65 protein-coding genes and 3 rRNA genes are annotated in these 86035 nt (G+C 73.5%); 23 read left to right on the top strand and 45 right to left on the bottom strand.

Annotated features, from left to right (window positions below; translation table 11 throughout):
* Together ACFQH9_RS07975 and ACFQH9_RS07970 are read right to left on the bottom strand one after the other, a co-directional pair.
* Positions 1-2728: translation initiation factor IF-2 N-terminal domain-containing protein (locus ACFQH9_RS07975; protein ID WP_379565266.1), on the bottom strand; the 2728-nt coding region annotated here is incomplete at its 3' end.
* A 161-nt stretch (positions 2729-2889) separates the two neighbouring features.
* Positions 2890-3711 carry a TIGR03936 family radical SAM-associated protein gene (locus ACFQH9_RS07970; protein WP_379565265.1) on the bottom strand — a complete coding sequence of 274 codons (822 nt, stop codon included), beginning with the start codon at positions 3709-3711 and terminating at the stop codon, positions 2890-2892.
* Between the two features lie 231 nt (positions 3712-3942).
* Here ACFQH9_RS07970 and ACFQH9_RS07965 point away from each other — a divergent pair, with 231 nt between their 5' ends.
* On the top strand, positions 3943-6624 hold the full coding sequence (locus ACFQH9_RS07965; RefSeq protein WP_379565264.1) for a lysylphosphatidylglycerol synthase domain-containing protein: 2682 nt from the start codon (positions 3943-3945) through the stop codon (positions 6622-6624).
* Between the two features lie 5 nt (positions 6625-6629).
* Here ACFQH9_RS07965 and ACFQH9_RS07960 read toward each other — a convergent pair whose 3' ends face one another.
* Positions 6630-7154 carry a GNAT family N-acetyltransferase gene (locus tag ACFQH9_RS07960; protein ID WP_379565263.1) on the bottom strand — a complete coding sequence of 175 codons (525 nt, stop codon included), beginning with the start codon at positions 7152-7154 and terminating at the stop codon, positions 6630-6632.
* Positions 7147-9093: a TIGR03960 family B12-binding radical SAM protein gene (locus ACFQH9_RS07955; protein ID WP_379565305.1), complete on the bottom strand. Its 1947-nt coding sequence runs from the start codon at positions 9091-9093 to the stop codon at positions 7147-7149. The genes ACFQH9_RS07960 and ACFQH9_RS07955 overlap by 8 nt, the downstream gene beginning before the upstream one ends.
* Positions 9094-9219: 126 nt before the next feature.
* Here ACFQH9_RS07955 and ACFQH9_RS07950 point away from each other — a divergent pair, with 126 nt between their 5' ends.
* Both ACFQH9_RS07950 and ACFQH9_RS07945 read left to right on the top strand, forming a co-directional pair.
* A complete protein-coding gene (locus tag ACFQH9_RS07950; protein ID WP_379565262.1) occupies positions 9220-10053 on the top strand; it encodes a class I SAM-dependent methyltransferase in 834 nt (277 codons plus the stop codon).
* Between the two features lie 81 nt (positions 10054-10134).
* Positions 10135-11733, top strand: a complete 1599-nt coding sequence (locus ACFQH9_RS07945; protein ID WP_379565261.1) for a hypothetical protein — start codon at positions 10135-10137, stop codon at positions 11731-11733.
* Between the two features lie 932 nt (positions 11734-12665).
* Here the strand turns inward: ACFQH9_RS07945 and dapA are convergent.
* The 10 genes from dapA to ACFQH9_RS07895 all read right to left on the bottom strand — a co-directional run bounded on the left by dapA (position 12666) and on the right by ACFQH9_RS07895 (position 23563).
* Positions 12666-13544: a 4-hydroxy-tetrahydrodipicolinate synthase gene (gene dapA / locus ACFQH9_RS07940; RefSeq protein ID WP_379565260.1), complete on the bottom strand. Its 879-nt coding sequence runs from the start codon at positions 13542-13544 to the stop codon at positions 12666-12668.
* Positions 13545-14396: 852 nt separating this feature from the next.
* The gene (locus tag ACFQH9_RS07935; protein ID WP_379565259.1) at positions 14397-15227 is read right to left on the bottom strand and encodes an ABC transporter permease; all 831 of its coding nucleotides are present in this window, start codon (positions 15225-15227) and stop codon (positions 14397-14399) included.
* Entirely contained in the window at positions 15224-16063 is an 840-nt protein-coding gene (locus tag ACFQH9_RS07930; RefSeq protein ID WP_379565258.1) for an ABC transporter permease, read from the bottom strand. Before ACFQH9_RS07930 ends, ACFQH9_RS07935 begins: the two co-directional genes overlap by 4 nt.
* Positions 16063-16995, bottom strand: coding sequence for an ABC transporter ATP-binding protein (locus ACFQH9_RS07925; RefSeq protein ID WP_379565304.1), 933 nt, complete (start codon positions 16993-16995; stop codon positions 16063-16065). Before ACFQH9_RS07925 ends, ACFQH9_RS07930 begins: the two co-directional genes overlap by 1 nt.
* A gap of 1 nt (position 16996) precedes the next feature.
* Positions 16997-17485 carry a GNAT family N-acetyltransferase gene (locus ACFQH9_RS07920; RefSeq protein ID WP_379565257.1) on the bottom strand — a complete coding sequence of 163 codons (489 nt, stop codon included), beginning with the start codon at positions 17483-17485 and terminating at the stop codon, positions 16997-16999.
* 104 nt (positions 17486-17589) lie between these two features.
* Positions 17590-18000 carry a nucleoside-diphosphate kinase gene (gene ndk, locus ACFQH9_RS07915; RefSeq protein WP_379565256.1) on the bottom strand — a complete coding sequence of 137 codons (411 nt, stop codon included), beginning with the start codon at positions 17998-18000 and terminating at the stop codon, positions 17590-17592.
* 155 nt (positions 18001-18155) lie between these two features.
* Positions 18156-18548: a DUF4233 domain-containing protein gene (locus tag ACFQH9_RS07910; RefSeq protein WP_379565255.1), complete on the bottom strand. Its 393-nt coding sequence runs from the start codon at positions 18546-18548 to the stop codon at positions 18156-18158.
* A 40-nt stretch (positions 18549-18588) separates the two neighbouring features.
* Entirely contained in the window at positions 18589-20082 is a 1494-nt protein-coding gene (gene folC, locus ACFQH9_RS07905) for a bifunctional tetrahydrofolate synthase/dihydrofolate synthase (RefSeq protein ID WP_379565254.1), read from the bottom strand.
* A gap of 34 nt (positions 20083-20116) precedes the next feature.
* Positions 20117-22783: a valine--tRNA ligase gene (locus tag ACFQH9_RS07900; RefSeq protein ID WP_379565253.1), complete on the bottom strand. Its 2667-nt coding sequence runs from the start codon at positions 22781-22783 to the stop codon at positions 20117-20119.
* Positions 22784-22861: 78 nt separating this feature from the next.
* Complete coding sequence (locus ACFQH9_RS07895; protein ID WP_379565252.1) at positions 22862-23563, bottom strand: hypothetical protein; 702 nt, start codon at positions 23561-23563, stop codon at positions 22862-22864.
* A gap of 114 nt (positions 23564-23677) precedes the next feature.
* Between ACFQH9_RS07895 and ACFQH9_RS07890 the strand changes: the two genes are divergently transcribed.
* Complete coding sequence (locus tag ACFQH9_RS07890) at positions 23678-24103, top strand: PPOX class F420-dependent oxidoreductase (protein ID WP_379565251.1); 426 nt, start codon at positions 23678-23680, stop codon at positions 24101-24103.
* On the opposite strand, the gene ACFQH9_RS07885 is transcribed toward ACFQH9_RS07890, so the two are convergent.
* From ACFQH9_RS07885 to ACFQH9_RS07875, 3 genes are all read right to left on the bottom strand, one after another.
* Positions 24100-24408: a DUF6457 domain-containing protein gene (locus tag ACFQH9_RS07885; protein ID WP_379565250.1), complete on the bottom strand. Its 309-nt coding sequence runs from the start codon at positions 24406-24408 to the stop codon at positions 24100-24102. The genes ACFQH9_RS07890 and ACFQH9_RS07885 overlap by 4 nt on opposite strands.
* 65 nt (positions 24409-24473) lie before the next feature.
* A complete protein-coding gene (locus tag ACFQH9_RS07880; protein WP_379565249.1) occupies positions 24474-24611 on the bottom strand; it encodes an MFS transporter small subunit in 138 nt (45 codons plus the stop codon).
* Positions 24608-25984, bottom strand: a complete 1377-nt coding sequence (locus ACFQH9_RS07875; protein WP_379565248.1) for an OFA family MFS transporter — start codon at positions 25982-25984, stop codon at positions 24608-24610. The genes ACFQH9_RS07880 and ACFQH9_RS07875 overlap by 4 nt, the downstream gene beginning before the upstream one ends.
* Before the next feature lie 127 nt (positions 25985-26111).
* Between ACFQH9_RS07875 and ACFQH9_RS07870 the strand changes: the two genes are divergently transcribed.
* On the top strand, positions 26112-27284 hold the full coding sequence (locus ACFQH9_RS07870; RefSeq protein ID WP_379565247.1) for a CaiB/BaiF CoA transferase family protein: 1173 nt from the start codon (positions 26112-26114) through the stop codon (positions 27282-27284).
* A 59-nt stretch (positions 27285-27343) separates the two neighbouring features.
* Here ACFQH9_RS07870 and clpX read toward each other — a convergent pair whose 3' ends face one another.
* From clpX to ACFQH9_RS07840, 6 genes are all read right to left on the bottom strand, one after another.
* Positions 27344-28621 (bottom strand): ATP-dependent Clp protease ATP-binding subunit ClpX, encoded by a 1278-nt coding sequence (gene clpX / locus ACFQH9_RS07865; protein WP_379565246.1) that lies wholly within the window; start codon positions 28619-28621, stop codon positions 27344-27346.
* A 207-nt stretch (positions 28622-28828) separates the two neighbouring features.
* Positions 28829-29458 carry an ATP-dependent Clp protease proteolytic subunit gene (locus ACFQH9_RS07860; RefSeq protein WP_379565245.1) on the bottom strand — a complete coding sequence of 210 codons (630 nt, stop codon included), beginning with the start codon at positions 29456-29458 and terminating at the stop codon, positions 28829-28831.
* On the bottom strand, positions 29455-30060 hold the full coding sequence (locus ACFQH9_RS07855; RefSeq protein WP_379565303.1) for an ATP-dependent Clp protease proteolytic subunit: 606 nt from the start codon (positions 30058-30060) through the stop codon (positions 29455-29457). The genes ACFQH9_RS07860 and ACFQH9_RS07855 overlap by 4 nt, the downstream gene beginning before the upstream one ends.
* 266 nt (positions 30061-30326) lie before the next feature.
* Complete coding sequence (tig, locus tag ACFQH9_RS07850; protein ID WP_379565244.1) at positions 30327-31871, bottom strand: trigger factor; 1545 nt, start codon at positions 31869-31871, stop codon at positions 30327-30329.
* A gap of 145 nt (positions 31872-32016) precedes the next feature.
* Positions 32017-32505, bottom strand: a complete 489-nt coding sequence (locus ACFQH9_RS07845; protein ID WP_379565243.1) for a hypothetical protein — start codon at positions 32503-32505, stop codon at positions 32017-32019.
* 70 nt (positions 32506-32575) lie between these two features.
* A complete protein-coding gene (locus tag ACFQH9_RS07840; RefSeq protein ID WP_379565302.1) occupies positions 32576-32743 on the bottom strand; it encodes a CsbD family protein in 168 nt (55 codons plus the stop codon).
* A 115-nt stretch (positions 32744-32858) separates the two neighbouring features.
* Here ACFQH9_RS07840 and ACFQH9_RS07835 point away from each other — a divergent pair, with 115 nt between their 5' ends.
* From ACFQH9_RS07835 to ACFQH9_RS07825, 3 genes are read left to right on the top strand one after another with little or no spacing between them, the layout of a single operon-like run.
* Positions 32859-33557: an RNA polymerase sigma factor gene (locus ACFQH9_RS07835; RefSeq protein ID WP_379565242.1), complete on the top strand. Its 699-nt coding sequence runs from the start codon at positions 32859-32861 to the stop codon at positions 33555-33557.
* A complete protein-coding gene (locus ACFQH9_RS07830; protein WP_379565241.1) occupies positions 33548-34288 on the top strand; it encodes an Asp23/Gls24 family envelope stress response protein in 741 nt (246 codons plus the stop codon). The genes ACFQH9_RS07835 and ACFQH9_RS07830 overlap by 10 nt, the downstream gene beginning before the upstream one ends.
* Positions 34285-34671 (top strand): Asp23/Gls24 family envelope stress response protein, encoded by a 387-nt coding sequence (locus ACFQH9_RS07825; protein WP_379565240.1) that lies wholly within the window; start codon positions 34285-34287, stop codon positions 34669-34671. Before ACFQH9_RS07830 ends, ACFQH9_RS07825 begins: the two co-directional genes overlap by 4 nt.
* Here the strand turns inward: ACFQH9_RS07825 and ACFQH9_RS07820 are convergent.
* Positions 34668-35387, bottom strand: coding sequence for a (2Fe-2S)-binding protein (locus tag ACFQH9_RS07820; RefSeq protein ID WP_379565239.1), 720 nt, complete (start codon positions 35385-35387; stop codon positions 34668-34670). The genes ACFQH9_RS07825 and ACFQH9_RS07820 overlap by 4 nt on opposite strands.
* A gap of 564 nt (positions 35388-35951) precedes the next feature.
* On the opposite strand from ACFQH9_RS07820, the gene gltB reads away from it, so the two are divergent.
* Positions 35952-40517: a glutamate synthase large subunit gene (gene gltB, locus ACFQH9_RS07815; RefSeq protein ID WP_379565301.1), complete on the top strand. Its 4566-nt coding sequence runs from the start codon at positions 35952-35954 to the stop codon at positions 40515-40517.
* On the top strand, positions 40510-41961 hold the full coding sequence (locus ACFQH9_RS07810) for a glutamate synthase subunit beta (RefSeq protein WP_379565238.1): 1452 nt from the start codon (positions 40510-40512) through the stop codon (positions 41959-41961). The genes gltB and ACFQH9_RS07810 overlap by 8 nt, the downstream gene beginning before the upstream one ends.
* Positions 41962-42094: 133 nt before the next feature.
* On the opposite strand, the gene ACFQH9_RS07805 is transcribed toward ACFQH9_RS07810, so the two are convergent.
* From ACFQH9_RS07805 to ACFQH9_RS07790, 4 genes are all read right to left on the bottom strand, one after another.
* Complete coding sequence (locus tag ACFQH9_RS07805) at positions 42095-43051, bottom strand: cation diffusion facilitator family transporter (RefSeq protein WP_379565300.1); 957 nt, start codon at positions 43049-43051, stop codon at positions 42095-42097.
* A gap of 466 nt (positions 43052-43517) precedes the next feature.
* Positions 43518-43964 (bottom strand): nitroreductase family deazaflavin-dependent oxidoreductase, encoded by a 447-nt coding sequence (locus tag ACFQH9_RS07800; protein ID WP_379565237.1) that lies wholly within the window; start codon positions 43962-43964, stop codon positions 43518-43520.
* Between the two features lie 100 nt (positions 43965-44064).
* Positions 44065-44316 (bottom strand): hypothetical protein, encoded by a 252-nt coding sequence (locus tag ACFQH9_RS07795; RefSeq protein ID WP_379565236.1) that lies wholly within the window; start codon positions 44314-44316, stop codon positions 44065-44067.
* 69 nt (positions 44317-44385) lie between these two features.
* On the bottom strand, positions 44386-45048 hold the full coding sequence (locus tag ACFQH9_RS07790) for a DedA family protein (RefSeq protein WP_379565235.1): 663 nt from the start codon (positions 45046-45048) through the stop codon (positions 44386-44388).
* 166 nt (positions 45049-45214) lie between these two features.
* On the opposite strand from ACFQH9_RS07790, the gene ACFQH9_RS07785 reads away from it, so the two are divergent.
* Both ACFQH9_RS07785 and ACFQH9_RS07780 read left to right on the top strand, forming a co-directional pair.
* A complete protein-coding gene (locus ACFQH9_RS07785) occupies positions 45215-45742 on the top strand; it encodes a DUF1697 domain-containing protein (protein WP_379565234.1) in 528 nt (175 codons plus the stop codon).
* A gap of 136 nt (positions 45743-45878) precedes the next feature.
* The gene (locus ACFQH9_RS07780; RefSeq protein WP_379565233.1) at positions 45879-47222 is read left to right on the top strand and encodes an ABC1 kinase family protein; all 1344 of its coding nucleotides are present in this window, start codon (positions 45879-45881) and stop codon (positions 47220-47222) included.
* 2 nt (positions 47223-47224) lie between these two features.
* Here ACFQH9_RS07780 and ACFQH9_RS07775 read toward each other — a convergent pair whose 3' ends face one another.
* Complete coding sequence (locus tag ACFQH9_RS07775; protein WP_379565232.1) at positions 47225-48367, bottom strand: MFS transporter; 1143 nt, start codon at positions 48365-48367, stop codon at positions 47225-47227.
* A gap of 98 nt (positions 48368-48465) precedes the next feature.
* Complete coding sequence (locus ACFQH9_RS07770) at positions 48466-49653, bottom strand: MFS transporter (protein ID WP_379565231.1); 1188 nt, start codon at positions 49651-49653, stop codon at positions 48466-48468.
* A 166-nt stretch (positions 49654-49819) separates the two neighbouring features.
* Between ACFQH9_RS07770 and ACFQH9_RS07765 the strand changes: the two genes are divergently transcribed.
* Positions 49820-50947, top strand: coding sequence for a hypothetical protein (locus tag ACFQH9_RS07765; protein WP_379565230.1), 1128 nt, complete (start codon positions 49820-49822; stop codon positions 50945-50947).
* Between the two features lie 163 nt (positions 50948-51110).
* On the opposite strand, the gene ACFQH9_RS07760 is transcribed toward ACFQH9_RS07765, so the two are convergent.
* A complete protein-coding gene (locus tag ACFQH9_RS07760; RefSeq protein ID WP_379565299.1) occupies positions 51111-52043 on the bottom strand; it encodes a thiamine-phosphate kinase in 933 nt (310 codons plus the stop codon).
* 165 nt (positions 52044-52208) lie between these two features.
* On the opposite strand from ACFQH9_RS07760, the gene ACFQH9_RS07755 reads away from it, so the two are divergent.
* Positions 52209-52442, top strand: a complete 234-nt coding sequence (locus tag ACFQH9_RS07755; protein WP_379565229.1) for an Lrp/AsnC ligand binding domain-containing protein — start codon at positions 52209-52211, stop codon at positions 52440-52442.
* A gap of 23 nt (positions 52443-52465) precedes the next feature.
* The gene (locus tag ACFQH9_RS07750; RefSeq protein ID WP_379565228.1) at positions 52466-53044 is read left to right on the top strand and encodes a DUF3515 domain-containing protein; all 579 of its coding nucleotides are present in this window, start codon (positions 52466-52468) and stop codon (positions 53042-53044) included.
* 114 nt (positions 53045-53158) lie between these two features.
* On the opposite strand, the gene ACFQH9_RS07745 is transcribed toward ACFQH9_RS07750, so the two are convergent.
* Positions 53159-54292, bottom strand: coding sequence for a D-alanine--D-alanine ligase family protein (locus ACFQH9_RS07745; protein WP_379565227.1), 1134 nt, complete (start codon positions 54290-54292; stop codon positions 53159-53161).
* 124 nt (positions 54293-54416) lie between these two features.
* Positions 54417-55301 carry an isocitrate lyase/PEP mutase family protein gene (locus ACFQH9_RS07740; protein WP_379565226.1) on the bottom strand — a complete coding sequence of 295 codons (885 nt, stop codon included), beginning with the start codon at positions 55299-55301 and terminating at the stop codon, positions 54417-54419.
* A 49-nt stretch (positions 55302-55350) separates the two neighbouring features.
* Here ACFQH9_RS07740 and ACFQH9_RS07735 point away from each other — a divergent pair, with 49 nt between their 5' ends.
* Positions 55351-55782: a TIGR03618 family F420-dependent PPOX class oxidoreductase gene (locus ACFQH9_RS07735; protein ID WP_379565225.1), complete on the top strand. Its 432-nt coding sequence runs from the start codon at positions 55351-55353 to the stop codon at positions 55780-55782.
* Positions 55783-56012: 230 nt separating this feature from the next.
* Positions 56013-58625 carry an MFS transporter gene (locus tag ACFQH9_RS07730; RefSeq protein ID WP_379565298.1) on the top strand — a complete coding sequence of 871 codons (2613 nt, stop codon included), beginning with the start codon at positions 56013-56015 and terminating at the stop codon, positions 58623-58625.
* Positions 58626-58689: 64 nt separating this feature from the next.
* Here the strand turns inward: ACFQH9_RS07730 and ACFQH9_RS07725 are convergent, their stop codons facing one another.
* Together ACFQH9_RS07725 and pdxR are read right to left on the bottom strand one after the other, a co-directional pair.
* Positions 58690-59046 carry a nuclear transport factor 2 family protein gene (locus ACFQH9_RS07725; RefSeq protein ID WP_379565224.1) on the bottom strand — a complete coding sequence of 119 codons (357 nt, stop codon included), beginning with the start codon at positions 59044-59046 and terminating at the stop codon, positions 58690-58692.
* 36 nt (positions 59047-59082) lie between these two features.
* The gene (gene pdxR, locus ACFQH9_RS07720) at positions 59083-60450 is read right to left on the bottom strand and encodes a MocR-like pyridoxine biosynthesis transcription factor PdxR (protein ID WP_379565223.1); all 1368 of its coding nucleotides are present in this window, start codon (positions 60448-60450) and stop codon (positions 59083-59085) included.
* A gap of 40 nt (positions 60451-60490) precedes the next feature.
* Here pdxR and ACFQH9_RS07715 point away from each other — a divergent pair, with 40 nt between their 5' ends.
* The 6 genes from ACFQH9_RS07715 (at position 60491) to ACFQH9_RS07690 (ending at position 66889) form a co-directional block, all read left to right on the top strand.
* Entirely contained in the window at positions 60491-61171 is a 681-nt protein-coding gene (locus ACFQH9_RS07715; RefSeq protein WP_379565222.1) for a pyridoxamine 5'-phosphate oxidase family protein, read from the top strand.
* Between the two features lie 94 nt (positions 61172-61265).
* Positions 61266-61637 carry a hypothetical protein gene (locus tag ACFQH9_RS07710; protein ID WP_379565221.1) on the top strand — a complete coding sequence of 124 codons (372 nt, stop codon included), beginning with the start codon at positions 61266-61268 and terminating at the stop codon, positions 61635-61637.
* Positions 61638-61743: 106 nt separating this feature from the next.
* Complete coding sequence (locus ACFQH9_RS07705; RefSeq protein ID WP_379565220.1) at positions 61744-63840, top strand: prolyl oligopeptidase family serine peptidase; 2097 nt, start codon at positions 61744-61746, stop codon at positions 63838-63840.
* Positions 63837-64826 (top strand): mechanosensitive ion channel family protein, encoded by a 990-nt coding sequence (locus tag ACFQH9_RS07700; RefSeq protein WP_379565219.1) that lies wholly within the window; start codon positions 63837-63839, stop codon positions 64824-64826. The genes ACFQH9_RS07705 and ACFQH9_RS07700 overlap by 4 nt, the downstream gene beginning before the upstream one ends.
* A complete protein-coding gene (locus ACFQH9_RS07695) occupies positions 64823-65206 on the top strand; it encodes a globin (protein ID WP_379565218.1) in 384 nt (127 codons plus the stop codon). Before ACFQH9_RS07700 ends, ACFQH9_RS07695 begins: the two co-directional genes overlap by 4 nt.
* 39 nt (positions 65207-65245) lie before the next feature.
* A complete protein-coding gene (locus ACFQH9_RS07690) occupies positions 65246-66889 on the top strand; it encodes an alpha-amylase family glycosyl hydrolase (RefSeq protein WP_379565217.1) in 1644 nt (547 codons plus the stop codon).
* A gap of 52 nt (positions 66890-66941) precedes the next feature.
* Here ACFQH9_RS07690 and ACFQH9_RS07685 read toward each other — a convergent pair whose 3' ends face one another.
* The 10 genes from ACFQH9_RS07685 to ACFQH9_RS07640 all read right to left on the bottom strand — a co-directional run bounded on the left by ACFQH9_RS07685 (position 66942) and on the right by ACFQH9_RS07640 (position 86027).
* Positions 66942-67586 carry a DUF8185 domain-containing protein gene (locus ACFQH9_RS07685; RefSeq protein ID WP_379565216.1) on the bottom strand — a complete coding sequence of 215 codons (645 nt, stop codon included), beginning with the start codon at positions 67584-67586 and terminating at the stop codon, positions 66942-66944.
* Positions 67583-68035: an acyl-CoA thioesterase gene (locus ACFQH9_RS07680; RefSeq protein ID WP_379565215.1), complete on the bottom strand. Its 453-nt coding sequence runs from the start codon at positions 68033-68035 to the stop codon at positions 67583-67585. The genes ACFQH9_RS07685 and ACFQH9_RS07680 overlap by 4 nt, the downstream gene beginning before the upstream one ends.
* A gap of 20 nt (positions 68036-68055) precedes the next feature.
* Positions 68056-68724 (bottom strand): alpha/beta fold hydrolase, encoded by a 669-nt coding sequence (locus tag ACFQH9_RS07675; protein WP_379565214.1) that lies wholly within the window; start codon positions 68722-68724, stop codon positions 68056-68058.
* 55 nt (positions 68725-68779) lie between these two features.
* Positions 68780-73507 carry an NAD-glutamate dehydrogenase gene (locus ACFQH9_RS07670; RefSeq protein ID WP_379565213.1) on the bottom strand — a complete coding sequence of 1576 codons (4728 nt, stop codon included), beginning with the start codon at positions 73505-73507 and terminating at the stop codon, positions 68780-68782.
* Between the two features lie 257 nt (positions 73508-73764).
* Positions 73765-77823 carry a hypothetical protein gene (locus ACFQH9_RS07665; RefSeq protein ID WP_379565212.1) on the bottom strand — a complete coding sequence of 1353 codons (4059 nt, stop codon included), beginning with the start codon at positions 77821-77823 and terminating at the stop codon, positions 73765-73767.
* 79 nt (positions 77824-77902) lie between these two features.
* The gene (gene ettA, locus ACFQH9_RS07660; RefSeq protein ID WP_379565211.1) at positions 77903-79579 is read right to left on the bottom strand and encodes an energy-dependent translational throttle protein EttA; all 1677 of its coding nucleotides are present in this window, start codon (positions 79577-79579) and stop codon (positions 77903-77905) included.
* 25 nt (positions 79580-79604) lie between these two features.
* On the bottom strand, positions 79605-80120 hold the full coding sequence (locus ACFQH9_RS07655; protein ID WP_379565210.1) for a single-stranded DNA-binding protein: 516 nt from the start codon (positions 80118-80120) through the stop codon (positions 79605-79607).
* Between the two features lie 382 nt (positions 80121-80502).
* A 5S ribosomal RNA gene (gene rrf / locus ACFQH9_RS07650) occupies positions 80503-80619 on the bottom strand.
* Between the two features lie 133 nt (positions 80620-80752).
* Positions 80753-83882: ribosomal RNA gene (locus ACFQH9_RS07645) — 23S ribosomal RNA — on the bottom strand.
* Between the two features lie 626 nt (positions 83883-84508).
* Positions 84509-86027, bottom strand: a 16S ribosomal RNA gene (locus tag ACFQH9_RS07640).
* Together the 16S, 23S and 5S rRNA genes form the textbook arrangement of a ribosomal RNA operon.
* Between the last annotated feature and the right edge of the window lie 8 nt (positions 86028-86035).

Genomic DNA, 86035 nt, shown 5'->3' with positions numbered 1-86035 from the left:
CGGCGGCGGCCGCCGCGGCGGTGCGGACGTTCGGCAGCGGCGACTCGGTGCGGTCGCGGTCCTCGCCGCGCCGCCGGCCGCGCTTGCGCCCACCGCTCTCGCCGGCACCGGCCCCGCCGCCGTCCACCGGGTGCACGTGGTCGCCGTCCGTCGAGACGATCACGCCCCGGCCGCGGCAGTGCTCGCACGGCGTGGAGAAGTGCTCCAGCAGCCCGCCGCCGACCCGCTTGCGGGTCATCTGGACCAGGCCCAGCGAGGTCACCTCGGCCACCTGGTGGCGCGTGCGGTCCCGGGCCAGGCACTCGGTGAGCCGGCGCAGCACCAGGTCCCGGTTCGCCTCGAGCACCATGTCGATGAAGTCGATCACGATGATGCCGCCGATGTCGCGGAGCCGGAGCTGGCGGACGATCTCCTCCGCCGCCTCCAGGTTGTTCCGCGTGACGGTCTCCTCGAGGTTGCCCCCGGAGCCGGTGAACTTGCCGGTGTTGACGTCGATGACCGTCATGGCCTCGGTGCGGTCGATCACCAGCGTGCCGCCCGACGGCAGCCACACCTTGCGGTCCAGCGCCTTGAGCAGCTGCTCGTCGATCCGGTACTCGGCGAACACGTCCTTCGGGCCGACGTGGCGGTGCATCCGGTCCGCGAGCTCGGGCGCCACGTGCGAGACGTAGTTCGACACCGTCTCCCACGCCTCGTCCCCGGACACGATCAGCGCCGAGAAGTCCTCGTTGAACTGGTCCCGGACGACCTTGACCAGCAGGTCCGGCTCCTCGTAGAGCAGCGCGGGGGCCTTGGGCGCCTTCGGACCGGTCTTCTCGGCCTTCTCCTTGACGACCTCCCACTGCGCCTGCAGCCGGCGGACGTCGCGCTCCAGGGCCTCGTGGCTCACGCCCTCGGAGGCCGTCCGGATGATCACGCCCGCGTCGGCCGGGACGATCTCCTTGAGCATGTCCTTGAGGCGCTTGCGCTCGACGTCGGGCAGCTTGCGGGAGATCCCCGCCGCCCCGCCGCTCGGCACGTAGACCAGGAACCGGCCGGCCAGACTGATCTGGGTGGTCAGGCGGGCGCCCTTGTGCCCGACCGGGTCCTTGGTGACCTGCACGAGCACGCTGTCGCCGCTGCTCAGGGCCTGCTCGATCCGGCGGGCCTTGCCGTTGAGGCCGGCGGCGTCCCAGTCGACCTCGCCGGCGTAGAGCACGGCGTTGCGGCCGCGGCCGATGTCGACGAACGCGGCCTCCATGCTGGGCAGCACGTTCTGCACGCGGCCGAGGTAGATGTTGCCGACCATCGAGGCCGGGGCGGACTGCGCCGCGGACCCGTTGCCGGCCCCCGCGACGAAGTGCTCCACGAGCACGCCGTCCTCGAGCACGCCGATCTCGGTGCGCGGCCCGCTCTGCCGGACCACCATCGACCGCTCGACGGACTCCCGGCGGGCCAGGAACTCGGCCTCGCTCAGGATCGGCGGGCGCCGGCGGCCGGCGTCGCGGCCGTCCCGGCGGCGCTGGCGCTTGGCCTCGAGCCGGGTGGAGCCGCGGACCGACTGCACCCCGTCGTCGCCGGAGTCCCGGTCCTTGTCCCGGTCCTTGTCCTTGTCCCGGTCCCGGTCCTTGTCCCGGCCCTGACGGACCCTCGTGACGGTGTTCGGCGGGTCGTCCTCGGCGCGCTCGTCCGACGCGTCGCCCGATCCGCGGCGACGACGGCGCCGACGGCGCCGACGCGTGCCGCCGGCCTCGCCCTCGTCGGACTCGTCCGTGTCCTCGTCGCCCTCGTCGGTGTCCTCGGCCTCGGCGTCCCCGTCGGTGCTCTCGGCGCCGTCGGCGGCGTCGGTGGTGTCGGTGGTGTCGGCGTCCTCGCCGTTGTCCCCCCGGCCACGGCCCCGGCCGCGCCGGCCCCGGCGGCGACGGCGACGGCCCGCGGCCTCGTCGTCCTCGTCGGAGTCCTCGCCGTCCCCGATGTCGGCGGTGTCGGCGGTGTCCCCGGTGTCGGCGGGGTCGGTCTCCTCGGCGGTCTCTGCGTCGACCGGCTCGGCGGCCTCGTCGGTCCCGGCGGTGGTCCCGACGGTGGTCCCGGGGGTGGTCCCGGCGGCCTCCTCGGCGGCGTCCGGCTCCGCCCTGCCCGAGCGGCGGCGGCTGCGCCGGGGCTTGGGGGCCTCCTCGGTGCGGCCCGGGGTCGCGGTGGACTCGGCCCCCGCCGGCTCGGCGGCGGGTTCGGCGGTCCTGCGGCGACGGCCGCGGGCGGGCTCGGCGGGTTCGGGCTCGGGGGCCTGGAAGAGCGGGGCGGGCGGCGCGAAGACCGGGGAGAGCGGGCCGTCCGTCTGCGCGGCCGGGGTGTCCGCGGCGGGCTGCCCGGCGGCGGGGGGTCCGTCGGCGGCCGGGGTGGTCCCCTGCTCGGCGGCGGCCTCCGCGGCCTCCACCGTCTCGGGTGCCGCGGTCTCCTCGGTCGTGTCCGACTCGGGCGCGGTGGCCCGGCTGTCGGTGGTCGTCCCGCTCCCCGCGCCGGTCGCGGCCTGCTCACCCAACAGGGTGGTGACGACCTGCTCGGCGGTCTTCCGGTCGACGCCGGCCTGTGCGCTGCGCGCGGCGTTGCCGAGCTCGGCGAGCGCCGCGAGGACCTCCTTGCTGGTCCGCCCGATCAGCCGGGCCAGGGCGTGCACACGCAGCTTCTCCGGCAGTTCCGACACGGAGAACTGCCCGCCGGTACCCCCGGCGGGCGCATCGTTGCTCGACATTCAACTCCTTCGCCCCCGGGCGCCTCGAGGGCGGCCGCGCAGGGGCCTCACGCGTTCTCCCGTCCCGCGGTGCGGGCCGGGCAATCCTGGTCGCTCGGCGGTACTCGACGCCGTGTCCGGCCGGCCCACCCCGGGCCGGCGGCGGCACCGCTCCGCGGCGGTCAGGCCCGGGCGGTGACCCGGCCCGGTCCGAGCGGATCGGCGAGGCGGCCCCGGTCGTCGAGCAGGCCCTGCGCCATCCGGGTCGCCTTCGGGGGCACCGGCGGCTTCAGGCCTGCGACAACGTCGAGTGCGCCCAACACGTCGTCGGGTCGAACAGCGGGTGTCGTCTGCCGTACGACCGCGGTCAGTATCGCACAGTCCGGACCGGGGGCGGCCGGTTCCGGGGTGACTCCGCCCGGTGCGTCACCCACCGGCGGCCCGGCGAGGTCCGCATCGTCGCAGGCCGTGACGGTCGCGGACACGACCGCGGCCCGGACGTCGATCTCCCGCCGGCCCGCGGGCATGACCCGCTCGACCACGAGGGTGTCCCGCGCCAGGAGCGCGTCGAGGGCCGCCCGCAGCGCCGGCTCCGAGATCCCCGGGAGCACGATCCGCCACAGGCTCGCGTCGATCCGGTCGGCGAGCGCCGGGGGCTCGGCGACCACGGCGTCGAGGATGTCCAGGCCCTCGGGCAGCACGGCGTCGAGCGCGGCACGCACGACCTCCGGTTCGACCTCGCGGGTCAGGCCGATCTCGAGGTACTCGGCCTCGCTGGCCGTACCGGTCGGCGCCGCCCCGATCCAGGAGATCCGGGGGTGCGGGCTGAAGCCGTGCGAGTGGGCCACGGGGACGCCGGAGCGGCGCACCGCCCGCTCCACGCTGCGGGCCACGTCGCGGTGCGACAGGAACCGCAGCCGTCCGCGCTTCGCGAAGCGCACCCGGATGCGCTGCACGGTCGGCGGGGCGGGGTTCGCGGCCTCCCCGGGCCGCACTCGAGCCATGCGCCCAGCGTAGGCCGTGGTCGCCGCCGATCATGGGCCCGGGGCCGACCGGGCGCTCCCGGAGACACCCGCAGAGCAGGCGATCCGGGAACCGGTTGCGGAGAGCCCCCGTTCCGCGGTTGGGGTCCGCCCCGTCCGGGGACACACTCGTCGCGGTACGCCATGGGTGCCGGCGGCACGGTCGCCGGGCCGCCGCAGGACCGGGCCGGACGCGGGAGCGGGGTCGGGAGCGTGGACGAGGACGGAACGGCCGGACGGGCCGAGGAGCGGGTCGAGGAGCGGGTCGAGGACCGGGCAGCGGACCGGACCGGGGACCGGGCAGCGGACCGGACCGGGGAGCAGGACCGGGACCGGGACCGGGCAGCGGACCGGACCGGGGAGCGGGTCGGGGACCGGCCCGGCTCCCGCGCGGGGGGCCGCGCCGGGGAACGGGGAGACGTGAACGGCAGCGGGGACCCGGCGGGCAACGGCGCCGGCCCGCGGGCCGGGACGTCCCCGGAGGACGCGGCGACCGACTCCCCGAACGGCGCGCCGGAACTCCGCGCCCGCTCCCACGCGCTGCGGCGGTTCTCCGTCGGACGGCGGCCCGGCGACATCCTGCGCGTGGTGATCGCCGCCGCGGTGGTCGTCCTCTGCACGCTCCTGGCCGGCCTGCCCACGGTCAACCCGGTGGAGTCGGCGATCTTCGCGCAGATCGAGGCGTTGCCCGCCGGCTGGGCACCGGCCGCCGCGGGGCTGCTGTGGGTCGGGACCTGGGCCGGTGTGGCCGGGGCCGCGGCGCTCGCCCTGTACCTCAAGCACGTCCGGGCCGCGCTGCAGCTGGTCGCCGCCGGTGTGGTGGCGTGGCTGGCGGTGGTGTTGCTCGACCGGTTCGTCGCCAACCGGCCCGTGCCGCCCGAGCTGGCGGACCAGGCCGGGTCGCCGGGCGCCCCCGCGCTGCGGCTCCCGGGGTCGGACGGGTTCGCCTTCCCCGCGGCCCACACCGCCGTCGCGGCGGCGCTGGTCACCGCCGTCGCCCCCTACCTCCCGCGCAAGGCCGCCTCCGCGGCCTGGGTGGTGGCGGTCGCCGTCGCGCTCGCCGAGGTGTACCAGGGCGCGCTGCCGCTCGCGGTGTTCGCCGGAGCGGTCGTCGGCTGGGGCGCCGGCTCGGCCTCCCACCTCGTCGGCGGGGCCCCCGGCCGCCGGACCTCGGTCGAGGCCGTGCGCCGGACGCTCGAGGACGCCGGGCTGTGTCCCGAGACGATCACCGAGACCCGACCCCACCTGCTGGCCCCGCTCCGGTTCAGGATCACGACGCGGGACGGCCGTGTGCTGCGGGCGCGCGCGGTGCAGCGGCTGCACCGCCGGGCCGGGCCCTGGTACCGGCTCCGGCGGCTCCTCGCGCCGGTCGACCTCCAGGACGTCCCCCGGCTGTCCAGCACGCACCAGGAGGTCGAGCACGAGGCCTACGTCTCGCTGCTGGCCGAGGAGGCGGGCGTGCGGACCCCGCACGTGGAGCTGGCGTGCGTGATCGAGCACGGCTCACCGCTGCTGGTGCACCGCCAGGTCGAGGGGCGCCCGCTCGCCGAGCTGCGACCCGCCGAGATCGACGACCGGCTCCTGGACGCCGTCTGCACGCAGGTCGCGCTCCTGGGCCGGGCCCACATCGCCCACCACGACCTGCAGGCCGAGAACATCCTGGTCGACGCGGAGGGCGACCCCTGGCTGCTGAACTTCACCTTCGGCCAGGTCGGGGCCGCTCCGACCCTCCTGGCCCAGGACCTCGCCGACGTGCTCATCACGCTCGTCTCGCTGGTCGGCGTCGACCGGACCGTGGAGGCCGCCCACCGGACCCTGTCCGCGGACCGGCTGGAGGCAGCCCTGGCCTACCTGCAGCCGCTGGCCCTGCACCGCGGGGTGCGGGAGCAGATCCTCGACGGCCACTACCTGTTCAGCGAGCTCCGCGAGGCCCTGGCCGACCGGATCGGGCGACCCCTGCCCAGCTATCCGTCGCCGGTGCGGCCGCGCGCGCTGGTCTCGATGCTGTTCCTCGGCGGGGCGATCTACCTGCTGCTGCCCCAGCTCGCCGACATCCCGGAGACGGTGGCCCTGCTCCGGGGCGCCAACTGGTGGTGGCTGGCGCTGGCCGTGTTCACCGGCATGGTCGCGATCGTCATGTCGGCCGTGTCGCTCCTGGGTTCCTGCGACACCCACCTCCCCTTCCGACGCACCGTCGAGGTGCAGGTCGCGGCCGCCTTCACCGGCCGCACCACCCCGGGCGGCGTCGGGTTCTTCGCCATCAACATCGCCTTCATGGAGAAGCTGGGGATGCGCCGCTCGCTGGCCGTGGGCGTCACCATGCTGAACCTGGCGGCCACCGGGGCCGTGTCCGCGGTGATCTGCATCGTCGGGGTGTTCGCGGTGGGCATCACCGGGACCCTCGGCGGGATCCGGATCCCGACGGGCTGGCCGCTGTTGGGCGCCGTGGCCGGGATCCTCGTCGTCGCCGGGCTCCTCCTCGGCTCACCCCTGGGCCGACGGCGGATCGTGCGGCCCGGCCTGCAGGTCGTCCGCGAGCTGTGGACGGCGATCCGGCGGCCGCTGCGCGCCGTGCAGCTGTTCGGCGGCGCCACTGCCTACCACCTGGTCTCCGCGCTCGGCCTGGCCACCTGCCTGGCCGCGTTCGACCCGCACTTCCCGTGGCTGGAGGTGCTCGTGGTGTTCGTGGTCGGCCAGACCCTCGGGCACATCGCCCCGACGCCGGGCGGCCTCGGTGCCGTGGAGGCGCTGCTCGTGGCCGGGATGATCGCCGTCGGCGTGGCCCCCGCCCCCGCCGTCGCGGCCACCCTCGTCTCGCGGCTGCTGACCTACTGGCTGCCGGTGCTCCCCGGGATCGGGATGTTCCGGTACCTGCAGCACCGCGGCGTCGTCTGACCGGCCTACTCGGCTCCCGGCTCCAGGACCAGCAGGGTCTCGCCCGCCGGCCGGAAGCCCGCGCGGCGGTAGAAGGTCGTGCTGCGCGCGGTCGGGGCGAGGATCAGCCGCCGGTACCGGCGCTCGCGGGCGTGGTCGACGACGGCCTGCAGCAGCGCCCGCGGCACGCCGCGGTCGGCGAAGGCCTCGAGGACGAAGGCGTTGCCCACCTGCCCGACCTTCCCGGCGCGCGTCCCGGGCCGGGGCATCGGCACGATCTCGACGACGTTGATCGAACCGATCGGCGTCCAGCCGGCCCGGTCGCTGCCGATCTCGGCCAGCCAGAAGGTCCGCCGGGGCTGCTCGACGCGCGCCCACTGCGCGAACGCCGCCTCGAACGCCGCGTCGGCGACCGGCCGGCCGGCCCGCTCCTCGGTCCAGGCCCGGCGCAGCGCGGCGAGGGCCTCGACGTCCCGCTCGTCCGCCACACGGACGGTGATCTGCCGGGTGCCGGCCGACTGCGGGCCGGCCGGCTGCGGTTCCTCAGGCACCCAGCTCCCGTCCGACGGGGTTCACCACCGTCAGCGGGAGCAGCGTCGTGCCGCTCGGCCCGACCTCGATGTCCGCGCCCGTCGAGGGGCACACGCCGCAGTCGAAGCAGGGGGTCCAGCGGCAGTCGTCCTGCTCCTGCTCGGACAGCGCGTCCTGCCAGTCCTGCCACAGCCAGTCCCGCTCCAGCCCGGAGTCGAGGTGGTCCCAGGGCAGGATCTCGTCCTCGCCGCGCTCGCGGGTGGTGAACCACTCCAGCGAGACGCCCAGCGGCTCCAGCTCGCGCTTCGCGGCGGTGACCCAGCGGTCGTAGGAGAAGTGCTCCGACCAGCCGTCGAACCGGCCGCCCTCGCGCCACACCCGCTCGATCACCGCACCGACCCGGCGGTCGCCCCGGGCGAGCAGGCCCTCGATCAGCGAGGGCTGCCCGTCGTGGTAGCGCATGCCGATGTTGCGGCCCAGCTTCTTGTTGCTGTTCACGGCCTCGCGGAGCTTGCGCAGCCGGGCGTCGACGACGTCGGGGTGCGCCTGCGCCGCCCACTGGAACGGGGTGTGGGGCTTCGGGACGAACCCGCCGATCGAGATCGTGCACCGCACGTCGTTGCGGCCCGAGGCCTTGCGCCCGGCCTCGATGACCCGGTGCGCCATGCCCGCGATCTCGAGGACGTCCTCGTCCTCCTCGGTGGGCAGCCCGCACATGAAATAGAGCTTGACCTGCCGCCAGCCCTGCGCGAACGCCTCGGAGACGGTGCGGATGAGGTCCTCCTCCGACACCATCTTGTTGATCACCTTGCGGATCCGCTCGGACCCGCCCTCGGGCGCGAACGTGAGCCCGGAGCGGCGGCCGTTGCGGCTGATCTCGTTGGCCAGGTCGATGTTGAAGGCGTCGACCCGGGTGGAGGGCAGCGACAGCGAGGTGTTGGTGCCCTCGTAGCGGTCGGCCAGCCCCTTGGTGATGTCGGCGATCTCGGAGTGGTCGGCGCTGGACAGCGAGAGCAGCCCGACCTCGTCGAACCCGGAGGCCCGCACGGCCCGGTCGACCATCGCGCCGATCCCCTGCAGCGACCGCTCGCGCACCGGGCGGGTGATCATGCCCGCCTGGCAGAACCGGCAGCCGCGGGTGCAGCCGCGGAAGATCTCCACGCTGGCCCGCTCGTGCACGGTCTCGGCCAGCGGGACGAGCGGGGCCTTGGGGTAGGGCCACTCGTCGAGATCGCTGGTGGTGCGCTTCTGGACCGTCGCCGGGACGCGCGGGTCGAGCGGCTCGACGGCGGCGATCCCCCCGTCGGCGTAGGTGACCTCGTAGAGCGAGGGGACGTAGCAGCCGTCGGTGTTCGCCAGGCGCAGCAGCAGCTCGCGGCGGCCTCCCGGGCGTCCCTCGGCCTTCCACGCCTTGACGACGTCGGTGATCTCGCCGACCACCTCCTCGCCGTCCCCCAGCGCCGCGACGTCGACGAAGTCGGCGATCGGCTCCGGGTTGAAGGCGGCGTGCCCGCCCGCGACGACGACCGGATGGCTCTCGTCGCGGTCGACGGCGTGCAGCGGGATCCCGGCGAGGTCGAGCGTGGTCAGCAGGTTCGTGTAGCCGAGCTCGGTGGAGAAGCTGACGCCGAGCAGGTCGAATGCACCCACCGGGCGGTGGGTGTCGACCGTGAAGGCCGGGACCCGGTGCTCGCGCATCAGCTCCTCGAGGTCCGGCCAGACCGCGTAGCAGCGCTCGGCGAGGGCGTCGGCGCGCTCGTTGAGGACCTCGTAGAGGATCATGACGCCCTGGTTGGGCAGGCCGACCTCGTACGCGTCCGGGTAGAGCAGCGCCCACCGGACGTCGGCGGACTCCCACGGCTTGGTCTGCGCGTTCAGCTCGCCGCCGACGTACTGCACGGGCTTGGACACCCGCGGCAGCAGCGGTTCGAGGGCAGGGAAGACGGAGTCTGACAGCACAGCGCTCACGCGGACCCAGGGTAGCCCCGCACCGATTCCTCCTCGGCACACGGTTCTGCACACGCCGCCCCGGCACGCTCCACATGACCGGCACCACCCCGGGCACACGATCCGCGAGGAGACGCGATGAGCACCCCGACCACCGACCCGACCACCGACCCGATCCGCACCATCGGCCCCAAGCACCGCGCGCTGTGGGCCTCCGGCGACTACGGCACGGTCGCCTCCGACCTGATCCCCGGCCTCGGCGCGGTCCTGGTCGAGGCCGCCGGCGTCCGGCCCGGGCAGCGCGTGCTCGACGTCGGGGCGGGCACCGGCAACGCCTCGATCCCGGCCGCGGCCGCGGGTGCCGAGGTCGTCGCCTCCGACCTGACGCCCGAGCTGCTCGACCAGGGCCGGCTGATCGCCCGCTCCCGCGGCCTGGACCTCGAGTGGGTCGAGGCGGACGCCCAGCAGCTGCCCTTCGAGACCGGCGAGTTCGACGTCGTGGTCTCCTGCGTGGGCGCCATGTTCGCGCCCTTCCACGAGCGCGCCGCGGCCGAGATGCTGCGCGTCTGCCGGACGGGCGGCACGATCGGGATGATCAACTGGACGCCGGAGGGCTTCGTGGGGCAGCTCTTCGCCACGATGAAGCCCTTCGCCCCGCCGCCCCCGCCGGGCGCGAGGCCCGCCCCGCTGTGGGGCAGCGAGGAGCACGTCCGCGAGCTGTTCGGCGCGGGCGTCCGGAACCTCCGCTGCGAGAAGCGCACCTACACCCTCGACGTGACCGACTCCCCGCGGGACTTCCGCGAGTGGTGGAAGCGCACCTACGGCCCGACCCTCGCCGTGTACATGAACGTCGCCGACGACGCCGGACGCACCGCCGAGCTCGACGCGGCCTTCCTCGACTTCCTCACCCGCACCCGGACCGGCGGCGTATGGGAGTCGGAGTACCTGCTCGTCACGGCCGAGCGGGCCTGAGAATCCGGCCGAACGGGCGAGCCCGGACGTATCGGGCGGTGCCATCCTGGCCTCCTTCCCAACGGACGGGGGGGGCCACGGATGGAGCCGGACGGGACGGAACGGGGGGTCGGCGGCGGGCTGCGGCCCGCCGTCGTCGTCCGGCTGCTCGGGCCGCCGCGCGTCGAGACCCGGGGTTCCCGCCCTCCCGTCCCTCGGGGACGCAAGCCGTGGGCGCTGCTCGCGCTGCTGCTGACCTCGACCGGGCCGGTGCCGCGCGGACGCGTCCAGGAGCTGCTCTTCCCCGACGCCGAGGACCCGCAGGCCGCGCTGCGCTGGACGCTCAGCCAGGTGCGCCGCGCCGTGGGGGACGCGGTGCGGATCGAGGGCGACCCGCTGGCCTGCGAGATCGCCGAGAGCGTCCGGGTCGACGTGGTCGATGTCCTCGCGGGCCGCGCCCCCGCCGGCTGGCCCCTCGCCGAGGCCACCCTGCCGCTGCTGGAGTGCGCCGAGCCCGACGTGCCGGAGTTCGCCGCGTGGCTGCACGGCCGGCGGCACGCCGTGAGGCAGGCCGGGGCGCGGCTGCAGCGGCGGCACCGGCCCCGCACCCACTCCCCCGCCAGCCGGTCGGCGGTGCGCGAGCTCGTCCGCATCGGCGAGCAGGTGATGGACTCGGGGGCGGCGCGCGACGGGACCGGGATCCTCGCCGGCGCCGTCCGGCGGGCCCGCGAGCTGGGCGACGAGGTCGTGCTCGCCGAGGCCCTCGCGCACTACGGGCGCGGGTACGTGCACGCCGTGGCCAGCACCGGCCCGGGCGTCGCGGCGGCGCTGCGCGAGGCGTCCCGGCTCGCGACGCGCGAGGGGCTGGCCGAGGTCGCCGCGCTCGCCCGCCGCGAGCTGGGCTTCGTGGCCACGGCGACCGGCGATCCCACCACGGCCCTGCGGATGCTGGAGAGGGCCGACGCGGCCGCCGGCGAGCGGCCGGAGCAGCGGGCCGGCGTGGCACACGTCCGCGGGTTCGCGCTGATCGACACCGGCCTGTCGGAGTGGGCGGTGCGCGAGCTCGACGCCGCGGTCGCGCTCGCCGAGGGCGCGGACCGGCCGCGCGCCTTCACCGCCGCCGTCGCGATGCGGGCCCGCGCCCGGTTGCAGCGCGGCGAGGACGAGGCCGCCGCCGCGGACGTCGCCGAGGCCCGGCGGATGGCCGCCGACCTGCAGTGGACGTCGATGCGGCCGTGGATCGACGTGCTCCACGGCGAGGTCCTGCTCCGCGATGGCCGCGCGACGGAGGCCGAGGCCGTGCTCGCCGACGCCAACACCCTCGCCGAGGTCCTCGACGACGCCTGCTGGATCGCGCTGACCAGCCGGGGCCTCGCGCTCGCCCGCGCCCGGCTCGGCAACCCGGCGGGCACCGTCACGGCGCTCGACGGCGCCTGCGCCACCCTCGTCGCCGACGCCGACGTGTGCTGCTGGATCGAGCTGCACCTGCGGGACACCCTCTGCGGGCTCACCGCGGACCTCGACCGGGACGCCGCACTCCGCCAGGCCGCCACCCTCGCCCGACGCGCCGAGCACACGGGCCTGACCGAGTACGCGGTCCGCGCCGCCCGGCACCGCGCGCGCCTCGGCGACCCCGACGCCGCCGCGGACGCCCGCGCCCGGTCCCTGCCCCACGACAACCCCGCCCTCCTCCGAACATGACGCCCGCGGTCGAGACCGGCGGCGGAGCTCGGGATGAGCGAACGGCACCCTCGGGTGGTAGGTGTGAGCGAAGGTGCACTCGTGCAACGGGGCTCGCACGGACGGCACCGGCGTGAAGGTGTGAGCGAACGGCACTGTCGGGCAGTGGGTGTGAGCGAGGGTGCCGGTCGCTGCTCCGTGGGGAGAGCGGAAACAGGCACGAGGGCGCCCGAGAAGTGCCGGTACACCCGCTGGTGCCCCGACACATCCGCTACGGCCCGACAGACCCTGCGGCGCGACACTTTGTTGCTGCGGACCGTCCGGACATCCGCTTCGGCCCGGCACACTCGCTGGGGCTCGACACACCCACTACGGCCCGACGTCCCCTGCGGCGCGACACCCCGCGGCGCCCGGTCACCCGATCCGACGCGGGACACCTGGTCCGGCCTGGGACACCCGCTCTGGCGCGGGGACCCCCGCTGCTGCGCGACACACCTGCTCCTGCGCGGCCCCACACCCGACGCGTCAGTCCCACACCCCGTCGACTGGATGTGGCGCGCCTCGACGGGTGTGCGACTCCGTCAGGGCACGCGGTCGGCGGTTGTCTCCCCCGCCCGCGACCCTCCCGGTCCGCCCACGGAGTGACCGTCGCCCGAGTTGCCGGACCAGGTGCACGGGCGCGCTCCCCCACCCTCCCGAGCGCGCCACACCCGGTCGACGAGGTGTGCGACGCACCTGCCGGATGTACCGCCGAGCGCGAGCGGATGTGGCGCGACCGGACGGATGTGCCAGCGCTCGATGTGCGCCCGTCCCGCGACCGCCCGCCGTTGTGACCCTGCGGGTGAATCGCCCGGTCGCGACGGGCGTGCGGGTCACCGGCGCCGCGACGGATGTGCGGCTGGCCCTCGGCAGCCGTGCTGGTCCGAGGGCGCTGCCGGACCGAGGGGCCCGCCTCAGTCGAGGAGGCCGGCGGTGCGGAGGGCGGCGCGGACGTCCTCGTGGTGCCACTCGTCGAGCGGGACCAGCGGGAGCCGGATGCCGCCCGGCATCAACCCCATCTCGGCCAGCGCCCACTTCACCGGGATCGGGTTCGGCTCGGCGAACAGGGCGCGGTGCAGGGGGGCGAGGTCCGCGTCGATGCCCGCCGCCTCCTCGCCGTCGCCGGAGATGGCCGCCTTGCACATCCGCGCCATGGCCTCGGGCGCGACGTTCGCGGTGACCGAGATGTCGCCGTGGAAGCCGGCGAGCATGCTGGCGCGGGCGGTGGCGTCGTCCCCGGAGTAGAGCGCGAAGTCCTCCAGCCCGAGCGCGACCAGGTCGCGGATGCGGTCCAGGTCGCCCTTGGCCTCCTTGAGCCCGACGATGTTCGGCACCTCGGCGAGCCGCTCGACGGTCGAGGGCAGCATGTCGCAGGCCGTGCGGCCCGGGACGTTGTAGAGGTACTGCGGGATGTCGACGGCCTCGGCGACCTTCTTGAAGTGCCGGTACAGGCCCTCCTGCGGAGGCTTGTTGTAGTACGGCGTGACGAGCAGGGCGCCGTCGGCCCCCGCGGCCGCCGCGGACTTCGTCAGGTGGATGGCCTCGTCGGTGTTGTTCGCGCCGGTCCCGGCGATGACCGGGACCCGCCCGGAGACGACGTCGATCGTGCGGCGGATGACGTCCGTGTGCTCCTCGACCGACAGCGTGGAGGACTCGCCGGTCGTGCCCACGGACACGATCGCCGCGGTCCCGGCCAGCACCTGCCGCTCGACGAGCCGCTCCAGCGCCTCGTGGTCGATCGAGCCGTCCTCCCGCATCGGGGTGACGAGCGCGACGAGACTTCCGGTGATCATGACTCATGCCCTTCGTGACGCGAACGCGACGGCGACGGTAGCAAGCGCCGACGACGCGGGCCCAGGGCGTTCCGACCCGTGTGACCAGGGCCCCGCGACCGGTGCCACGACCGGGCTGCCGGCCGTGGCTGCGTCGTGGCTGCGGTCGTGGCTGCGGTCGTGGCTGCGGTCGTGGCTGCGGTCGTGGCACAGACGCGACCGAGCTGCGCCGGGGGTGGCGGGGTGGTGCTGGCCCCACCCCGGGGCGGGGGTGGACGCACGCGGGGACGGGGGCTCGCACGGGCGACCGCGAACCCCGTCGCTCCCTACCGTTCCGGGGCAGCGTCCCGGGTCGACGAAGGAGCCGCGATGAGTCCGGTGCCCTCCCCGGTCCCACCGGTCCGCCGGCGGCCGCGTCCCGTGCCCGTCGAGCTGCCGCGCCTGTTCGAGGCCGGCACGGTGGCGGCCCTGCTCGCGGTCGCCGCGCTGGGGCTGCGGTGGTGGGGCTCGCCCCTCCACGAGGTACCGGTCACGCAGGTCGCCGAGTGGCACGTGCGGACGCTGCTGGGTCTCGGACGCGCCGGACGGGTACCGGTCCTGCTCCTGCTGGTGCTCGCCCTCCTCGCCGCGGTCACGGCCGGCCTCGCCCGCTCGGGGCGGATGCCCTGCTGGCCGCACCGCCTGACGCTGACGGCCGCGGGGGCCGCGACGGTGCTCGCCGCGGCGCAGACCCTGACGCACTGCCCGGTCGCACCCGGCGCGTGGCTCACCGGGCTGCTGGGCCTGGTGACGCTGGCCGGAGCCGCGGTGCCCCGGTCGACGCCGGGGCCGGAGCCACGACCCGGGCGACCGACTCCCGACCAGTGCGACCCTTCACCGCAGCAGGAGCGCCTCCAGCCGCCGCGCGGCGACGACCACCCCGACCGCCGCCATGATCACGAAGTAGGCGAGGTGGCCGAGCATGCCGAGGTGGACGGCGCCGGTGGTGAGCCCGCGCATCAGCTCCACGGCGTGGAACAGCGGCAGGCACTCCACGAGGAGCTGCAGCGGCCGCGGGTAGACCCCGAGCGGGTAGAAGGTCGTGGCGAACAGGAACATCGGCAGCACGGCCAGCGTGACCAGGTCGAAGTCCTGCCAGGAGCGCATGAACGAGGTCGCCGCCATGCCGATCGCGGCGAACGCGAACGCCACCAGCAGCGCGGCCGGCAGTGCCAGCAGCGCCCACGGCGAGGTGATCAGTCCGGCGACGGCCATGACCGACAGGAAGCCGGTGGCGTAGAGCCCGCCGCGGAGCAGCGCCCAACCGATCTCCCCGAGCGCGATGTCGACCGGACCGAGCGGGGTGGCCAGCATCGCGTCGTACAGCCGGTTGTACTTCAGCTTGAAGAAGACGTTGAAGGTCGCGTCGAACACCGCGCCGTTCATGGCCGACGCGGCCAACAGACCCGGAGCGATGAAGGCGGCGTAGGAGATCGGCCGCCCGTCCGGGCCGGGCAGCGCGCCGACCAGCGAGCCCAGCCCCGACCCCATCGCCAGCAGGTAGAACACCGGCTCGGCGAACCCGGACACGATCGCCGGCCAGGTGCGCCGCGCGGCCGTGGCGGAGCGCAGCAACAGGACCCGCGAACGGCCGGCGTAGCTCCCGCCGGGAACCAGCCGGGCCCACAGCGGTGCGGGCCGGGCGGCGGCCTCCAGCGCGGTCACGGCGCGAGTCTCCGGGTGAACAGCCGCACCGACAGCCAGGCGCCGACGGCGAGGAGGACCGACAGGTAGGCGAGGTGCCCGAGCAGGGCACCGGCCGTACCGGTCCCCAGCGCCGCGGCCCGGGCCAGCTCGGTGCCGTGCCACAACGGGGACACCCACGCCAGCGGCCGCACCCACCCGGGCAGCGCGGCGACGGGGAAGAACGTCCCGGAGAACAACGTCATCGGCAGCACGACGAACCGGAACAGGGCGTTGAAGGCCGCCCCCTCGTCCTCCCGGCTCGCCGAGAACGCCATCACCGGCGCCGCCACGGCGGCCCCCGTCAGCACGGCGGCGGCGAGCGAGCCCAGCACCCCGGGCGACGCGGCGCCGCCGAACAGTGCGATCAGCACGAGGTAGACCGCGCCGGTGAGGGTCATCTTCGCCGCGACCCACAGCAGGTGGCCGAGCGCGATCTGGGCGCCGGTCAAGGGCGTGGCCGCCATGCCCAGGTAGACGCGCTGCCACTTGAAACCGGACAGCACGGGGTAGGTCATCTCGAACGCCGCGCTCTGCACGGTGGACATCGCCAGCAGCGCGGGAGCCAACCAGACCAGGTAGGGCACCCCGCCCGTGGCCGCCTCCGCCCCGGGGCGGGTCGCGATGAGGCTGCCGAAACCCAGCCCGAACGCGAGCAGGAACAGCAACGGCTGCAGCACCGAGGACACCGCCGTGGCCCGCCAGTTGCGCCGGTACCAGCGCCAGAAGGACTCGACCACCAGCAGCAGCCCGTGCACCCGGCCCGGCGCCGCCGCCGGCCTGACCCGGGTGGTGGGCACCCGCTCCCCGACCGCCATCAGTCCACCAACGTCCGGCCGGTGAGCCGGAGGAACACGTCCTCCAGCGTGGAGCGCCGCACCAGCGCCGACAGCGGTCGCACCCCCGCGGTGTGCAGCGCGACCTGGGAGCGCTCCCCGTCGGCCGTGTAGAGCAGCACCCGGTCCGGGAGCTCCTCGACCCGCTCCGCGTACCGCTCCAGGTCCGCGGCGACCGGCCGCTGCTCCACGGCGAACCGCAGCTCCAGCACCTCGCGGGTGGACCACCGCTCGATGAGCTCCGCGGGCGAGCCCTCCGCCACGATCACCCCGCCGTCCATCACGACGAGCCGGTCGCACAGCTGCTCGGCCTCGTCCATGTAGTGCGTGGTGATGATCTGGGTGACGCCCTCGCGCTTGAGCTGGTACAGCCGCTCCCACAGCAGGTGGCGGGCCTGCGGGTCCAGCCCCGTGGTCGGCTCGTCGAGCAGGAGCAGCTCGGGGTCGTTGACCAGGGAGCGGGCGATGGTGAGCCGGCGCTTCATGCCGCCGGACAGCGGCTCCACCCGGTCCTCGGCCCGCTCGGTGAGCCGGGCGAACTCCAGCAGCTCCGCGGCCTTGGCCCGCACGTGCCGGCGGGACAGCCCGAAGTAGCGGCCGTAGATCTCCAGGTTCTCCCGGACCGACAGCTCGGTGTCGAGGTTGTCCAGCTGCGGGACGACGCCGAGCCGGGCCCGGATCCGCGGCCCCTCCCGGTCCGGGTCCAGGCCCAGGACCTGCAGCGACCCCGACGTGCGCGGCGAGACGCAGGCGATCATCCGCATGGTCGACGACTTGCCGGCGCCGTTGGGCCCCAGGAAGCCGAAGACCTCGCCCGGCGCCACGTCCACGTCGATCCCGCGGACGGCCTCGAACCCGCCGAAGCGCTTGCGCAGGTCCCGCGCCTGGACCAGTCCGTCCCCCACGCCGTGCACGCTAACGGGACGGCCCGACACTTTCTCGCCGATCCTGGACCCCGAGCTGGAACCAGTGCTCGTCGCGGACGTCGTCCGGCGCGAGCCGCAGCGCCCCGGGGAACCGGCCGACCTCGGTCCAGCTCCGCGCGGCGTACCAGGCCGGGAGCCCGGTGCCGCCGCGCGCCGAGAGGATCAGCTGCGCGAGCCCGAGCTCCGCCGCACGGTCGACGGCCGCCGCGAGCAACCGCCCGCCGAGGCCGCGCCCCTGCAGGTCCGGCAGCACCATCAGGCGGATCACCGTGGCCCGGTGCGCCACCACCGGACCGCGCCCCGGCTGCAGGAACACGGTGCCGACGAGCTCCGCCGCGCCGTCCGGCCCGGGCCGGTGCAGCGCGAGCAGGTGCAGGCAGCCGGCCCGGACCTCCGCCGCGGTGGCCTCGGCGAGGGCCCGGACCTCCGCCTCGGGGGCGTCGGGCGGGAAGCCGACCGCCCCGCCCGCGCGGGTCACGGCCGTCCACAGCGTGCCGAGCGCGGCCGCGTCGGGGTCGGTGTCCGGCCGGGGCCCGGAGAGCCCGGAGAGCCCGGGGAGCCCGGCCGACGCGCGCGGCCCGGTCAGAGGTTCGGGAACCAGAGCTTGATCTCGCGGGCCGCGGACTCGGACGAGTCCGAGCCGTGCACCAGGTTGGACTGGGTCTCGAGGCCGAGGTCGCCGCGGATGCTGCCCGGCGCGGCCTTCTCCACGGGGTCGGTGCCGCCGGCGATCTGCCGCCATGCGGCGACGGCGCGGGGGCCCTCGGCCACGGCGGCGACCACCGGGCCGGAGGTGATGAACTCGAGCAGCGACTCGAAGAAGGGCTTGCCGTCGTGCTCGGCGTAGTGCTGGCTCGCCAGCTCGCGGTCCACGGTCCGCAGCTCCAGCGCCACCAGCCGGAGGCCCTTGCGCTCGATGCGCGCCAGGCACTCCCCGACGAGGTTGCGGGCGACGCCGTCGGGCTTCACGAGGACCAGGGTGCGTTCAGTCACGCAGCGGAGCGTAGCGACGCCCTCCGGCCGGCCCTCACCGGCCCGTCAGGACGGCCGCGCCGAACGACACGGACGGTCAGCCCGGTCAGGTCGGCGCCGCCGCGACGACCGGCGCGAGGACGACGGCGGCGGGCACCAGGACCATCCGACGCCGGCTACTGCTGCTGGGACGGCAGCTCGCCGCGCGCCATCCGGCGGGCGACGTCCCGGCGCATCCACAGCACGGTGCCCCACACCAGGGCGAAGATCAGCCCCATGGCCAGCACGGAGACGTGGAAGATCCCGCTGATCAGCAGGCCCACCTGCAGGACCAGCGCGAACCCCAGTCCCCACGGCCGCCGCTGCAGCCCGGACGCGACGATCATCAGCAGCCCGAGCACCAGCACGACGGTGATCGCGACCGGGTTCAGGGCGCCCTGCGTGAACCGGGAGACGACCAGCAGCGCCAGCAGCACCACGATCGCCTCGAGCACCAGCAGGCCCGCGCACACGCCGCGGAAGCCCTTCATGGGGTCCGTGGCGGGCGGCCGCACCGGCTCCGTGCTCACGCCGGCACCCCGCCCCTCGTCCCGCCGATGGTCGCCGCGCTCACGCCGGCTCCTTCCCGAAGATCGACCGGGCTTCGCCGGCGGTCACCACCGACCCGGTGACGATCACCCCGACGCCCGAGTCCCCGGCCTCCTCGGCCAGCTCGACGCCCTGGTCGATCGCCGCCGCCAGCTGCGGCTCCACGCTCACCCGGTCCCGCCCGAACACCTCGACGGCCAGCGCCGCGAGCGCGTCCGGGTCCATCGCGCGCGGCGACGAGTTCATGGTCACCACGACCTCGTGCACCGCGGGCTCGAGCGCCTCCAGCAGGCCCTTCGCGTCCTTGTCCCGCATCACCCCGATCACCCCGACCAGGCGCGTGAACCGGAACTCGGACATCAGCGCGGCGGCCAGCGCGCGGGCGCCGTGCGGGTTGTGCGCGGCGTCGATCAGCACCGTCGGTCGGCCCGGCCCGCCCTGCATCGGCTCCAGGCGCCCCGGCGAGGTGACGGACGCGAACGCCGCGCGCACCGCCTCGGGATCCAGCGGCTGCTGCGGGCCCGCCCCGACCAGCGCCTCCGCGGCGGCCAGGGCGATCGCCGCGTTCGACGCCTGGTGCTCCCCGTGCAGCGGCAGGAAGATCTCGTCGTAGCGGCCGGACAGACCCTGCAGCTCCAGCCGCTGCCCGCCCACGGCCAGCTCGCGCTCGCGCACGCCGAACTCGGCGCCCTCGCGGGCCACCTGGGCCCCGACCTCGGCGCAACGCTCGATGAGCACCTCGGCCACGGCCTTGTCCTGCGCGGCGAGCACCGCGACGGAGCCGGGCTTGATGATCCCGGCCTTCTCCCGGGCGATCCCGAGGAGGTCCGTGCCCAGGTACTCCGCGTGGTCGAGCCCGACCGGGGTGACCACGGCGACCTTGGCGTCGACGACGTTGGTGGCGTCCCACCGGCCGCCCAGCCCGACCTCGACGATCCCGGCCTCGACCGGCGCGTCGGCGAACGCCGAGTACGCCATGGCCGTGAGCACCTCGAACTTGCTGAGCTTGATCTCGTTCTTCGCGTCGAGCAGGTCCACGAACGGTTCGACGTCCCGGTAGGCCTGCACGTACCGCGCCGGCGAGATCGGCCGGTTGTCCAGGTTGATCCGCTCCGTGGCGCGCTGCAGATGCGGGCTGGTGTACCGGCCGGTGCGCAGCCCGATCTCGGAGAGGATCGCGTCGACCATCCGGCTGGTCGAGGTCTTGCCGTTCGTGCCGGTCAGGTGCACCACCGGGTAGCCGGTCTGCGGGTCCCCGAGGACCTCGACCAACGTCCGGATCCGGTCCAGCGACGGCTCCATGACCGTCTCGGGCCAGCGCCGGTCCAGCTCGGCCTCGACCGCGAGGAACTCCGCGTACTCCGCGACCGTGGACTGGGCCGGCACCACGTCCGGGGTGTCGGATCCCCGGATCTGGTCCAGGACGTGGGAGATCACCGCGTCCTGGGCCTGCTCCTCCGGGGCGGGGACCTCGCCGGTGCCCTCGGGGCCCTCGGGCGGCTCCGGATCCGTCACGACCGCACCACCGCGCCCCTCCGCCGGTGCGAGCTCATGAGGCCGGCAGCCCCTCGAGCCGCGCGGTGACCCGCTCGATCTCGGCGACGGCGGCCTCCCGCCGGGCCCGGATCCCGTCGACGACCTGGGCCGGGGCCTTCTCGGTGAACTTGGGGTTCCCGAGCTTCTTCTCGGCCTGCTCCAGCTCCTTCTGCGCGGTCGCGAGGTCGCGCCCCAGGCGGGCCCGCTCGGCGGCGACGTCGATCGCCCCCGACGTGTCGAGCTCGACGTGGATCGTGCCCGCCGACGCACTCCCTGCCGCGGAGGCGGCATCGGGCAGGGCGCCCAGCGCGACCTCGACCGTGGCGGTCGGCGCGAAGTCCGCGCCGGGCGGGTCGAGGCGGGTGAGGAACCGCACGGCCTTCTCGTGCCCGGCCAGGCCCGCGACCTCCAGCCCGACCAGCGCCGCCGCGACGGACTTGCGGTCCGGCAGGCCCTGCTCGGTGCGGAACCGGCGGACCTCGGTGATCAGCTTCTGCAGCGCCTCGACCCGGGCGACGGCGGCGGGGTCGACCGGCAGCCCCGTCTCCTCCCCCGGCCAGGGCGCGGTCACGACCGTCTCGCCCCCGGTCAGCGCGGTCCACAGCGCCTCGGTGACGAACGGGACGATCGGGTGCAGCATCCGCAGCAGCGCGTCGAGCACGTGCCCGAGGACCGCGCGGGTGCCCTCCGTGGTGGCCGGGTCGTCGAGCTGGGGCTTGGCCAGCTCGAGGTACCAGTCGCACAGCTCGTCCCACGTGAAGTGGTAGAGGCCCTCGGTCGCCTTCGCGAACTGGAAGTCCTCCAGCAGCGCGTCCGTCTGCTCGCGGACCTCGCGCAGCCGGCCGAGGATCCAGCGGTCCGCGTCCGTGGGCTCGCCGGGCAGCGGCAGGGCCGGGTCGGCGCCGTTGGCCAGGGCGAACCGGACGGCGTTCCACAGCTTCGTGGTGAAGTTGCGGGAGCCCGCGACCCACTCGGTGGACAGCGACATGTCCGTGCCCGGGTTCGACCCGCGGGCGATGGTGAACCGCAGCGCGTCCGCCCCGTAGGCGTCGATCAGCTCGAGCGGGTCGATGACGTTGCCCTTGGACTTCGACATCTTCTTGCCGTGCTCGTCCCGGATGAGCCCGTGCAGGTAGACGTGCTCGAACGGCGAGCGGCCCATCGCGTAGGTGCCGAACATCATCATCCGGACGACCCAGAAGAACAGGATGTCGTAGCCGGTGACCAGGACGGAGTTCGGGTAGTACCGCTCCAGGTCCGGGGTCTCGTCCGGCCAGCCGAGCGTGGAGAACGGCCACAGGCCCGAGGAGAACCAGGTGTCCAGGACGTCCTCGTCCTGGTGCCAGCCCTCGCCGGTGGGCGGCTCCTCGTCCGGCCCGACGCAGACGGTCTGCCCCGCCGGCCCGTACCAGACCGGGATGCGGTGGCCCCACCACAGCTGCCGCGAGATGCACCAGTCGTGCATGTTGTCGACCCAGTCGAAGAACCGGGAGGCCATCTCCGGCGGGTGGATCTTCGTCTCGCCGGAGCGGACGGCGTCCCCCGAGGCCTCGGCCAGCGACCCGACCCGGACGAACCACTGCAGCGACAGCCGCGGCTCGATGGGGACGCCGGTGCGCGAGTCGTGCCCGACGCTGTGGACGTAGGGCCGCTTCTCGGCGACGATCCGGCCCTCGGCGCGCAGCTCCTCGGTGATCGCGCGGCGCGCCTCGAAACGGTCCAGCCCGTCGAACTTCGTGCCGGAGTTCGCGATGACCCCGGACTCGTCCATGATCGTGGGCATCGGCAGGTCGTGCCGACGGCCCATCTCGAAGTCGTTCGGGTCGTGCGCCGGGGTGATCTTGACCGCGCCGGAGCCGAACTCCGGGTCGACGTACGGGTCCGCGATGACCGGGATGTCCCGGCCGGTGACGGGCATGCGGACGGTCCGGCCGACGAGGTGGGCGTAGCGCTCGTCCGCGGGGTGGACCGCGACGGCGGTGTCGCCCAGCATCGTCTCGACGCGGGTGGTGGCGACGACGATCGAGTCCTCCCCGTCGCCGTAGCGCATCGAGACGAGCTCGCCCTCGACCTCCTTGTGGTCGACCTCGATGTCCGAGATCGCGCTCTGCAGCGCGGGCGACCAGTTGACCAGGCGCTCCGCCCGGTAGATCAGCCCCTCGTCGAACATCCGCTTGAAGACGGTCTGGACGGCCCGCGACAGGCCCTCGTCGAGGGTGAAGCGCTCGCGGGACCAGTCGACCCCGTCCCCGAGGCGCTTCATCTGGCCCAGGATCGCGCCGCCCGACTCCGCCTTCCACTCCCAGACGCGCCGGACGAACTCCTCGCGGCCCAGCTCGCGGCGGCCCGGTTCGCCGGCCTCGGCCAGCCGGCGCTCGACGACGCTCTGCGTGGCGATGCCCGCGTGGTCCATGCCGGGCAGCCACAGCGCGTCGTACCCCTGCATGCGGCGGCGCCGGGTCAGCACGTCGATCAGCGTGTGGTCCATGGCGTGCCCGAGGTGCAGGCTGCCCGTGACGTTCGGCGGCGGGATGACGATGCAGTACGGCGGCCTGCCCGACGCCGGGTCCGCCCCGAAGTACCCGCGGTCGACCCAGCGCTGGTACAGCACGCCTTCTACCTCCGCCGGGTTCCACTTCGGCGGGAGGGAGGCGGTGCGCGCTGGGAGGGTCTCGGTCACGCCGTCAAGTCTACGAGCCGGGTCCGACACGTTTCCGCGGGTGGGTCGCGGCCCGTCGCCGCCCCGGCACCGGGCGGATCAGCGGCCCCGCAGCGGCAGGAACACGACGTGCAGGTGGTCGAAACCGAGCACCGGGGCGAGCGCGCGGGCGCGGACGAGGCCGGGGTCGAGCGCGCGGACGGTGCCGCTCGACGGCTCGTAGACCCGCCACGTGCCGTCGTCGGCGATCCGCAGCGCGAGGCAGTAGTGCCGGGGCACGAGCGACCCGACGAGCAGCGGGACCGGGCGGCGCGCGGCGAGGGCGGCCTCGACCTCCCGGACCGCGGTGTCGACGTCGGCCGGGGAGGCGTCGTCGACGAACCGGACGCGGTAGCGGCCCGCGGCCGGGGCGTGGGTGTGCAGCCAGCGCAGGAAGCCCCACGGCGTGGTGCCCAGCGCCCGCGGCCAGAACCGGTTCGTCGCGGCGTGGATCTCCCGCTGCCGCTCGTCGAAGCGGGCCGCGAACCCGCGGACGACCCCGCCCGGTCCGGTCTCCCGCAGCTCGAGCCGCTCGAGCTCGCCGGGATCGGCCCAGGTGGTGAGCGCGAGGAGCACCGCGCTGCCGCAGGTGGTGCCGTCCACCTGGTCCAGCCGGGCGCCCGCGTGGCGCTGCTCCCCGAGCGCCTCGCCGATCAACGGCCGGCGCTCGCCGGACAGCACCTTCACCGCGGCGACGGGCACCGGTGCGGGGCGCGCGACGAGCCGCTGCGCCGCCCGCCCGATCGCCGACACCGTCCGCACGCGGCCACGGTAGCGGGGGGCGGAACGCACCGCCGCGCCCCGGCGGACGACCGGGAGCCGGCGGCCGCCACACCCCGCCCCGCGGGGCGCCGGGTCCCGATCTAGGTTGGCGGGATGAGCGCGGAGCTGACCCCGCAGATCGTCGAGTTCCTCGACCACGGGACGCGCACCGGGACACTGGCCTGGACCGCCGCGGACGGGCGTCCGCTCGCCGCGCCGGTGTGGTTCCTGGTGGAGGACGGCACCCTGGTCTTCACCACCGGCCGGGACACCGCGAAGGGCCGGGCATTCGCCCGCGAGCCCCGGGTGACCCTGGTCGTCGACCTCCCCGAGCCGCCGTACGCCTTCGTGCAGGTGCAGGGCGAGGCCGAGACGAGCGAGGACCCCGCCGAGCTGCTCCGGACCGCCACCGCGCTGGGCGGGCGCTACATGGGCGCCGACCGCGCGGAGGAGTTCGGGAAGCGCAACGGGGTCCCCGGGGAACTGCTGGTGCGGGTGCGCCCGACCAGGGTCGTGGCGCAGCTGGACGTGGCGGGCTAACCGCGGTTGTCGGGGTCGTTCGACGGCACGCCGCGCTCGGTGTCGGCGTTCCAGCCCTCGGCGAGGGCGGAGATCTTCTGGGCGTAGTCCGCGGCGGCGACCTGGGGCTCCTGCGCCCGGCCCGCCGCGACGCCGATCAGGAACGCCGTCACCGGCGCCGCCGGCCGGCTCACGGCGTGCGCCACGTCCGACGTCAGGTCAAGCACGGCGTTCACGCTCTTCTCGCTGTCCACCTGACCCTCGAGCCCCAGCTCCCGGGTCACGGCGGTGATCCACTCCGACATGGCCTTCGCGTCGTCACTCACGGCGGGAAGGTACCCGCGGGCACCCCGGGCGAATCCCGTACGAGCCGGGGCGCAGGCCGCCGGGGTCAGCCGGCGAACAGCGCGGGGACCTTGAGCAGCAGGGCGATCAGCCCGTAGAGGAAGGGCGCCGCGACCCAGACCCAGGCCAGGACGACGAGCGCGACGGGCGGGCGGCCCGTGCGGTCCGGGGTGTTCGTGGTCATGCCCGTGCCTCCTCGGTCCTCGGGGCCCGCCCCGGCTCGTGCCACTTCTCGTTCACCGGCCGCACCAGCTCGTTCGCGACGAAGCCGAGCACCAGCAGCACGATCATCACCAGGAACGCGGGCGTGTACTTCGAGGGTCCGGCGACGTCCGCCCGGGCGTCGGCGATCGCGTTGACGATGATCGGCCCGAGCACGCCCGCCGTGGACCAGGCCGTGAGCAGCCGGCCGTGGATCGCGCCGACCTGGTAGGTGCCGAACAGGTCCCGCAGGTAGGCCGGCACCGTGGCGAAGCCGGCGCCGTAGAAGGACAGGATCAGCATCGAGCAGATCAGGAAGACGGCCTTGTTGCCCTCGCCGATGAAGGTCAGCGCGAGGTAGAGCAGCGCGCCCAGGCCCAGGTACAGCCGGTAGATGTTCTTGCGGCCGATGAGGTCGGAGACCGTGGACCACACGAACCGGCCGAACATGTTGGCCAGCGACAGGATCGAGACGAAGGCGGTGGCCGCGGCCGTCAGGGTCTGCGCCGGCGAGGCGTCCCGGAAGAAGTCCTGGTAGATCGGGTTGGCCCGCTCGAGGATGCCGATGCCCGCGGTCACGTTGAAGCACAGCACGATCCACAGCAGCCAGAACTGCGGCGTCTTGATCGCGTTGGCGGCGGAGACGCTCGCGGTGCTGACCATCGACCGGGCCTTCTGCTGCGCGGGCTCCCACCCGGCGGGCCGCCAGTCCTCGGCCGGGACCCGGATCAGCATCCAGCCCATGGTCATGAAGACCGCGTAGACCACGCCGTGGATGAGGAACGCGAGCGCGATGCCGTCCGGGTCCGGGTCGTTGCCGGTGGCGCCGAACGCGGAGAGCATCGAGGCGGTCCACGGGTTGGCGATCAGCGCACCGCCGCCGAAGCCCATGATCGCGATGCCGGTGGAGAGGCCGGGTCGGTCGGGGAACCACTTGATCAGCGTGGACACCGGGGAGATGTAGCCGATGCCGAGGCCGATCCCGCCGATGCCGCCGTACCCCACGACGACCAGCCAGTACTGGCCGAGCCAGATGCCGAGGGCCGAGATCAGGAAGCCGGCCACGAAGCAGGCCGAGGCGACCGCCATGGCCCAGCGCGGGCCGTTGGAGTCGACCTTGGTACCGAACACGGCCGCCGAGATGCCGAGCATCACGATGCCGAGCGTGAAGGGCAGGGCGCTCAGCACGCCGCTGATGTCCAGGCCCTTCTCCAGGGCGCCCTTGAACGCGCTCCACGCGTAGACCTGGCCGATCGCGAGGTGGATCGACAGTGCCGCCGGGGGGACGAGCCAGCGGCTCCAGCCCGGCGGGGCGACGATGCGTTCCCGCGTGAGGAACCCCGGCGTTCCCGACATGCGACCACCTCCGTGCCTGTGCGGGCCGAACCGTATTTCGCGGTACTCGACGCGGCAATTCGTGGCATTCCCCCTCGGCGCGGCGGCCAACCGTCGGGCCCGTGCCCGGCTGTGGTGGAGTGGACGGGTGAGTGCGCCGCTGACCGGGATCCGTGTGGTGTCCTTCGACCACGCCGTGTCCGTGCCCTACGCCGGGCGGTTGCTCGCCGACCTCGGCGCCGACGTCGTCAAGGTCGAGCGGCCGGGCGGGGGCGACTTCGCCCGCGGCTACGACGCGGCCTGCGGCGAGGTCTCCTCCTACTTCGCCTGGATCAACCGCGGCAAGCGCTCGGTGGTGCTCGACCTCAAGTCCGCCGACGGGCTCGCCGCGGCACACCGGCTCGTCGACACCGCGGACGTCGTGCTCGCCAACCTCGGCCCCGGGGCCACGGCCCGGCTCGGGCTCGACGGCGACACCCTCCGCGGGCGACGGCCCTCGCTGATCACCTGCGAGCTGTCGGGATACGGCGAGGGCGGCCCCTCCGCAGGCCGCAAGGCCTACGACGCGCTCATCCAGTCCGAGGCGGGCCTGCTCGAGCTGACCGGCGACGGCGACGTGACCGCCCGGGCGGGCATCTCGGTCGCCGACATCGCGGCCGGGGTGCAGGTCCAGTCCGCGGTGCTGGCGGCGTTGTTCCACCGCGAGCGCACCGGCGAGGGCGCCACGCTGCGGATCTCGCTGCTCGAGGCGCTCACCGAGTGGATGCACCAGCCGATGCTGTACGCGCTCGGCACCGGCCGGGCCCCGGCCCGCTCCGGCGGGCACCACCCCTCGATCGCGCCCTACGGCCCCTTCCCGTGCGCCGACGGCGCGGTGCACCTGGCCGTGCAGAACGAGCGGGAGTGGCTGCGGCTCTGCACCACGGTGCTCGGCGACCCGGCCCTCGCGGTCGACGAGCGGTTCGCCTCGGTGCGCTCCCGGGTCGAGCACCGCGAGGAGCTGCACGCCCTGCTGCACGCGCGGTTCGCCGGGCTGACGCAGGAGCGGCTCGGCGCGCTGCTCGACGAGGCCGACATCGCCTGGTCCGCCGTCGGGCACGTCGCCGCGCTCCCCCGGCACCCGCAGCTGGTCGCCCGCGCACGGTTCGTCGGGGTGCCGGTGCCGGGCGGCGAGCGCGTGCCGATGGCGGTCCCGCCGGTCGACTCCAGCGCCTGGCCCCCGCCGCTCGACGCCGAGGTCCCCGCCCTGGGCGCCCACACCCGCGAGGTCCTGGCGGAGCTGGGCCACACCGCCGAGGAGATCGAGAAGCTCACCGGCTGAGGGCCCGAGAACGCCGAACGCCCCCCCTCGGGGAGGGCGGGCGTTCGCACGAGGTGGGCTCAGGCGGAGCGTTCGCCCCGCTCCCGGCGCTGCGGGCGCCGCGGCACGATCGTCGGGTTGACGTTCTCCTTCACCGTCTCCTCCGTGACGACGACCTTCGCCACGTCGGTCCGGCTCGGGATGTCGTACATGACGGGGAGGAGCACCTCCTCCATGATCGCGCGCAGGCCGCGGGCGCCGGTGCCGCGCAGGATCGCCTGGTCGGCGACCGCCTCGAGCGCGTCGTCCGTGAACTCGAGCTCGACGCCGTCCATCTCGAACAGCTTGCGGTACTGCTTCACCAGCGCGTTGCGCGGCTCGGTGAGGATCTTGACGAGGGCGTCCTTGTCGAGCGAGGTCACCGAGGCCACGACCGGGAGCCGGCCGATGAACTCGGGGATCAGCCCGAACTTGATGAGGTCCTCGGGCATGGTGTCGGCGAAGCTCTCGGAGCTGTCGAGGTCCGACTTGGAGCGGATCTCCGCACCGAAGCCGAGCCCGCGCCGGCCGACCCGGTCCGAGATGATCTTCTCCAGGCCCGCGAACGCGCCCGCCACGATGAACAGCACGTTCGTGGTGTCGATCTGGATGAACTCCTGGTGCGGGTGCTTGCGCCCGCCCTGCGGCGGCACCGAGGCGGTGGTGCCCTCCAGGATCTTCAGCAGCGCCTGCTGCACGCCCTCGCCCGAGACGTCCCGGGTGATCGACGGGTTCTCCGACTTGCGGGCGATCTTGTCGACCTCGTCGATGTAGATGATCCCGGTCTCGGCCCGCTTGACGTCGTAGTCCGCCGCCTGGATGAGCTTGAGCAGGATGTTCTCGACGTCCTCGCCGACGTACCCGGCCTCGGTCAGCGCCGTGGCGTCCGCGATCGCGAACGGCACGTTCAGCAGCTTGGCGAGGGTCTGCGCGAGGTAGGTCTTGCCGCAGCCGGTGGGGCCGAGCATGAGGATGTTCGACTTCGCCAGCTCGACGCCGTCCCCGTCGCCCCGGGCCCGGTCGCCCGCCTGGATGCGCTTGTAGTGGTTGTAGACCGCCACCGAGAGCGTGCGCTTGGTGGCGGACTGCCCGACGACGTACTGGTCGAGGAACTCGTGGATCTCGGCGGGCTTCGGCAGCTCGTCGAGCTTCACGTCGCCGGTCTCGGCGAGCTCCTCCTCGATGATCTCGTTGCAGAGATCGATGCACTCGTCGCAGATGTAGACGCCGGGCCCGGCGATGAGCTTCTTGACCTGCTTCTGGCTCTTCCCGCAGAAAGAGCACTTCAGCAGGTCACCGCCGTCACCGATGCGTGCCATGAGTGCAGCCCCAGTCCCATCCGGCACGCCCTCGTCCCGGGCGCGCCCACGTCGTCATGACGGTACCTGCCGGAGCCCGTCGCTGCGAGGATCGCAAGGCCCTGTCGGGATCGGGTCGGCAGACGGTCGTTCTGCGTTCCGCCCCGCAACGCGACGGGGCGGGGGTGCCCCGGGGGTCGTCGGCGACGGCCCCGGGGCACCGGCCGTCTACCCGACGGCGGACAGCTTCCGGCTCTGGATGATCTCGTCGACGATCCCGTACTCCTTGGCCTCCTCGGCCGTGAGGATCCGGTCCCGCTCGATGTCGTCGTGCACCTGCTCGGGCGTGCGCCCGCTGTGCCGCGCGAGGGTGGTCTCCAGCAGCTTGCGCATGCGGGAGATCTCGGCGGCCTGGATCTCCAGGTCGGACACCTGGCCGTAGAAGCCCTCGGTGGCCGGCTGGTGGATCAGGATGCGGGCGTTCTGCACCGCGAGGCGCCGCCCCGGGGTGCCCGCGGCCAGCAGCACGGCCGCGGCCGACGCCGCCTGCCCGAGGCAGACGGTCTGGATGTCGGGGCGGATGAACTGCATGGTGTCGTAGATCGCCATCAGCGAGGTGAAGGAGCCGCCGGGCGAGTTGATGTACATCGAGATCTCGCGGTCGGGGTCCGCGGACTCGAGGCAGAGCAGCTGCGCCATGACGTCGTTGGCCGAGGCGTCGTCGATCTGCACCCCGAGGAAGATGATGCGCTCCTCGAAGAGCTTGTTGTACGGGTTCGACTCCTTGACCCCGTAGCTCGTGCGCTCCACGAAGGAGGGCAGCACGTACCGGCTCTGCGGCATCTGGAAACCGCTCATGACGAGACGCCCCCGTTCGAGCTCGCGTCCGGGACCTGCGCGGCCCGGCTGATCACCTGGTCGACGAAGCCGTACTCCTTGGCCTCCTCCGCGGAGAACCAGCGGTCGCGGTCGAAGTCACGGATGATCTTCTCGACCGGCTGGCCGGTGTGCCCGGCGATCAGCTCCGCCATCTCCTGCTTGTGCCGGCGGAAGAGCTCGGCCTGGATCCGGATGTCCGACTCGGAACCGCCCACGCCCGCCGACGGCTGGTGCATCAGGATCTGGCAGTGCGGCAGCGCGTAGCGCTTGCCCGGCGTGCCCGCGGAGAGCAGGAACTGCCCCATCGACGCGGCCAGGCCCATCGCGTAGGTGCTGACGTCGCAGGGGATGAACTCCATCGTGTCGAAGATGGCCATCCCCGCGGTGACCGAGCCACCCGGCGAGTTGATGTAGAGCGCGATGTCCGCCTCGGGGTCCTCCGCGGCGAGCAGCAGCATCTGCGCGGCGATCCGGTTGGCGATCTCGTCGTCGACCTGCTGCCCGAGCACCACGATGCGCTGCTGCAGCAGCCGCTCGAACACCGAGTCGGACAGCGTCATGCTCGAGGGGGCCGAGCGCATCTGCAGCGCGCGGCGGTCCTCCACGAGGCGGTCCGCGGTCCTCCGCGGACCGGTGTCCTGCTGACTCACTTCACCCTGCCTTCTGCTGGCGTCACTCGGGGTCGTCTCCTCCGATGGGCCGCCGGTCGGGACCGGGGTCCCGGCCGGCGGTCCGTCCTGTCTTCGAGCCCGACCCTACGCGGCCGCGGCACCCCGCGTCCGCGCACGGAGCGCGTGTTCGCCGACAGCGCAGCGGCCACGCGTCCCTGCTGGTCAGGCGGGCGTGCTCAGGCCCTGTCGGCCGCCGGGCCCGCGGCCTCGGTGCCCACCGCGGCCTCGGACGCGTCGTCGGCCGCCGGGGCCTCGAGCACCTCGGTGGTGCCCGCGTCGGCGGTCTCGTCGGCAGCGGTGTCGGCAGCGGTCTCGGCGGCGGTGTCGGCGGCGGTGTCGGCGGCCTCGGCGGCGGCCTCCGGGGCCTCCTCCGCGTCCGCGGCGACCGCGGCGCCCTCCTCCGGGCCGAGCAGGTCCGACAGGTCCACCGGCTCGCCGGCGGCGTCGGTGACGGTCGCGGCGCGGACGGCCACGATCAGCGCCTTGCTCCGCCGGACGTCGGAGAAGATCGCGCCGAGCTGGCCCGCCTGCTGGATGCGCTGCACGAACTCCTCGGGCGCCATCCCGTACTGCTGGGCCTGGTAGATGATCCGCTCGGTGAGCTCCTGGTCGCCAACCTGGACCTCCTCCGCGTCGGCCAGGGCGTCGAGCACGAGTCGGGTCTTGACCGACTTCTCGGCCTCGGCGCGGGTCTCGGTGTCGAACTCCTCGCGGGTCTTGCCCTGCTTCTCGAGGAACTCGTTGAACTGCTCGTCGCTGTGGTCGAAGGCGTGCACGGCGTCGTGGTGGCGGGACTCCACCTCGGCCTCGACGACGCTCTCCGGCAGCGGGACCTCGGTGTGGTCGACGATCTCGTCGAGCACCTTGTCCCGGGCCTGGGTGACCTGCTCCATGCGGCGCACCCGGCCGAGCCGCTCGCGCAGGTCCGCGGTGAGCTCCTCGAGGGTGTCGAACTCGCTCGCCAGCTGGGCGAACTCGTCGTCCGCGTCGGGCAGCTGGCGCTCCTTGACCGCGGTGACCTTCACGGTGACCTCGGCGTCCCGGTCGGCGTACTCGCCCGCGACCAGCTTCGAGGTGAAGGTGCGCTCCTCGCCGGCGGACAGGCCGGTGATGGCCTCGTCGATGCCCTCGATGAGACCGCCCTGGCCGACCTGGTACGAGTACCCGGTCGTCGTGGCCTCCTCGATCTCCTTGCCGTCGACGGCGGCCGAGAGGTCGATCTGGACGAAGTCGTCCTCCCGGGCCGGGCGGTCGACACCGGTCAACGTGCCGAACCGGGCGCGCAGCTGGTCGAGCTGCTCGGTGACCTGCTCGTCCGTCACCTCGACGTCGTCGACCTGCACGGTGATGCCGTCCAGGTCCGGGAGCGTGATCTCCGGGCGGACGTCGACCTCCGCGGTGAACGCGACCTTGTCCCCGTCGGCGAGCTCGGTGACCTCGATGTTCGGCTGGCCGATCGGCTTGACGTCGTCCGCGGCCGCGACGGCCTCGGAGTACTTGGCCGGGACGGCGGCGTTGAGCACCTCGTCCAGCACCACGCCACGGCCGAGGCGGGCGTCGAGGATCCGGGCCGGGGCCTTGCCCGGGCGGAAGCCCGGGATGCGGACCTGCTTCGCGATCTTCTTGTAGGCGCGGTCGAAGTCGGGCTTGAGCTCGTCGAACGGCACCTCGACTGTGAGCTTGACGCGTGTCGGGCCGATGTGCTCGACGGTGCTCTTCACGGTGGAACTCCTCGGACTGCTGGATGGCTCTGCTGTGTGGCGGGGCCCTGCTCGGTTCGTACCTCGGTGCGACCGGCGGCACGACGCCGCGACAACCGGGGCCGGGAGGGGCGGTCACGCGCGCCGGGCACGTGTGCGGGCGAGTCTAGGCGAGACGTACCCGGGGCGTTCCGGCCGGTCCGCGCCCTGTCGCCGGACCGCCGGGATCGTCGGGGGCCGCCCCGTCGGGACGGGTCCCGGGAGGGGGTCCGGGCAGGGCGGGGAGGAGGTCCGCCACCCTGACGTCCACGGGCCGTTCGCCGGCCACCCCCCGCACCAGCGCCGCGATCTCCTCGGCCAGGACCGGCAGGGACGCCCCGGCGGGCCAGCGCACGACCACCGACACCTCGACGGGCTCGGCGGCCGCGGCCTCGGCCGCCCGGACCCCCACGACCCGCCGCCCGGGCAGGTAGGAGGCGACGCTGCCGAACGGCCCGCCGTGCAGCCGGGCGACGGCCGGATGGGCCAGCACGGCGGCCGCGACCCGCTCCGGCACGGGCCGGTCGGCCGGCTCGACCGGAGCGCCCGTGCCGGGCCCGCCGACTGGGCCGGCTCCACCCGGTCGGGGGGGCACGGGCGGGGGCACAGTGGACACCTCACCACGCTAGCGGGCACGGACGACGGCGGCGCCCCGGGAGACCGGGACGCCGCCGTGGGAGCGGGGGTCAGCGCTTGAAGACGTCCTTGACCTTCTCGCCGGCCTGCTTGAGGTCGGCGCCCATCTGGTCGGTGCGGCCCTCGGCCTCGAGGCGCTCGTCGTCGGTGGCGCGGCCGGCGGCCTCCTTGGCCTTGCCCGACATCTCCTGGCTCTTGTTGTCCAGCTTGTCCTTCATGCTCATCTGGTGAACCTCCCGGACTCGTGCGCCCGCCGCGCGGCCGGCCGCTCCGGCCGCTAGCGTCGGGCTCGCGGAGCGGTTACCCCCGGCCCCCGCCCGGCATACGATGCGCGTGACCGGCGTCACTTCCGGCGGGGACGGGCTGGCGGGCGGGACCGTGGTGCAGGCGATGCGGACGAGGGGGGCGCGGGAGGACGTGTGCCCGCCACCCGCCGTCCCCTCCGCCGTCCCGCCTCCCGAACCGGTGCCGGCCGAGGGCGGGCTCGACGACACCACACTGGTCGTGCGCGCCCGCGAGGGCGACGTGCACGCCTTCTCCCAGCTCGCGCGGCGGCACCAGGCCGCGCTGTACCGGCTCGCGCTGCGCCTGGTCGGGAACGCGGCGGACGCCGAGGACGCCCTGCAGGAGTCGCTGCTCGACGCGTGGCGCCGGCTCGACCGCTTCCGCGGCGACTCGGCCTTCTCCACGTGGGCGTACCGCATCGTCACGAACCGGTGCCTCGACCTGCTGCGCCGCCGGCGCACCACGGTGCCGGTGGAGCACGTGGAGGAGGTGGCCCCGGAGCGGCTGGCCGCGCCCGAGGCCGGCGCCCCCGAGCACTCCGCCGAGGTCGACGCCGGGCTCGCGGCGCTACGGGCCGCGCTGCGGACCCTGCCGGACGACCAGCGGGCCTGCTTCGTGCTGCGCGAACTGGAGGGCCTGGGCTACACCGAGATCGCGGAGATCACCGGCACGTCCGAGACCGTCGTCCGCGGGCGGATCCATCGCGCGCGCCGGGCGCTGGCGGAGGTGATGCGGTCGTGGAGGTAGGCAGGGCCGTCCCCGGCGAGCCGGCCGGCGCCGTGTCCGCGGACGAGCCGGCCGGGCCGGTCGCGGCCATCGAGCCGCTGGCCTGCGGCCGGGACGCCGCCGAGGTCTGGGACCACGCGGTCGAGGGCACCCTGGACGCGCACGAGCGGGAGTGCCCGCACTGCCGGGCCGCGGCCGCGGACGCGCTGGGGCTCGACGACGTCGTCCACCGGATGGCGGCCGAGCGCCCGGTGCCGCCGCCCTCGGTGCTCGACGGCGTGATGCAGGCGGTGGTCGACACCGTGACGGCCGAGCTGCGCCCGCAGGACCTGCTGCCGCTGGACTCCCCCGCCGGCCCCGCGCGGCTGAGCCGGCCCGCCGCCGCCCGGGTCCTCCGGCACGTCGTCGACGGGATGGACGGGATGCGGGCCCGCAGCTGCCGGATCGAGCCCGCCGGGTCGGGGACGGACGGCGCGTGGGCCGCCGGCGGCGGGACCGGCGGCGGGACCGGCGGCGTTGCGGACGACGGGGCGGTGAACGGGGGGACGGTGAACGGTGCCGAGGTGAACGGCGGCCGGGCGGATCCCTTCGGCGTGACCGTCGCGATCACCGTGACCGCCCGCTTCGGCGTGGACCTGGCGTCGGTGACGGCGCGGGTGCGGCAGATGGTGGTGGCGGCGGGCGAGCAGGCCCTGGGGGTGCCGGTGCGCAGCGTGGACATCGCGGTGGTCGACCTGTGGGACGAGCCGTGACCGCGGAGCGACCGGCGGGCCCGCCGGTGCGGCTCACGGTCGGCGACGCCGTCGTCGCCCGGCTCGCCGCGGCCGCGGCCCGCGAGGTGCCGGGGGTGGTCGCGCTGCGTCCGGACCTGGCACAGACGCTGCTCGGGCTGGCCGGCTCGCTGCTCGGCGACCGGTCCGGTGGGGACGCCCTGTCGGCGGCCGGGGCGTCGGCCGCGGTCGACGGCCGCCGGGCGGAGATCGCGCTGACCCTGGTCACGACCCTCGGCCACAACGCCCGCGATCTCTGCGCGGCCGTGCAGCGGGCGGTCGCGGAACGGGTGCGCGCCGACACGGGTCTCGACGCCGTCGTCAGCGTCACGGTCGCCGACGTCCTGCTCGACCCGATGGTCTAGGCGCGCGACAGCACGCAGTCCCCGCAGGTCCCGCCGCCCGGCAGCCGGTAGTACAGGCAGCAGGAGCGGCGGCGGAAGGTCCAGCCGTGGTCCGGTGGGCCGGGCGGGCGCCGTTCCCCCGTGCCGGCCAGCAGCGGGTGGTCCAGGACCGCGGCCGCGGCCTCGGCGGCGCGGATCGCCGCACCCGGCCGCTCCGTGCCGAGCACCCGCTTCGCGCCCGCCACCGAGGACGCGACGTTGCCCCACAGCACCCGCGCGGAGACCGGCACGAGCGCGCGGACGGCGGCGACCAGCGGTTCCGCGATCTCCTCGGCCACGAGGGCCGGCAGCGCGGCCGGATCGCGGGCCGGGCGGTCGGGGTCCGCCCACAGCGGCCAGGGGCCGGTGAGCGAGACCCGCCAGTGCAGGGCGTCGCGGCCGAGGTCGGGCAGCACGCCGTGCAGCACGACGGCGGCGAGCGGCGCGGAGACCAGCCGGGCGGCCAGCCCCTGCAGCGCGATCGAGGCGGCCACCCGCTCCTCGACGGCCCGCCCGGCCTGCTCCGACAGCACCCGCCGGACGTGGGCGACCCGGTCCCCGAGGGGGCCGGGGTCCGAGCCGAGGTCCCGCAGCGGCCGCCAGGTCGGGTCGGCGGACTCGGCCGGGTCGGTCCCGACGGCGAAGAAGGGACCGACCCGCGCGACGTCCGCGAGCACGGTCCGCACCGGCGTGGTCACCGTTCGTCCACCGTCCGAACGAGTGTCGCGCCGGTCACGCACGGGGAGCGAACCGGGTGAGGGGTGCACTGCATCACCCCAGTCTCGCCGCCCGGGCCCCGTCCCGGGTGGCCCGGAGGGCCGTGACCTGGCCGGACGGACGGGTGATGATCGTCCGACACGCCGGGCGCGCTCCGCGCGGCGCCGACTCCGACGCAGGTCACAGCCCATCGGGCCGGCAGATCTGGCGTATCAACGCGTCGGCGTGTCACTCTTTTCCCGGCGAGACCGCACCCGACGCCGCGTGAGGTCCCCACGTGCAAGCCGCCGGCCGGGCCCGAAGTCGGGCGTCGGCCGTAACACGTGCGTCCGAACACGAGCAGGAGACGACTGAGGCGCAGTCCGGACGGTGCCCCCGAACGGACCAGCGTCAGCGTTCCGTCGGAGCATCGCTGTATTCTGGACCCCCTTGTGGAACCACCCACGGTCCACGTCGTCCCGATGCGAAGTCGGGGTGCACCGAGACGACAGGAGGAGCTGTTGGCTGCGATCAGCAACCGCCCCGGCGCCACGGAGACGACTCCGGTGACCAGCGCGCCGGCGCCCGGCGGGCTGTACTCGCCCGAGCACGAGCACGACGCCTGCGGCGTCGCCATGGTGGCCGACCTCCAGGGCCGGCGCGACCACTCGATCGTCGAGAAGGCGCTCACCGCGCTGCTCCGGCTCGAGCACCGCGGCGCCCGCGGCGCCGAGGAGAACACCGGCGACGGGGCGGGCATCCTCATCCAGGTCCCGGACGGCTTCTATCGCGAGGTCGTCGACTTCGACCTGCCCGAGGCGGGTGCCTACGCCACCGGTATCGCGTTCCTCCCCCGGGACGCGGCGAAGGCCGACGAGGCCGTCGCCCGGATCAACGAGCTGGCCGCCGAGGAGAACCTCCGCGTGCTCGGCTGGCGCGACCTGCCGACCGACCCGGAGAAGGCCGATCTCGGCCCCACCTCGCTGGCCGCCATGCCCGGCTTCCGCCAGCTGTTCGTGGCCGGCATCGAGACCGGCATCGTGAAGCCGCCGCCCACCGGCATCGAGCTGGAGCGGCGCACCTTCTGCCTGCGCAAGCGGGTGGAGCACGAGACCGGCGTCTACTTCCCGAGCCTGTCCCCGCGGACGGTCGTCTACAAGGGCATGCTCGCCGAGCCGCAGGTCGAGGCCTTCTACCCCGACCTGTCGGACCCGCGCGTCACCACCGCCCTGGCCGTGGTGCACTCGCGCTTCTCCACCAACACCTTCCCGGCGTGGCCGCTGGCGCACCCCTACCGGTACGTCGCGCACAACGGCGAGATCAACACGCTGCGCGGCAACCGCAACTGGATGAAGGCGCGCGAGGCGCTGCTGCAGTCCTCGGTGCTGCCGGGCAACCTGGACCGGCTGGTCCCGATCGTCACGCCGGACGCGTCGGACTCGGCGACCTTCGACGAGGTGCTGGAGCTGCTGCACCTGTCGGGCCGCTCGCTGCCGCACGCCGTGCTGATGATGATCCCCGAGGCGTGGGAGAACCACGCCGAGATGGACCCGAAGCGGCGCGCGTTCTACGAGTTCCACTCCAACCTGATGGAGCCGTGGGACGGACCGGCGCTCGTCGCCTTCACCGACGGCACCCAGATCGGCGCGGTGCTCGACCGCAACGGCCTGCGTCCGGCCCGCTACTGGGTCACCGAGGACGGGCTGGTCGTGCTGGCCTCGGAGGTCGGCGTGCTCGACGTCGACCCGGCGCAGGTCGTGCGCAAGGGCCGGCTGGAGCCGGGCCGCATGTTCCTGGTCGACACCGAGGCGGGCAAGATCGTCGCCGACGAGGAGATCAAGGGCGAGCTGGCCTCGGCGCTGCCGTACGAGGAGTGGCTGCACGCCGGCCGCATCGCGCTGGAGGACCTGCCCGAGCGGCAGCGCGAGGTCCCGGCGCACAGCGAGCTGACCCGCCGGCAGCAGTCCTTCGGCTACACCGAGGAGGAGCTCACCGTCCTCCTCAAGCCGATGGCGTCCTCCGGTGCGGAGCCGATCGGCTCGATGGGCAACGACGCGCCGCTGGCGTTCCTGTCCGAGAAGCCGCGGCAGATCTACGACTACTTCATCCAGCTGTTCGCGCAGATCACGAACCCGCCGCTGGACGCGATCCGCGAGGAGCTCGTCACCTCGCTGCGCTCGCTGCTCGGCCCGGAGCAGAACCTGCTCGAGGCCGGCCCGGCGAACTGCCGGCGGATCGTGCTGCCGTTCCCGGTCCTGGGCAACGACGACCTCGCCAAGATCGTCCACATCAACGACGACGGGGACCTGCCCGGCTTCGCCACCTACACCGTCAAGGGCGTCTTCCGGGCGGCCGACGGCGGCGAGGGGCTGCTGCGGCGGCTGCAGGAGATCCGCGGCGAGGTCTCCGAGGCGATCCAGAACGGTGCCCGGCTGATCGTGCTGTCCAGCCGCGGCGTCGACCCGGAGCACGCCCCGATCCCGTCGCTGCTGCTCACCGGCGCGGTGCACCACCACCTGGTGCGCGAGCGCACCCGCACGCAGGTCGGCCTGATCGTCGAGTCCGGCGACGCCCGCGAGGTGCACCACATCGCGCTGCTGATCGGCTACGGCGCGTCCGCGGTCAACCCGTACATGGCGATGGCGACCGTGGAGGACCTCGCCGAGCGCGGCGACATCCCGGGCGTGGACGCCAAGACGGCAGCGAAGAACCTGGTCAAGGCGCTCGGCAAGGGTGTGCGGAAGACGATGTCGAAGATGGGCATCTCGACCGTCGCCTCCTACACCGGGGCGCAGATCTTCGAGGCGGTCGGCCTGGGCGCCGAGGTCGTCGAGACCTGCTTCACCGGCACCACCTCGCGGCTCGGCGGCGTCGGGTTCGACGTGCTGGCCGAGGAGGCGCTCAAGCACCACCGGCGCGCCTACCCGGCCGACGGGACCCGGGCCAGCCACCGCGCGCTCGCCGTCGGCGGCGAGTACCAGTGGCGGCGCGAGGGCGAGCTGCACCTGTTCAACCCGCAGACCGTGTTCAAGCTCCAGCACTCGACCCGCTCCGGCCGGTACGAGATCTTCAAGGAGTACACGAAGGCGGTCGACGACCAGGCCAAGCGGCTGATGACGCTGCGCGGGCTGTTCACCTTCAAGGAGGGCGTGCGCCCGCCGGTGCCGATCGAGGAGGTCGAGCCGGTCGAGTCGATCGTCAAGCGGTTCGGCACGGGCGCCATCTCCTACGGCTCGATCAGCCAGGAGATGCACGAGACCCTGGCGATCGCCATGAACCGGCTCGGCGGCAAGTCGAACACCGGCGAGGGCGGCGAGGACCCGGAGCGGTTCCAGCCGCTGCCCAACGGCGACTCGAAGCGCAGCGCGATCAAGCAGGTCGCGTCCGGCCGGTTCGGCGTGACCAGCGAGTACCTGGTCAACGCGGACGACATCCAGATCAAGATCAGCCAGGGTGCCAAGCCCGGTGAGGGCGGCCAGCTGCCCGGCGGCAAGGTCTACCCCTGGATCGCCGAGACCCGGTACTCCACCCCGGGCGTCGGCCTGATCTCGCCGCCGCCGCACCACGACATCTACTCGATCGAGGACATCAAGCAGCTCATCCACGACCTGAAGAACGCCAACCCGCGGGCCCGCATCCACGTGAAGCTGGTCAGCCAGGTCGGCGTCGGCACGGTCGCGGCGGGTGTGGCGAAGGCCTTCTCCGACGTCGTGCTCATCTCGGGCCACGACGGCGGCACCGGCGCCTCGCCGCTGTCCTCGATCAAGCACGCGGGCGGCCCGTGGGAGCTCGGCCTGGCCGAGACCCAGCAGACGCTGCTGGCCAACAACCTGCGGGACCGGATCGTCGTGCAGACCGACGGCCAGCTGAAGACCGGGCGGGACGTCGTCGTCGCCGCCCTGCTGGGCGCCGAGGAGTTCGGCTTCGCCACGGCCCCGCTGGTGGTCAGCGGCTGCATCATGATGCGCGTCTGCCACCTGGACACCTGCCCGGTCGGCGTCGCGACGCAGAACCCGACGCTGCGCGCGAAGTTCGACGGGCGGCCGGAGTACGTCGTCAACTTCATGCGGTTCGTGGCCGAGGAGGTGCGCGAGCACCTGGCGGCGCTGGGCTTCCGGAGCATCGAGGAGGCCGTCGGGCACGCGGAGATGCTCGACACGGACGCGGCGGTGCACCACTGGAAGACCCGCGGGCTGGACCTGCGGCCCATCTTCCACGCGCCGGAGCTGCCCGAGGGCGCCGCCCGGCACCGGACCCAGGCGCAGGACCACGGCCTGGAGAAGGCGCTGGACAACACCATGATCCAGCTGGCCGAGGGCGCGCTGCGCAACGGCGACAAGGTCCGCCTGGACCTGCCGGTGCGCAACGTCAACCGGACCGTCGGCACCATGCTCGGCTACGAGCTGACGAAGAAGTGGGGCCGCGAGGGCCTGCCGGACGACACGATCGACATCACGCTGACCGGCTCGGCCGGGCAGTCGCTGGGCGCGTTCGTGCCGAAGGGCATCACGCTGCGGATGGTCGGCGACACGAACGACTTCTTCGGCAAGGGCCTCTCCGGCGGCCGGCTGATCCTGCGGCCGGACCCGGCCGCCCCGTTCGCGGCGGAGGAGAACATCATCGCGGGCAACGTGATCCTCTACGGGGCCACGTCCGGCGAGATGTTCATCCGCGGCATCGTCGGCGAGCGCTTCTGCGTCCGGAACTCCGGCGCCGTCGCCGTCGTCGAGGGCGTGGGCGACCACGGCTGCGAGTACATGACCGGCGGCAAGGTGATCGTGCTGGGCAAGGTGGGCCGCAACTTCGCGGCCGGCATGTCCGGCGGCATCGCCTACGTGCTCGACCTCGAGGCGGAGGACCGCACGCTGGCCCAGCGGGTCAACCCCGAGATGGTCGACATCGACCCCCTCGACGACGCCGACCGCGACTTCCTGCGGGAGTACGTCGAGAAGCACCACGCGGAGACCGACTCCCCGGTCGCCCGCGCCCTGCTCAAGGACTGGGACGTGGCGGTGGAGCGCTTCGGCAAGATCATGCCGAAGGACTTCAAGCGCGTCCTGCAGGCCCGCGAGCAGGCCGAGAAGGACGGTCGCGACGTCAACGCCGCGATCATGGAGGCCGCACATGGGTGACCCGAAGGGCTTTCTGACCACGCCGCGCGAGACCCCGAAGCGCAGGCCGGTCGACCTGCGCCTGATGGACTGGCGCGAGGTCTACGAGGACTTCCCGCGGAGCACCGTGGAGAAGCAGGCGGGGCGCTGCATGAACTGCGGCATCCCGTTCTGCCACCAGGGCTGCCCGCTGGGGAACCTCATCCCCGAGTGGAACGACCTCGTCTACCGCAAGGACTGGCGCGAGGCCATCGAGCGGCTGCACGCCACCAACAACTTCCCGGAGTTCACCGGGACGCTGTGCCCCGCCCCCTGCGAGGCGGCGTGCGTGCTCGCGATCAACGACGACGCCGTGACCATCAAGCAGGTCGAGGTCGAGATCGTCGACCGGGCCTGGGACGAGGGCTGGGTGACCCCGCAGGTCGCGCAGACGAAGACCGGCAGGAAGGTCGCCGTCGTCGGCTCCGGGCCGGCCGGGCTCGCCGCCGCGCAGCAGCTCACCCGCGCCGGGCACGACGTCGTCGTGTTCGAGCGGGCGGACCGGATCGGCGGGCTGCTCCGCTACGGCATCCCCGAGTTCAAGATGGAGAAGTCCCGGCTCGACCGGCGGCTCGAGCAGATGCAGGCCGAGGGCACGCACTTCCGCGCCTCGGTCGACGTCGGGGTGGACGTGACCACCGAGCAGCTCCGCGAGGAGTTCGACGCGGTCGTGCTCGCCGGCGGGGCCACCGCGTGGCGGGACATCCCCGCCAAGGGCCGCGAGCTCGAGGGCATCTACCAGGCCATGGAGTTCCTGCCGTGGGCCAACCACGTGCAGCAGGGCGACCTCGACGCCCCCCCGATCACCGCCGAGGGCAAGCACGTCGTGATCATCGGCGGTGGCGACACCGGCGCCGACTGCCTGGGCACCTCGCACCGGCAGAAGGCCCGGTCGGTGACCCAGCTCGAGATCATGCCGACGCCCCCGGAGCACCGCACCGAGGGCATGCCCTGGCCGACCTACCCGATGGTCTACCGGGTCTCCTCGGCGCACGAGGAGGGCGGCGAGCGGCTGTTCTCGGTCAACACCACCGAGTTCGTCGACGACGGCACCGGCAAGGTCAAGGCGCTGCGCCTCGTCGAGGTGAACCGCACGGACAGGGGCTTCGAGCCCGTCGAGGGCACCGAGAAGGAGATCCCGGCGGACCTGGTCCTGCTGGCGATGGGCTTCGTCGGGCCGGAGAAGGGCAAGCTGCTCTCCGAGCTGGGCGTGGAGCTGGACGAGCGCGGCAACGTCGCGCGCGACCGGAACTACATGTCGAGCGTCGACGGCGTGTTCGTCGCCGGCGACATGGGCCGCGGCCAGTCGCTGATCGTGTGGGCGATCTCCGAGGGCCGCTCCGCGGCCGCGGGGGTCGACGCCTACCTGACCGGCCGGGACATCCTCCCGCGCCCGATCAACCCGACGGACCGTCAGATCGCCTGACCCGCAGTGCGCTGACCCGCCGACGGCGCTCCCGCTCATCCGCTGAGCAGGAGCGCCGTTCGCGTCTCCGGGGCGCAGATCGAGCGAACGGCGCTCTCGCTCGGACCCGGTGAGCGAGAGCGCCCTTCGTGCCTCAGGTTCCCGGGGCGAGGGTGCGGCCGTAGCGGTCCAGCACCCGTTCGCGCATCACCGGGTCGGTGCGCGGCACGGGCTCCAGGAAGATCTCGGCGAGGTCGGCGAACCGCTCCCGCAGGTCGGCGTCGATCTCCACGCAGGCCCGCTCGACGTCGGCGGCGCCGAGCGCGTCGTCGAAGTCCAGCCGGGCGCAGAGCAGCACGCTGTCCGTGCCGAGCTGCATGGTCAGCAGGTCCACCACGGCGTCGACCTCGGCGCGCTCGTCCAGGGCGCGGCGGATCGCCGTGACGAGCCGCAGGTCCGCCTGGCGGCCGATCAGCAGCCCCTTGTTGGTCCGGCCGAGGATGTAGGCCACCCCGGCCAGCAGCAGCCCGATCAGCAGCGACGCGATCCCGTCCCAGACGCCCGAGCCGGTCAGCTGATGCAGCCCGACCCCGGCGAACGCGAGCACCAGGCCGATGAGCGCCGCGCTGTCCTCGAAGAAGACGGTCTTCACCGTGGGGTCGTCCGTGGCGCGCAGCCAGCGGAAGAACGTGGTCTCCTCAGCCGTCGCCTCCCTGCGCACCTGCCGCACCGCCTGCAGCCACGAGGTGCCCTCCAGCAGGAACGAGACCCCGAGCACGGCGTAGGCGACCCAGGCCAGCGTCTGCTCGGCCTCCTCGCCGAGGATCGTCGACACGCCCTCGTAGATCGCGAACACCCCGCCGGAGACGAAGATCGACACGGCGGCGATCAGCGCCCAGAAGAAGCGTTCCTTGCCGTAGCCGAAGGGGTGGCGGCGGTCGGGCCGGCGCGCGGAGCGGCGCAGCGCGGCCAGCAGCAGCCCCTCGGTGGTGGTGTCGGCGACGGAGTGCGCGGCCTCGGCCAGCATGGCCGACGAGCCCGTCAGCAGGCCCGCCACGAGCTTGAGGACCCCGATCGCGGCGTTCGCGCCGCCGGCGATCAGGACGGTCAGCGTGCTCTCGCCACCCCCCGAGCCACCCCCCGAGCCGCCACCCGAGCCACCACCCGAGCCGCCGTCCTGCCTCTTCCCGCCGGTTCCCGGGCCGTCCGGCTCGCTTCGTGCCCGACCGTTCTGCGCGGGATCGGGCGCGTCCGGCCCGGAGCGTTCCACCACCGAACGAACCTAACGCCCGGGCCCGAGCCTCGCCGGGCGCGACGACCCACTCGCCCGGATGCCGGGAGGGTTGTCCGGAAGGTCCGGTCCGGCGCCGCGCGGTCGCCCGGACGCGATCACCGGGGAGTCGGTGCCCCGGCACGCAGTCCGGCGCCCGAGTGACCGATCGGCGCATCTGTGGCCACGTTCGGCGGGACTGGTGGGGTTCGTGGGATTCCGACCGAAACCCCGGGCGGTCCGCCGCGTTGAACCCGACACCGGTGCCGGTGGACTGGGGAGCCCCCACCGGCACCGGACAGCATCCTTACCGGATGCGGAAGGCGGGGAAGCCGGGCGCGGCCGCGCGGAGCACCTCGTCGGGCGAGTCCTTGTCGATGCCCTCGAAGAAGGCACCGACCTCCCAGGCCCACTTCCGCAGGTACTCCCGCAGGACGGGGAGCTTCTCCTCGTCGTCGAGCTCGGTGGCGGTGAACGCCTCGACCCGACGGCCGAGGCGCAGCTCGCCGGTGCCCGCGGCGCGCAGGTTGCGCACCCACTGCGTGTGCCCGCGGGGCGCGACCAGGTACCGCTCCCCCTCCACCACCAGCAGGTTCACCGGCACGGTGCGCCACTGCCCGCTGGTGCGGCCGCGCACGGCCAGCACACGACTGCCCATCACGCTGATCCCGGCCCGGGTCAGGGCGGCGACGACCCGGTTGAACACGGCGGTCCCCGCGCGCGGGGCCAGGTAGCGCTGCTGCGGCTCGATCATCGTGACTCCTCGTCTCCTGAGAGAGCACTGCTCTCGCAATGACGTCAGTCAACCCGCATCCACCCGTTCACGTCAAGAGCAGCGCTCTTGTTCGTGTGCGCTACTCGCGCTCGAGCTCGTAGGCGTCGTCGCCGATCCAGACCCGCAGGCCGTCGGCGTCGTCGGTGAGGAAGCCGTCCTCCTCCTCGCCGAGCTCTCGCGCCGCACCCAGCGCGCGGGCGCTGTAGCGGACCCTGCCGTCGCCGAGGTCGACGGGCCGGTACTCACGGGCCAGCCGCGCCGTCCGGCTCTCCGTGGCCAACCAGGCCGCGTTCGTCCGCCCCACCTCGACCACCCATGCCTCGTCGCGCACCCGATCATTCTCGGGGCCGACACGCGTGCGGCCCGTCTCAGCCTGAGACGGGCCGCAGGGGTGGAACGGTCAGCGTGCGAGCGCGGGAACCGGGGCCGGGGCGGTGGCGCGGGCGGACCGCCGGGCCAGCACGCGCCGGCGCATGCGGCGGCCGGCCTCGAAGCCGCCCGCGGTCACCACCGCCATGACCATCCCGGCGGCGAGACAGAGCAGCGGGTTGCCCTTCGTGATCGGGCCGAGCACCGCACCGACCAGCAGCATGTACACGGCCCACACCGCCGAGCTGGCCGCGCTGGCGGGCAGGAACATCCGCACCGGCAGCCGCACGCGCCCGCACGCGGCGGTGCTCACCAGCCGCCCGCCGGGCACCAACCGGGCACCGACGCAGGCCACGATCGGCCTGTTCCAGAGGTTGCGGCGGACCCAGGCACCCAGCCCGTCGTCCTTCTCCCCGGCGCCGCACAGGACGCGGTTCGAGCTCCGGCCGAGGGTGTACACGGCCGCGTCGCCGAGCATGGAGCCGATCACCGACGCGAGGAACAGCCCGAGCACGCCGGGCACGTCTCCGGTGCCGAACGCCGCGGCCGCGCCCACCGTCAGCAGCGTCTCGCTGGGCAGCACGGGGAACGGTCCGTCGAACGCGATCAGCACTGCGAGCACCGGGAGCAGCCACACGCTGTGCAGCACGGCGTCGAAGAGCGCCACGAGGGCGCCGGCGTCGAGGAGCTGCACGAAGGGGTCCTTCCCACGGGGGTCTCGCGGAGTACTCGGTCCACACTCCCAGAACGTCACGGCAGGGTCACGGGGGCACACCCCCGTCCCGTCCCCGAGGTCAGCCGGATGTGCTCCGTGTGCGGTGAGCGGTCGGCTCGCCGTGCCGGGTGTAGGTTCCGGCCCCGTGACGGGCTACGCGGTCCTGCTGCGCGGCGTGAACGTCGGCGGGAACAGGAAGGTCGCGATGACCGAACTGCGCGACCTGCTCGGCGATCTGGGGTACACGCAGGTGAGGACGCTGCTGCAGAGCGGCAACGCGGTGCTCGCGGCCGACGAGCCCGCCGCGACCGTGGTCGAGCGCGTCGGGACCGCCCTCGCCGAGCGGTACGGCACGGAGATCGGGGTCCTGGCACTGAGCCGCGCCGACCTGCAGGCCGCGGCCGACGGTCATCCGCTGCGTGACATCGCCGACAACGGCTCGCGCATGCTGGTGCTCTGGCCCTTCGGGGCGCCCCCGCCCGGCGCTCCCAGCCCCGTCGAGCTCGACCCGGAGCGGATCGTGGTGCGCGACGGGCTGATCTACCAGTGGTGCCCGGACGGGATCTCGAACGCCCCGGACGTCGCCGCGTTCGTCCGCAAGGCCTGGAAGGTCCCGACCACCGGCCGCAACTGGAACACCCTCGAGAAGCTCCTCGCGGCGATTCCCGACTGATGGTCGGAGCCCCTCGTCCCGGCCGGACCGGCGGTCGCCGCACGGTCGGGGTACCCACCCCCACCCGGGAGGAGGTCCCGGCGTGCGCTCCCGGCGCGTGACAGTAGGGTCACCGTCGGTTGCGGGAGGGGGCGTGATGGCGGACGAGAGGGGGGAGCGGGGTGTCCCCCGCGGCGGTTTCGGACGCTCCGCGCGGCTCGCCTCGCTGCCCCTCACCTTTGCCGGCCGCGCGGTCGGCGGGTGGGGCCGCACGCTCGCCGGGGCCGACGCGGACGAGGTCACCGCCACCACCCTCGCCCGCAACGCCGAGCAGCTGTTCGCCGTGCTCGGTTCGCTCAAGGGCGGCGCGATGAAGCTCGGCCAGGCGCTGTCGGTCTACGACGCGATGATCCCCGCGGAGGTCGCGGGCCCGTACCAGGAGGCCCTGGCCAGGCTGCAGACCTCGAGCCCGCCGATGCCGGTCGCGGACGTGCACCGGATGCTGGCCGAGCAGCTGGGCCGGGGCTGGCGGGAGCGGTTCGCGGAGTTCGACGACGCGCCGCACGCCGCGGCCAGCATCGGCCAGGTGCACCGGGCCGTCTGGCGCGGGTCGAACGGCCGGCCCCGGGAGGTCGCCGTCAAGGTGCAGTACCCCGGCGCCGACCTCGCCCTCGACTCCGACCTGCGCACGCTCGAGCGGTTCTCCCGGCTGTTCGGCGCGATCTTCCCCGCGCTCGACGCCCGCGCCCTGGTCCGCGAGCTGCGCGAGCGCACGATGGAGGAGGTCGACTACCGGCTCGAGGCGGACCGCCAGCGCGCGTTCGCGACGGGCTTCGCCGAGTGGCCCGGCCTGCGCGTCCCGCGGGTGGTGGCGTCGGCGCCGAAGGTGCTGGTCACCGAGTGGCTCGACGGGTTCCCGCTGCGCGAGCTGCTCGGCGGTCGGGGCGCCGAGGCGGACCGGGACCGGTTCGGGCACACCGTCGTCGAGACGATGTTCGCCTCGCCCACCCGGGTCGGGCTGCTGCACGCCGACCCGCACCCGGGCAACTTCCTCGTCCTGGCCGACGGCAGCGGCCTCGGCATGATCGACTTCGGCGCGGCCGCGACCTTGCCGGACGGGATCCCGCCGGTGCTCGTCCGCATCCTGAAGCTCACCGCGGAGCAGGACGCCGAGGGCCTCGACCGGCTGCTGCGCAGCGAGGGGTTCCTCGCGCCCGACGCCGAGGCGGCCGACGTCCTGCGCTGGGTCGGGGCGCTGGCCGACCCGCTGCGCGTGGAGCGGTTCCACTTCACCGAGGCCTGGATCGCGCGGCAGGGCGCCCGGGTCGCCAACCCGACCAACCGCGCGTACCGCGACACCGGTCGTGCCCTGTCCTTCCCGCCGGAGTACGCGCTGGTCATGCGCGTGCTCTCGGGCTGGATGAACATCCTGGCCCGGCTGGACTGCACGGTCGCCGCCCGCGGCCTGGTCGAGCGCTGGGTGCCCGGCTTCGCCGACTGAGCTCACACCCTCCGCAGCAGCCACCACAACGCCGGAGCCAGGCCCAGCAGCCCGAGGGCCACCGCCGGCGTGCCACCGAGCGCCCACGTCGCCACCACGGCGAGCGAGGCGACCTCCATGCCCAGCGTGGACACCGAGATCACCGTGGCACGGGCCCGGCCCGACAGCCGCTCCTGCACCCGGGTGTCCGTGACGACCTGGAGGCACTGCTGCAGCGCGAAGTGGACGCCGAGGGCGACCAGGCCGATCGCCCCGCCGTGGTCCGCAACCAGGAGCGCGGCGGCGGCCAGCACCAGGAGCGCCCCGAGGCCACGCCCCTGCAGCCCGCCGGCGCGCCCCCCGAGGGCCGCCCCCGCCGCACCGGCGAGCGCCACCAGCACCAGCAGGCCGGGCACGGCCACGAGCGGGACCGCGGGCTGCTGCCCGACGATCAGCGGGAAGTACTCCTCCAGCGCCCCGACGCCACCGACGACCGCCGCGCCGACCAGCGCACCGCGGACCGTCCGGCTGCCGACCGCCTCGGCCAGGCCGGCGCGCAGGGTCCGCCAGTAGGAGAGGTCCTCGGCCGGCTCGGCGGGTGCGTCCTCGTCGTCGGGCGGCCCGACGCGCGGCGGATCCGGGAAGGCACAGGTCAGGCCGGCTGCGGCCAGGCAGGTCCCGACGCTCACCCACCCGACGGGCCCGTACCCGCCGGTCGCGACGAGGACGGTCGCCGCGGCCGCCGAGGGCACCTGGGCGGCGTGCTCGGCCGCGGTGACGAGACCGCGGACCCCGGCGTACCGGTCGACCGCGCCCGCGGCGCCCAGCGTCTCGTAGACCAGTGCCTCGACCGTGCCGCTGAACAGCGCTCCCCCGACGCCCCACAGCACGAAACCCGCGGCGAACCCGGGGAGACCGGGCGCGAGCAGCCAGAGTGCGTAGGCGGCGGCCTGCAGGATCCCGCCCGCGGCGAGCACCCGCCGTCGGGAGAACCGGTCGGACAGGGCGCCCGACGGCACCTCCGCGACCAGCCCGCTGACCGACCAGATCGCGAAGAGCACGGAGATCTCCGCGCCGGACATGCCGTGGTCGGCGAAGAACAGCGCGTAGAGCGGGTAGAGCGGCACCGCGTCGGCGAGCAGCGCCCAGCCGACGAGGAGGCGCACCGGACCGCGGGCGGCCGGCGGCAGGGGGCGGGACGTGCGTCAAAGGAAGGGCACGGCGGGAGCGTAGCGACGCTGCCGCGGTCGCGTCCGCGCTTTTCTCAGGTGGTCGCGGCCGCGGGCTCGCGCCGGTGGTCGCCGATCCCGATCGCCGCGACGATCTGCAGCACCGCGGCCCCGAGCAGCACCAGCAGCGCCGCGGCGTAGCCGTGGGTCAGGTCGACGAGCACGCCCATCAGCAGCGGGCCCAGCCCCGCCACGGTGTAGCCGACGCCCAGGGCGAGGCCGCTCGTCGCCGCGCTGGCGGCCGGGTCGGGGGTGCGGTGGGCGATCACCCCCAGGCCGAGGGGGAAACCCGCCCCGACCCCCACGCCGATCAGCGCGACCCACAGCCACGCCCCGACCAGCGGCGGCTCGGGCAGCAGCACCATGCCGAGGACGGCCACGACCGTGCAGGCGGCCATGAGCAGTGCCCACCTGCGGAACCGACCCGACCGCTCGGCGAGGCTCGGCACGACGAGCGCCGAGGGCATCTGCGCCACGCTCCACACCGAGATCAGCAGACCGGCGGCGGCCGGACTCCAGCCGCGGTCCACGTAGGCCGGGGCGACCCAGGTCAGCGAGCCGTAGACGGTGAGCGACACGCCGGACTGGTACGTCGCCGCCAGCCGGGCGAACGGGTCGCGCCAGGGCAGCCGCCGCCGGGCCGTCGCGCCGCCGGTGTGCGGACCGGCGTCACCGCGCATGATCGCGGCCCACACGGCGACGGCGAGCAGGGCGGGCACCGCCCACAGCGCCAGCGAGTACGACCAGCCCCCGAGGGCGACGGCGACCGGCACGGCCAGCGCGCTGACGACCGTGGACCCGAGCATCATCGCGACGACGTACGCGCCGCTCACCGCGCCGGCCCGGGCGGCGAGCCGGTCCTTCACCACCGCGGTGAGCAGCACCCCGGCGACGCCGATGCCCAGCCCGATCACGAGGGTCCCGGCGAAGAGCGCGACGAGCGCGGGCACCCCGCGGACCAGGCTGCCCAGGGCGACCAGCGCGACCGACCCGCCGAGCGCCCGGACGGCGCCGAACCGCGCGCTCACCCGCGGCCCGATCAACGAGCCCGCGGCCATCGCCAGAATGGCGCCGGTCTGCGCGGCCCCCGCGGTGCCGGCGGAGATCCCGAGGGCCTCGCGCACGTCGCCGAGCAGCGGCGGGTAGGCGGACAGGGCCGCCCGCAGGTTCAGCGACAGCGCGAGCAGGCCGACCAGGACGAGCGCGGCGGACCGGGGTTTCACCGCTCCTGCGTACCCGAACCGCCGCTCCCCCGCCGCCCCTGCGAGGAGCGATCGCCACGCTGGCAGCCGTCTGTCACTCACACCGGTGCCGGTGCGTGATCGATCGGTCACCGTGTGAGGTACGGCACCCCGGTAACAGGGCCGCGCGTGGCGCCGATAGCTGGCCGTGAGGGAGTCGGGGCCCAGGGCCACCCAGGAATGGACCACGCCGCCCCGCGGCACGGACGACCCCGGGATCCGACCCGCCGAGCGCACCACCTACCTGCGGGTCCGGCCCAGCCCGCGCCCCCGCACCACCCCCGCCGCGGACGCGCGCGACACGTCCGCGGCGGGGTGTGCGGCAGAGCCGGGCGACCGGGCCGCGGGCTCCACGTCCGGACCGGTCGAGGGCGCGCCCGTCGGCCCGGACGCCGAGCAGCGCCCGGAGCGGACGGAGGAGCAGCCCGCGGCGGCAGGTGACGCGCCCTCGACAGGAGCGGAGGACGCCGACGAGCGGGATGCGGCTCGAGCGGCGGACAAGGCTTTCCCGACCGAGCATCAGCCCGCGGTCGGGGAACCCGCAGCGGGCGGGACCGCCACGGACGCCACCGTGGCGGAGGCCGACAGCGCGACCGGGACCGACAGCGCGACCGGGACCGACAGCGCGACCGGGACCGACAGCGCGCCGGAGGGCGACAGCGTCGAGAAGCCCCGTCCCGCGGAGCCCGACACCGCCGACACCGACTCCGGTCCGGCGGCGCCCGACACCGCGCAGCTCGACGCTGCGGAGCAGCCCGACGCCGCCGAGCAGCCCGACGCCGCCGAGCAGCCCGACGCCGCCGAGAAGCCCGTGACTTCCGAGGCCGGCGCGGAACCGGGCGCGGAACCGGGCGCGGCGTCCGGCGCCCGGTCCGGCGTCACGGGCTCCGGTGCGACGCCGGCAGGGCCGCCGCGCACGGCCGCCCCGCGTCCCCGGCCGCTCAGGCGGACGCCGGCCCGTCCCCCGCTCGGGCCCCGGCCCGGTCAGGCCGCAGCGTCGACGGCCGAGGCGGCACCCCCGGCGCCCGGGGCGACGTCAGCACCGGCAGCCTGCACCGACCGCCCCACCACCGGTCCCTCCACCGGTCCCTCCACCGGGCCCTCCACGAAGGTGCTGCAACCCCTGCCGTCGGCACCCGCGCCCAAGACGATCCCGGCCCTGCCGATCGCCCCCGTGGATCCCGCGGACCGCCCGTTCTCGCACCCGCAGCGCTCCGTGCCCGGCAAGCCCGAGTCCCTGCTGCGCCGCCTCTTCCGCCGCCGCCCCCGCACCTGACCCGGTCGCGGTGCGGCAGCCGCGCCACAGCGGTTGCCGCCCCGCAGCGGCACCGGAGCCGCCCGGTTCGGCTGTGGTGCCGCAGCCGCGGCACACGGTCGCTGCACCGCGAACCCACCGGGGGCCACCCGGCCTGGAGGCGGCCCCACCACCCGGGTCGCCGTCAGGCGAAGTGCTCCCACCCCGCGGACCCGGCATACGGCTCGCCGTCGACGAGCACGCCCTCCCCCTCCTCGACCTCGCCGAGCGCGACGAACCCCTCCGGCAGGGCGGTACCGGGCGGGAAGGTGGCCGCCAGCGCGTGGTCCTCCCCGCCGGTCAGCATCCAGTCGAGGGGGTCGACGCCGAGCGCCGGCGCCACCTCCGCGAGCCGCTCGGGCACGACGAAGGCGTCCCGCCGCAGCGCGAGGCGCACCCCCGACTCCGACGCCACGTGGCCGAGGTCGGCGAGCAGGCCGTCCGAGACGTCGATCATGGCCGTGGCCCCGGCGAGCGCGGCCGTGGGGCCGGCGGCGTACGGCGGGGTGGGTGCGCGGTGGGCGTCGACCAACGCGCCCGGCGACCGGAAGCCGCGGGTCAGCACGGCCAGCCCGGCGGCGGCCCACCCGAGCCGCCCGCACACCGCGACGACGTCCCCGGGCCGGGCCCCGCCCCGCGTCACCGGGTCGCGGCCCTCCAGCGCGCCGAGCGCGGTCACCGAGACGACGAGCGTGGGCGAGGCGGCGACGTCGCCGCCCACCAGTCCGACGCCGACGACCCCGGCCTCGGCCCACATCCCCTCGGCCAGCCCCTCGAGCGTCGCGACCGGGGTGTCGCGCGGCGCGGCGAGGCCGACGAGCAGGCCCGTCGGCACCGCGCCCATCGCGGCGACGTCGGCAAGGTTCGCGGCGACCGCCTTGCGTCCCACGTCCCGTGGCGCGGACCAGTCGAGCCGGAAGTGGACGCCCTCGACCAGGACGTCGACGCACGCCACGACCCGCCCGTCCGGCTGGGCCACGACGGCGGCGTCGTCCCCGGGGCCGAGCAGCGTCGCCGGGGGCTGGACCCGGCCGCGGGTCACACGCTCGATGAGCCCGAACTCCCCGATCGTGGCCAGTGCGGGCGAAACGTCCGGTTCGCTCGGTGTGTCGCTCGCCTCGGTGGCCCCCGACGGGGTGCGCGACGATGGGGACACGGGCTCTCCTCAGGTACGTTGCCTCCGACTTTCCCATCGGACGCGGTCCGGCGGGACTCCAGACAAGCAGACGAGAAGGGGCACGCCGTGGTGCAGGCCTACATCCTGATCCAGACCGAGGTCGGCAAGGCGGCGGCGGTCGCCACCGAGATCGCCGCCCTCCCCGGCGTCGTCACGGCCGAGGACGTCACCGGGCCGTACGACGTCATCGTCCGCGCCGAGGCGGCCGACGTCGACGAGCTGGGCCAGCTCGTCGTCGCGCGGGTGCAGGGGGTCGCCGGCATCACCCGGACCCTGACCTGCCCCGTGGTCAAGCTCTGAGCGGAGCCGACCGGGTCCTCCCCATGTCCCCGACCAGTCCGCAGCACGGCCCCGACCTGCGACGACCGGCGGTGGTCCTCGCGATCGCGCTGCCGGTCCTGCTCGCGCTGGTGGTGGCCGGCCTCGCGATCGCGGCGCGGGCCGGGGCGTTCGACGCGCCCGCTCCCGCCCCGGAGACCGGCCCGCTCGCCCTCGCGCCGGTCGAGGCGCCGGCCGCGTCCTCCCCGGCCTGCACGAACCTGCTCGCGGCGCTGCCGGCCGACCTGCCCGGTGATCCCGCGTTCCCCGCGCGGCCGCTGGCCGAGCCCGTGCAGCCCGGCGCGCGTGCCTGGGCCGCCGCGCCGCGCCCGGTCGTGCTGCGCTGCGGCCTGCCCCGCCCCCAGGAGCTGACCCCGACCTCCACGCTCACGGAGGTGAACGGCGTCAGCTGGCTCACGCTCTCCGACGCCACCCCGCAGCCGACGCTGGTCACCTACGTGGCCGTCGACCGTGAGGTCTACGTGGCGCTCACGACGCCCACATCGGTCGGCACCGGACCGGTCCAGACCGTCTCCGACGCGATCGCCCGCACCCTCCCCCGCACCGACATCGCCGTCCGCTGACCCGGCTCCCGCGAGTCGGCACTGTCGCGCGACCGAACCACACCTCTCGCGAGTGACCCGGGATGTGCGGCTCGGTGACCTCGAACTGCCGACTCGCGGGAGGGGGAGCGGGACTCAGCGCAGGCCGGTGCCCCGGGCGAGGGCGGTGTCGACCAGCGTGGCGAGCAGCGTCGGGTAGTCGACGCCCGTGTGCGCCCACATCCGCGGGTACATCGAGATGGGAGTGAAGCCCGGCATCGTGTTGACCTCGTTGACGGTCAGCTCCCCGCCCTCGCCGACGAAGAAGTCGACCCGCGCGAGCCCCTGGCAGTCCAGGGCGCAGAAGGCGGCGATCGCCATCTCGCGCAGCCGTTCGGCGACGGCGTCGTCGAGCTTGGCGGGGATGTCGAACTCGCAGACGTCGTCGAGGTACTTGGCCTCGAAGTCGTAGAACTCGCTGGTGCCGCCGACCAGCCGGATCTCGGCGGGCAGCGAGGCGCGCAGCGTGCCGTCGGGCAGCTCCAGCACCCCGCACTCCACCTCCCGCCCGACGACCGCGGCCTCGACCAGCACCTTGGGGTCGTGCGCGCGGGCGGTGGCGATCGCGGCGTCGAGGTCGGCCCAGTCGCCCACCTTCGTGATCCCGACCGACGACCCCGCGCGCGCCGGCTTGACGAAGACGGGCAGGCCGAGCCGCTCGCGCTCGTCGGCCGACAGGGTCCGCGCCTGGGGCCGCAGCACGACCAGGTTCCCGGCGGGCAGCCCGTCGGCGGCCAGGAGCTTCTTGGTGAACTCCTTGTCCATCCCGGCCGCGCTGGCGAACACCCCGGCGCCGACGTACGGCAGCCCGGCCATCTCGAGCAGGCCCTGGACGGTGCCGTCCTCGCCGAACGGGCCGTGCAGCACCGGGAACACGACGTCGACGCCCGCGAGCACCTCGCCCGCGCGCCCCGGGTCGAGGCGCAGCAGGCCGCCCCGGGTGGGGTCACCGGGCAGGGCGAGCGCGGTGGCGGTGGGGTCGACCTGCGGCAGCGCACGGTCCCGGATCCGCAGGGCGGCGGGATCGTCCGTCCCGAGGACCCAGGCGCCGTCCGGCGCGATCCCGACCGGCACGACGTCGAACCGCTGCCGGTCGAGGTGGGTGAGCACGCTCCCCGCCGACACGCACGAGATCGCGTGCTCGGAGCTGCGCCCGCCGAAGACGACGGCCACCCGGATCCGGTCGCGCCGGGATGCCGCGGGGACCGCCGCGTCTGCAGGCTCGCTCATGACCGGGGAGCGTAGGCGGGCGGGCCACCGGGCCGCCGCACGCCCCGCCGATCCCCGCCTCCTGGTGAGCGAGCGGCGCTCTCGCCCACACCTCCTGGACGAACGCGCCGCTCGCTCATCGGGCTCAGCGGTAGCGCTGCTCCAGTTCCCGCACCTCGGGCAGCCCGACGAGCGAGGTGAACTCGTCGAAGGCCGGCAGCCCGGGGAGGGCGGCCTGCGGGGTGCCGTCCTTGCGCAGCGTCTCCAGCAGCGACCGCATCCCCGCGGTCGCCGCGAGCAGCGTGCCGATCGGGTAGATCACCAGCGCGAACCCGAGCTCGGCCATGCGGTCCAGGCCCAGCGGCGGGGTCCTGCCGCCCTCGGCCCAGTTGAAGACCAGCGGGGCGACGCCGGCGAGCTCGCCCGCGATCCGCTCGATGTCGGCCTCGGAGGTGGGCGCCTCGACGAACAGCAGGTCGGCACCCGCGTCCCGGAAGGCCCGGGCCCGCTCGATCGCGGCGTCGACGCCCTCGACGGCGACCGCGTCCGTCCGCGCGATGATCAGGAACTCCGGGTCGCGGCGGGCCTCGGTGGCGGCGCGGATCTTCCCGAGCATCTCCGGCAGCGGCACGATCTCCTTGCCGCTCATGTGGCCGCACTTCTTCGGCGTGACCTGGTCCTCGAGCTGGATCGCGGCCACGCCGGCCTGCTCGTAGGTCTGCACGGTGCGCAGCACGTTGATGGCGTTGCCGTAGCCCGTGTCGCCGTCGGCGATCACCGGCACGTCGACGGCCGCGACGAGCCGGCGGGCGTTGTCGGCCATCTCGGTCCCGGTGAGCAGGCCGACGTCCGGGCGGCCCAGCAGGCCCGCCGTCGTCCCGAAACCGGTCATGTAGACGGCGTCGAAGCCCGCCTGCTCGACCAGCCGGGCGGAGAGGGCGTCGTAGGCGCCGGGGGCGACGAGGGGGCCGGGCCCCGCGAGCAGGTCGCGCAGCCGCGCGCGGGGAGCTGTGGACAGCAGGTCGGACATGGCACGAGCGTGACACAGACCCGTGGGTGACCGGGTCCACACTGAGGACATGAGCGTGGATCTGGAAGCGGTCAGGCGGATCGTCGGGCAGGAGCACGGGCTCGCGTCGGTGGGCGAGGTGCGGGAGGACGGCACCCCGCACTCGTCGCTCGTCAACGCCGGGGTGCTCGAGCACCCGCGGACGGGCGCGCCGGTCGTCGGCTACGTGACGTACGGGCGGGTGAAGCTGCGCAACCTGCGGGCGCGGCCGGCCACGTCGGTGCTGTGGCGGGCGGGCTGGCGCTGGGCGGCGGTCGACGGCACGAGCGAGCTCATCGGCCCGGGCGACGGCGACCCGGAGGAGCTGCGGCTGTTGCTGCGGGCCGTGTTCACCGGCGCGGGCGGCACGCACGACGACTGGGAGACCTACGACCGCGTGATGCGCGAGGAGGGGCGGGTCGCGGTGCTCATCACCCCGACGAAGGTCTACGGCAACGCCTGAGGCTCACCCACCGTGGCCGCGGCGCTCCACTGTGGGACATCCCACCCGCGCCCGGGGAACCACCGGGGTCGACCGTGACACCCTGAAACGGTTAGCCTGAGACAACTAATCGTCGTCCGTGGGGAGGGCCCGTGCCGGCCGAACAGGCTGCCGTCATCGACCGACCGGGGGAGGTCCGCGCCCCCGGCCCGGGCTACAAGTGGATCGCCCTGTCCAACACCACGTTGGGCATGCTCATGGCCACGATCAACTCGTCCATCGTGCTGATCGCGCTGCCGGACATCTTCCGCGGGATCGGGATCAACCCGCTGGAGTCGTCGAACACCAGCTACCTGCTGTGGATGATCATGGGCTTCCTGGTCGTCACCGCGGTGCTGGTCGTCGGCTTCGGCCGCCTGGGCGACATGTTCGGCCGGGTCAGGATGTACAACCTCGGCTTCGCGATCTTCACGATCTCGTCGATCCTCCTCGCCGTCACCTGGCAACAGGGCGACGCGGCCGCCATCTGGCTCATCGTCTGGCGGATCGTGCAGGGCATCGGCGGCGCGTTCCTCATGGCGAACTCGAGCGCGATCCTCACCGACGCCTTCCCCGTGAACCAGCGCGGCACGGCGCTGGGCATCAACGGCGTCGCCGCGATCGCGGGCTCGTTCCTCGGCCTGATCATCGGCGGTCTGCTGGGCCCGGTGAACTGGCACCTGGTGTTCGTCGTGTCCGTGCCCTTCGGCGTGTTCGGCACGTTCTGGGCCTACTACAAGCTGCACGACAACGGCCGCCGCGTGCGGGCGAAGATGGACTGGTGGGGCAACATCACCTTCGCGGTGGGCCTCATCGTGCTGCTGATCGGCATCACCTACGGAATCCAGCCCTACGGCGACAGCGTGATGGGCTGGGGCAGCCCGATGGTGCTGAGCTGCATCATCGGCGGCATCGTCGTGCTGGTGGTCTTCGGGATCATCGAGACGAAGGTCGCCGCCCCGCTGTTCGAGCTCTCGCTCTTCCGCAACCGCGCCTTCACGCTCGGCAACCTGGCGAACCTGCTGGCCTCGCTCGGCCGCGGCGGCCTGCAGTTCGTACTGATCATCTGGTTGCAGGGCATCTGGCTGCCGCAGCACGGCTACAGCTTCGAGCAGACCCCGCTCTGGGCGGGCATCTACATGCTCCCGCTGACCGTCGGGTTCCTCGCGTCCGCGCCCCTCTCGGGCATCCTGTCGGACAGGTGGGGCGCGAAGTGGTTCACCACCGGCGGGATGGCGATCTCGGCCGTCAGCTTCGTCCTGTTGGAGATCCTGCCGGTCGACTTCGACTACTGGGCCTTCGCGGTCATCCTCCTGGTCAACGGCATCGGCATGGGCCTGTTCTCCTCACCGAACCGGGCCGAGATCATGAACAGCCTCCCGGCGAACGCCCGCGGCGCCGGCGCCGGCATGACGGCCACCTTCCAGAACGCCGCCATGGTGCTCTCGATCGGCTTCTTCTTCAGCCTGATGATCGCCGGCCTGTCCACGCACCTGCCGTCGGTCATGGAGACCGGCCTGGTGCAGCACGGCGTGCCGGCGGCCGACGCCTCGCGAATCGCCGGGCTTCCGCCCGTGGGCGTGCTGTTCGCGGCGTTCCTCGGCTACAACCCGATCCAGGAGCTGCTCGGCGGCGTCCTCGACCGGATCCCGGCCGACCAGGCGACCTTCCTCACCGGGCGGAGCTTCTTCCCGAACCTCATCTCGCAGCCCTTCTCCGAGGGCCTCACCGCGGCGTTCTGGTTCGCCGTGGCGGCCTGCGTCGTCGCGGCCGTCGCGTCGATCTTCACCGGGCGCCGGCAGACCTCCGCCGTGCCGGAGACCGTCGGGGCCGAGCTCGCGGCCGAGGGCGGCGAGCTGGTCGACACCGAGGACGGGTGGAACGACACCACGACCCGGCCGGTGTCGGTCGTGGGTCCGGCGGCGACGGCGGGCGTGGACACCGCGGCAACCGGCTCCGACCCGTTCGGGGCGGTCCCGCCCGCGGGCACGGTGGTCGGTGCGCTGCGCACGCCGCACGGCACGGCGATCCCGGGCGGCGTCGTGACCGTCACGGCACCGGACGGCCGGCAGGTCGGCCGCGCCGAGGTCGACCAGGGCGGCGGCTACGCCCTGCACGGCCTGCCGGCCGGCACGTACATGGTCGTCGCGACCGCGCCGGGCTTCCGGCCCGAGGTGGCCACCGTCGCGCTCGACGGCCGGGGTGCGTCCCAGGACTTCGACCTCCGCGGTGACGGCGCGCTGCACGGCCTGGTCCGCGCGGGCGCCCGCCCCGCCCCGCAGGTCTCGGTGCTCGCGCTGGACGGCACCGGTCGGCTCGTGGGGCGGGCGGTCACCGGTGAGGACGGGCGCTTCCGCCTCGACGGCGTCCCCGTCGGCACCACCACGGTCACCGCCACCCTGGCCGGGCACGAGCCCAGGGCCACCACGGTGCACGTGACCGCCGAGGGCGCCACCCCCGTCGAACTGGTGCTCGACGCCGGCGGTGGACTGGGCGGCACGGTCACCGGCCCCGACGGCCGGCTCCTGTCGAACGCGCTGGTCACCGTGGTCGACGGGGCGGGCGAGGTCGTCGCGACGGCCACCAGCGGCACGGACGGCCGGTTCGCCGTCCCGCGGATCGTGCCGGGCTCGTACACCGTGACCACCAGCGTGCACCTGCCCGCGGTCGCGCGGGTGGAGCTGGCCGGCGCGGGCACGACGGAGGTCGAGCTGCGGCTCGGTGCCGTGGGAACGGCCGCGCACGGCGGCTCCGGGAACGGCACGCCGAACGGGACCGGCGCCGATCGCGTCCACCACCGCACCACCCCCGTCGCCGGGGACTGACCCGCGACGCACGGCCGGCCCGCACCTCGGAAGGGGTGCGGGCCGCGGCGTTCCCCGGGGCGGGTCAGCGGGGCTGCGGCGTGAACCGCGCCGTCTGCGCGACGATCAGCCCGTCCCGCACGACCACGGTGTCGATCCCGTCGGACACGGTCGCCACGTCGGACTCCAGCGACCACTCCAGCAGGATCACCGCCTCGCCCCCCGCGGTCGCCTCGGTGACCGACTTCTCGGTGAACACGCAGTTCGGCATCTGCTCGAGCAGCCCGCCGAAGGCCTGCCGCAACCCCTCGTGCCCCTGCACCGTGGCCCCCGGGGTGACCAGGACGGCGTCGGGCGCGTAGTCGGCGAGGATCGCCTCCACGTCGTGGGCGTTCAGGGCCTTGAGGTGGTCGGTGAGGACCTCGACGGCGGTGCGCGCCATTGCGCTCTCCTCTCGCTGCGGTGCGGGGCCCCGAGCCTAACGACCGTTCGGCGACCCTGTCAGCACCTCGGCGAGGACAGGGAGCGCGGCCTCGAACGCGGCGCGGGTCGGCCCGGCGTACCCGAGCACGATCCCGCCCGGCGCCCCCGTGCCCGCGTACCGCTCCAGCACCTCGAGCCCGACCCCGCGTTCGGCCGCGGCGGCCCGCACGGCCCGGGCGGTGGTCGCGTCGGGCAGGGGGACGAGGACGTGCGCGCCGGCCCGGTCGCCCCGTAACGGCACGCCGGCCAGCGCCTCGACCAGCAGGCTCCGCCGCTCCCCCAGCTCCCGGCGCAGCCGGCGCAGGTGCCGGGCCAGGTCCCCGGACGTGGCGAACGCGGTGAACACCCGCTGCCCCGCCGGCGCGGGGCGCGACCCGGTCCGCTCCCGACGATCCAGGACGGCCTCGCGGACCGCCGGTGGTGCGACCAGCCAGCCGCTGCCGAGCGTCGGCGTGAGGATCTTGCTGCTGGTGCCGAGGTGCGCGACGACGTCCGGGCCCAGCGCGGCGAGCAGCGGCAGCGGGGCGACGTCGTAGCGCAGCTCGCCGTCGTAGTCGTCCTCGACGACCAGCATGCCCTCGGCGCGGGCCCGCTCGACCAGCGCGATCCGGCGCGCGGCCGGCATCCGGCCACCGACCGGGAACTGGTGGGCCGGGGTGCAGTACACCGCCGCGAGGCCGGCGGGCAGGTCCTCGACCCGCAGGCCCTCGTCGTCGACGGGCACGCCGACGATCTCGAGCCCGGCCGCGGCCAGGGCGTCGGCCGCCCGCCGGTACCCGGGCTCCTCCACCGCGACCCGTGCCCCGGCCGGGAGCACCCGGGCCAGCTCGGCGATCGCCCCGGTGCTCCCGCCGGTGGCGAGGACCTCGCCGGGCCGGGCGGGGAGCCCGCGATGGCGCAGCAGGTGCTCGCCGACGGCCGCGCGGAACTCGGGCAGCCCGGCGTAGCGGGGCAGCAGGTCGGGCTCGGCGTCCGCGGCGGCCCGCCAGGCGCGCCGCCACGCCGCCCGGTCCAGGACCTCGGTGCACGGGGTCCCCGGCTGCAGCTCGACCCGGGGCCGCTCGTCGGCGGGTTCGGTGCGCGGGCCGGGCCCCGGCGCCGGACCGGCGGCCGGCACCGCGGTGACGAAGGTGCCCGCGCCCACCCGGCCCTCGACCCAGCCCTCGGCCAGCAGCTGGTCGTAGGCGGCGGCCGTCACGGTGCGGCTGACCCGCAGGACGCCGGCCAGCTCACGGGTCGAGGGCAGCCTGTCCCCCGCCCGGAGCGTGCCGCCCGCGGCCGCGGCGCGCACGGCGTCGGCCAGCTGGGCCGCGAGCGGTTCAGGGCTCGCGCGGTCCAGGTGCAGGGGCGGCAGCTCGGTCACGAGTGGCCTCCCGGAATCGAGGCGGAGTGGCCGTTCCAGGATGCCACCGCGCCGCCGCAGACTCGACCGCGTGACCGGCACCCTCTCACCCACCCCGCGCAGCACCCTCGGCCGCCTCCGCGAGCGCGGCGCGACCGACCGGGCCGCGCTGTACGACGTCCTCGACCACGGCCTCGTCTGCCACCTCGCGCTGGTCCGCGACGGCGCCCCCGTCGTGCTGCCCACCGGGTACGGCCGCATCGGCGACACCCTCTACGTGCACGGCTCCTCGGGCGCGCGCTGGCTGCGCGAGGGCGGGGTGCCGGTGTGCGCGACCGTCACGCACCTCGACGGGATCGTCTACGCCCGCTCGGTGTTCCACTTCTCGATGAACTACCGCAGCGCCGTCGCCCACGGCACCGCCCGGCTGGTCACCGAGGAACCCGAGCGCACGGCGGCGCTGCGCGCGATCGTCGAGCACCTCGCGCCCGGCTCGTGGGACCACACCCGGACGCCGAACCGTCGCGAGCTCGCCGCGACCGCCGTGCTGGCGCTGGACCTCGACGAGGCCAGCGTGAAGATCCGCACCGGTCCGCCCGGCGACGAGCCCGCGGACATCTCGCCGGAGGTCTGGGCCGGCGTCGTCCCGCTCACCACGACCTTCGGCACCCCCGAGCCGGACGCGCACGTGCCCGCCGACGCGCCCGTCCCCCCGCACGTCCTCACCCGCGAGGCGCGCTAGCTCCGCCGCTCACGACCGAATTCGCTCGCGCCCGTCCGACCGGTCCCGGATGATCGCCTCGCCCGATCACCCGGCGACCGGAAGGAGCGACGCCATGATCCACCCCACCGCGCGCACCGAGGTCCGCCGGGCGGACGACGAGGAGCTGATCGGCTTCGTCGAGCCGGCTCCCGACGGCACCTGGCGGGCGCTGTCGGTGTTCGGCGGGCTGATCGCGACCGCGGGGACCGAGGAGGCCGCGACCGCCGAGATCACCGGCCGCGGCCTGGCCGTGCTCGCCGAGACGTGGTGGTTCCGCGGTGAGCCGGCCGTGCTGCTGGAGGCGGCGCCGGGCCGGGTCGTGGCCCGCGTCGGGGGCATCGCGGCGCTGGCCGCGGTGGTCGGGTCCGGCGCGGGCGAGGACGGGCACCGCCTGCTCACCCTGACCGGGGCGGAGATCGGCGAGCTCACACTCGCCCGCCCCTGACCGCGAACAGGCCCCACCACGGCTCCGGGGCGGACCTCGTGGGGCAGGACCACGCGCTGCCCCTGGGGCCGGGTCCCGTCCGGGTGGTCCCGTAGCCTCCGATCGTGTGAGCACGTCCTACCCCGAGGCCGAGCGGCTGGACCTGGTCGAGGAGCTGCACGGTCGCCCCGTCGCCGATCCCTACCGCTGGCTGGAGGACCCCGAGGACCCGCGCACCCGGGCGTGGTCGGCGGCGCAGGACGAGCTCGCCCGCGCCCGGCTCGACGCCCTGCCCGGCCGGGAGGTCCTCGAGGCGCGGCTGCGCGAGCTGCTCTCCGCCGGGTCGATCTCGGTGCCGTTGTGGCGGGCCGGGCGGGCCTTCTTCACCCGCCGCGAGCCCGGGCAGGAGCACGCGGTGGTGCACGTCCGCGAGCCCGACGGGACCGAACGGGCACTGCTCGACCCCATCGCCCTCGACCCCACCGGGCTGACCACGCTGGACACCTGGGTTCCGGACCTCGAGGGCACGAAGATCGCCTACCAGGTCTCCCACGGCGGCGACGAGCAGTCGGTCCTGTACCTGCTCGACGTCGCGACCGGGGAGGTCGTCGAGGGCCCGATCGACCGCTGCCGCTACTCGTCGGTGGCCTGGCTGCCGGGCGGCGCCGAGTTCGTCTACGTGCGCAAGGTCGCCGCGGGCGAGGTCGAGGACGGCGAGGAGGACTTCCACCGCCGCGTCTGGCGCCACCGCGTCGGCACCCCGGACATCGAGGACGAGCTGGTCACCGGCCCGGGGCTCTACGAGGACCACACGTACTACGGGGTCCGGGTGTCCCGCGACGGCCGCTGGCTCGTCGTCACCGCCAACGTCGGCACCGCCCGCCGCGACAGCGTGTGGATCACCGAGCTGACGGACGGGAAGACCCCGGAGCTCGTCCCGATCCTCACCCAGGCCGACGACGTGCAGGCCACCTGCTGGGTCGAGCGCGACGGCCGGCTCTACGTCCACACCACGGACGGGGCGCCCCGCTGGCGGCTCGCCGTCACCGACCCCGCGACGCCGCACCGCGAGCACTGGCGCGAGCTCGTCCCCGAGGACCCCGGCTCGGTGCTGCAGGCCGTCCGCTGGCTCGAGCCCGCCCCCGGCACGGACGACGAGCCGCGGCTGGTCCTCGCCCGCGCCCGGCACGCGGTGGCCGAGCTCGCCCTGCACGCCGTCGACGGCACCCCGGCCGGCGCGATCCCGCTGCCCGGCACCGGCTCGCTGACCGGGCTCACGGTCGCCGACCGGGACACCCTGGACCGCTTCGGGCAGGTGTGGATCGGCTGGACCGACCTGGTCACGCCGCCGCAGGTGCACCGCTACGAGCGCGGCGCCACGGTCCTCGAGGCCACCGCACCCGGCCAGGTCGAGCTGCCCGCGGTGCGCTCGGAGCTGCGCGAGTTCACCTCCAGGGACGGCACGGCCGTCCGGATGTTCGTCGTGACCCCCGCCGAGGGGACGGGCCCCTGGCCGGTGCTGATGACCGGCTACGGCGGCTTCTCGATCGCCCGCGAGCCGGCGTACACGTCGTCGGCCCTGGCCTGGGTCGCCTCCGGCGGGGCGTACGCGCTCGTCGGGCTGCGCGGCGGCAGCGAGGAGGGCGAGGCCTGGCACCTGGCCGGCAACCGGGCCCACAAGCAGAACGTGTTCGACGACTTCCACGCGGCCGGCGAGGCCCTGGTCGCCGCGGGCACGACGACGCCCGCGCGGCTCGGCATCCAGGGCGGCTCCAACGGCGGCCTGCTCGTGGGGGCGGCGCTGACCCAGCGGCCGGACCTGTACGCCGCCGTCGTCTGCTCGGCGCCGCTGCTGGACATGGTCCGCTACGAGCTGTTCTCGCTGGGCCGCACCTGGAACGACGAGTACGGCACCGCCGACGACCCGGAGCAGCTCGGCTGGCTGCTCTCCTACTCCCCCTACCATCACGTCCGGGAGGGCGTGGCGTACCCGGCCACGCTCTTCACCGTGTTCGAGTCGGACACCCGTGTCGACCCGCTGCACGCCCGCAAGATGTGCGCGGCGCTGCAGCACGCCACGACCGGTGACCTGCTCGACCGCCCCGTGCTGCTGCGCCGCGAGACGGACGTCGGGCACGGGGCACGGTCGATCTCGCGCACCGTCGCGCTGTCCGTGGACACCCTCGCCTTCCTCGCCTTCCACACCGGTCTGGAGCTGATGTGATCCCCCTGCAGGACGCCGTCGACGGCCTGCCCCTCGCCGATCCGCCCGCCTGCGCCGCGGAGGCCGGGACCTGGTGCGCGCGCTTCTACGAGTGGACCAACAACGACTTCCTGGCCACCTCGGCCGACACCCTCGTCAACGGCGCGATCAAGATCGCGCTGATCGTCGTCATCGCCTTCGTGGTGCGGCACCTGCTGCACCGGGCGATCAACCGGGTGGTCGACGGCGCGTCCAACGGGAAGATCACCAAGCTCCTCGGCCGCGCCCCGAAGCGGCTGCGCTCCACCCCGCTGATCTCGCAGCGCCGCATCCAGCGCGCCCGCACCATCGGCTCGGTGCTGCGCTCGATGACCTCCGCGATCGTCCTGCTGATCGCCGCGGTGATGATCCTCGCCGAGTTCGGCGTGGCGCTCGGCCCGATCCTGGCGTCGGCCGGGATCGTCGGTGTCGCCGTCGGCTTCGGCGCGCAGAACCTGGTGCGGGACTTCCTGTCCGGCATGTTCATGCTGCTCGAGGACCAGTACGGCGTCGGCGACATCGTCGACCTCGGCGAGGCGAGCGGCACCGTCGAGGCGGTGGGCCTGCGGATCACCACCATCCGGGACCTGCAGGGCACGGTCTGGTACGTCCGCAACGGCGAGATCCTGCGCGTCGGCAACAAGAGCCAGGGGTACGCCGTGGCCGTCGTCGACCTGCCGCTCGCGCACTCCGCGGACATGGCCGAGGCCTCGGAGCTGGCCGGGCGGGTGGCCGCCGAGCGCGTCGGCGAGGAGGACATCGCCGAGGACGTGCTGGAGGACCCGGAGGTCCTCGGCGTCGAGAAGGTCACCGCGGAGGGCGCCACGCTGCGGCTCACGGTCAAGGTCAACCCCGGCCGGCAGTGGGCCGTGCAGCGGGCACTCAACGCCGCCATCACGGACGCGTTCGACGACCACGACGTCCCCCGCCCCGTCCCCCTCGCGCTCGGGGGGAGACTGGAACCGTGAGTGCACCCCAGAACTTCTACGCGGAGGTGGGGGGCGAGAAGGTCTTCCACCAGATCGTCCACCGCTTCTACGAGCAGGTCGCCGAGGACGAGATCCTCCGCCCGCTGTACCCGGAGGAGGACCTCGGGCCCGCCGAGGACCGGCTGCGGATGTTCCTCGAGCAGTACTGGGGCGGCCCGCGGACCTACTCCGAGCGGCGCGGGCACCCGCGCCTGCGGATGCGGCACTTCCCGTTCACGATCGGCCCGATCGAGCGCGACGCGTGGCTGCGCTGCATGCGGGTCGCCGTCGACGAGAGCGACCTCGACGAGGCGCACCGCGCCCAGCTCTGGCAGTACCTGGAGTACGCGGCCGCCAGCATGGTCAATTCCGGCTTCTAGGTAGGGACGCGGCGGCTCCGTTTGGCAGGATGGGGCCCCGTGCGGCACGACGGACGTTGGTGGACGGAGGCCGTCGTCTACCAGGTCCACGTCCGCAGCTTCGCCGACTCGGACGGCGACGGGGTCGGCGACCTCGCGGGCGTCCGCAGCCGGCTCGGGTACCTCGAACTGCTCGGGGTGGACGCGATCGCGCTGAGCGCGGTCGACCCCTCGCCCGGCCTCGACCAGGGCTACGACGTGACCGACCCGCGCGAGGTCGACCCGCTGCTCGGCACCCTCGACGATCTCGACGGGCTGATCGCCGACGCGCACGCACACGGCCTGCGGGTGATCGTCGACGTGGTGCCCAACCACACCTCGGACCAGCACGAGTGGTTCCGGGCAGCCGTGTCCTCCGCGCCCGGGAGCCCGGAGCGGGCCCGCTACCACTTCCACCCCGGCCGCGGGGAACGCGGCGAGCGGCCGCCGAACAACTGGCAGAGCGTGTCCGGCGGGCCCGCGTGGACCCGGTGCACGGTGACGGACGAGGACGGCACGAGGCGGCCGGACGAGTGGTACCTGCACCTGTTCGGCCCGGGACAGCCGGATCTCAACTGGGAGAACCCCGAGGTCTGGGCGGAGCTGGAGAAGACGCTGCGGTTCTGGTGCGACCGCGGCGTCGACGGGCTGCGGATCGACGTCGCGCACGGCATGGCCAAGGCCGCAGGGCTGCCCGACGACCGGCGCCAGCCCGGCTGGACCCCCGTGTCCGACGCGCTCGTCGACCCGCGCTTCGACCAGGACGCGGTGCACGACGTGCACCGGATGATCCGCGCGGTGCTCGACCACTATCCGGACCGGATGGCCGTGGGCGAGGTCGGCCCGGTGCGCGACGACGCCCGGTGGGCCTGCTACGTCCGCCGCGACGAGCTGCACCTCGCCGTGCACCCGGCGCTACGCGAGGCGGCCTTCGACGCCGCGCAGGTGCGGACCGCGGTCGACCGTACGCTCGACGCCGCGACGTCGGTCGGCGCGCCGGCGGTGTGGACACTGGCGAACCACGACCTGGTCCGCCCGGCCACCCGGTACGGGGGCGAGGAGCGGGACGGGGCGCCCGGCCCGGCCCGGGCGCGGGCGATGGCACTGGTCGCGCTGGCCCTGCCCGGAGCCGCGTTCGTCTACCAGGGCGACGAGCTGGGCCTGCCCGACGCCACCCCGCCCGACGCCACCCCGCCCGACGCCACCCCGCCCGAAGCCACCCCGCCCGACGCCCGCCGGGACCCGGCCCGGGAACAGTCGGAGCACGCCGACCGCGGCCGCGACGGCGCCCGGGTGCCGCTGCCGTGGGAGGGCGGCGCGCCCGGCTACGGCTTCACCACCGGCACGCCCTGGCTGCCCGTGCCCGAGGAGTACGGGGCGCTCACCGCCGCCGACCAGCTCGAGGACCCGGACTCCACGCTCTCGCTGTTCCGGTACGCCCTCGAGCTGCGCCGAGGCCATCCCGCCTTCCACGGCGACCAGGTCGAGTGGTTCGGCGCCCCGGCGGGCTGCCTGGCCTTCCGCCGCACCGGGTCCACACTCGTGTGCGCGCTCAACGCCGGCGACCGGGCCGTCCCGCTCCCGCCCGGCGACGTCCTGCTCACCAGCGGCCCGCTCACCGAGTGCGGCGAGCTGCCGCCCGACACGGCCGCCTGGCTCGCCTGACCCGGGTGTTCGCCCCGACGGGGCACCACTCGCGGACCAGCTGCGGAGAGGCTCAGGTCAGCAGGGGCAACGCGGTCACCCGCCGCCGCACCACGGCGCCGAAGCGCGCGTCGAGCCGCATCCACGAGCCGGTCGCCGACACGCGCACCACCGGTTCCGGCCCCTCGCCCGCGCCGGTGTCCGCGCCGCCGAGGAACCCCATGCCGGACAGCGCGAACAGCGCCCGCATCGGCACCAGGACCTTGCCCGGCACGTCGCCGGAGACCGTCAGCACGGTCTGGTCGAGCAGCGAGGCGGGCGGACCCAGCGGCCCGCCGTGCTCCCGGGCCAGGGCCAGCCCGCGCTCGGTGAGCGCCTCCAGCTCCCGCGCGGGCACGTCCTCCAGCCGCGTCCAGCCCTCGTCCGGCGGCAGCGTGCCCGTCCAGAACCCGGTAACCGGGCCCAGGTCCACCTCCGCGGACCGGTCCACGGCCAGCGCGGTGAGCAGCGACGAGCCCTGCACGGTGACGTCGTCGGGCTCCATCTCGGCGGCGACCGAGCGGGTCGCGAGCGCCTCGAACGGGGTCGGCGCCCACGCCGTCACCCGGCCGCGGACGGCCCGCAGGCGCACCGGCGCCGACTGGTCGAGGCGGACCAGGCGAGCGGTGAAGGCGCCGAGGTCCGCGCGTTCGGACGCGTCGGCGAACCGCAGGCTCACGACACGGCCTCCGTACGCCCCGTGCCGGTCTCCTCCGGCGCCCAGCGCAGCAGGAAGGCCCGCTCCTCGGCCGTCAGCCGCCGCGGCCGCTGCCCCTCCAGGTCGAACAACGCCATCCGGGTCTCGGCCTCGATCGCGACCGGGTCGGACTCCGCCGGCCCGGCCCGCATCACGTAGTCGATCGTGAACGACGCCGCCCGCACGTCCCGCACCGTCATCTCCACCCGCAGGTCGTGCGCCCGGTACGGGATCTGCCGGCGGTACTCCACGCCCAACCCGGCCACCAGCAGCCCGGCGGCGAAACTGTCCACGCCCTCCGCCCCCGCCGCGGTGAACATGAGGTCGATGCGCGCCTCCTCGAGGAGCGTGACCGCCCGGGCGTGGTTCAGGTGCCGGTAGGAGTCCTGGTCGGTCCAGCGCAGCGGGACCTGGGCGACGTAGCGGGCCACGGGCCCACCCTCTCACCCGGCTACGCGGCCGGGACCAGCGCCTCCACCAGTGCCTCCGCCACCTCGACGGGGTACGACAGCGCGTTGAGGTGCCCGCCCGGTACTGCGACGACATCGAGCCCGAGCCGCTCGCGGGCCACCCGGCGTTGGAAGGGCAGGGGGAACAGGCGGTCCTCGGCGCCGGCGAGCACGGTGGTCGGGACCTCCGGCCACGCCTCGAGCGGGAACGCCTCGGCGAAGGAGCGGTCGGACTGGTTCCGGCCGCCGCGGGCGAGCTCCGTACGCAGGTCGGCGGGGATGTCGTGCAGGAAGTCCCGCTCGAGGTCGAACCCCTCGTAGCCCGCCTCGGCGCGGGCCTCCGCCTGCCGGGTGGCCTCCCACCACGCCCCGGCGCTCTCCCCCGGCGCCGGGATCATCGGGTTGACCAGCACCAGCCGCCGCGCCGTCACCGCCGCGCACACCAGCGCCGCGGTGTAGGCCCCCATCGACTGCCCGACGACGACCGGGTCGGGCCGGTCGCCGAGGGCCTGGAGGGCGAGGGCGGTGTACTCCGCCCAGCCCGCCGTCTCGTCGTCGCCCGGCAGGTCGACGGCGACCGGCTCGTGGCCGCGCGCCGCCAGCTCCGGGACCACGCGGTGCCAGTACCAGGCCTCGCCGCCCGCGCCGGGCAGCAGCAGGAACGTCGTCACGTCAGGGCGGACCGGCCGCGCGGCCGGAACTCATCGCTCCCGCAACGACCGGTGGCTACCGCGCGAGCCCCCGCAGCTGCCGCGAGACCACCGACAGCGTGGCGAGGTCGAGCTCCCCGGCCACGGCGATCTCCTGCAGCGCCGCACGGGCCCGGACCAGCTTCGAGGCGTTCGCCCGCTCCCACTGGGCGATCGTCTCCGGCAGCGGGGTACCCGGCGCGGCCTCGCGCAGCGCGTCCAGGGTGATCGAGCGCAGCGAGCCGTAGAGGTCGTCGCGCAGCGCGAGTCGCGCGAGCTGGTGCCAGCGGTCGCCGCGCGGCAGCGCGCTCACCGAGGTCAGCGCCACGTCGATGCCGAGGTGGTCGCTCAGCGCGAAGTACGTGCGCGCCACCTCCTCCGGGTCCCGCGGCTCGCCGTCGCGCTCGGACAGCTCGACCAGCTCGACGACGTCGAGCAGCCCGAAGCCGTGCACCGTGGTCGCCGCGCGCCGGGCCAGGGTCCCGGGCACGCCCTCGTCGAGCAGCGTGGCGATCCGCGTGCGGACGATCTCCTGCTCCCGGCCCGCCAGCAGCTCGGGCAGCCGGCGACGCAGCGTCCGCACCAGCCCGGCGAAGCGCGCGGCCTCGGCGCCGACGGCCAGCGGCTGGGGCCGGTTGGTGAGGAACCAGCGCGAGGCCCGGTCGAGCAGCCGGCGCGACTCCAGGACCAGCCGGTCGGCCACCTCGACCGGCAGGCCCGCGTGGCGGATCTCCCGCCAGTGCGCTCGCAGCGCGTACACCCCGGTGGCGACGGCGTAGGCGCGCACGGCGTCGGAGGGCCCGGCGGCGGTCTCCTCGCCCAGCCGGAAGGCGAACGTGATGCCGGCGCCGTCGACCATCTCGTTGACCAGCAGCGTGCAGAGGATCTCGCGGTGCAGGGGGTGGCGGCGGATCGCCTCGGGGAACCGTTCGCGCAGCGGGTGCGGGAAGTACTCCGGCAGCCGCGGCGCGAACGCCGCGCCCTCCAGCAGGTCGCTGTCGAGCAGCCGGCGCTTGAGGTCCAGCTTGACGTGCGCGAGCAGCGTCGAGAGCTCCGGTCCGGTCAGCCCCTCCCCGGACCGTTCGAGGGCCTGGAAGCCGGCCGGGGTGGGCAGGACCTCCAGGTCGCGGTCCAGCCCGGTGCGCTCCTGCAGGTCCGCGACGACCCGGGCGTGCACGTTGGCCATCTCCCCGGAGTGGGAGCGGGAGACGCCGAGCACGGCGTTCTGGTCGGTGTTGTCGGCCAGGACGAGGGAGGCGACCTCGTCGGTCATCTCGGCCAGCAGCGCGTCGCGCCCCGGGCGGTCCAGCTCGCCGATCGTCACCAGCCGGTCCAGCAGGACTTTGATGTTGACCTCGTGGTCGGAGCAGTCCACGCCGGCGGAGTTGTCGATCGCGTCGGTGTTGATCCGTCCGCCGTGGCGGGCGTACTCGATCCGGCCGCGCTGCGTCAGCCCGAGGTTGCCGCCCTCGCCGACGACCTTGACCCGCAGCTCCCGGCCGTCGACCCGGATGGCGTCGTTGGCCTTGTCCCCGGCGTCGGCGTGCGCCTCGGTGGAGGCCTTGACGTAGGTGCCGATGCCGCCGTTCCACAGCAGGTCGGCCGGCGCGAGCAGGATCGCCCGGATCAGCTCGGGCGGGCTGAGCTTGACCACGTGCTCGGGCAGGCCCAGCGCCGCCCGCATCTCGGGGCCGACCGGCACCGCCTTCGCCGTGCGCGGCCACACCCCGCCGCCCGGGCTGATGACCGAGCGGTCGTAGTCGTCCCACGAGGAGCGGGGCAGGTCGAACAGCCGGCGGCGCTCGGCGTACCCGCGGGCGGCGTCCGGGTCCGGGTCGACGAACACGTGCCGGTGGTCGAAGGCGGCCACGAGGCGGATGTGCTCCGAGAGCAGCATCCCGTTGCCGAACACGTCGCCGGACATGTCCCCGACCCCGACGACGGTGAAGTCCTGGGTCTGGGTGTCCACGCCGAGCTCGGAGAAGTGCCGTTTGACGCTCTCCCACGCCCCGCGGGCGGTGATACCCATGGCCTTGTGGTCGTAGCCGACGGAGCCGCCGGAGGCGAACGCGTCGCCGAGCCAGAAGCCGTAGCTCGCCGCGACCTCGTTGGCGACGTCGGAGAACCGCGCGGTGCCCTTGTCGGCGGCCACGACCAGGTAGGAGTCCTCGCCGTCGTGGCAGACCACGTCCGGCGGCGGCACCGTCTCCCCGCGCACCAGGTTGTCGGTGAGGTCGAGCAGCCCGGAGATGAACAGCCGGTAGCAGGCCTCGACCTCCGCCGGGTCCGGACGGGCGGCGCGGACGACGAAACCGCCCTTGGCTCCCACGGGCACGATCACGGCGTTCTTCACCATCTGCGCCTTGACCAGGCCGAGGATCTCGGTGCGGAAGTCTTGCGGGCGGTCCGACCAGCGCAACCCGCCGCGGGCGACCGGGCCGAACCGCAGGTGCACGCCCTCCATCCGCGGCGAGTACACGAAGATCTCGAACCGGGGCCGGGGCGCGGGCATCTCCGGCACCGCGGCCGGGTCGATCTTGAACGACGTGAAGGCGCGGTCGCGGAACCAGTTCGTGCGCAGCGTCGCGACGATCATCGCCAGGAACCCGCGCAGGATGCGGTCCGCGTCGAGGCCGGTGACCTGGTCGATCAGCGCGGTGACCTCGGTCAGCGCCTCCTCGGTGACCTTCGCCCGGTTGTCCTCGGCCGGGTCGAAGCGGGCCCGGAAGAGCTTCACCAGCCCGCGCGCGACGGCGGGCTGGGCCAGCAGCGTGTCCGCCATGTACTGCACCCCGAAGGTGCTGCCGACCTGGCGGGAGTAGCGGGCGTAGGCGCGCAGCAGCGCCGCCTCCCGCCAGTGCAGGCCGGCGTGCAGCACCAGCGCGGAGAACCGGTCCGCCTCGGCCTCGCCGCCCCAGGTGGCGCGGAAGGCCGCGCAGAAGTCCCGGTCGAGCGCGGCCTCGTCCCGGCCGGCGAGCGCGGGGTCGGCGGGATCGCCGGCGTCGCTCGCGTCGATGCGCAGCCCGAAGTCGTAGAGCCAGCACCGCCGGCCGTCCGGGCGGACGAACTCCGACGGGTGCTCGTCCACGACCTCCACGCCCAGGTGCTGCAGCACGGGCAGGATCCGGGTGAGCGACACCGGTTCGTCCAGGTAGATGGCCAGCCGCCGCTCGCCCTCCTCGTGGTGCAGCCGGACGTCGAACCCGCCCTCGGCCAGCCCCAGGATCCGCTTCAGGTCCTCCACCGCGCGTTCCGGCGCGACGCCGGCCTTGTACGAGTCCGGGATGCCGGCCAGCAGCCCGGGCACCGTGACCGTGGCCGGGCCCAGCCGGTCGACGAGCCGGTCGTCCCACGTCCGGATGGCATCGGTGAGCTCGTCCGTGAGCTCCTGCGGGTCCGGGTCGGCCGGCGGGTCCGCGGGATCCGTCTGCACGGTGAAGTGCACCTGCGCGTACGGGGCCTCGGTCACGCGCGCGGTGTAGTCGACGCTGCTGCCGCGCAGCCGCTCGCGCAGGACCTCGGCCATCGCGAGCCGGCTCGTGGTGGTGTAGCGGTCGCGCGGCACGTAGACCAGGCAGGAGACGAACCGGTGGTGCGGGTCACGGCGCAGGAACACCCGTACCCCCCGCCGGCCGGCCAGCCCGAGGACGCCGACCGCGACGTCGTGCAGGAACTCCGTGGTCGCGCTGAGCAGCTCCTCGCGCGGCAGCCCGGAGATCACCTCGAGCATCTGCTGGCCGGAGTAGGACTCCAGCGGGAAGCCCGCCCGCCGGATCGCGTGGCGCGTCCGGCGCGCGACGACCGGGATGTCCAGCACGCTCTCGTACATCCCCGGGACCGTGAGCATGCCCAGGAAGCGGTGCTCGCCGGTGGGCCCGCCGTCCTGGTCGAAGGTCCGCAGACCCACGTAGCAGGGGTGCAGTGGGCGCAGCACCCGGCTGCGCACGCCGGCCCGGGTGAGGATCAGCAGCTCCTCGGCGCGGTCCGTCCTGCCGCCGTCGGGCACGAAGGCGCCGTTGTCCAGGGTGTCGCGGCGCAGGACCCCCAGCCCGGAGGCGAGCTCGGGCCGCAGCCGATCGCCGTCGAGGCGGTAGTGGCGGTAGCCGAGGAAGGTGAAATGGCCGTCGGCGAGCCAGCGGAGGAACTGCGCGACCTCGTGCCGCTCCGATCCGCGGTCCGTGCGCACGCCGCGGGGCACCAGCTCCTCGGCGAGCAGCTCGTCGGCGAGCGTCTGGATGCGGCGCTCCATGCGGTCGCCGTCCTCGACGATCTCGCGGACGTCGTGCAGTGCGTCCCTCAGCTCCTCGGTCAGGAGGTCCGGGTCGACCGCCCCGCTCAGGTCCAGGCGCATCCAGGACTCGGCGAGCGTGCCCCGCGGCGGGTCGGCGGGGTCGGCGTCGGGCAGGACCTCCTGCAACTGCCCGGCGACGTCGCGGCGCACCACCACGATCGGATGCAGCAGCCGCCGCACCTCCGCTCCGGCGCGCGACACCGCGGCGAGGGTCGAGCCGACCAGGTAGGGCATGTCGTCGGTGACGATCCGGACGGCCGCCCCCTCGACGCGGACCAGCGGCTCGCCGACCAGCCGACGCGTGGCCAGGGCCCGCTGCTCGGCGGCCACCTCGCTCAGCGGGGGCAGCTCGGGACGGTCGCCCTGGACCGGCGCCCCGTCCGCCGGGGCGTGGCGCCCGTACAGGGCGGTGAGGCCGTCCAGCTCGGCGGCGGCCGGCTCCGCGGCGGTCGTCTGCTCACGGGTCCGGCTCATTCTCGGCGACTCCGGGTCTTGCGAGGGTTGCTCGGTGCGGCGCCCACCCTAGCCCCCGAAGGGATGATCGCACCGCGAACCCGAACGGCACACGCTCGCGCTCAGTGAGCGGCCGATCGCGACGGGTGAGAGGTCGGCCGCGGACGCTCGTCGGCGACGGGGTCTCCCGAGGCCGCGCCCGACACTGCACACCCCGGCGCGGCCCTGTGCAGGGGCTGGTGGTGGGCTCGTCCACGCTCGCGTAGGCCGCGGGCTCGTCAGAGCCCGCGGTAGACCGCCATCGCGCCGGCGAGCAGATCGCCGAGGCCCAGGGACTCGGTCGGCGCCCCCGCCGGCGCCTCCGCGTCGCGCTCCCGGTCGGTGTCCTCGGGCGCTCCCTCGGACGCGGTGCTCTTCGTTCCGCTCACACCCCCGCGCCCGCGCGACGCTCCCTCGGGAGCGGTGCTCTTCCTTCCGCTCGCACTGCCGGCCTCGCGCGACGCCCCCTCGGCGGAGCCGCCGTCGGACCCGCCTCGGCCCGTCGTGGCCGCCTGATCGCCCGCGTCGCCGAGGGTGCGTCCCACTGCCACGGCGCCGTTCGCGGCGCCGCTCGTCGGGGCGAGGGGGTCCGTTCCGCGGGGCCCGAAGCCCGCTCCGCTGCCCCGGTCGTCCTCGCCCTCCGCGGTGCCGCGGGCCTCGGCGGACTCCGCGGCCCGCCGGTGCCGCCGGCCACCGCTGCCGGGCCGAACGGCCAGGTCCTCGAGCCGGAACGCGCCGGAGGAGGACCGGACGCCCGCCGAGCGCTCCGCCCCCGTTCCCGGCGGCGCGAAGTCCTGGATCAGCTGGACCCCGGTGGCACCGTCCGTGCCGTGCACGGTGCCCCGCAGCCGGGCCCCCCGAAGCTCTCCGCCGACGTCCACACTCGCCGCCAGGTCCCGCAGCACGGGGTGCAGCCACGCCGCCGTCTCGGCCCGGTTCCGCCCCGGCAGGTCGATCCGCAGGGTGCTCGGGTCCTCGGTGCGCACGCGCCCGCGGCTCGGCAGGTGCCTGCGCAGCCGCTCGGTGAGCCCGCGCAGAACCCGTTCGGCATCCGGTGATCCGACCCGCCGGTCTCCGTCCATCAGATCGAGCACCACGGACGTGCCGACGGCGTCCGGGTCGGACTCGCCGGCGGCCGTGGCCACCGGCTCGGGCCGGTCGATCGGGAGCGAAGCACTCGACAACGCGTCCGGCTTCCCCCAGACCCGGTCCAGCTCGGCGATCGTCGAGCGGAGCCAGTCGTCCGCCGCGCGGGCAGCGGCCGAGGGCTCGATCCGCTCCGCCGTCGGAGCCTGGTCCTGCGCCCGCACCGGCTCCCCGGCGCGGCCTCGCTGCGCCGTCGAGCTGCCGGCTCCCGTCACGCCTTCCGTCGGTACCGGACGGTCCGCCCGCAGAGCGCTCTCGCCTCGCGTCGGCCGGTCCGCCCGATCCCACTCGCCTGCCCGCGCCGGCTCCGCAGCACGCCGCTCGACCCCGTCGGCGTGCACCGCACGCTCCGTGGCCCCGGACCACGTCGGCTCGTCGGCAGGCGTCGATCCCGCACGCATCCCCCCGGTGCCGCGCGACGACGTCCCTGTGTGCTCCCGGACCCTCGACGGCGCCGGCTCGCCCGCACGCGGGAGGGTCGCCGCGCCGTCCGACGGGCGGGTACGCGAGGCCCTCGTCCGGTCCGGATCCCCTGCGTGCGCCGTCCCGGCCGCCTGACCCGACTCCGGGACCGCCGACGAGGTCGGCGCCTGCGCGAACGGGCGCTGCTCCTGCGCCGCTTCGCGCGCCCGACGCCGTGCAGCACGCCCCCCGCCTGCCGCCCCGGCGAGAAGGTCCGCGACGCGCCGAGCGCCCGGCCGCCCCTCCTCCGCGAACCGGTTCGCGGAGCGACGGGAACGCGGCTGTCCGCCCTCACCCGGTCCGACGCCCTGCGGGTCGTCCCCCGGCTCCGCGCCCGCAGCGCGAGCAGGTGACCCGTCCGGCCGGTCGACACCGCGCGCACCGATCTCTGCGGAGGTGCTCGATACGCTCGCGTCCGGGGCGCCCTCGTGAGCACCGCGCCCCGCTCGACCCGCAGCAGCCGCGCTCGCCGCGGTGTCCTGCGCGATGTTCGGGCCACGCTCACGATTCGACGCGCTGCGCTCGACGGGCTCCTCGCTGCCCCCGTCCAGTCCCTCGGCGGGGAGAGCGGCGGTCACGTCGTCGGGACGTCCCTCCTGAGCCTCCCCGGCGCGGTCCTCGTGGCCGGACGCACCGGCGCCCGGACGCCCCCGATCGTCGCCCGCGAAGCCGCTGACATCGCTCCACCGACCCCTGGCCCGCAGCTCGGAAATCAAGGCGTCCCCGAGCAGCGCACCGGAGGACGCGGTGTGCCGCGGGTCGGGCTCCTCGATCGGGACCGCCGTCGCCATGGTCCGCCGGCGCGGCTTCGCGGGCCGGTCCTCCGTGTCGGCCCCGTCCCGCTTGTCGGCCGGCTCCCCCGACGACGGGGCGGCATCCGAGGCACCGTCGAGCAGCGCCCGCCATCCACTGCTCCCCCGACCGCGAGCCCACTGCGGCGCCGCAGGACGGCCGTTCGTCGTCGCGTCGTCCGCACCGGCGCGACGAAGCGGCTCGTGCCCCGCATCGATTGAGCCGTCCCGCCCGTCGCTCAGCGCATCCCACGCGCTGTCCGCCGTCACTGCCTCGGTTGCCCCGTCCTCGCCGACACGATCGATCGACGGGGCGCGGCGACGACGGCCGTCCCGTCCCTCGAGGCCGCCGATGTTCGGCCCGGCCTGGCCCCCGTCGTTCCGAGTACCGATCGACGCGGCAGGACCCCCCTCGTACCCGGAGCCCGTCGACATCGCATCGTCACTGCCGGCAGGAGCACCGACACCGGCCTCGCGCTCGTCCTTCCGCCGCCGGCCCGCCCGCACCTGCGGCTCCTCGCCGGACCCGCTCCCGGCTCGACGCCGCCGACCGCCTGTCTCGCCAGAGGTCGTCGCCGCCACCGGCCGTTCCGCCGCTCGTGGCTCGGCCAAGGGATCGCTGATCGAGCTCCACGCCGCAGGCAGGATCCCGGCGTCGAGTCCACCGAGCAGGGCGTCGATCGCGCTGGGCGGGCCGCCGAGCGCGGCCGTTCCCGCGGTTCGGGCCGCGCCGTTCGACTTCTCACCCGACCACGGCGCACCCGCCGAGACCCCCGCGGGGGGTGCGGCCGCCGCCCTACCGCCGGAGGACCCGGTGGAGGCACCGACGCTCCCGCCGGCCCGCCGGACGGTCGGCGCGCCGGCCCCGACCAAGCGGTCCGCGGCCGCCGACACCACCTCCCGGAACCGCCGGCCGCGTTCGGCGTCACGGTGCTCCGCCTCGAGTCCGGCGCGGGTCGCGGCCAGGGCGACGTCGAGCCGGCCCTGCTTCTCCGCCAGCTCGCCGAGTGCGACGCGACAGGCTCCCTCGAGGCCCGGGCAGTCGACCGTGGCCGCGTACTCGGCGGCCTGGGACAACGCCCGCTCCACCGCGGCACCGTCGTCGGCCGTCGCCTGCGCGACGACCAGCCGGAGCTGCGCGGCCTGCCGGGTGGCCCTCGCCGCCTCGCGGGTCGACACCGCCACCGCCAGGGCACGCGCCTCCGCGGACCGCCGGGCCTCGAGCAGGGCGCCCAGTCGCTGTGCGGTGAGCGCGTCGACCAGATGGGGGGCCACCGACCGGGTTGCCGCATCGTCGGCGACCCCGAGCATCCGCAGCCCCTCGGCAGCGGCCTCCGCGGCCTCTGCCGTACGTCCGCCCTCGCGCGCGAGCGCCGCCCGGGCGAGTGCCACGGCCGCCGCGAACGTGGGACCCGGCAGGGCGCGGGCCTCCGCCCGGGCCTCGTCGAGCAGGGTGCGCACGGCCGCCTCCCCCTCGGCGCCGGCGCACCGGAGGAGGACGAGGCGGGCGTCGACGCGGGTCTCCGGGGACTCCGCCCGCTCCAGGACGGCCTGCGCGAGGCGCCGGGCGAGAGCGGAGTCGCCGTTGTCCCGGCAGGCGGAGGCGACCTCGACGACCAGGCGGGATCCCGCCGGACCGGCGGGATCGAGCTCCGACGCGGCCACCGCCGCGAGCGCGTCGACGACCGCCGCCCGGCCGTCGCCGACGGCGGCGGTCCCGTGCACCCGCCACCCGAGCCCGCTGAGCCACAGGGCCGGGTCGCCGGAGCGCGCGGCCTCGGCGACGTACCCCGCGAGATCAGCCGTGAGATCCGGCCTGCTCCACCGCAGCGACGCGGCGACGTCGATCATCGCCGCCCCGGAGATCTGGTCCCCGTCGTGCCGGACCACTTCGGACATGCACCCTCCCGTGCACCCCGGCTCCGGGGTCGCTCCCGCTGCTGCTCCGTGACCTCAGGCCAGCGGAGAGTGATAGCTCTCAGTCACGGGTCAGCTTACGGTGCGTCACACGGTGCGGTCGCGCGGCCTCCGCCCCGAGCCGCTCGACCTTGTTCTTCTCGTACGCCTCGAAGTTGCCCTCGAACCAGAACCAGCTGGCCGGGTTCTCGTCCGTGCCCTCCCACGCGAGGATGTGGGTGACGACGCGGTCCAGGAACCACCGGTCGTGGGAGATCACCACGGCGCAGCCCGGGAACTGCTCCAGCGCGTTCTCCAGCGACCCCAGGGTCTCGACGTCGAGGTCGTTGGTGGGCTCGTCGAGCAGGATGAGGTTGCCGCCCTGCTTGAGCGTGAGCGCCAGGTTCAGCCGGTTCCGCTCGCCGCCGGACAGCACGCCCGCGGGCTTCTGCTGGTCCGGTCCCTTGAACCCGAACGCCGCGACGTAGGCGCGCGACGGCATCTCCGTCTGCCCGACGTGGATGTAGTCGAGCCCGTCGGAGACGACCTCCCACACGTTCTTCTTGGGGTCGATGCCGGCCCGGTTCTGGTCGACGTACGACAGCTTCACCGTGTCGCCGATCTTCACGTCGCCCGAGTCCGGCTTCTCCAGGCCGACGATCGTCTTGAACAGCGTGGTCTTGCCGACTCCGTTCGGCCCGATGACACCGACGATGCCGTTCCGGGGGAGCGAGAACGACAGGTCCTTGATCAGCTGTCGCCCGTCGAAGCCCTTGTCCAGGTGCGAGACCTCGACGACGGTGTTCCCGAGCCGCGGGCCCGGCGGGATCTGGATCTCCTCGAAGTCCAGCTTGCGGTGCCGATCCGCCTCGGCCGCCATCTCCTCGTAGCGGTCGAGCCGCGAGCGGCTCTTGGCCTGGCGCGCCTTCGGGTTCGAGCGGACCCAGGCCAGCTCCTCCTTCAGGCGCCGCTGCAGCTTCGCGTCCTTCTTGCCCTGGACGGCGAGCCGCTCCGCCTTCTTCTCCAGGTAGGTGGAGTAGTTGCCCTCGTAGGGGAAGGTGCGGCCGCGGTCCAGCTCGAGGATCCACTGCGCCACGTTGTCGAGGAAGTACCGGTCGTGGGTGACGGCGAGGACCGCGCCCGGGTAGGAGCTGAGGAACTGCTCCAGCCAGAGGACGCTCTCGGCGTCGAGGTGGTTCGTCGGCTCGTCGAGCAGCAGGAGGTCCGGCTTCGACAGCAGGAGCTTGCAGAGTGCGACCCGTCGCCGCTCACCACCGGAGAGGTGGCTGACCTCGGCGTCCGGGGGCGGGCACCGCAGCGCGTCCATCGCCTGCTCCAGCTGGGAGTCGAGCTCCCAGGCGTCGGCGTGGTCGAGCTCCTCCTGGAGGGTGCCCATCTCCTCCATCAGCGCGTCCGAGTAGTCGGTCGCCATCTGCTCGGCGATCTCGTTGTACCGGTCGAGCTTCTGCTTGATCTCGCCGACGCCCTCCTCGACGTTCCCGAGGACGGTCTTCTCCTCGTTCAGCGAGGGCTCCTGCTGGAGGATGCCGACCGTCGCCCCGGGCGCCAGGTACGCCTCACCGTTGTTGGGCTGGTCCAGCCCCGCCATGATCCGCAGCACGCTCGACTTGCCGGCGCCGTTCGGCCCCACGACACCGATCTTGGCCCCCGGGTAGAAGCTGATCGAGGCGTTGTCGAGGATGACCTTGTCGCCGTGCGCCTTGCGCACGTTCTTCATGGTGTAGATGAACTCCGCCACGCCCACGATGGTAGTTCCGCTCGGGTCAGGCCCTCACGGCCGGTACGGCCTCGGCCGCCGGCCCGAGCCGCTCGTGGTCCGGCCCGGGCCGCGGCTCGAGCGGCACGCCCTCCTGGGGCGTGCCGTCGGCCTCCGCCATCGGCAGGCCCGCCTCCTCCACGAGGCTCCCGTCCGACGTCCTGCGCACCCTGGTGACGGCCGCCATCGCCGTGTTCAGGTCGGGGCCGACCGCGTCGGCCACGAGGGTGACCGCGGTACGCGTTCTGCCCTCCTGCTCGTAGTCCCGGACGTACAGTCGGCCGTGCGCCATCACGGGGTCGCCCTTGACGAAGGAGCCCTGCACGTTGCGCCCCAGGTGCCGGCGCCAGATGTCGACGGACACGTAGGAGGTCGACGACTCCTTCCACTGCCCCGTCACCCGGTCCAGGTAGCCGTGGTTGCAGGCCATCCGGAAGGAGACGACCTCACGGCCGCCGCCGAGGTCCCGGGTGACCGGGGTGTTCGTCAGCCGGCCCACCACCGTCGTCAGGATGTCGGTCATCGTTCTCGCTCCTCGTTGTTCGTCGATCCGGTGCCTCAAGCATCTGGCACCGCGAGGGGCTCGGCGGGGCGAAGGCGATTCCTGTGGACACCCGCACGGGGATGAGGATGGAGCGCCGACACCCGCCACACGATCCGGCAGAAGTGTCAGTGGAAGCTGGTAGGGGGCGACTCCTCGAGCCCCGCGCCTTCTTTCTCATCCCCCTTCTCGATGAAGGTTGATATCCCCTCCGCCTGCCACCACGATCCCCTCCCGAGCAGCGGCGAACGGCACTCTCGCTCGTTGCCGGTGAGGGGCAAGGGCCGCCGGTCGGTCGGCCCGGACCGAGAACGCGAAAAAGGCCCCGGAACCGTAGTTCCGGGGCCTTTCCCTTGAGGTTTGATGTCGGCGGCGACCTACTCTCCCACACCCTGGCGAGTGCAGTACCATCGGCGCTGGAGGGCTTAGCTTCCGGGTTCGGGATGGGACCGGGCGTTCCCCCTCCGCCATGACCACCGACAACACTATTCACCTATCCCCCCGCGCCGCCCCGGAACCGGGGCCAGCCGAGGGTCGAACACCAACCACCCCACCCGCGAAGCGGGCGAAAGGGTTGTGTGCTCAGGGTCACACAGTGGATGCGAACAACTCGTTGTGGCAAGCCCTCGGCCTATTAGTACCAGTCAACTCCACCCCTCACAGGGCTTCCATCTCTGGCCTATCAACCCAGTCGTCTACTGGGGGCCTTACCCACGCCAAGGTGGTGGGAGACCTCATCTTGGAACGAGCTTCCCGCTTAGATGCCTTCAGCGGTTATCCCTTCCGAACATAGCCAACCAGCCATGCACCTGGCGGTACAACTGGCACACCAGAGGTTCGTCCGTCCCGGTCCTCTCGTACTAGGGACAGCCTTCCGCAAGTCTCCTACGCGCGCGGCGGATAGGGACCGAACTGTCTCACGACGTTCTAAACCCAGCTCGCGTACCGCTTTAATGGGCGAACAGCCCAACCCTTGGGACCTACTCCAGCCCCAGGATGCGACGAGCCGACATCGAGGTGCCAAACCATGCCGTCGATATGGACTCTTGGGCAAGATCAGCCTGTTATCCCCGGGGTACCTTTTATCCGTTGAGCGACACCCCTTCCACCAGGAGGTGCCGGATCACTAGTCCCGACTTTCGTCCCTGCTCGACCCGTCGGTCTCACAGTCAAGCTCCCTTGTGCACTTACACTCGACACCTGATTGCCAACCAGGCTGAGGGAACCTTTGGGCGCCTCCGTTACCCTTTAGGAGGCAACCGCCCCAGTTAAACTACCCACCAGGCACTGTCCCTGAACCAGATCATGGCCCGAGGTTCAGACACCCAATTCGACCAGAGTGGTATTTCAACAACGACTCCACGACCACTAGCGTGACCGCTTCCCAGTCTCCCACCTATCCTACACAAGCCGAACCGAGCACCAATACCAAGCTGTAGTAAAGGTCCCGGGGTCTTTCCGTCCTGCCGCGCGTAACGAGCATCTTTACTCGTAGTGCAATTTCGCCGAGTCTCTGGTCGAGACAGCGCCCAAGTCGTTACGCCATTCGTGCAGGTCGGAACTTACCCGACAAGGAATTTCGCTACCTTAGGATGGTTATAGTTACCACCGCCGTTTACTGGCGCTTAAATTCTCCGCTTCGCCCCGAAGGGCTAACAGGTCCTCTTAACGTTCCAGCACCGGGCAGGCGTCAGTCCGTATACCTCGTCTTGCGACTTCGCACGGACCTGTGTTTTTAGTAAACAGTCGCTTGGGCCTGGTCTCTGCGACCGGCCGCCCCTAGCCCGCACGGGGCTTCAAGACAACCGGCCCTCCTTCTCCCGAAGTTACGGAGGTATTTTGCCGAGTTCCTTAACCAGAGTTCACTCGATCGCCTCGGTATTCTCTACCTGACCACCTGTGTCGGTTTCGGGTACGGGCCGCAACAGCACTCGCTAGAGGCTTTTCTCGACAGCATGGGATCACCCTACTTCGCCTCAATCGGCTACGCATCACCTCTCACCCCCGCCATCCAAGGCAGACCCCCGGATTTACCTGGGAATCGGGCTACAGGCTTACACCACGACAACCACCGCGTGGCGGAGCTACCCTCCTGCGTCACCCCATCGCTTGCCTACTACCGCATCGGGCCCCACGCTCCCCCAAACCCCCTCGCCCCGAAGGACTCGGAGGCGGGTTCGGATGGTTAGCATCAACGACCTCGGCAGGGACGCACTATCACGAGCACGGGAATATCAACCCGTTGTCCATCGACTACGCCTGTCGGCCTCGCCTTAGGTCCCGGCTCACCCTGGGCGGAACAACCTGGCCCAGGAACCCTTGGTCATCCGGCGGCAGAGATTCTCACTCTGCATTCGCTACTCATGCCTGCATTCTCACTCGCACACCCTCCACCACTCGATCACTCGGCGGCTTCACCGGATGCACGACGCTCCCCTACCCAACAACACCACTACACCATCACCCCAAACAGGGCTCCGGCGGATGCATGTGTCATTGCCACGGCTTCGGCGGTGCGCTTGAGCCCCGCTACATTGTCGGCGCAGGACCACTTGACCAGTGAGCTATTACGCACTCTTTCAAGGGTGGCTGCTTCTAAGCCAACCTCCTGGTTGTCTCGGCGATCCCACATCCTTTCCCACTTAGCGCACGCTTAGGGGCCTTAGCCGGTGATCTGGGCTGTTTCCCTCTCGACTACGAAGCTTATCCCCCGCAGTCTCACTGCCGCGCTAACAGTACCGGCATTCGGAGTTTGGCTGACTTCAGTAAGCTTGTCGGCCCCCTAGGCCATCCAGTGCTCTACCTCCGGTACCCACCACACGACGCTGCACCTAAATGCATTTCGGGGAGAACCAGCTATCACGGAGTTTGATTGGCCTTTCACCCCTACCCACAGCTCATCCCCCAGGTTTTCAACCCTGGTGGGTTCGGGCCTCCACGACGTCTTACCGACGCTTCACCCTGGCCATGGGTAGATCACTCCGCTTCGGGTCTACACCCCGCGACTCCAACGCCCTGTTCAGACTCGCTTTCGCTACGGCTACCCCACACGGGTTAACCTCGCCACGAAGCATAACTCGCAGGCTCATTCTTCAAAAGGCACGCCATCACCCCGAAAGGCTCTGACGGCTTGTAGGCACACGGTTTCAGGTACTATTTCACTCCCCTCCCGGGGTACTTTTCACCTTTCCCTCACGGTACTCGTCCGCTATCGGTCACCAGGAAGTATTTAGGCTTAACGGGTGGTCCCGCCAAATTCACAGCGAATTCCACGAGCTCGCTGCTACTCGGGTATACGGTCCATCATGCGCTGCGCGTTTTCGCGTACGGGGCTCTCACCCACTACGGCGACCCTTTCCAGAAGTCTTCCACTAACACACAACCACACAATCCGAGGTCCGGCAGAACCCCGACGACCACAACCCACGACACCGCATCCGCAACCCCTGCCGGGTCTCACACGAACACGGTTTAGCCTCCTCCGCTTTCGCTCGCCACTACTCACGGAATCACGGTTGTTTTCTCTTCCTGTGGGTACTGAGATGTTTCACTTCCCCACGTTCCCCCCGTACGACTATGAATTCATCGCACGGTAACGCCCCATGACGGGCGCTGGGTTTCCCCATTCGGACACCCTCGGATCACAGCTCGGTTGACAACTCCCCGAGGACTATCGCGGCCTCCCACGTCCTTCATCGGCTCCTGATGCCCAGGCATCCACCATGTGCCCTTACACACTTGACCACAACAAGATGCTCGCATCCACTATGCAACACTCAACACACAACCACACCCACGCATCCCGACACACCACCATCCACACCGATCCACGACCAGGCGAACGTTAGGCGGCCCCGCGCAGGGCGATCCGAAGAACACACCACAAAGGGTGTCCTCTCAGGACCCAACAGCGTGCCGAACCATACCAACGAATACCGGAACCGGAACGATCGTGTTCCANTGCTCGCATCCACTATGCAACACTCAACACACAACCACACACCAGCACCCACGCCGCCCACCACCCCCACACCGGGAAGCGTTAGGACGACCAGCACCGGCCGCGGCCCGAGAACCACACCCACCAGGGTGTNGGAACCGGAACGATCGTGTTCCACCCAGCACCCCGAAACGAGGTGATTCAGTGATAAGGAGGACCGGACATCCAGCCGGAGCCGGCCTNACCCAGCACCCCGAAACGAGGTGATTCAGTGATAAGGAGGGACCACAACCCCGAAGAGCTGCCGACCACATCCCACCAACACGGTGAGACTCCTTAGAAAGGAGGTGATCCAGCCGCACCTTCCGGTACGGCTACCTTGTTACGACTTCGTCCCAATCGCCAGTCCCACCNCGGTGAGACTCCTTAGAAAGGAGGTGATCCAGCCGCACCTTCCGGTACGGCTACCTTGTTACGACTTCGTCCCAATCGCCAGTCCCACCTTCGACGACTCCCTCCCCAAGGGGTTGGGCCGCCGGCTTCGGGTGTTACCAACTTTCGTGACGTGACGGGCGGTGTGTACAAGGCCCGGGAACGTATTCACCGCAGCGTTGCTGATCTGCGATTACTAGCGACTCCAACTTCATGGGGTCGAGTTGCAGACCCCAATCCGAACTGAGACCGACTTTAAGGGATTCGCTCCACCTCACGGTCTCGCAACCCTCTGTATCGGCCATTGTAGCATGTGTGAAGCCCTGGACATAAGGGGCATGATGATTTGACGTCATCCCCACCTTCCTCCGAGTTGACCCCGGCAGTCTCCCATGAGTCCCCACCACTACGTGCTGGCAACATGGAACAAGGGTTGCGCTCGTTGCGGGACTTAACCCAACATCTCACGACACGAGCTGACGACAACCATGCACCACCTGCACACCAACCACAAGGGAAGCCCTATCTCTAGGGATGTCTGGTGCATGTCAAACCCAGGTAAGGTTCTTCGCGTTGCATCGAATTAATCCACATGCTCCGCCGCTTGTGCGGGCCCCCGTCAATTCCTTTGAGTTTTAGCCTTGCGGCCGTACTCCCCAGGCGGGGCGCTTAATGCGTTAGCTGCGGCACAGAGACCGTGGAATGGCCCCCACACCTAGCGCCCAACGTTTACGGCGTGGACTACCAGGGTATCTAATCCTGTTCGCTCCCCACGCTTTCGCTCCTCAGCGTCAGTATCGGCCCAGAGACCCGCCTTCGCCACCGGTGTTCCTCCTGATATCTGCGCATTTCACCGCTACACCAGGAATTCCAGTCTCCCCTGCCGAACTCCAGTGATGCCCGTATCGACCGCAAGCCCAGAGTTAAGCCCCAGGTTTTCACGGCCGACGCGACACACCGCCTACGAGCTCTTTACGCCCAATAATTCCGGACAACGCTCGCACCCTACGTGTTACCGCGGCTGCTGGCACGTAGTTGGCCGGTGCTTCTTATCCAGGTACCGTCACTTCCGCTTCGTCCCGGTCGAAAGAGGTTTACAACCCGAAGGCCGTCATCCCCCACGCGGCGTCGCTGCGTCAGGCTTCCGCCCATTGCGCAATATTCCCCACTGCTGCCTCCCGTAGGAGTCTGGGCCGTGTCTCAGTCCCAGTGTGGCCGGTCGCCCTCTCAGGCCGGCTACCCGTCGTCGCCTTGGTAGGCCATCACCCCACCAACAAGCTGATAGGCCGCGGGCCCATCCCCAGCCGAAAAAACTTTCCACCCGATCTCATGCAAGACCAGGTCCTATCCGGTATTAGACCCGGTTTCCCAGGCTTATCCCAGAGCTGAGGGCAGGTCACCCACGTGTTACTCACCCGTTCGCCGCTCGTGTACCCCGAAGGGCCTTACCGCTCGACTTGCATGTGTTAAGCACGCCGCCAGCGTTCGTCCTGAGCCAGGATCAAACTCTCCAACAAAAACTGGC

Origin of the sequence: Pseudonocardia lutea (assembly GCF_042658055.1) — a bacterium.
GTDB classification, from domain to species: Bacteria; Actinomycetota; Actinomycetes; order Mycobacteriales; family Pseudonocardiaceae; genus Pseudonocardia; species Pseudonocardia lutea.
Note: the sequence above shows the minus strand (reverse complement) of the source record. Positions and strands in the feature narration are given on the sequence as shown.

Coding starts and splice junctions, on each gene's coding strand:
- ACFQH9_RS07970 (WP_379565265.1), bottom strand. CDS start 3,711: ATGGCTCGAGTGCGGCCCGGGGAGGCCGCGAACCCCGCCCCGCCGACC.
- ACFQH9_RS07950 (WP_379565262.1), top strand. CDS start 9,220: ATGAGCACCCCGACCACCGACCCGACCACCGACCCGATCCGCACCATC.
- ACFQH9_RS07945 (WP_379565261.1), top strand. CDS start 10,135: ATGGAGCCGGACGGGACGGAACGGGGGGTCGGCGGCGGGCTGCGGCCC.
- dapA (WP_379565260.1), bottom strand. CDS start 13,544: ATGATCACCGGAAGTCTCGTCGCGCTCGTCACCCCGATGCGGGAGGAC.
- ACFQH9_RS07930 (WP_379565258.1), bottom strand. CDS start 16,063: ATGGCGGTCGGGGAGCGGGTGCCCACCACCCGGGTCAGGCCGGCGGCG.
- ACFQH9_RS07890 (WP_379565251.1), top strand. CDS start 23,678: ATGAGCGCGGAGCTGACCCCGCAGATCGTCGAGTTCCTCGACCACGGG.
- ACFQH9_RS07880 (WP_379565249.1), bottom strand. CDS start 24,611: ATGACCACGAACACCCCGGACCGCACGGGCCGCCCGCCCGTCGCGCTC.
- ACFQH9_RS07875 (WP_379565248.1), bottom strand. CDS start 25,984: ATGTCGGGAACGCCGGGGTTCCTCACGCGGGAACGCATCGTCGCCCCG.
- clpX (WP_379565246.1), bottom strand. CDS start 28,621: ATGGCACGCATCGGTGACGGCGGTGACCTGCTGAAGTGCTCTTTCTGC.
- ACFQH9_RS07860 (WP_379565245.1), bottom strand. CDS start 29,458: ATGAGCGGTTTCCAGATGCCGCAGAGCCGGTACGTGCTGCCCTCCTTC.
- ACFQH9_RS07855 (WP_379565303.1), bottom strand. CDS start 30,060: ATGCGCTCGGCCCCCTCGAGCATGACGCTGTCCGACTCGGTGTTCGAG.
- ACFQH9_RS07840 (WP_379565302.1), bottom strand. CDS start 32,743: ATGAAGGACAAGCTGGACAACAAGAGCCAGGAGATGTCGGGCAAGGCC.
- ACFQH9_RS07810 (WP_379565238.1), top strand. CDS start 40,510: ATGGGTGACCCGAAGGGCTTTCTGACCACGCCGCGCGAGACCCCGAAG.
- ACFQH9_RS07800 (WP_379565237.1), bottom strand. CDS start 43,964: ATGATCGAGCCGCAGCAGCGCTACCTGGCCCCGCGCGCGGGGACCGCC.
- ACFQH9_RS07780 (WP_379565233.1), top strand. CDS start 45,879: ATGGCGGACGAGAGGGGGGAGCGGGGTGTCCCCCGCGGCGGTTTCGGA.
- ACFQH9_RS07750 (WP_379565228.1), top strand. CDS start 52,466: ATGTCCCCGACCAGTCCGCAGCACGGCCCCGACCTGCGACGACCGGCG.
- ACFQH9_RS07745 (WP_379565227.1), bottom strand. CDS start 54,292: ATGAGCGAGCCTGCAGACGCGGCGGTCCCCGCGGCATCCCGGCGCGAC.
- ACFQH9_RS07740 (WP_379565226.1), bottom strand. CDS start 55,301: ATGTCCGACCTGCTGTCCACAGCTCCCCGCGCGCGGCTGCGCGACCTG.
- ACFQH9_RS07735 (WP_379565225.1), top strand. CDS start 55,351: ATGAGCGTGGATCTGGAAGCGGTCAGGCGGATCGTCGGGCAGGAGCAC.
- ACFQH9_RS07730 (WP_379565298.1), top strand. CDS start 56,013: ATGCTCATGGCCACGATCAACTCGTCCATCGTGCTGATCGCGCTGCCG.
- ACFQH9_RS07725 (WP_379565224.1), bottom strand. CDS start 59,046: ATGGCGCGCACCGCCGTCGAGGTCCTCACCGACCACCTCAAGGCCCTG.
- ACFQH9_RS07715 (WP_379565222.1), top strand. CDS start 60,491: ATGCCACCGCGCCGCCGCAGACTCGACCGCGTGACCGGCACCCTCTCA.
- ACFQH9_RS07710 (WP_379565221.1), top strand. CDS start 61,266: ATGATCCACCCCACCGCGCGCACCGAGGTCCGCCGGGCGGACGACGAG.
- ACFQH9_RS07670 (WP_379565213.1), bottom strand. CDS start 73,507: ATGAGCCGGACCCGTGAGCAGACGACCGCCGCGGAGCCGGCCGCCGCC.
- ACFQH9_RS07665 (WP_379565212.1), bottom strand. CDS start 77,823: ATGTCCGAAGTGGTCCGGCACGACGGGGACCAGATCTCCGGGGCGGCG.
- ACFQH9_RS07655 (WP_379565210.1), bottom strand. CDS start 80,120: ATGACCGACATCCTGACGACGGTGGTGGGCCGGCTGACGAACACCCCG.